The organism is Methylophaga sp. (assembly GCF_009711715.1).
GTDB lineage: Bacteria > Pseudomonadota > Gammaproteobacteria > Nitrosococcales > Methylophagaceae > Methylophaga.
Map to the genome: position 1 here is coordinate 1 of NZ_VENF01000007.1, position 115,343 is coordinate 115,343.

The 115,343-nt window shown below is 51.0% G+C and carries 110 protein-coding genes and 2 tRNA genes; 43 read left to right on the forward strand and 69 right to left on the reverse strand.

The annotated features are described in order from the left end of the window. Positions 1–279 precede the first annotated feature (279 nt). The 3 genes from FH755_RS05425 to FH755_RS05435 are packed head-to-tail and all read right to left on the reverse strand — an operon-like array spanning position 280 to position 5,458. Positions 280–1,125 carry a phosphoadenosine phosphosulfate reductase family protein gene (locus FH755_RS05425; protein WP_292439397.1) on the reverse strand — a complete coding sequence of 282 codons (846 nt, stop codon included), beginning with the start codon at positions 1,123–1,125 and terminating at the stop codon, positions 280–282. After that, a complete protein-coding gene (locus FH755_RS05430; protein ID WP_292439402.1) occupies positions 1,125–4,505 on the reverse strand; it encodes a hypothetical protein in 3,381 nt (1,126 codons plus the stop codon). Before FH755_RS05430 ends, FH755_RS05425 begins: the two co-directional genes overlap by 1 nt. Then, on the reverse strand, positions 4,502–5,458 hold the full coding sequence (locus tag FH755_RS05435; RefSeq protein ID WP_292439404.1) for a DUF4007 family protein: 957 nt from the start codon (positions 5,456–5,458) through the stop codon (positions 4,502–4,504). The genes FH755_RS05430 and FH755_RS05435 overlap by 4 nt, the downstream gene beginning before the upstream one ends. Before the next feature lie 144 nt (positions 5,459–5,602). Here FH755_RS05435 and FH755_RS05440 point away from each other — a divergent pair, with 144 nt between their 5' ends. Further along, positions 5,603–6,769 (forward strand): cysteine desulfurase family protein, encoded by a 1,167-nt coding sequence (locus FH755_RS05440; RefSeq protein WP_292439406.1) that lies wholly within the window; start codon positions 5,603–5,605, stop codon positions 6,767–6,769. 208 nt (positions 6,770–6,977) lie between these two features. On the opposite strand, the gene FH755_RS05445 is transcribed toward FH755_RS05440, so the two are convergent. The 5 genes from FH755_RS05445 to yihA form a co-directional block, all read right to left on the reverse strand. Then, a tRNA-Arg gene (locus FH755_RS05445) sits at positions 6,978–7,054 on the reverse strand. A 214-nt stretch (positions 7,055–7,268) separates the two neighbouring features. Then, complete coding sequence (locus tag FH755_RS05450) at positions 7,269–9,770, reverse strand: glycogen/starch/alpha-glucan phosphorylase (RefSeq protein ID WP_292439408.1); 2,502 nt, start codon at positions 9,768–9,770, stop codon at positions 7,269–7,271. 23 nt (positions 9,771–9,793) lie between these two features. Further along, the gene (locus FH755_RS05455) at positions 9,794–10,318 is read right to left on the reverse strand and encodes a cytochrome c (RefSeq protein WP_292439410.1); all 525 of its coding nucleotides are present in this window, start codon (positions 10,316–10,318) and stop codon (positions 9,794–9,796) included. Then, a complete protein-coding gene (gene soxC / locus FH755_RS05460) occupies positions 10,302–11,561 on the reverse strand; it encodes a sulfite dehydrogenase (RefSeq protein ID WP_292439413.1) in 1,260 nt (419 codons plus the stop codon). The genes FH755_RS05455 and soxC overlap by 17 nt, the downstream gene beginning before the upstream one ends. A 6-nt stretch (positions 11,562–11,567) precedes the next feature. Continuing rightward, positions 11,568–12,185 (reverse strand): ribosome biogenesis GTP-binding protein YihA/YsxC, encoded by a 618-nt coding sequence (yihA, locus tag FH755_RS05465; protein WP_292439414.1) that lies wholly within the window; start codon positions 12,183–12,185, stop codon positions 11,568–11,570. A gap of 89 nt (positions 12,186–12,274) precedes the next feature. On the opposite strand from yihA, the gene FH755_RS05470 reads away from it, so the two are divergent. The 4 genes from FH755_RS05470 (at position 12,275) to FH755_RS05485 (ending at position 16,818) form a co-directional block, all read left to right on the forward strand. Next, entirely contained in the window at positions 12,275–12,886 is a 612-nt protein-coding gene (locus tag FH755_RS05470; RefSeq protein WP_292439417.1) for a c-type cytochrome, read from the forward strand. Between the two features lie 79 nt (positions 12,887–12,965). After that, positions 12,966–14,975, forward strand: a complete 2,010-nt coding sequence (locus FH755_RS05475; RefSeq protein ID WP_292439419.1) for a cytochrome c biogenesis protein ResB — start codon at positions 12,966–12,968, stop codon at positions 14,973–14,975. Between the two features lie 42 nt (positions 14,976–15,017). After that, positions 15,018–16,172: a c-type cytochrome biogenesis protein CcsB gene (ccsB, locus tag FH755_RS05480; protein WP_292439421.1), complete on the forward strand. Its 1,155-nt coding sequence runs from the start codon at positions 15,018–15,020 to the stop codon at positions 16,170–16,172. A 16-nt stretch (positions 16,173–16,188) separates the two neighbouring features. Further along, positions 16,189–16,818, forward strand: coding sequence for a thiol:disulfide interchange protein DsbA/DsbL (locus FH755_RS05485; RefSeq protein ID WP_292439423.1), 630 nt, complete (start codon positions 16,189–16,191; stop codon positions 16,816–16,818). 52 nt (positions 16,819–16,870) lie between these two features. On the opposite strand, the gene mltF is transcribed toward FH755_RS05485, so the two are convergent. Then, entirely contained in the window at positions 16,871–18,265 is a 1,395-nt protein-coding gene (gene mltF / locus FH755_RS05490; RefSeq protein ID WP_292439425.1) for a membrane-bound lytic murein transglycosylase MltF, read from the reverse strand. A 155-nt stretch (positions 18,266–18,420) separates the two neighbouring features. Here mltF and yegQ point away from each other — a divergent pair, with 155 nt between their 5' ends. Next, on the forward strand, positions 18,421–19,767 hold the full coding sequence (gene yegQ / locus FH755_RS05495; protein WP_292439427.1) for a tRNA 5-hydroxyuridine modification protein YegQ: 1,347 nt from the start codon (positions 18,421–18,423) through the stop codon (positions 19,765–19,767). On the opposite strand, the gene tadA is transcribed toward yegQ, so the two are convergent. Together tadA and waaA are read right to left on the reverse strand one after the other, a co-directional pair. Then, positions 19,764–20,213, reverse strand: a complete 450-nt coding sequence (gene tadA, locus FH755_RS05500; RefSeq protein WP_292439429.1) for a tRNA adenosine(34) deaminase TadA — start codon at positions 20,211–20,213, stop codon at positions 19,764–19,766. The two genes, yegQ and tadA, sit on opposite strands and share 4 nt — an antisense overlap. Then, positions 20,206–21,516, reverse strand: a complete 1,311-nt coding sequence (gene waaA, locus FH755_RS05505; RefSeq protein WP_292439430.1) for a lipid IV(A) 3-deoxy-D-manno-octulosonic acid transferase — start codon at positions 21,514–21,516, stop codon at positions 20,206–20,208. Before waaA ends, tadA begins: the two co-directional genes overlap by 8 nt. Positions 21,517–21,526: 10 nt before the next feature. Here waaA and lpxL point away from each other — a divergent pair, with 10 nt between their 5' ends. After that, positions 21,527–22,462: an LpxL/LpxP family Kdo(2)-lipid IV(A) lauroyl/palmitoleoyl acyltransferase gene (gene lpxL / locus FH755_RS05510; protein WP_292439431.1), complete on the forward strand. Its 936-nt coding sequence runs from the start codon at positions 21,527–21,529 to the stop codon at positions 22,460–22,462. Here the strand turns inward: lpxL and FH755_RS05515 are convergent, their stop codons facing one another. The 4 genes from FH755_RS05515 to FH755_RS05530 all read right to left on the reverse strand — a co-directional run bounded on the left by FH755_RS05515 (position 22,463) and on the right by FH755_RS05530 (position 24,800). After that, positions 22,463–22,954 (reverse strand): acyloxyacyl hydrolase, encoded by a 492-nt coding sequence (locus FH755_RS05515; protein ID WP_292439434.1) that lies wholly within the window; start codon positions 22,952–22,954, stop codon positions 22,463–22,465. It lies immediately after the preceding gene. Positions 22,955–23,086: 132 nt separating this feature from the next. Then, positions 23,087–23,476 (reverse strand): 30S ribosomal protein S9, encoded by a 390-nt coding sequence (rpsI, locus tag FH755_RS05520; RefSeq protein ID WP_292439436.1) that lies wholly within the window; start codon positions 23,474–23,476, stop codon positions 23,087–23,089. 12 nt (positions 23,477–23,488) lie between these two features. Continuing rightward, complete coding sequence (gene rplM, locus FH755_RS05525) at positions 23,489–23,917, reverse strand: 50S ribosomal protein L13 (protein WP_292439437.1); 429 nt, start codon at positions 23,915–23,917, stop codon at positions 23,489–23,491. Positions 23,918–24,002: 85 nt separating this feature from the next. After that, positions 24,003–24,800, reverse strand: a complete 798-nt coding sequence (locus FH755_RS05530) for an undecaprenyl-diphosphate phosphatase (RefSeq protein WP_292439439.1) — start codon at positions 24,798–24,800, stop codon at positions 24,003–24,005. A gap of 112 nt (positions 24,801–24,912) precedes the next feature. Here FH755_RS05530 and dld point away from each other — a divergent pair, with 112 nt between their 5' ends. After that, the gene (gene dld / locus FH755_RS05535; protein WP_292439440.1) at positions 24,913–26,634 is read left to right on the forward strand and encodes a D-lactate dehydrogenase; all 1,722 of its coding nucleotides are present in this window, start codon (positions 24,913–24,915) and stop codon (positions 26,632–26,634) included. A 53-nt stretch (positions 26,635–26,687) separates the two neighbouring features. On the opposite strand, the gene serA is transcribed toward dld, so the two are convergent. The 5 genes from serA to yeiP form a co-directional block, all read right to left on the reverse strand. Next, positions 26,688–27,917 (reverse strand): phosphoglycerate dehydrogenase, encoded by a 1,230-nt coding sequence (serA, locus tag FH755_RS05540; protein WP_292439441.1) that lies wholly within the window; start codon positions 27,915–27,917, stop codon positions 26,688–26,690. Positions 27,918–28,059: 142 nt separating this feature from the next. Continuing rightward, the gene (locus FH755_RS05545) at positions 28,060–28,404 is read right to left on the reverse strand and encodes a HopJ type III effector protein (protein ID WP_292439442.1); all 345 of its coding nucleotides are present in this window, start codon (positions 28,402–28,404) and stop codon (positions 28,060–28,062) included. Between the two features lie 16 nt (positions 28,405–28,420). After that, on the reverse strand, positions 28,421–29,086 hold the full coding sequence (locus FH755_RS05550) for a nitroreductase (RefSeq protein ID WP_292439444.1): 666 nt from the start codon (positions 29,084–29,086) through the stop codon (positions 28,421–28,423). Next, positions 29,083–29,499, reverse strand: coding sequence for a YbaN family protein (locus FH755_RS05555; protein WP_366658708.1), 417 nt, complete (start codon positions 29,497–29,499; stop codon positions 29,083–29,085). The genes FH755_RS05550 and FH755_RS05555 overlap by 4 nt, the downstream gene beginning before the upstream one ends. A gap of 78 nt (positions 29,500–29,577) precedes the next feature. Beyond that, positions 29,578–30,144: an elongation factor P-like protein YeiP gene (gene yeiP, locus FH755_RS05560; RefSeq protein ID WP_292439446.1), complete on the reverse strand. Its 567-nt coding sequence runs from the start codon at positions 30,142–30,144 to the stop codon at positions 29,578–29,580. 134 nt (positions 30,145–30,278) lie between these two features. Between yeiP and FH755_RS05565 the strand changes: the two genes are divergently transcribed. From FH755_RS05565 to gnd, 10 genes are all read left to right on the forward strand, one after another. Beyond that, positions 30,279–33,437: an HD domain-containing phosphohydrolase gene (locus FH755_RS05565; RefSeq protein WP_292439447.1), complete on the forward strand. Its 3,159-nt coding sequence runs from the start codon at positions 30,279–30,281 to the stop codon at positions 33,435–33,437. An 83-nt stretch (positions 33,438–33,520) separates the two neighbouring features. Continuing rightward, positions 33,521–34,438 carry a ribosome biogenesis GTPase YlqF gene (ylqF, locus tag FH755_RS05570; RefSeq protein ID WP_292439623.1) on the forward strand — a complete coding sequence of 306 codons (918 nt, stop codon included), beginning with the start codon at positions 33,521–33,523 and terminating at the stop codon, positions 34,436–34,438. Positions 34,439–34,528: 90 nt separating this feature from the next. Beyond that, complete coding sequence (locus FH755_RS05575) at positions 34,529–35,044, forward strand: Slp family lipoprotein (RefSeq protein ID WP_292439449.1); 516 nt, start codon at positions 34,529–34,531, stop codon at positions 35,042–35,044. A gap of 107 nt (positions 35,045–35,151) precedes the next feature. Further along, positions 35,152–35,337, forward strand: coding sequence for a hypothetical protein (locus FH755_RS05580; protein WP_292439450.1), 186 nt, complete (start codon positions 35,152–35,154; stop codon positions 35,335–35,337). Next, complete coding sequence (locus tag FH755_RS05585; RefSeq protein ID WP_292439451.1) at positions 35,334–35,603, forward strand: hypothetical protein; 270 nt, start codon at positions 35,334–35,336, stop codon at positions 35,601–35,603. Before FH755_RS05580 ends, FH755_RS05585 begins: the two co-directional genes overlap by 4 nt. Before the next feature lie 9 nt (positions 35,604–35,612). Beyond that, positions 35,613–35,828: a hypothetical protein gene (locus tag FH755_RS05590; RefSeq protein ID WP_292439452.1), complete on the forward strand. Its 216-nt coding sequence runs from the start codon at positions 35,613–35,615 to the stop codon at positions 35,826–35,828. Positions 35,829–35,942: 114 nt separating this feature from the next. After that, on the forward strand, positions 35,943–38,108 hold the full coding sequence (locus tag FH755_RS05595; RefSeq protein ID WP_292439453.1) for a TonB-dependent receptor: 2,166 nt from the start codon (positions 35,943–35,945) through the stop codon (positions 38,106–38,108). Between the two features lie 200 nt (positions 38,109–38,308). Next, entirely contained in the window at positions 38,309–38,941 is a 633-nt protein-coding gene (locus FH755_RS05600) for a PepSY-associated TM helix domain-containing protein (RefSeq protein WP_292439454.1), read from the forward strand. Positions 38,942–38,977: 36 nt separating this feature from the next. Next, positions 38,978–39,940: a nucleotidyltransferase domain-containing protein gene (locus FH755_RS05605; protein WP_292439455.1), complete on the forward strand. Its 963-nt coding sequence runs from the start codon at positions 38,978–38,980 to the stop codon at positions 39,938–39,940. Continuing rightward, on the forward strand, positions 39,937–41,403 hold the full coding sequence (gnd, locus tag FH755_RS05610) for a decarboxylating NADP(+)-dependent phosphogluconate dehydrogenase (protein ID WP_292439456.1): 1,467 nt from the start codon (positions 39,937–39,939) through the stop codon (positions 41,401–41,403). The genes FH755_RS05605 and gnd overlap by 4 nt, the downstream gene beginning before the upstream one ends. Positions 41,404–41,477: 74 nt before the next feature. Here the strand turns inward: gnd and modC are convergent, their stop codons facing one another. The 9 genes from modC to FH755_RS05655 all read right to left on the reverse strand — a co-directional run bounded on the left by modC (position 41,478) and on the right by FH755_RS05655 (position 46,335). Next, positions 41,478–42,545, reverse strand: coding sequence for a molybdenum ABC transporter ATP-binding protein (modC, locus tag FH755_RS05615; RefSeq protein WP_292439457.1), 1,068 nt, complete (start codon positions 42,543–42,545; stop codon positions 41,478–41,480). Then, positions 42,542–43,216 carry a molybdate ABC transporter permease subunit gene (modB, locus tag FH755_RS05620; protein ID WP_292439458.1) on the reverse strand — a complete coding sequence of 225 codons (675 nt, stop codon included), beginning with the start codon at positions 43,214–43,216 and terminating at the stop codon, positions 42,542–42,544. Before modB ends, modC begins: the two co-directional genes overlap by 4 nt. A 2-nt stretch (positions 43,217–43,218) precedes the next feature. Then, positions 43,219–43,962: a molybdate ABC transporter substrate-binding protein gene (modA, locus tag FH755_RS05625; protein ID WP_292439459.1), complete on the reverse strand. Its 744-nt coding sequence runs from the start codon at positions 43,960–43,962 to the stop codon at positions 43,219–43,221. Positions 43,963–44,015: 53 nt separating this feature from the next. Beyond that, the gene (locus FH755_RS05630) at positions 44,016–44,357 is read right to left on the reverse strand and encodes a LysR family transcriptional regulator (RefSeq protein ID WP_292439460.1); all 342 of its coding nucleotides are present in this window, start codon (positions 44,355–44,357) and stop codon (positions 44,016–44,018) included. A gap of 113 nt (positions 44,358–44,470) precedes the next feature. Beyond that, on the reverse strand, positions 44,471–44,866 hold the full coding sequence (locus FH755_RS05635; protein ID WP_292439461.1) for a phosphate-starvation-inducible PsiE family protein: 396 nt from the start codon (positions 44,864–44,866) through the stop codon (positions 44,471–44,473). Between the two features lie 248 nt (positions 44,867–45,114). After that, entirely contained in the window at positions 45,115–45,477 is a 363-nt protein-coding gene (locus tag FH755_RS05640) for an STAS/SEC14 domain-containing protein (protein ID WP_292439462.1), read from the reverse strand. Between the two features lie 93 nt (positions 45,478–45,570). After that, complete coding sequence (locus tag FH755_RS05645; RefSeq protein ID WP_292439463.1) at positions 45,571–45,810, reverse strand: DUF6868 family protein; 240 nt, start codon at positions 45,808–45,810, stop codon at positions 45,571–45,573. Positions 45,811–45,822: 12 nt separating this feature from the next. Continuing rightward, a complete protein-coding gene (locus FH755_RS05650) occupies positions 45,823–46,044 on the reverse strand; it encodes a hypothetical protein (RefSeq protein WP_292439464.1) in 222 nt (73 codons plus the stop codon). A 21-nt stretch (positions 46,045–46,065) separates the two neighbouring features. Then, entirely contained in the window at positions 46,066–46,335 is a 270-nt protein-coding gene (locus tag FH755_RS05655) for a hypothetical protein (protein WP_292439465.1), read from the reverse strand. Here FH755_RS05655 and FH755_RS05660 point away from each other — a divergent pair. Further along, positions 46,334–46,501 (forward strand): hypothetical protein, encoded by a 168-nt coding sequence (locus FH755_RS05660; protein WP_292439466.1) that lies wholly within the window; start codon positions 46,334–46,336, stop codon positions 46,499–46,501. The two genes, FH755_RS05655 and FH755_RS05660, sit on opposite strands and share 2 nt — an antisense overlap. Before the next feature lie 435 nt (positions 46,502–46,936). On the opposite strand, the gene FH755_RS05665 is transcribed toward FH755_RS05660, so the two are convergent. The 5 genes from FH755_RS05665 to FH755_RS05685 all read right to left on the reverse strand — a co-directional run bounded on the left by FH755_RS05665 (position 46,937) and on the right by FH755_RS05685 (position 49,988). Beyond that, positions 46,937–47,269 (reverse strand): YnfA family protein, encoded by a 333-nt coding sequence (locus tag FH755_RS05665; RefSeq protein ID WP_292439467.1) that lies wholly within the window; start codon positions 47,267–47,269, stop codon positions 46,937–46,939. Positions 47,270–47,369: 100 nt separating this feature from the next. Next, positions 47,370–47,777, reverse strand: a complete 408-nt coding sequence (locus FH755_RS05670; RefSeq protein ID WP_292439468.1) for a DoxX family protein — start codon at positions 47,775–47,777, stop codon at positions 47,370–47,372. A gap of 47 nt (positions 47,778–47,824) precedes the next feature. Then, a complete protein-coding gene (locus FH755_RS05675; RefSeq protein WP_292439469.1) occupies positions 47,825–49,147 on the reverse strand; it encodes an MFS transporter in 1,323 nt (440 codons plus the stop codon). An 18-nt stretch (positions 49,148–49,165) separates the two neighbouring features. Beyond that, positions 49,166–49,594 (reverse strand): DUF6524 family protein, encoded by a 429-nt coding sequence (locus FH755_RS05680; RefSeq protein WP_292439470.1) that lies wholly within the window; start codon positions 49,592–49,594, stop codon positions 49,166–49,168. Positions 49,595–49,712: 118 nt separating this feature from the next. Next, a complete protein-coding gene (locus tag FH755_RS05685) occupies positions 49,713–49,988 on the reverse strand; it encodes an acylphosphatase (protein WP_292439472.1) in 276 nt (91 codons plus the stop codon). 384 nt (positions 49,989–50,372) lie between these two features. On the opposite strand from FH755_RS05685, the gene FH755_RS05690 reads away from it, so the two are divergent. Further along, a complete protein-coding gene (locus FH755_RS05690; protein WP_292439474.1) occupies positions 50,373–51,722 on the forward strand; it encodes an MBL fold metallo-hydrolase in 1,350 nt (449 codons plus the stop codon). Positions 51,723–51,872: 150 nt separating this feature from the next. Here FH755_RS05690 and guaA read toward each other — a convergent pair whose 3' ends face one another. Beyond that, positions 51,873–53,450, reverse strand: a complete 1,578-nt coding sequence (gene guaA, locus FH755_RS05695; protein ID WP_292439476.1) for a glutamine-hydrolyzing GMP synthase — start codon at positions 53,448–53,450, stop codon at positions 51,873–51,875. 61 nt (positions 53,451–53,511) lie between these two features. Continuing rightward, positions 53,512–54,975, reverse strand: a complete 1,464-nt coding sequence (guaB, locus tag FH755_RS05700; protein ID WP_292439478.1) for an IMP dehydrogenase — start codon at positions 54,973–54,975, stop codon at positions 53,512–53,514. Positions 54,976–55,038: 63 nt separating this feature from the next. Between guaB and xseA the strand changes: the two genes are divergently transcribed. Both xseA and FH755_RS05710 read left to right on the forward strand, forming a co-directional pair. Continuing rightward, a complete protein-coding gene (gene xseA, locus FH755_RS05705; protein WP_292439480.1) occupies positions 55,039–56,547 on the forward strand; it encodes an exodeoxyribonuclease VII large subunit in 1,509 nt (502 codons plus the stop codon). Further along, complete coding sequence (locus FH755_RS05710; protein ID WP_292439482.1) at positions 56,519–57,358, forward strand: peptidoglycan DD-metalloendopeptidase family protein; 840 nt, start codon at positions 56,519–56,521, stop codon at positions 57,356–57,358. The genes xseA and FH755_RS05710 overlap by 29 nt, the downstream gene beginning before the upstream one ends. A 286-nt stretch (positions 57,359–57,644) precedes the next feature. Here FH755_RS05710 and FH755_RS05715 read toward each other — a convergent pair whose 3' ends face one another. The 10 genes from FH755_RS05715 to FH755_RS05760 form a co-directional block, all read right to left on the reverse strand. Further along, positions 57,645–60,332 carry an ABC transporter substrate-binding protein gene (locus tag FH755_RS05715; RefSeq protein WP_292439484.1) on the reverse strand — a complete coding sequence of 896 codons (2,688 nt, stop codon included), beginning with the start codon at positions 60,330–60,332 and terminating at the stop codon, positions 57,645–57,647. A gap of 65 nt (positions 60,333–60,397) precedes the next feature. Next, entirely contained in the window at positions 60,398–61,123 is a 726-nt protein-coding gene (gene lptB / locus FH755_RS05720; protein WP_292439486.1) for an LPS export ABC transporter ATP-binding protein, read from the reverse strand. Positions 61,124–61,134: 11 nt separating this feature from the next. After that, the gene (gene lptA / locus FH755_RS05725; protein WP_292439488.1) at positions 61,135–61,968 is read right to left on the reverse strand and encodes a lipopolysaccharide transport periplasmic protein LptA; all 834 of its coding nucleotides are present in this window, start codon (positions 61,966–61,968) and stop codon (positions 61,135–61,137) included. Continuing rightward, the gene (lptC, locus tag FH755_RS05730) at positions 61,952–62,521 is read right to left on the reverse strand and encodes an LPS export ABC transporter periplasmic protein LptC (protein ID WP_292439490.1); all 570 of its coding nucleotides are present in this window, start codon (positions 62,519–62,521) and stop codon (positions 61,952–61,954) included. Before lptC ends, lptA begins: the two co-directional genes overlap by 17 nt. Continuing rightward, a complete protein-coding gene (kdsC, locus tag FH755_RS05735) occupies positions 62,505–63,026 on the reverse strand; it encodes a 3-deoxy-manno-octulosonate-8-phosphatase KdsC (RefSeq protein ID WP_292439492.1) in 522 nt (173 codons plus the stop codon). The genes lptC and kdsC overlap by 17 nt, the downstream gene beginning before the upstream one ends. Positions 63,027–63,037: 11 nt before the next feature. Further along, a complete protein-coding gene (locus tag FH755_RS05740) occupies positions 63,038–64,015 on the reverse strand; it encodes a KpsF/GutQ family sugar-phosphate isomerase (protein ID WP_292439494.1) in 978 nt (325 codons plus the stop codon). Beyond that, positions 64,015–65,001: a calcium/sodium antiporter gene (locus FH755_RS05745; protein ID WP_292439496.1), complete on the reverse strand. Its 987-nt coding sequence runs from the start codon at positions 64,999–65,001 to the stop codon at positions 64,015–64,017. The genes FH755_RS05740 and FH755_RS05745 overlap by 1 nt, the downstream gene beginning before the upstream one ends. A 101-nt stretch (positions 65,002–65,102) precedes the next feature. Further along, entirely contained in the window at positions 65,103–65,834 is a 732-nt protein-coding gene (locus FH755_RS05750; protein ID WP_292439498.1) for a VacJ family lipoprotein, read from the reverse strand. A 130-nt stretch (positions 65,835–65,964) separates the two neighbouring features. After that, entirely contained in the window at positions 65,965–67,008 is a 1,044-nt protein-coding gene (locus FH755_RS05755) for a glycosyltransferase family 1 protein (protein WP_292439500.1), read from the reverse strand. Positions 67,009–67,058: 50 nt separating this feature from the next. After that, positions 67,059–67,853, reverse strand: a complete 795-nt coding sequence (locus FH755_RS05760) for a UDP-2,3-diacylglucosamine diphosphatase (protein WP_292439502.1) — start codon at positions 67,851–67,853, stop codon at positions 67,059–67,061. 140 nt (positions 67,854–67,993) lie between these two features. Here FH755_RS05760 and prlC point away from each other — a divergent pair, with 140 nt between their 5' ends. Next, on the forward strand, positions 67,994–70,033 hold the full coding sequence (gene prlC, locus FH755_RS05765) for an oligopeptidase A (protein ID WP_292439504.1): 2,040 nt from the start codon (positions 67,994–67,996) through the stop codon (positions 70,031–70,033). Positions 70,034–70,079: 46 nt separating this feature from the next. Here prlC and FH755_RS05770 read toward each other — a convergent pair whose 3' ends face one another. The 3 genes from FH755_RS05770 to FH755_RS05780 all read right to left on the reverse strand — a co-directional run bounded on the left by FH755_RS05770 (position 70,080) and on the right by FH755_RS05780 (position 71,872). Continuing rightward, positions 70,080–70,847 (reverse strand): outer membrane beta-barrel protein, encoded by a 768-nt coding sequence (locus FH755_RS05770; RefSeq protein WP_292439506.1) that lies wholly within the window; start codon positions 70,845–70,847, stop codon positions 70,080–70,082. 139 nt (positions 70,848–70,986) lie between these two features. Beyond that, the gene (locus FH755_RS05775) at positions 70,987–71,403 is read right to left on the reverse strand and encodes a hypothetical protein (RefSeq protein WP_292439508.1); all 417 of its coding nucleotides are present in this window, start codon (positions 71,401–71,403) and stop codon (positions 70,987–70,989) included. A 202-nt stretch (positions 71,404–71,605) separates the two neighbouring features. Next, positions 71,606–71,872 (reverse strand): DksA/TraR family C4-type zinc finger protein, encoded by a 267-nt coding sequence (locus tag FH755_RS05780; protein ID WP_292439528.1) that lies wholly within the window; start codon positions 71,870–71,872, stop codon positions 71,606–71,608. 815 nt (positions 71,873–72,687) lie between these two features. Here FH755_RS05780 and ubiD point away from each other — a divergent pair. Together ubiD and FH755_RS05790 are read left to right on the forward strand one after the other, a co-directional pair. Further along, positions 72,688–74,154, forward strand: a complete 1,467-nt coding sequence (ubiD, locus tag FH755_RS05785; RefSeq protein WP_292439530.1) for a 4-hydroxy-3-polyprenylbenzoate decarboxylase — start codon at positions 72,688–72,690, stop codon at positions 74,152–74,154. Positions 74,155–74,347: 193 nt separating this feature from the next. Continuing rightward, entirely contained in the window at positions 74,348–74,926 is a 579-nt protein-coding gene (locus FH755_RS05790) for a MarC family protein (protein WP_292439532.1), read from the forward strand. Here FH755_RS05790 and FH755_RS05795 read toward each other — a convergent pair whose 3' ends face one another. Genes FH755_RS05795 through moaD form a run of 3 tightly spaced genes read right to left on the reverse strand, consistent with a single transcriptional unit; the run spans position 74,927 to position 76,000 of the window. Next, positions 74,927–75,319, reverse strand: a complete 393-nt coding sequence (locus tag FH755_RS05795; protein WP_292439534.1) for an MAPEG family protein — start codon at positions 75,317–75,319, stop codon at positions 74,927–74,929. Further along, complete coding sequence (locus tag FH755_RS05800; RefSeq protein ID WP_292439536.1) at positions 75,316–75,771, reverse strand: molybdenum cofactor biosynthesis protein MoaE; 456 nt, start codon at positions 75,769–75,771, stop codon at positions 75,316–75,318. The genes FH755_RS05795 and FH755_RS05800 overlap by 4 nt, the downstream gene beginning before the upstream one ends. Before the next feature lies 1 nt (position 75,772). Further along, a complete protein-coding gene (gene moaD / locus FH755_RS05805; RefSeq protein ID WP_292439538.1) occupies positions 75,773–76,000 on the reverse strand; it encodes a molybdopterin converting factor subunit 1 in 228 nt (75 codons plus the stop codon). A gap of 48 nt (positions 76,001–76,048) precedes the next feature. Between moaD and moaC the strand changes: the two genes are divergently transcribed. Continuing rightward, positions 76,049–76,525 (forward strand): cyclic pyranopterin monophosphate synthase MoaC, encoded by a 477-nt coding sequence (gene moaC, locus FH755_RS05810; protein ID WP_292439540.1) that lies wholly within the window; start codon positions 76,049–76,051, stop codon positions 76,523–76,525. Here moaC and FH755_RS05815 read toward each other — a convergent pair. Further along, entirely contained in the window at positions 76,522–77,592 is a 1,071-nt protein-coding gene (locus tag FH755_RS05815) for a substrate-binding domain-containing protein (protein WP_292439542.1), read from the reverse strand. The two genes, moaC and FH755_RS05815, sit on opposite strands and share 4 nt — an antisense overlap. Positions 77,593–77,715: 123 nt before the next feature. Between FH755_RS05815 and FH755_RS05820 the strand changes: the two genes are divergently transcribed. Beyond that, positions 77,716–79,050, forward strand: coding sequence for a porin (locus FH755_RS05820; protein ID WP_292439544.1), 1,335 nt, complete (start codon positions 77,716–77,718; stop codon positions 79,048–79,050). A 72-nt stretch (positions 79,051–79,122) separates the two neighbouring features. Then, on the forward strand, positions 79,123–79,929 hold the full coding sequence (locus tag FH755_RS05825) for a substrate-binding domain-containing protein (RefSeq protein WP_292439546.1): 807 nt from the start codon (positions 79,123–79,125) through the stop codon (positions 79,927–79,929). Between the two features lie 41 nt (positions 79,930–79,970). Here the strand turns inward: FH755_RS05825 and FH755_RS05830 are convergent, their stop codons facing one another. Together FH755_RS05830 and FH755_RS05835 are read right to left on the reverse strand one after the other, a co-directional pair. Further along, a complete protein-coding gene (locus FH755_RS05830) occupies positions 79,971–80,366 on the reverse strand; it encodes a cytochrome c (RefSeq protein ID WP_292439548.1) in 396 nt (131 codons plus the stop codon). 148 nt (positions 80,367–80,514) lie between these two features. Beyond that, positions 80,515–81,579 (reverse strand): DUF2333 family protein, encoded by a 1,065-nt coding sequence (locus FH755_RS05835; RefSeq protein ID WP_292439550.1) that lies wholly within the window; start codon positions 81,577–81,579, stop codon positions 80,515–80,517. 158 nt (positions 81,580–81,737) lie between these two features. On the opposite strand from FH755_RS05835, the gene FH755_RS05840 reads away from it, so the two are divergent. From FH755_RS05840 to FH755_RS05855, 4 genes are read left to right on the forward strand one after another with little or no spacing between them, the layout of a single operon-like run. Then, positions 81,738–82,688 carry an ATP-binding cassette domain-containing protein gene (locus FH755_RS05840; RefSeq protein WP_292439552.1) on the forward strand — a complete coding sequence of 317 codons (951 nt, stop codon included), beginning with the start codon at positions 81,738–81,740 and terminating at the stop codon, positions 82,686–82,688. Continuing rightward, positions 82,688–83,428: an ABC transporter permease subunit gene (locus FH755_RS05845; RefSeq protein ID WP_292439554.1), complete on the forward strand. Its 741-nt coding sequence runs from the start codon at positions 82,688–82,690 to the stop codon at positions 83,426–83,428. Before FH755_RS05840 ends, FH755_RS05845 begins: the two co-directional genes overlap by 1 nt. Before the next feature lie 14 nt (positions 83,429–83,442). Beyond that, positions 83,443–85,356, forward strand: a complete 1,914-nt coding sequence (locus FH755_RS05850) for a Gldg family protein (protein ID WP_292439556.1) — start codon at positions 83,443–83,445, stop codon at positions 85,354–85,356. Positions 85,357–85,397: 41 nt separating this feature from the next. Beyond that, positions 85,398–86,531, forward strand: coding sequence for a DUF4340 domain-containing protein (locus FH755_RS05855; protein ID WP_292439557.1), 1,134 nt, complete (start codon positions 85,398–85,400; stop codon positions 86,529–86,531). Between the two features lie 50 nt (positions 86,532–86,581). Here the strand turns inward: FH755_RS05855 and FH755_RS05860 are convergent, their stop codons facing one another. After that, positions 86,582–87,502 carry a chemotaxis protein CheV gene (locus FH755_RS05860; protein ID WP_292439560.1) on the reverse strand — a complete coding sequence of 307 codons (921 nt, stop codon included), beginning with the start codon at positions 87,500–87,502 and terminating at the stop codon, positions 86,582–86,584. A 245-nt stretch (positions 87,503–87,747) separates the two neighbouring features. Between FH755_RS05860 and flgA the strand changes: the two genes are divergently transcribed. From flgA to FH755_RS05875, 3 genes are all read left to right on the forward strand, one after another. After that, the gene (gene flgA, locus FH755_RS05865) at positions 87,748–88,365 is read left to right on the forward strand and encodes a flagellar basal body P-ring formation chaperone FlgA (protein ID WP_292439562.1); all 618 of its coding nucleotides are present in this window, start codon (positions 87,748–87,750) and stop codon (positions 88,363–88,365) included. Between the two features lie 88 nt (positions 88,366–88,453). Continuing rightward, positions 88,454–88,744, forward strand: a complete 291-nt coding sequence (gene flgM / locus FH755_RS05870) for a flagellar biosynthesis anti-sigma factor FlgM (protein WP_292439564.1) — start codon at positions 88,454–88,456, stop codon at positions 88,742–88,744. Positions 88,745–88,759: 15 nt separating this feature from the next. After that, positions 88,760–89,248: a flagella synthesis protein FlgN gene (locus tag FH755_RS05875; protein WP_292439566.1), complete on the forward strand. Its 489-nt coding sequence runs from the start codon at positions 88,760–88,762 to the stop codon at positions 89,246–89,248. Here FH755_RS05875 and hemH read toward each other — a convergent pair whose 3' ends face one another. Together hemH and FH755_RS05885 are read right to left on the reverse strand one after the other, a co-directional pair. Next, positions 89,249–90,259: a ferrochelatase gene (hemH, locus tag FH755_RS05880; protein WP_292439568.1), complete on the reverse strand. Its 1,011-nt coding sequence runs from the start codon at positions 90,257–90,259 to the stop codon at positions 89,249–89,251. It abuts the gene before it with no gap. Between the two features lie 15 nt (positions 90,260–90,274). Continuing rightward, positions 90,275–91,171, reverse strand: a complete 897-nt coding sequence (locus FH755_RS05885) for a TIGR01777 family oxidoreductase (RefSeq protein WP_292439570.1) — start codon at positions 91,169–91,171, stop codon at positions 90,275–90,277. 106 nt (positions 91,172–91,277) lie between these two features. Between FH755_RS05885 and FH755_RS05890 the strand changes: the two genes are divergently transcribed. The 4 genes from FH755_RS05890 to FH755_RS05905 all read left to right on the forward strand — a co-directional run bounded on the left by FH755_RS05890 (position 91,278) and on the right by FH755_RS05905 (position 96,857). Continuing rightward, positions 91,278–92,222: a DUF523 and DUF1722 domain-containing protein gene (locus FH755_RS05890; RefSeq protein WP_292439624.1), complete on the forward strand. Its 945-nt coding sequence runs from the start codon at positions 91,278–91,280 to the stop codon at positions 92,220–92,222. 374 nt (positions 92,223–92,596) lie between these two features. Beyond that, a complete protein-coding gene (locus tag FH755_RS05895; protein WP_292439571.1) occupies positions 92,597–94,732 on the forward strand; it encodes an EAL domain-containing protein in 2,136 nt (711 codons plus the stop codon). 18 nt (positions 94,733–94,750) lie between these two features. Further along, positions 94,751–95,725 carry a histone deacetylase gene (locus FH755_RS05900; RefSeq protein WP_292439573.1) on the forward strand — a complete coding sequence of 325 codons (975 nt, stop codon included), beginning with the start codon at positions 94,751–94,753 and terminating at the stop codon, positions 95,723–95,725. A 244-nt stretch (positions 95,726–95,969) separates the two neighbouring features. After that, a complete protein-coding gene (locus FH755_RS05905; protein WP_292439575.1) occupies positions 95,970–96,857 on the forward strand; it encodes a crotonase/enoyl-CoA hydratase family protein in 888 nt (295 codons plus the stop codon). Here the strand turns inward: FH755_RS05905 and FH755_RS05910 are convergent, their stop codons facing one another. The 6 genes from FH755_RS05910 to FH755_RS05935 form a co-directional block, all read right to left on the reverse strand. After that, a complete protein-coding gene (locus FH755_RS05910) occupies positions 96,858–99,389 on the reverse strand; it encodes an ATP-binding protein (protein ID WP_292439576.1) in 2,532 nt (843 codons plus the stop codon). 9 nt (positions 99,390–99,398) lie between these two features. Beyond that, a complete protein-coding gene (locus tag FH755_RS05915; RefSeq protein WP_292439578.1) occupies positions 99,399–100,532 on the reverse strand; it encodes an HD domain-containing phosphohydrolase in 1,134 nt (377 codons plus the stop codon). Positions 100,533–100,689: 157 nt separating this feature from the next. After that, positions 100,690–101,313, reverse strand: coding sequence for a DNA oxidative demethylase AlkB (alkB, locus tag FH755_RS05920; RefSeq protein WP_292439579.1), 624 nt, complete (start codon positions 101,311–101,313; stop codon positions 100,690–100,692). Beyond that, positions 101,310–102,287 carry an NAD(P)-binding protein gene (locus FH755_RS05925; RefSeq protein WP_292439581.1) on the reverse strand — a complete coding sequence of 326 codons (978 nt, stop codon included), beginning with the start codon at positions 102,285–102,287 and terminating at the stop codon, positions 101,310–101,312. Before FH755_RS05925 ends, alkB begins: the two co-directional genes overlap by 4 nt. Positions 102,288–102,344: 57 nt before the next feature. Beyond that, positions 102,345–102,836 (reverse strand): hypothetical protein, encoded by a 492-nt coding sequence (locus FH755_RS05930; protein WP_292439583.1) that lies wholly within the window; start codon positions 102,834–102,836, stop codon positions 102,345–102,347. A 125-nt stretch (positions 102,837–102,961) separates the two neighbouring features. Next, on the reverse strand, positions 102,962–105,223 hold the full coding sequence (locus FH755_RS05935; protein ID WP_292439585.1) for a lipopolysaccharide kinase InaA family protein: 2,262 nt from the start codon (positions 105,221–105,223) through the stop codon (positions 102,962–102,964). Positions 105,224–105,660: 437 nt separating this feature from the next. On the opposite strand from FH755_RS05935, the gene FH755_RS05940 reads away from it, so the two are divergent. Both FH755_RS05940 and FH755_RS05945 read left to right on the forward strand, forming a co-directional pair. Beyond that, on the forward strand, positions 105,661–105,972 hold the full coding sequence (locus tag FH755_RS05940; RefSeq protein WP_292439587.1) for a DUF485 domain-containing protein: 312 nt from the start codon (positions 105,661–105,663) through the stop codon (positions 105,970–105,972). Continuing rightward, the gene (locus FH755_RS05945; protein WP_292439589.1) at positions 105,969–107,630 is read left to right on the forward strand and encodes a cation acetate symporter; all 1,662 of its coding nucleotides are present in this window, start codon (positions 105,969–105,971) and stop codon (positions 107,628–107,630) included. Before FH755_RS05940 ends, FH755_RS05945 begins: the two co-directional genes overlap by 4 nt. A gap of 2 nt (positions 107,631–107,632) precedes the next feature. Here the strand turns inward: FH755_RS05945 and FH755_RS05950 are convergent. The 5 genes from FH755_RS05950 to ilvD form a co-directional block, all read right to left on the reverse strand. Then, positions 107,633–107,706, reverse strand: a tRNA-Gly gene (locus FH755_RS05950). Positions 107,707–107,783: 77 nt separating this feature from the next. Further along, positions 107,784–107,954 carry a hypothetical protein gene (locus FH755_RS05955; protein WP_292439591.1) on the reverse strand — a complete coding sequence of 57 codons (171 nt, stop codon included), beginning with the start codon at positions 107,952–107,954 and terminating at the stop codon, positions 107,784–107,786. Positions 107,955–107,979: 25 nt separating this feature from the next. Further along, positions 107,980–109,038: a sensor domain-containing diguanylate cyclase gene (locus FH755_RS05960; protein ID WP_292439592.1), complete on the reverse strand. Its 1,059-nt coding sequence runs from the start codon at positions 109,036–109,038 to the stop codon at positions 107,980–107,982. A gap of 163 nt (positions 109,039–109,201) precedes the next feature. Beyond that, positions 109,202–111,016 (reverse strand): SLC13 family permease, encoded by a 1,815-nt coding sequence (locus FH755_RS05965; RefSeq protein ID WP_292439594.1) that lies wholly within the window; start codon positions 111,014–111,016, stop codon positions 109,202–109,204. Between the two features lie 343 nt (positions 111,017–111,359). After that, positions 111,360–113,033 (reverse strand): dihydroxy-acid dehydratase, encoded by a 1,674-nt coding sequence (gene ilvD / locus FH755_RS05970; RefSeq protein WP_292439596.1) that lies wholly within the window; start codon positions 113,031–113,033, stop codon positions 111,360–111,362. A 522-nt stretch (positions 113,034–113,555) separates the two neighbouring features. Between ilvD and FH755_RS05975 the strand changes: the two genes are divergently transcribed. Both FH755_RS05975 and pqqA read left to right on the forward strand, forming a co-directional pair. Beyond that, positions 113,556–115,166 carry a methyl-accepting chemotaxis protein gene (locus tag FH755_RS05975; RefSeq protein WP_292439598.1) on the forward strand — a complete coding sequence of 537 codons (1,611 nt, stop codon included), beginning with the start codon at positions 113,556–113,558 and terminating at the stop codon, positions 115,164–115,166. A gap of 92 nt (positions 115,167–115,258) precedes the next feature. Continuing rightward, positions 115,259–115,330, forward strand: a complete 72-nt coding sequence (gene pqqA, locus FH755_RS13955) for a pyrroloquinoline quinone precursor peptide PqqA (RefSeq protein WP_366658715.1) — start codon at positions 115,259–115,261, stop codon at positions 115,328–115,330. Positions 115,331–115,343 lie beyond the last annotated feature (13 nt).

Sequence of the window (115,343 nt, forward strand, 5' to 3'; positions counted from 1 at the left end):
CCTGCTTCGGCCTCTTTCAAAATCCGGATGATTTGTTCTTCTGTAAATCGTTTTTTCATGCTCATCTTCCTTTTCAGTGATGAACATTACTAAGTTATTCGTGGATTAGAAAGCGGGGAGCAGGTCAATACTTATTAGGAATGGTGTCTGGAGGCAATATGTATAGACCCGCGATTAGTAACATGCCTGGTAAGAGCTGACCTATTATCTCAAAGAAGAATTTCTCAATTGCAGGTATGAGGTTATCAGTATTCATCAATGGTCCAGTATTGTGTTTTTTTATTTATGACAAGCAATACAAACTTTTGATTGGCCATACATTTCATCAATATCCAACGGCTCACGATTTGGACGTAAAGGATCTTCTACATTGCCTTTTCTTTTGTTGAATCGAATAACTCTCTCTTCATGAGCTTTTTTAATTTCTTCGACTCGCCCAGGTTGCTCGAGCTCTTCAAGTGATTCACCCTGACTCCATGTAAAAGGAGAACCATGCTCGATAGCATTCTTTTCATATGCTTTCGCATCCTCGAAAGCATCAGGGTGATGCTCTTTTAGTCTTACCCATTCAATTTTTTGTTGGAAAAAGCAGAATGTGCAGCCACTGCGGCTACGCCAACTGTAATATTCAGGTAAACCTAGTCCAGCCCCTTCCAAAATGTCGTTTACCCCATCTTTATCGATACCAGCATCTTTGAAAGGAAGCTTGATAATTAAGTTGTCATGGTTGGATGCATAGCCTTCACGGTATTCTTCATCGCCTCTGATAGCAACATAGCTATAAATAGTGAGATTCTTGTCCTCCAGCATGGGGCGAACCCATTGCTCAAATGGACGTAATTTTAGCTGCCTGGTGCACCAGCGAGTTTGTGGTGAAGGTAAAAAGTCATTGTATTGCTTTAACCAAAAGTCAAAGTCTCTATCAGGGTTTAAGCGAAGGATGGGCTGACCCAGGAACCCCTCTAGGCGACCTAGGTATTCGTAAACTTCAGGTAATTCTTTTCCGGTGTCAGTAAAAAAATAATCGATCTTCAACTCTGGATATTGTTGCCGCATATAAACAGCTAATGCAGCACTGTCACGTCCACCTGAGAGCCCAAGCACATGTTTCTCTTTCTGAGACATTATGACGCTTCCTCTTTGTTCATGGTATGAGTGCTGTCAGTGTTGATATATTTTGTGGAAAGTTGAGCGAGAGCAGCTAAAACAACGTTCTTGTCGAGATTTTTATTGGCTTCCAGGTTTATAGCACTGGAGAACTGTTCCACAAGCGCATCAACAACTTCCTTGTCTGTATCTGCAACAGAAAACTCTTCAATAATAGGTGTGGTACCCCCATTATTTCCAAGCATGATAGCCATCGCTTGTCTTTTTTCTGAGCGACCTTTGACACGAGTAAACATCTCTGCCCGGATGAACTTCTGTGATAACTCGGCAAGCTCGACCGCTGCTCTATCTAAGTCCATATCTACCCAGTCTCGAGGAGGCTTGTTTGCTGCTAAACTGGCAACTCCCTCAAAGCTAGCTCTATCAGTATTAAACAGAGAGAGCCTGCCAACAAAAGCATCTAATCTAAAGTCTCCGGCAATATCTCTTACGTTTTCAGCTCGCGCTTGAAGTTCAGAAATGGCTTGTGCTGAGTCATTCGGAACCAACAACTCTGAGAGCATCTGTTCACGTAACCTCTGGAGCATGGAAGGATAGGCACTAACTAACTCTTCAAGTCCTTCTTTGACGGCAGTGACGGCTGCAACAATGTCAGAGTTATTTGCTTTGGTAGGATCTTTGCCTAAAACTGCTGGAATATCATCAAACAAAAACTTATTGGGATCTTTTGCACGTTTGAAAAGCTCTCTAACGTGAACTGCATTTTTCGATAGACGGTTAGTTCGTTTAGACCAATTAGGTATTTGGTCGTAAACAGCTACCAGACCACGAGCAACATCCAAAGGCTCAAAATGCTCAAGAGTGGCATAAGGGTCTAGCTCTTTTACGATATCGGCTAAGCCAGACAGCAGTTCCTTAGATAATTCCGACAAGTCCATCCATCGAATTTGAATAGCGCTAGCATCTTTGGCTAAGTACTCTACATCGACATCATCAAAATTGGGCCGAAATATTCCTTCTCTGTAAATTGCGAGATTCTCTTTTTCAGAGAGTATGAAGGCTACAGCCAGAACTGGCATAACGCCTTTTTTCAAGCCGTATGGTGTCGAGGCCCATTTATCAAATATTTCTGAGATAGATATGGGCCTATCGGCATTCTCTTTGATGTATTCGAGGGTGACCTTCCAAAGTGGAGATAAGTTAGCTTCATTTTTCTCTTCGGGAGACACAAATATCCAAGAACTCCCTTTTGCTTTGTATAGACCTGTGTACTCAAGTAACGATGCAAACAAACCACCTTCAGCGGGGAAACCCTCTATACCGAGTCGTGGTAAGCCATTGTTTAGAACCATTCGCCTCAGCAAGTTGTTTTGCGCGGCGATAGCGCTTCCAGACGGTTTTTCTCTATTCAGGAGCTCATTTTTGAGCTTTGGTGAAAGACGGAATTGCTCTGTTGCTATAGATGATGCTAGGTGATTCAGCTCAGACAACCGCAGTTTTTGAGGTTTTTCGTCTCTCCTGAACCAATCACAACTATCGAAAGCCTGCTCTAATTCATATTCCAAAATTGATTGAAGTTCGATAAGGCGAGCATCAACCTCTCGACGTGCAACAGAATCGCCAGCTAATTTCTCATCATGACTAATTTTTTCTACAGCAAAAAGCTCTTGTGCAAGAGGGATAATATTCCACGACCGCTCAGAGAGACCTACAACAACGTCTTCCCTCGTGTTAGCAGCTTGTTGGCAGAGCTCTAGTGATAATTCTTTCTTTTCTTCCTGCGTTGGAATAGCGATAAGAAACTGACCGATAGCTCCCCGATTTTCAGAAGTTTTTGATACGTATTCTTGAATGTCTTTGACTGGAACAATATTGACATCAAACCAACGTAAGGCGCCAGTTTCGTGATAATGGCGTTTGGCGACTATCGGATGAACATTTGCAAGTGACTTAAGGCGGTCGAAGTTCACATCTGATAGCTCATTGAGAGCTTCTCGAATAGCTTTTTCTATATCAAAATCACTGCCAGCAAATATGGCATAAGAACCGATAAACTTTTTATAGAGTGTGAAAGACCATTTATGTAGATCTGATAGTGCTTTTTCGATGCGATGAGACTCAACACTCAGAAGGCAAGAGCTAAGCGTTTCTTTGTTGGCAACAATCCCAGATCTTTCTCTGAACAAATCAATTACTGCAATAGATTTGAGTAGCCTTATATGTGTGTCTTCACCACCGATCAGTTCACACCGCTCTATGGCTTCAACAGCTGTGGCCCATCTATGACTATCAGTAGATGCGAGTATAGAGGGCTCAAGGTTAGTTCTCAGGTAGTCCCAAAGTAGGTCTGGGCTATATAAATGCTCTCCAGTAGCCCGTTTAAGGAAGTCCTGGAGACCGTATGGCTCAACGGAGTTCAAGAAGCCAAAGATGCTCCGCTGATTCTGGCCAAAACGCCTTCTTGATATTGGACCAAGTAAACTCACTACAATTGGGTGAAGTGGCCAGCACTCGGTGTATAAATTCGAGTAAAGCGATGCTTCATCAGGTCGCTCGCGTCTTGTAATGTTAGCGATAGTTTCAGCGATAGCTGAAAAGCCATCAGGAATTGAATCTGCCTCAATTGCCTTAGAGATGAGATGAATTTGCTCTTCTCCAGCAATATCAACAATCTGATCGACGAAACGCCCTTGAATTTTGGTCCACTCATCTCGTGCCTCATAGGACAGCCGCCTAGCATAATCTTCAAATGCTTGGTGAAGAACACCAACGACCACAAGCTGGCCATTACTTCTATTGGCGGCTTCAGCGATTTCTTGTAAAACAAATACATCCGATCCATTTCGGACTGATGCTTCGAGAACTTTGCCTAATTCATCAATATAAATAACAAGCCCACCATGCTTGTTAGAATTTGATTGGGCAATCTCAAGCAGTCTCTTTATAAGTGAGCGTTCGTTCCAGCCTCCGCGTGGTTGTTTACTAACAAAACCATGCTCTTGTAGCGCTTCACCAAGGATGTTGAGCACAGAATCTCTTCTTCCAACTGCAGGTAATACTTGCCAACCCTCAGTACCTTTTGGGAAAGCTTTGTTAAAGGTCTGAACGAGTTCATTTCCAAAGATTTCGGTGGCAGACTTTGTTAATTTTTGGTCATTACTTAAAAGTGTGTTCATTGCAACGACAAGGCTAGACTTACCGCTTCCGTATGGGCCTGTCCAAGTGAAAGCACCATGCTTATTTTCAATTACATGATGCGCCATCGAGGTGAGAACTTTCTTTGACGACTCTGGGCAGATGTAGCCCTCAATTGCTGATACTTGGTTTAGGTCTGAATCAATTCGAATTGAGCGTTGGAAGCGTCTGGAAATTTGCACTCGAGTATCTAGAGTCTTCATGCGGTATGACTCCTAGACTGGGCATCGAAAGCTGTTATTAAAAATCCAAATTTCATGTTTTCATCGAGTTTAGTTGTTCTTATTACTTGCTTGAGTCCAGCAGTCTCAGACCAACGAAGTTTACCGTTGGTGATCTCCTGAAGCATGATCAAACGATCGATTACGTCATTGTCGTTTAAGGCAAATACTTTTCCGGGGCTACTTGGCTGGTGTGTTATAGCCTCAAAAGATAGAGAAGAAGAGTCTGGGAAGTGACTAAGCCAATAATCAATTAATGCATAAACAAAAATATCATCTCTGAGAGAAGACTTCGGACCTCGAACTATCCGAAAACTGCTCTTACTACTTGCCTTAATAAGGCCCAACTCAGTCAACGGCGATTCTAAGGAGTCATCATTGTTAGATTTAACTGTAGGCAAGCGAGACACATAGGTTCTTATGAAGCAGCCGACGTCATTTTTTAGCGTTTTGCTAGCGACTCGAGACCATTGGTGTTCACTCACTTGTCTTTCTAACTTGTCGACAAGTTCTTCCCGTTCAAATTTATTTCCGACGAAATAATTAAAGAACCAGAACCACGTGGTCAGTTTATCGTTGCGTGCTAGGTGCCAATGAATCAGCCATAAAGAAGAAGGGCTTTCCATATATGGATCAAGGCCGTTCTCTGCAAAGAGAAGTTGGCCAAATTTGGTAGTCTCTACTTTATTGGTGCCAACTTCCTCAATGACATCACAAAGTTTTGCCCAATGACGCATGGAGCTGACCATGTTTTTACCGACTCCAAACTCTGCGATGGCATCGTCTCCCCAACATTTTTGACGATTGTTTTCTTGATTTTCAGTTTGAGAAACTCTGTCGAAGACCTTTTTTAACCATCCGTATCTAAGTGGGAAAGTCTCATGGCCTGAAAACTGAGGTTGGTAATTATCTTGAAAGGTTGGCACTCTAGCCATTGGTGATCTTTCCCTACTGGATGTTTCGTCCAGGTGACTCTAGTATAGCGATATACTAATGTCAATTTTACTGGTCGTAGCGTCCAGTAAGGTATTGATTTATACGCAAATAAACATAACTTTATCTATAAGTTGCTGATAAATATGGAAATAAAGAAACCCATCTATATGGATTACCAAGCCACAACTCCAGTAGCCACAGAGGTTTTGGAAAAAATGTTGCCGTATTTCACGGACAACTTTGGAAATCCGCACTCCTCAGATCACATCTATGGATGGAAAAGTGCAGAGGCAGTTGAATTAGCGGCTGTGCAAGTGTCAGACATGATTGGTGTAGATAAAGATGAAATCATCTTTACCTCAGGAGCATCAGAGTCAAATAATTTGGCTCTTTTTGGCCTAGCAAGGTCTGAGTTATTAAAAGGCGGGAAGAGAAGACGAATAATCATCAGTGCCATCGAACACAAGTGTGTTATTGATTCAGCTCGTAAACTTCAGTCTGAATATGACTTTCAAATCGATGTCGTTGGCGTAGATGAGGATGGACTAGTTCGTATTAGTGAACTTGAATCTCTGCTTGATAATGATGTCTTGCTAGTTTCAATTATGGCTGTAAATAATGAAGTGGGTACCATTCAAAACGTCAATAAAATTAGTGGACTGCTCAAGTCATCAAATATTTTATTTCACAGTGACTGTGCTCAAGCTCCATTAGCGATGGATATGGCTAACTTTGGAACGGAAACTGATTTACTTAGTCTTTCAGCACACAAGATATATGGCCCTAAAGGAATTGGTGCTTTATACATTCGGCGTGATCTCAAAAATCAGATTGAGCCACTCATAAATGGGGGAGGACAACAATACGGTTTACGCTCCGGTACTGTCCCAACGCCACTATGTGTAGGCATGGGCTATGCCTGCGGTTTAGTTAATGATGGTGAATTTGAACAAAAAAAAATAGCGCTTCAAGAAAAGCGAGATTATTTCATTGAGCGTTTATTCAACCTGCATTCTGCCAGAGTTTCAGTGAATGGAGCTGTTGGAGAACAACGTCATCCAGGTAATGTGAATGTACGGTTTGAAGGGGTGAACGCCCATGACCTTCTGAATAGACTTCAACCCATATTGGCTGCATCGACAGGATCAGCATGCAACTCTGGCATTATTGAGTCTTCATATGTATTGAAAGCATTAGGGCTCTCGCCGGAAGAAGCGGAGTCTTCTGTAAGATTCAGTTTGGGATTTGAGACATCCCGAAATGACATCGATTATGTCATCGCATCATTGAAGCAAAAAATTCACATTTAAAGTACCACAGATAATCGACTGTTCTCGGTTACTGAGAATCGTATTTATCTAAAATATACCCACCTGAAAGATAGAACATAGATATGCGGCTAATGTTCATTGAATAAGTCGAGCTTTCAAAGTCCAGGTATGACTTGGCACGAACTAGGCACAGAATGGGCACAGGGCGATTTTGGGGTTTTGTGACGGTTTTGGCTGATGGTCAAAATGGCGCGCCCGACAGGACTTGAACCTGTGACCCTCGGCTTCGGAAACCGATACTCTATCCAGCTGAGCTACGGGCGCTTATAAAATTTTGAAACTATTTTAACCTAATTTTGACTGTTGCCCTTCGTGCCCGAAAAAGCGGTGAGTGCCGCCTTCGGAAACCGATACTCTATCCAGCTGAGCTACGGGCGCATATTGATGAATATCAATCAGAGCGGCAGATTATACGTATTTTGACACCGTTCTGCATCAAAAGATGGGCTATGCCGGGACACTAACCCGGCAACCACTTCTAATACTGGGGATTGATTTTCTCCAGTCGCCAGATCTCGTTGTTGTATTCTTCCATGGTTCTGTCAGTGGAAAATTTACCACTATTGGCACTGTTGATAATACTCATCGCCAGCCAGCGTGGTTTATCTTCATAGGCCTCAGACGCCCGTTGTTGCGCGTCGATATAGCTACGGAAATCAGCGACGGTCATCCACGGGTCATGCGGGCTGGTAAAGGCGGCAATGACCTCATCAAAGCCCCCCGGCTCAAACTGGTTGAAGTGGCCAGACTCCAGCAAATCCACAACCCGGCGCAGATCGGCATCGTTATCGATAATAAAGCGGGGGTTGTAGCCATTTCTTGCTTCATTCACTTCAGACTCGGTCAGCCCGAACAGGAAGAAGTTGTCTTCACCCGCCTCATCACGGATTTCAATATTGGCGCCATCCAGCGTACCAATGGTCACGGCACCGTTCATCATAAACTTCATATTACCGGTACCCGATGCTTCCTTGCCGGCAGTGGAGATCTGTTCTGATAAGTCAGCGGCAGGGCAGATGACTTCCATGGCAGAGACCTGGTAGTTGGGCAGGAAGACAACTTTCAGCCAGTCGCCGACCTCTTCATCGTTATTGACGATGCTGGCGACATTGTTAATCAGTTTGACGATTTGCTTGGCCATCACATAGCCCGGTGCCGCTTTACCGCCAAACAACACGCAGCGTTTGGTCAGGCCTTCTGTGTCGCCGCGTTTGATGCGGTCATATAGGTGAATAACATGCAGCACATTCAGCAACTGGCGTTTATATTCATGAATACGTTTGACCTGAATATCGAACATCGCATCCGGGTTGAACTCGACTCCGCAGCTTTGTTGAACCAGTGCGGCCAGCCGCTGCTTGTTGAGGCGTTTGGCGGCATGCCATTTCTGCTGGAATGCGGCGTCATGGGCGTAGCTCTCCAGTTTTTTGAGCTCGGTCAGTTCGGTAACCCATTTATCACCGATGGTTTCACTGATGAGCTGACTCAGATCCGGGTTGCACCAGGCCAGCCAGCGGCGCTGAGTCACGCCGTTGGTCTTATTGTTGAATTTCTGTGGCCACAGTTCATAAAAATCATGGAACAGGCCTTTTTTCAGCAGTTCCGAGTGGAGGGCGGCAACACCATTAACCGAGTAGCTGCCGACAATAGCCAGGTGAGCCATGCGAACTTGTTGCTGCGGGCCTTCCTCTATAATCGACATTCTGGCGAGTCGTTCCTTGTCGCCAGGCCAGTGGTTGGCGACTTCGCGCAGAAAGCGGGCATTGATCTCGTATATGATTTCCAGAATGCGGGGCAGCAGACGACCGAACATATTGACCGGCCAGCGTTCCAGTGCCTCGGGTAACAGGGTATGGTTGGTATAAGCCATGGTGTGGCTGGTAATATCCCAAGCGGCATCCCAGCTCAAGCCATGTTCATCCATCAGCAGCCGCATCAGTTCTGCCACCGCCACGGTCGGGTGAGTATCGTTCAGCTGGAAGCAGTTTTTGTCGGCAAAGTTGTCGAACTTTTCACTATGGGTCGTCACCCAGTAATCAAGAATATCCTGCAGGCTCGCTGAAGCGAGAAAATACTGCTGGCGCAGACGCAGTTCCTTGCCGTTCTCACTGGCATCATTCGGGTAAAGCACCATGCTGATGTTTTCCGCCTCGTTCTTCGCCGCAACGGCATCAGTGTAAGAACCGGCATTGAAGTCTTCCAGGTTGAATTCATCGGTGGCAGCGGCTTTCCACAGGCGCAGCTTATTGACGGTACCGTTCTGATAACCCGGCACCGGTAAGTCATAGGGCACGGCTAGGACATCATTGGTCTCGACCCAGTAGGCTCGGAGTTCACCGTCATGGTCACGATGAAACTCAGTGTGGCCGCCGAATTTGATCCGCTGGGTGAATTCGGGCCGTTCCAGTTCCCACGGGTTGCCGTCACGCAGCCAGTGATCCGGTTTTTCCACCTGATAGCCATTGACGATTTTCTGCTGGAACATACCGTATTCATAGCGTAGCCCATAACCGGTGACCGGTAGTTGCAGCGTCGCGCAACTATCAATAAAGCAGGCAGCCAGACGGCCCAGGCCGCCATTACCCAGGCCGGCATCATGCTCCATTTCAATCAGCTCTTCGAAACTCATACCCAGTTCGTTAAGGGCTTTGGTCGTCTCTTTTTCCAGTCCAAGGTTTAATGCGGCATTGCCCATCGCCCGCCCCATCAGGAACTCCATGGAAAGGTAATAGGCCTGTTTGCACTGGGCTTCGGCATAGGTGTGTTTGGTATGCTTCATCCGGTTGAACAGACGATCACGCAGGGTTAACGCGAGCGCCGAATAGAGATAGTGACCGGAAGCACAACCTTTATCCTGCGCCAGGTGAGTGCCGTAATAGCGTTTGAAATCATTGACCAGGTCACTGCTGCTCATGCCCAGTTTCGGGGTGTTGTATAGCTCTGGAGCAGGCGTAGCAGTAAGCGCATAGCGAGGGCTCATAGACAGATCCTTCATTTCAGCATTTATTGTGGGTAGGTGGCAGAAAAGCCGTTCCGATTAGGCATCGTTACCTGGGGTAGTGTGACTGCATTGAGTTCCACATCAGCTTCAATTATACCATCCTGACTCAGAATATAAGCGCAAAGTGCGTAGATTTCATTACTGTTGAGAGAGAATGGGGCGGAGGGTGGCATTGAGCGCCGGATATAATCAAACAGGGTGGTGGCAAAAGGCCAGTAGCTGTTCACCGTTTTCTCAGGGTATTCACTGGCGAGCGAGCCGACCTCACCGACCAGAGGCATGGCGCTGCCACCGATAGCGCCGAAACCATGACAGGCAGCGCAATGCTGTTCGAATATGTGTTTGCCCTGTGAGGCTGTTCCAGAACCGGCTGGCAGACCTTGTCCATCCGGGGAGATGGTCAGGTTCCATTCCGGCTTGTCACTCAGATCAGAAGCCGGCTGGCCCAGAGGTTGATAGAGCGGTTGCGCTGCCAGGGCAGGCAGCAAACTTAATAAGACCATAGTCAGGCTAATCCGGGTAAACATGATAAATAAATCCGTCCTCGCTGACTTCCCAGCTGATGATGGCGTTAAAGTGAAAAAAGCCATGGCTACCCCGTTTTGCGAACAGTTCGTCACGGCTGGGCTGCACATAGCCTGTCTCATCAGTGGCACGACTCTGTAAAACAGCATATTGCCCTTGCCATTGCCAGGGGAGGCTAAAACGGGTGAAGGCCTTGCTTAGTACTGGCTGTTGCAGTTCGGCATCGACCCAGCTCTGACCGCCATCGGCTGATACTTCCACCCGGCTGATTTTGCCCTGACCTGACCAGGCTAGGCCGGTCAGCTGGTAAACACCGGGATTGTCCGGCAAGGTCATGCCATGAGAAGGAGAGGTAATGAGTGATTTTGTGGCCATTTCAAAACTGAACTGGCGGGCAGTGCCGTCTGGCATCAGGTCGGTGTACTGGGCGGTCTCATCACGTGACATGACAGGTACTTCAGTGAGCCGAAGCTGGCGCAGCCATTTGACGTTAACTATTCCTTCCCAGCCTGGCAGAACCAGCCGCAGGGGATAACCGTTCTCCGGCCGAAGCCGTTCTCCATTCTGATACAGCGCCAGAATCGCATCATCGAGTAGTTTTTCCAGCGGGATACTGACATTGAGCGAGGCGCCGTCCGCCGCCTCGGCGACAGCCCATTTGGCATTGTTTTTGATGCCGGCTTCCTGCAAGAGATATTTAACCGGAACGCCAGTCCACTCAGCATTGGAAACCAGGCCGTGGGTGTAGCCTGCTGCCGTTTCTACAGGCCTGCTGCGCCAGCTGCTGTTGCTGTTACCACCGCATTCAATAAAGCAAATGCGTGATTGTTGCGGATAACGTTTGAGGGCCTCGACAGTGAAACTCAGCGGTGTATCAACCAGGCCATCGATCAAAAGCGTATGGGTGGCGGGATCAATATCGGGTACGCCGTTGTGATGTCGCTCAAAGTGCAGGCCGTTGGGTGTAATCGTGCCCTGCAATTCATGTAGAGGTGACCAGGAAACACCATTGCCGGGTGTGTCCGGGTTGGCGGAAATCCAGCGAATGATTTTGTTTTCGTAGGGTGAGGGCTGACCGTAATTGGAAAAGCCGGCCCCGGCCTGGGTCATCGACTCAGGCAAAATGTCACGATAGTCGATGTCGGACTGTGCTGACAATGCCGGCAGGCTGAACCCGGCAAAAGCGCCGCTTAAAGCCGTGTACTGAAGAAACTGTCGACGACTTTCGAGCGGGACTTTTTTCATGCGGTATTACTCTTGGGCAATCACTGTGTCGATTTCAAACCATTGATTCAGTTTGCTTACTGCCTCATCACGACCGCTTTTATTCAGCGATGAAAACAGCTGCAGTGTTGCTGTCAGGTCTGCCTGTTGGAGCTTTTTCTGCACGTCCAGCATAACGGCTCTGGCAGCGCCGTGTTTAAGCTTGTCAGACTTGGTCAGTAGAATATGTACCGGCAGCGAAGCCTGTTTGGCCCAGCTCAGCATTTGCAGATCAAATTCTTTCAGCGGATGACGGATATCCATCATCAACATCAGGCCGCGCAAAGATTGTCGCGTTTCCAGATATTCTGCCAGTGTGGCCTGCCATTTCAGCTTCATGGCTTCAGGGACTTTGGCATAACCATAGCCGGGAAGATCGACCAACGCCCGCTGATCGTCGAGATGAAAGAAGTTAATCATCTGTGTGCGGCCGGGAGTTTTACTTGTTCTTGCCAGTGACCGGATGCCCGTGATCGTATTGATAGCACTGGATTTGCCGGCATTGGAACGGCCTGCGAATGCGACTTCAAAACCATCGTCCTCAGGCAACTGGGACAGTTTGGTCGCACTCCCGCTATAATAGGCATTTCGGTAAAACTGTGTCATGGAACCATTCTGGGTGAAAAAAAATCTCAACAAGAGTAGCATACCCAAAGTTTTAAAGATGCAAGTTGCTTAGTTTTCAGGTAGAGAAGATGAAAAGAATGTTGATGGCCGCTGTGCTGGGCATGGCGATGAGTACGACTCCATTTGTATGGGCTGCCGGTAATGTCTCGGCAGGTAAGGAAAAAGCAGCGGTGTGCGCCGCCTGTCACAGCACGGATGGCAACAGCCTGTCTGATGCGTTCCCTAAACTGGCAGGACAGCATGAAGGCTACATCATCAAACAGCTGATGGATTATAAAAACGGTGATCGCCAGAATGCACTGATGGCGCCCATGGCCGCCAATCTGTCAGAACAGGATATGGCAGATCTGGCCGCTTACTTCGCCAGTCAGAAAACCGCCCCGGGTGCTGTATCTGAAGATCTGCTGGCCGCCGGCGAACAAATTTACCGTGGTGGTAATAAAGAAAGCGGTGTGCCTGCCTGCATGGCCTGTCATGGCCCTAACGGCAGCGGTGTCCCTGCAGCTAACTGGCCCAAACTGGCGTCACAGTACAGTGCTTATGTGGAAACGCAACTGCATGCTTTTGCCAAGGGTGAGCGTGCCAATGACTCCAACAGCATGATGCGTGACATCGCCAGCAAAATGACCGAAGAGGAAATCAAGGCGGTTTCTGCCTACGTCTTCGGTTTGAAACCCTAAATACACAAATTCACCGACTGCACGGCTTTTCCGTGCAGTTGGGCTGAATTCAGGTCTGACCTGAAACAGGGGCTCCCCCATGTCACAATCACAGGACTCGCAACTGCCGCGTCGTTCCTTTGCCTGGCGAGTGTTCCACTTCCTGGGCAGTATGGAATTTGCCATCACCATGCTGATAACACTCGCGATTGCGTCTGTTATTGGCACCGTGCTGCAGCAGAACCAGCCATACCCCGACTATGTCATTAAATTCGGACCTTACTGGTTTGAAGTGTTCGAGGCTCTGGGTCTCTATGATGTCTACAGTGCGCTCTGGTTCCTGGCTATTCTGACTCTGCTGGTGGTTTCCACCACGGTGTGTGTGATCCGTCACGCCCCTTCCATGTTCAAGGACATGTTCAACCTGCGGACCCATGTCCAGCATAAATCCCTGCGCAGTATGCATCATCATGCGCACTGGCATCAGCCGGGCGAGCTTGAGCACAATACCGTAGCGATACGTGACCGGCTTGCAACCCAGGGATTTCGTACCCGTATCACTGAAAAAGGCGAAGATCGCCTTGTGTCGGCAATGCGCGGCGGCATGAACCGGCTCGGCTATATCCTGACCCATGTGGCGATTATCGTGATTTGTGTCGGTGGCCTGATGGACAGTAATCTGCCGCTTAAAATGGCGGAATGGCAGGGTCGTCTGGAAATCGAGACCCGAGACCTGCCATTGAGTCAGATCCCCAAGGAAAGTCGCCTGGCTGTCGGGCCGCAGGCATTTCGCGGCAGTGTCAGTATTCCTGAAGGCCGCGCTGCCAGTGTGGCTTATCTACCGATGCGCGATGGCTACCTGGTACAGAATCTGCCTTTTACCATCGAGGTGAAAGAGTTCCGTATTGAGCATTATCCCACCGGTCAACCCAAATCATTTGAATCGGATCTGGTGATTTATGACCCGGATCTTGAACAGCCGCTGGAACAGACCATCGCGGTGAACCATCCGCTTATCCATAAGGGCTATGCGATTTACCAGGCGAGTTTTGGTGACGGTGGCTCGGAACTGACTATCAATGCCTGGCCGCTGTTTGCTGGTCAGGCCGAGCCGACGGAATTAGAGACCAAGGTCTTTGAAACCCGCCAGATGCTCTGGGGTGACAGGGAACTGCAACTGGAAGTCACCGGTTTCAGGCCGTTTAATATCAATCCTGACCCGACCGAGGACGACCCAAAAAATGTTCGCAACTTCGGTCCCAGTATCCAGTTCAAGCTGCGTCGAGGTACCGGTGAAGCACTGGAGTTTGAAAATTATATGTATCCGGTGGAGCGTGACGGTCGTGACTTTTTCCTGAGCGGAGTACGTGGCAGCCCGTCCGAGGAGTTTGCTTACCTCTATCTGCCGGCTGATGAAGATGGCAGTATCGAGGGCTTTATTGATTTCCTGCATGCCCTGCATGATGAAGACAAGGTGGCAGCTGTCGCAGCGGAAATGAAAGATGAAACACTGGTCAGCCTGCAGAGTCAGGAGGACACCATACTCGGAAACAGCCTGCAGCGGACACTGGAAACCCTGATGGCGATGTTTGTGCGCGGTGGTTTTGATGAAGTACGAGATTTTATTGAGCAGAGCCTACCGGAAGCCGAGCGTGATACGCTGGCACCGGCCTATTTGGCCATGCTCAGAGAAATGCTGGGACGGATTTATTTGAACAGTCTCGACTTGGAACCGGAGGAGGCCGTGGCAGAATCGCAGCTGCTGTTTTTACAGGATGCGATTGATGCGGTGGGCACGTTACCGCGTTATGGTTCACCGGTTTACCTGTCTTTGACCGACTATAATCACATTGAATCAACCGGTCTGCAGATTGCCCGTTCACCCGGCAAAAATATTGTCTATCTGGGTTGTGCCTTTCTGATAGCCGGCGTATTTCTGCTGTTTTATCTGCCGCAACGCCGCTTCTGGGCCTGGCTCAGCCGTGATGGTGAACAGACGCGGATTGATCTGGCCGGCATGACCAATCGTAACCCGCGGGAATTCGATAGCTATTTTGAGCAAATTCATACGCAATTGCAGTCGACGCAGCGGAACTCTGCTGCTGACTGATGTTCTTAGGTTCTACGTGCGACAGCGCATTATGAGATGGATATGAGCACACAACTTTCTACCCTTGATTCAGAAAAAACCAGCCTGGTTGCCTGGGGCTGGCGGCTGTTGATGGCGCTGTCAGCGATTGGGCTGTTCGGCTTTTATGGCGATATTCTCGATGTTTACGAAGTTTCAATCATTATCCTGACTGCGGTCGGTATGGCCTGGCTGGGACAGAACTGGCCTGGCTATCGCTGGCACACGGTGGCCGTGGCTGTACTCAGTCTGATCGCGGTAACGTTATATGGCAGCGATCTGGGGCATGCTGAAACCAGTTTCTGGCTGAATTATCTGCTTGCCAGCCAGTCGGCCTTTATGTGGATGAGCGCATTATTCGTGATGGCCACCGTGACCTACTTCGGCGGGCTGATTTTCCATTCCGAATTCACAGAAAAAGTCGCCAGCTTCCTGACCTGGGCAGCCACCACAATGGGAATGATTGGTCTGATGGTCCGTTGGCGCGAGTCTTATCTGCTGGGGGCAGACATCGGTCACATTCCGGTCAGTAACCTATACGAAGTCTTTATTCTGTTCGCGGTGGTGACGGCCTTACTTTACCTTTTCTATGAACGCCGTTATCAGACACGCAGCCTGGGCGGTTTTGTTCTGCTGGTCATCAGTGCCGCAGTCGCTTTCCAGCTCTGGTACACCTTTGACCGTCAGGCGCATGAAATTGAACCGCTGGTACCGGCGCTGCAAAGCTATTGGATGAAAATCCATGTACCGGCTAATTTCATCGGCTATGGCGCTTTTGCGATGGCGGCCATGATTGGCGTGGCTTACCTACTGGTGGAAAGACAAACCGGTAAAGCCTCGGTCAGCCGTTGGGTACAGAAGATGCCCTCACTGGCTTTGATGGATGACCTGATGTACAAAACCATCGCGCTGGGCTTTGCTTTCTTCACGCTGGCCACCATTCTGGGTGCCCTCTGGGCAGCAGAAGCCTGGGGCGGTTACTGGTCCTGGGATCCGAAAGAAACCTGGGCGCTGATAGTCTGGCTGAATTATGCGGCATGGCTGCATATGCGAATGACCAAGGGCTGGCACGGCGGCCCCATGGCCTGGTGGGCGATTGTAGGTCTGTTTGTGACCCTGTTTGCCTTCCTCGGTGTCAATATGTTTTTATCCGGGTTGCATTCTTACGGCACGCTTTAAATAAAAGGATATATCAATGACTAAACTGTTCTCAACGCTGGCAGCCGGCTTGCTGGCCGGCTTTGTTTCTGCCTCTGCCTGGGCAGTGCCCATGTCCTATGTGGAAGGCACGCACTATTTCCCGACAGCAGAAAAAATGGCGACCAACGATGCGGACAAAGTTGTGGTAATGGAAATGTTTTCCTATACCTGCCCGCACTGTTTTGCGCTGGAGCCGGAAATTGAAGAATGGAAGAAAACGCTCTCTGACGATGTGAAGTTTGTGAAGGTACCGGCGATTTTCCGTGACAGCTGGCTGGAACTGGCCCGTGTTTATTATGCGGCTGAAGCAAGCGGTGATCTGGAGATGCTCCATCCCAAGCTGTTCAATGCAATCCATGTGGAAAAACGCCGCTTGAGCACAGAAGAGCAGTTACTGGATTTTGTTGAAGAACAGGGCATTGATCGTGAATCGTTTGCCAAGACCATGAATTCTTTCAGCGTCAAAGGCAAAGTCAAAAATGCCCTGATCATGAGCCGTACTTCCGGCATTACCGGTGTGCCTGCTTTCATTGTTGAAGGCAAGTACCGGACCAATGCCAGCAGCGCCGGTGGCAGCGAGCAACTGTTTGAGGTGGTCGATATGTTGATAGAGCAGGCACGCTAACAACAAACAGAATGCTGAGAATCAGGAAAAGCCCGGTTTATCCGGGCTTTTTTTATAGTGCAGCCGGTAAGGGCTCTTCCACCGGAGGCGGAGAAAGCGCCGGCACCGCAGCGTCATCATGATGCAGCAGAATATCCAGATAGCGACGGATATTCTGAACATAGCGTACCGGTTCGCTACCCCTGGCGTAGCCGTAACGGGTCTGAGAAAACCATTTCTGCTTGGACAGCAGGGGTAAATGCTCACGGACATCGGTCCACAGATTGGGATCCTTGCCCTGTATTTCAGTCAATACCCGGGCATCCTCAAGATGACCCATACCGATATTGTAGGCGGCAAGCGCAAACCAGGTTCGGTCCGAGGGCTGAATTCCGTCAGGCAGACGTTCATATATCGAAGCCAGATAGCCTGCCCCGGCAAAAATACTCTGTTCCGGATCTTCTCTGTCGGTCACATCCATTTCTTTGGCCGTCGCCCGGGTCAGCATCATCAGGCCTTTGACACCGGTGCTGGAAACCGCTTCGGGGTTCCAGTGGGATTCCTGATAGGACATGGCTGCCAGCAAATGCCAGTCAAAACCAAACTGTTCGCCAGCCTGCTGGAACAGGTCTTTGTAGCGCGGCAGATGCGTCTGAATACGGCGGTGGACGGCGCGGGTATCGACATAATCAAAGCGGCGGATATGGCCGTAGTATTTCTCAATCAGCTTGTCCAGCTCGCCGGAAGCTTCCATATCATGGAAAAAATCGAGCACCTCCAGATACAGTGTGTCATCGTCAGACAAGGGCATCGCCCAGCCCAGCGGTTGTGGCTCAGAGATATCGAAGGCGACGCGCAGTTCGGGGAACAGGCTCTGGTTGGCCGACATTTCATTGGAATCCACCACGGTGTAGTCAATCAGTTCAAGCTGAACCAGTTCCAGCAGGCCGCTGTTATCCAGTTCTACGTTTTCCCGCCAGTCCAGTTCCGGAATTTCTTCCTGCAATGACTGTAACTGCTCGACATGACTGCTGTCGGCCACAACTTCCAGCTGGCCGTCAGTGATATCGGTAATATCTTCCGGCTTTCCGGTGCCATGTTTATAGACCAGTTGCTGTGTGACTTCGTGATACACCGGACCAAACCGGATATGACTTTTGCGCTGTTCGGTGACTGTGAGTCCGGCGGCCGCAATATCTGCCTTGCCTTCCTCAATCAGTCTGAGCACATTGCTCAGATTCTCAGGCACAATAATTTTGAGTTCGACACCCAGCCGCTCAGCAAAACGCTGCGCCAGCTCGTACTCAAATCCGGCCAGCGTGTCACCTTTGACATAGTAGCTGGTCAGACTGTATCGGCTCAGTACGCGCAACTCGCCACGATCCTGGATTTCCTGAAGATGGGGCTGGGCTTCTTTGCAAGCCGCGGTCATGCCAACGGCCAGCAGAAAAATCAGTAGGCGTTTCAAGAAACATCCTCTTTACACAAACGTCATAATTATCGCCTGTTATCGACCCTATTGCACCTGACAGAGTTTTTGCTGAAGCTAAATAGCCCTGTTTTTATTGGCAAAATTCATAAAACCATTATAATTCACGCTTTTTTTATGTGGATTTATTCCCGATGAACGCGCCTGAATTATTACTTCCCGCCGGCAGTCTCGAGCATATGCGGTATGCCTATGCTTTTGGCGCTGATGCGGTTTATGCCGGCCAGCCACGTTACAGTCTGCGTGTCAGAAATAATGATTTTCACAAACTGCCGGTGCTGGCGCATGGAGTTGAAGAGGCGCATAAGCTGGGCAAAAAATTCTTTGTCGCCAGTAACCTGATGCCGCATAACGCCAAGCTGAAGACTTATATGACAGATATGGAGCCGGTCATTGAAATGCAGCCGGATGCCTTGATTATGGCCGATCCTGGGCTGATTATGATGGTGCGAGAGCGCTGGCCGGAGATGCCGGTACATTTGTCGGTTCAGGCGAATACCGTCAATTACCAGGCGGTGAAGTTCTGGCAGTCGCTGGGACTGAGCCGGGTCATCCTGTCACGTGAACTGTCGCTGGACGAGATTGAAGAAATCCGCCAGCAATGTCCCGATATGGAACTGGAGGTGTTTGTTCACGGCGCGCTCTGCATCGCGTATTCGGGTCGCTGCCTGCTGTCAGGTTACTTTAACCATCGTGATCCCAATCAGGGTACCTGCACTAATGCCTGCCGCTGGGAATACAAGACACATGGCAGTGACGGCAATGATGACGCGCCCCGGAAAATCGACTTTCAGGCTTTCGAGGCCATGAATCAGAGCGGTCTGTCGGATTGTGGCGGTCAGCAACGGCATCCATTGGCAGACGAGGTGTACCTGCTAGAAGAAAAAAACCGTCCCGGAGAAATGATGCCGATTTTTGAGGATGAGCACGGCACCTACATCATGAATTCCAAGGATCTGCGTGCGGTGCAGCATATCGAGCGGTTGGTAAAGATCGGGGTAGATTCACTCAAAATAGAAGGGCGCACCAAGTCAGTCTATTATGTGGCCCGGACCGCCCAAATCTACCGTCAGGCCATCAATGATGCGATGGCAGGCAGGGCTTTCGATCCGAGCCTGATCGGCAAGCTGGATAACCTTGCCAACCGAGGTTATACGGACGGTTTTTATCAGCGCCATCCTACCCAGGAACAGCAGAATTATCTGCATGGTTATTCCAGCAGTGAGCGCCAGCAGTATGTCGGTGAAGTGACGGCTATTGATGCAGACAGACAACTACTGAAAGTGAATGTGAAAAACCGCTTCGCCACCGGTGACAGACTGGAATTGATCACGCCTGCAGGTAACCGGGAATTTAAGTTGGATCAGATGCTGGATCAACATCTGCAACCGGTCGAAGTTGCGCCCGGTAGCGGTCACCAGGTTTTCATTCCTTATACCGGCGAGGCACCTGATAGAGCGATAGTCGCGAAGTATCTCTAACGTCGTGCCCGGAAAAAGGTCCTTAACAGCTGACTGCTTTCACCAGCCATGACCCCGGATTCACATTGCACACGATGATTGAGATTGGGTAGCGAAAACACATCAATACAGCTGCCGGCAGCACCGGTTTTGGGCTCGGCGGTGGCATACACCACCCGGTTGATACGAGCATGCACCAGCGCGCCGGCACACATCACACACGGTTCTAATGTGACATAAAGATCCGCACCCGGGAGACGGTAATTCTGCTGCGACAGACAGGCCTGGCGCAGCGCCATAATTTCTGCATGTGCAGTGGCATCGTGGGCTGTAATCGGATGATTCCAACCTTCACCAATGATTTCACCGTTGAGCACCACAACGGCACCTACCGGCACCTCGCCCTCGGCTTCAGCATGACGGGCCAATTCCAATGCCCGTTGCATCCAGTGGTTGTCGTCAGACATCAATGTGCCGTTTGATAAGATTGAGCAATCGTTTGCTGGCGCCCTGACTTTGCTTGATAAGGTTTTGCCCTGCCTGGCCCATGTCGGCGCGTTTCTGCGGGTTTCTGAGCAAGTCGGTGACCCTATCCGCCAGCATTTCGCTGCCGTTTACCTGAATGGCGGCATCGGCCTCCAGAAACTGACGGCTGATTTCACTGAAATTGAAATAATGCGGACCAATAATAACGGCGCGGCCCAGTGCTGCCGGTTCCAACAGATTATGGCCACCCCTCGGCACCAGGCTGCCACCGACAAAGGCGATATCTGCGGTACCGTAAAACAGCGGCAGTTCGCCCATGGTATCGACGACCAGCACCTGAATGTCACGGCTGCACATGCCATTCTCACTGCGCCGCAGGATTTTGAAGCCACTGCGCTGACTGAGCGCTGCCACTTTGTCAAAGCGCTCAGGATGTCGAGGCACCAGGATCAGGAGTAAATCCGGAAACGCAGCTCGGATTTTGCGGGAAGCATTGAGAATAATTTCATCTTCACCTTCATGGGTGCTGGCGGCAATAAACACCGGCCGGTTACCCCAGATACTGCGCAGTGCTTCTGCTTCTTCACTGAGACTCGCTGGCAGCGCAATTTCGAATTTGAGGTTGCCCACCGCATGCACACTCTCTTTATCAGCACCCAGTGCGATAAACCGCTGCCGGTCATCCTGAGACTGTGCCGCAATCAAGCTGAACTGTTGCAGCATGACGCGGGTGAGCTTGCCGATTTTCTGATACCCGGCCGCAGAGCGGGCCGACAGGCGGGCATTGGCCAGCACCAGAGGAATATCAAGTGCATGGGCATGATGTATCAGGTTCGGCCACAGCTCGGTTTCCATGATAATGCCCAGTTCCGGCCGCGCTGACTTGAGAAAACGAGTGACGGCAAAAGGCAAATCATAGGGCAGGTAGCAATGCAGCACTTTGTCACCATAGAGGCTGGTGACACGGGCACTGCCAGTCGGCGTCATGGTGGTTATCAGAATCTGGTGTGAATCATATTGAGCCTGAAGCGCCTCCACCAGAGGCCTGGCCGCTTCCACTTCACCAACCGAGACCGCATGGAGCCACAGTACCGGTTTGCTGGCTGAGGGGGCAGGTTTGATGCCGAAACGTTCATCCCAGCGTTTGAAATAGGCAGAAGCGCGGCTACCGCGCCATAACAGGCGAAGCAGAATCAGCGGTACCGCCAGAATAAAAACAAAGCTGTATAAAAATCTCAATTCAGACTCATTGGCTAAGCGGAAATCGAGCAGGAATGATAGCATAGGCGCAACCTTGAGTACTGAACACGCCCAGATGAAAATTTTCCAGAAACAGTTCCTGCACCCGCGCTACTGGTCAAGTTGGCTGGGGCTGATCCTGATGCGTCTGTCAGTCTACCTGCCCGGTAGGCTGCAAGTCATCATTGGTCAGGGACTGGGTCTCATGATGCGTCCTTTTATGGGCTCACGGGCCAAAATTGCCCGCCGCAATATTGAGTTAAGCTTCCCTGAACTCAGCAAAGCCGAACAGCAGAAACTGGTCAAGCAGAGTCTGACCACGATGGGCATGATGATGATTGAGACAGCGATGAGCTGGTGGGCCAGTGACAGGCAACTGCTGAACCGGGTCCGTTATGAGGGACTGGAACATCTGGAGGAGGCCAAGGCAGAAGGCAAGGGCGTGATTCTGCTCACTGGGCATTTCACCAGCATGGAGCTGGGCGGACGTTTGATCATGCTGAAAACGCCGGCCTATGTCATGTTCCGCCAGTTAAAAAATCCATTGTTCAATGCGGTGATGATGCGATCCCGGACTTTCCACAGCGAAGGCATTGTACTGCGTGATGATCCACGCTCCATGCTGCGGGCTTTAAAGAAAAACAAAGTGGTCTGGTATGCCCCGGATCAGGATTTTGGCAGACGTACGGCCGTGTTTGCCAAGTTCTTTGGTGTGCAGGCAGCGACGATTGTGGCCACGGCAAGAATGGTCAAGATGACCGGAGCCAGAATTGTGCCTTTCGTACCTCGCCGCGAAAAAGACGGCAGCTATACCATCACTATCGGCAAGCCCTGGGATGATTATCCCACCGGTGATGACCTGGTCGATGCCCAGCGTATCAATGACTGGCTGGAACAGGAAATACGCCGTTCACCCGAACAGTATCTGTGGGTTCATCGCCGTTTCAAAACGCAGCCGGAAGGCAAGGGTCTGCTCTATAAAGAGCTGTGATTACTGGTCCAGCATGTAGCTGTAGCTGACGATAATCGAGTCAGCGCCCGGATTGTCATCACCCAAATCGGCATTGGACATGTGGTAATAACCCAGTGACAGCCGGCTCTTATCAGTCAGTTGATAAGCGATATCAAGGCCGGTGCGGAACTCGAGGCCATAGCCCAGATCGACGCCAGCGCCATTTTCATAGGCCGCCAGCGCAAAGTGTGGCGTCACAAGCCAGTTTGTTGATAGTGACCAGTCATAACGGATCCCGGCATAAGCCCAGTAGGCACCATCAGATGTCACTGAAGCACCGACTGCAGGAATCAGGTTATAAAAGTTAGGGGACGGAGCAAAGCGATATTCAATTCCGACTTCTACCGCATTGTCTTCGCTGTCAAAAGCGTCGTAGCCACCGGCGGAAATGGCAATGGCAGACTCTTCCTCAGCAATTGCCATAAAGGGAAAACTCAGCGCCATCAGTCCGCTGATCAATATTTTTTTCATTGTACCTTCCATGCTATCTATCTACGCGTTCAATTTTTATAGCATGACTGAAAACAATCTGACAATGACCGCACAAAAAAAAGGCCATCCACTGGGATGACCTTTTCTGTCTTTACAGACGTGTCCGGACAATTAACGTTTGGAGAATTGTGGACGTTTACGCGCTTTATGCAAGCCGATTTTCTTACGTTCAACGGCACGGGCATCACGAGTGATGTAGCCGGCTTTACGCAGTTCAGTTTTCAGTTCGTTGTCGTATTCAACCAGTGCACGGCTGATGCCGTGACGGATTGCACCGGCCTGACCGTTGTTACCACCACCGCGAACGGTGATTTTCAGGTCAAACTTGTCGAGCATGTCGACCAGTTCCAGAGGCTGGCGAACGACCATGCGTGATGTTTCACGACCGAAGTAGTCTTCCAGTGTGCGAGTGTTGATCGAAATGTTACCGCTGCCTGGTTTCAGGAATACACGAGCGGTAGAACTTTTACGACGACCTGTTGCGTAGTGTGAATCTGCCATGTTGATATCCGTTTAGATTTCCAGCGCTTTAGGCTGTTGTGCTGTGTGAGGGTGTTCGGTGCCAGCGTAAACTTTCAGCTTGCTGAACATGGCCCGACCCAGTGGGTTTTTGGGCAGCATGCCTTTAACAGCCGTCTGGATAACGCGTTCTGGCGCTTTGTCCAGTTGCTTTTCCAGAGAGATAGATTTGATACCACCAATGTGACCCGTGTGGTGATGATAAATCTTATCTTTCATTTTATTACCGGTTACACGCAGTTTTTCGGCATTGATGACAACAATGTAATCACCAGTATCAACGTGAGGCGTGTAAATCGCTTTATGTTTACCACGCAGACGAAGGGCGATCTCAGTTGCCATACGGCCCAAGGTTTTGCCGTCAGCATCGATAACGAACCAGTCACGACGAACTTCTGCTGGTTTTGCACTAATGGTTTTCATCCGCGAATTGCTCCTGATAATTACGCAAGCGGTCCAAATAAAGAGGGAGAATATTACGCATTCATAGTCGGACTGTCAACAGCTTTTACAGAAACAGCCAGAGTAAAAAAGCGCCCAGTATCAGGCGGTAAATGACGAATGGCCACATGCCGATACGGTCGAGCATTTTCAAAAACAGAAAAATGCAGAGATAAGCGCTGACAGCCGAAAATACAGCACCTGAAATCAATGCTGTCCAATCGACAGGAAGCGATGATTGTACGAGCTCTGTCACCTCAAGTCCACCGGCCAGAATAATGACCGGGATGGATAACAAAAATGAGAAGCGCGCCGCTGCCTGACGGGTTAGTCCCAGCATCAGGCCGGCGGTGATTGTAATACCGGAACGGGACGTACCGGGGATCAGCGCAATCGCCTCCGCGACACCGATGAAGAGGATATCTGACCAGTTAAGCTGATGCTCACTACGGACTCTTTTGCCGCGCCAGTCAGCCCAGCCCAGTAACAGGCCGAACACAATCGTTGTTGTCGCAATGACCAGCGGACTGCGCAGGCTGCTAGCGATAATATCGGAAAATAGCAGGCCCGCCAGACCTACCGGCACGGTACCGAAACCGACCGCCCAGGCCAGACGACTGTCACCCACGGTTTTTTTCTGTTTCAGCGACGCCAGCCAGTCAATCAGAATCGTCTTGATATCGTGCCGGAAATAAAGCAGTACTGCGGTCAGGGTGCCAACATGCACGGCGACATCAAACGCCAGTCCCTGATCCTGCCAGTCCGCAATGATGGGGACGAGAATGAGATGAGCTGAACTGGAAATGGGCAGGAATTCTGTAAGGCCCTGCAACAGGGCGAGTAGGGCAATCTGATAAAAAGCCATTTTGTGATCCCGGCTGGAAATGAGTTTGCTGAGGCTAATAAACCGCTACATAGTAACGCATTGCGACGTGATAGAATTGATGAGTTAACAAGAAACGTGACAGAGACCAAAAATGCCTGAGTTAGCAAATCACAGCACACTTATTGACCAGTTTAAGAACGTGGTTGGCGCCAGCTATACGCTGACAGATCCGGCCAAAGTGGCACCTTATTGCAAAGGTTTTCGCTTCGGTGAAGGTAAAGCGCTCGCCGTGGTCCGGCCCGGAACACTGCTGCAGGTGTGGCAATTACTTAAAGCCTGTGTGGCAGAAGATGTCATTGTGATTATGCAGGCTGCCAATACCGGCTTAACCGGTGGTTCAACGCCTAATGGTGAGGATTATGATCGTCCGGTGGTGATTATCAACACCATGCGTATCGACCAGATTCAGCTGATTGATAACGCGCGTCAGATTATCGGTCTGGCTGGCAGTACGCTGTTCGGACTGGAAGAAACTCTGGCCCCTTATGGCCGTGAACCGCATTCGGTGATTGGTTCATCCTGCATAGGGGCTTCGATTGTCGGTGGGATCTGCAATAACTCCGGTGGTGCGCTGGTCCAGCGCGGACCCGCATACACCGAACTGTCGCTGTATGCGCAGATAAATGCCAATGGTGAACTGGAACTGGTCAATCATCTGGGGATTGAACTGGGTGACACACCGGAACAGATTCTCAACAATCTGGATAATCAGAATTACAGCGAGCAGGATATCCAGTTTCCGGATAAGCGCGCTTCAGATGATGAGTATCACGAGCGTGTCAGACAGGTAGATGAAGATACACCGGCCCGTTTCAATAATGATGGCCGCCGACTGCACGAAGCCTCCGGTTGTGCCGGCAAGCTGGCCGTGTTCGCCGTGCGTATGGATACCTACCCGATCGCGAAGAAAGAGCAGGTATTTTATATCGGTACCAATGATCCTGGCGTGCTGGCGACCATGCGCCGGGATATTCTCTCCGGTTTTAAAAACCTACCGGTATCGGGCGAATATCTGGGCCGGGATTATTACGATGTCTGTAAGAAATACGGCAAGGACACTTTCCTGGTCATCGATAAGCTGGGTTCAAAATATATTCCCAAGTTGTTTGCGATGAAACGCAGCGTTGATCGCATCGCCGCCAGATTCAAATTTCTGCCGAGCAAGCTATCGGACATCATTATGCAGTACATGAGTTACCTGTGGCCGAATCATCTGCCTAAACGCATGGACGAGTACCGTGACCGCTTTGCCCATCACTGGATTCTGGAAATGAACAATGATGGCGTGGAGGAAGCCCGGGCCTATCTCACTGAGTTCTTTAAAAATAATGATGGTGACTTTTTTGAATGCACCAAGCGCGAAGGCGAAAAAGCGATTCCGAATCGTTTCGTCGCCGGGGGCGCGGTGGGCCGTTATCACATCATGAAGCGCAAACAGTTCGGGCCAATGATGACTATTGACGTCGCACTGCGTCGTAACGAAGAACAATGGCTGGAAGTTCTGCCACCGGAAATCGAGGACAAGATTGAAGCCAAGCTGTATCTCGGTCACCTGTTCTGCCATGTGATGCATCAGAACTACATTCTGAAAAAAGGCGTGGATGCCAAAGCGCTGAAACAGGAGCTGCTGGCCTTTTTTGATGCGCGTGGTGCTGAATATCCGGCCGAGCACAATGTGGGCCAGGAATACTTTGCCAAGGACGCATTGAAAAGTTTTTACCGAAAGCTCGACCCGACCAATTCATTCAATCCGGGGATTGGAAAAACCAGTAAATTGAAATACTGGGGCGAAGCCGGAAAGCCTCAAAACTAACAGGCAAAAAAAAAGCCCGCATCCCCCGAAAGGATGCGGGCTTTTTTATTTGTTTAGTAAAGCACCCGCAGGCGAATCGTGCCTTCCACACTTTGCAGATGTTCAAACGCCAGCGTCGAATCAAACTCTGCCACATCAATCAGCAGGTAACCGATTTCATCCTTGGTGGTCATGCTTTGAGCCAAGATGTTGATATCGTGCTCGGCGAACAGTCTGTTGACACTCGACAACACGCCCGGCTGATTATGGTGAATATGTAGCAGACGGTGGGTATTCGGTCTTGGCGCCAGGGCGATTTCGGGGAAGTTAACAGCTGAAACAGTCGTCCCGTTCTGCGCGAACTGGATAAACTTATCCGCGACTTCCAGACCGATATTAGCCTGTGCTTCCACGGTTGAGCCACCGATATGCGGTGTCAGAATCACGTTGGAGAATCCACGCAGACGCGATTCCAGCGGCTCATCATTGGACTTGGGCTCGGTCGGGAATACATCGATAGCGGCACCGGCCAGTCGTTTTTCTTCCAGTGCCTGTACCAAATCATCAATAACCACACAGGTGCCGCGGGCGGCATTGATGAAGATCGCGCCCGACTTCATTTTATCGAACTCGGCCTTGGTCATCATGTTCTTGGTCGATTCCAGTTCGGGCACGTGCAGGGTTACTACGTCTGACAGGCGCAGCAGTTCATCCATGCTGTCGACCTGAGTCGCGTTACCCAGTGGCAGTTTGGTGACCACGTCATAATAGATGACATTCATACCCAGGCTTTCAGCCAGCACAGATAACTGCGAACCGATACTGCCGTAGCCGACGATGCCCAGCGTCTTGCCACGGGCTTCGTAGGATTTATCAGCAGATTTAGGCCAGGTACCGTTATGCACACTCCAGTTTTTCTCTGGGATGCCTCGCAGCAGCAGAATTAACTGACCGATGACCATCTCTGCAACGGAGCGTGTGTTGGAGTAGGGCGCATTGAAAACCGGGATGCCCTTCATCTTCGCCGCTTCCAGATCGACCTGATTGGTACCGATACAGAAGCAACCGATGGCGGTCAGCCGATCCGCCGCGTCCAGCACTTTTTTGGTCAACTGGGTCCTTGAACGAATGCCGACGAAGCGTGCCCCTTTGATTTTTTCCATCAGCGAGGCTTCATCGAGGGCGTGTGAAACGTACTCGATGTTGGTAAAACCCGCTTTTTCCAGTGACTCGACGGCATTTTTGTGCACGCCTTCCAGTAACAGGAATCGCGTGTCGGCTTTTTTATTTGGTTGTAGTTCCATAGCGAAGTGTCTAAGTTCCGATAAATGGGCGATATAACCGCGCAACTCTAACATAATCAAGCAGTTTTAGATACTGCCAAATCACCCTGCTGCAGTTGTTTGGGGTTGTCTGAGACAGCACTGGCCGTGACAGGAAAAATGACTATTTCGGCATCAGCGCGGTGCCATGGAAAGACACTTCGTCCCAGCCTGTGCGCATGAAGTTACGGATGTTCTGATGATCCTCGCCGTTTGGGTTGGCAAGTACATCTTGACGATAAAACTTGCCGAAACAGGCCAGGGTCTGGTCGACGCTCAATCCGTTGAGTTGTCCGAAAGCCAGGATCTTGCAGGAGCCATTATTCTGGCCTGCCTCGTTGAGTATCTCGCCATTGCGGAAAGCGGTCGGGGTGAAGTCATAGTTGGCTTCGATAACCGCCATGCTGTCTTCAAACTGGATAGATTCGGGTTCGCTTTCGAGTCGGTCAAGAAAGGCCTGTAATTGCATCTTGTCTCCTGCAAATTTAATCGTAAAAACGGGTAAAGGTATCGTGGTATTCGCGGGTGGTCCGGTACTGATTAACAGCGGCTGCGCGGTCTTCATAACCCAGTGCCATACCGCACAACAGGGTGGCCTCACCGGGAATCCCCAGCAAGTTTTTTACCAACGGCGCATATTCCGCTAGCGCTGCCTGGGGACAGGTGGCCAGCCCGGCATCAACTGCCGCAATCATAAAAGACTGCAGGAACATACCAAAATCAATAAAAGAGCCGGTCTGCATAACGTTGTCCATCCAGAACAGCAGCATCACCGGTGCATCGAAAGCACGATAGTTAGCAGCCCACTGTGCCTTTTGAGCGGCTTTGTCTTTTCTGTCGATGCCCAGACTCTGATATAACTGAAGACCACAGGCGCGGCGGCGGCTGAGATAGGGCTCTTGCCATTCCAGCGGATAGTATTCGTAATCCGGTTGCGGCTTGATGCCAGCCTCAAAAGCGTCGGTGACTTGCTGGCATAACTGCTGTTTGCTGTTGCCGGTCACGACTGCGACCTGCCAGGGCTGGGTATTGGCGCCGGAGGGCGCATGGCTGGCAATATCCAGCAAAAAGCGGATTTGGTTTTTATCCACCGGCTCGGGCAGAAAACGGCGCACGGAATGGCGCTGCCTGATAGCGTCACTGGCTTTCATTTAACGAGACTCTCGGCTTCTTTGATTCTTGAAATAAACCATAGCAGTATAAGGCAGATACCGACCAGCATTAATTGAAGTCCGGTGCGGCCCCAGAGCACGGCTATGGAAATACCGAAAGTGACAATAATCAGAAGATAGACTTTTTTCTTCACACTACGTCGCATAGTGTGTGTTTTTTCCCACTGCTGCAGAGGCGGACCGAACCATTTGTGGTGCAGCAGCATGCGATGAAAACGGGGTGAGTTTTCTGCGAAACAGGCCAAAGCCAGAATAAGAAACGGCGTGGTGGGCAGCAGGGGAAGCACCGCCCCGATGGCGCCCAGCAGAACAAATACCCAGCCCAGACTGATAAAAAGATATTGTTTCAGTTTTTGTCGCATCGCATCATCGGGGACGGGGCCAGCTCGCATTGGATTCTGATCTTATGATAGCGGATTAGCCCTGCCGGTATGAACCATGTCATGGCAGTCAGCCTGTCAATCGTTCCATCAGGCACGAGACATAAATTTTCCACTGTCGGTATTGACCCGGATGACTTCACCATTTTCAATATATTCCGGCACCTGAACTTCCAGTCCGGTAGACAGTGTCGCCGGTTTGGTTCTGGCCGCAGCGGTGGCACCTTTGATCCCGGGTGCGGTGTCGACAATCTGCAGATTGACAGCAGCCGGTAGTTCAATGGCGACCAACTGACCATCAAGCAGCACCGCCACAATGTTATCGAGACCGTCGCTGATATAGTTAATCTCTTCTGCAATATCTGCGGCGTCAATCATGAATTGTTCAAAGGTTTCTTTATCCATAAACACGTAGCTGTCAGCATCCTGGTAGGAATACTGAACCAGTCGTCGCTCACAATCGACATCTTTGAGAAAGTCTTCGCCTTTAAGTGACTCATCCCGTTTCTGCCGGGTTTTAAGGTGGTTGAAACGGATTTTGTACAGAGTTGAGGCACCGCGGGATGATGGATTACGAACTTCAATCTGACTGACCACATAGGGTTCAGCAGCCAGTTCCACTACCATTCCGCGTTTCAGTTCACTGGCTTTTGGCATAACAGGTTCCGGATCATGAAAAAAGTCGCATTATACCCAAGCAGTCGATAGTGTCATCTTGGCAATGGTGATATAAAGTGGGTTTAGATAATCATACTTATAAATATACGTCTGACTAGCAACGAGGAACACCCATGAAGTCATGGCCTGGGGGTAAGCCCTTACGAATTTCTATCAGAGCAACCGTCATTGGTTTTTTCCTGTTCGCCACGGTGATTACGGCTTCTGTCGCAATCAGTCTGCAATATTTTTTCAGTACCGACATGGCCACCGAGTCGACGCTGTCGGTCTATCAGAAAACTGCTGCCAGTACACGGGATTACCTATCGGCTGTGGATAGCCGGGCCGCGGCGGCAACACGAATCCTCTCACAGTTCACCCGGTTCGTCGGAGACAGTGGCATTACTGCCGACTCTCGTCAGTTGTTTGCCGAGGCCATGCATCGTAATCCCTTGTTTTATGCCATTTATATCGGTTTCCCGAATGGTGATTTTTATGAGCTGATCAACCTTGAAGCCGATCCGGCTATACGTAAGCAATTGCGAGCCAAGCCCGAGGACCGTTGGGTTGCTATCCGTGTTTTTGGCGAGGGCGAGCAGCGGCTTAGACGTTTCAACTACCTGGATGCTGAATTCAATATCCGTGTCAGCCGAGAACACAAAACCGATTACGATCCCCGCAAACGGCCCTGGTTCACCGACGCTAAACTGGGTGAAGTCAATAAAACCGATCCTTACCTGTTCCAGCACCTCCAGGCGCCGGGCGAGACTTATTCCACAGTGGTTCCGGATAACCAGGCGGTGCTGGCACTGGATATTACATTGTCATCATTGTCCGGATTCCTGAATACGCAGGATTTGGGCGAGGACAGTGAGATTTACCTCTATCAGGAAACCGGTGAGCTCATCGCCTCAAATCAATCCGTCAAAGAAGCCAAGGCACTGCCGCCGGCACCCGAGCTTCAATTATCAGAAGCACAGCAGCAACTGGTTGATTCGATTGACTACCTTACCGTGTCCAATGAGATCGACTGGCCGCCAATCAATTTTGCTGCCTCGGGGCAGCCTTATGGTTACGCCATTGATGTATTGAAATATATCTCCGACATGACCGGTATTCCCATTCGTTATGTCAACGGCCTCAACTGGAATGAAATGGGGCAAATGTTTCTGAGTAATGAACTGGATGTACTTCAGCCGGTTTTCTTTGAAGAAAACAGACAGTTGCTGGGCGATCTCAGTGAACCTTTCCTGCAGGTGCCTTACGGGGTTGTCACGGCCAAAGGCAGTGAAAAAATCAGTCAGGTTGAACAGCTATTCGGCAAGACGGTCGCCATTCCAGCAGGTTGGTCACTGGCCAACAATCTGGAAGAAAACTTTCCTCAGATTAAGATTGTGCGTGTTGATGATGTGCGTGCCATGTTCAATGCCGTCCGCGAAGGTAAAGCGGATGCAGCGATAGATACGGCGCCGATTCTTAACTACACCGCAGCACAGTTTTTTATTGAAGATGTGGTAATTCATCAACCGCTGGATTTCGGTGAAGCCTCCATGCCGACCCAGTTGCATTTTATGATCAACAAATCACACCCTGGTCTGACAGATATCTTCAATCAGGCCATGGCCGCACTGGGGCCGGATCACCTGCAGGCGCTGAAAGATAAATGGCTCGACAGCCGCAGTAGTGTTTCCCGCCAGCTCGGCGCCGTGCCCTATTCAGAATTGATGCGGATGGCTCAACAGACTGTGACGGATGATTTGCAGACTGTATCGCTGGATGGCGAGGAGCATTTTGTTTATCTGACCCCGTTTGGTGAAACGGAAGGCAAGCAGGACTACTTCGCCATTGCCACGCCGGTGGATACCGTGCTGGCGCCGGGGCTGGAGAAAGTCAAAACCTCGATTCTGCTGACTACGCTGGCTGTATTGTTGCTGGTGCCCATATCCTGGCTGCTGGCCGGCCCTATCGTGCGCCCCATCCGTCAACTGGCAGATGACAGTGAAAAAATCACCCAGCGGCGATATAAAGATGTCGAGGAAGTCTCCAGCAGTATTGCTGAAGTCGGCGATTTGGCCGGCTCAATGAGCAATATGTCGGCGGCGATACAGCGCCACGAAAAAGCCCAGGAAGAACTGCTCGATGCCTTTATCAAAGTGATAGCGCAGGCGATCGATGATAAGTCCCCCCACACCGCAGGTCACTGTGAACGGGTGCCTGAACTGGCCTTTATGCTGGCAAGGGAAGCGGAGAAGTCAGACCATGGACCATTTAAAGACTTTGCCTTCAAAAATGCCGAAGAATGGCGTGAATTCCAGGTAGCTGCCTGGCTGCATGACTGCGGCAAGATCACCACGCCTGAACATATCATCGACAAAGGCACCAAGCTGGAAACGATCTACAACCGTATCCATGAAGTCCGGATGCGGTTTGAAGTATTGTGGCGTGATGCTGAGATTGATTACCTGATTCGGCTGGCTGAACCCGGGGCTGACAAAGCCGCACTGGAAAAGCAGAAGCAGGATAAGCAGCAACAGTTGCGGGATGATTTTGCCTTTATCGCCAATGCCAATGTCGGTGGCGAGTTCATCAGCGAGGAAGACGTCGCCAGACTGCATGAGCTCGCAGAAACCACCTGGCTGCGTTATTTCGATGACCAGCTGGGCCTGTCTTCAGGTGAAATATCACGTTTACAGGAAGCGCCTCGACCGCTGCCTGCCACTGAGAAATTGCTGGTTGATCGGCCCGAGCATCTGATAGAGCGCCAGCACAGTACCGATTTTGATCCGAAGTTCGGTATCAAAATGGAAGTGCCTGAATATCTTTACAACCTGGGCGAACTGCATAACCTGGCCATATCACGTGGTACGCTCAGTGCTGAGGATCGTTTCAAAATCAATGAGCACATCATCAGCACCATCAAGATGCTGGAAAGCCTGCCGTTCCCTGACGAGCTCAAACGGGTACCGCGCTATGCCTCCACCCATCATGAAACCATGAAAGGTACCGGCTATCCGCGGAAACTGACCGGTGATCAATTATCGATGCCGGAACGCATCATGGTGCTGGCCGATATCTACGAAGCACTGACGGCGGCTGACCGCCCCTACAAAAAAGCCAAGCCGGTCAGTGCTGCGTTGGATATTCTGCACAAGATGGTTCAGAACGATCATATCGATGTTGAAGTCTTTGAGCTGTTCCTTCGCAGTGGTGTTTACCTTCAGTATGCCAAGCGGTTCCTCCCGGCCAAGCAGATAGACGAGATCGATATCAGCAAGTACCTGCGCGACGGCTGATATAAAAGCGGGCTTTCGGCTAAAATAGCCGCCATGAAACAGCGAACAGATTTCCAGCCCGAGTGGCTGCAAGGCGGTCAATGATGGCCATACAGTGGTATCCCGGCCATATGCACAAGGCCAGCAAGGAGATGAAGCAGATCCTGCCCCAGGTAGATCTCATCATCGAAGTGCTGGATGCCCGTATCCCCTTCAGCAGCCAGAACCCGATGCTGGCCGAGCTGCGGGGGAATAAACCCTGCATCAAAGTACTGAATAAAATGGATCTGGCCGATCCTGAGGTAACCGAGAGCTGGCAAACCTATCTGGAGCGGGAGCAGTCAGTCAAAACGCTGACGATGGTCGCGCAGCACCCGGATCGGGTGAAAGACCTGCTCAGTCTCTGTCAGAAAATGGTGCCGGCAAAAGCCAGCAGCGTGAAACAGATCCAGACTATGATCATGGGCATCCCCAATGTTGGCAAATCAACCCTGATCAACACACTGGCCGGGCGCCAGATTGCCAAAACCGGCAATGAACCCGCTATTACCAAGATGCAGCAACGTATCAAGCTGGAACAGGGCATTGTGCTCCATGATACGCCCGGCGTGTTATGGCCAAATCTTGAAAACCCGCATAGCGGTTACCGACTGGCAATAACCGGTGCAATCAAGGAAACCGCCATTGATAATGACGACATCGCGCTCTATGCCATCGAGTATCTGATGGCAACGTATCCCTCTCAGCTCAAACAGCGTTTCGAATTATCTGAGCTTGCCGAGAGCGGTCTGGAGACAATGGAAGCCATTGGCAGTCGCCGCGGTTGTCTGCGGGGAGGTGGCAGGGTGGATCTGGAGCGTGTGGCCAAGATAATTCTGACGGAAATCCGTGCCGGCATGTTGGGGCCGATAAGCTGGGAAACATCGGAGATGACCGAAAAAGAGTGGGCAGAGGTGCTGATTGCCCGGGAGCAGAAAGCCGCAAAAAAAGCCGCCCGCAAGCAAAAGAAAAATCGTCGTTAAGTAACGCTGCCAACAGAAACTAATCAAGGGTACACCTGTCAATCTGCATACACAGACAATCACCGGTGGGTCCACCGGACGGGAGGAAATGTGAGAGCGCTTATTATCGCCAGCCTGGCCATGTTCATTGTGGCCTGCAGTTCTGCCCCTGCCACGATTCAGCATGCTCCCCATGCTGATCTTCAGCTTAAACAGGTCTCGCCCAATGTCGATGCTTATATGGGCGAAGCGGTTCGCTGGGGCGGCAAAATCATTGATGTGAAGAACGAACAAAGCTATTCCCAGATCCAACTCGTGCAGTTTCCGCTCAACCGCTACGGCCGACCAGTCGAATCCAATGAAAGCCAGGGCCGATTTCTGGTTCGCAGTAATGAATTTCTCGATCCGGAAATTTTTACCAACGGCAGCATGCTGACCGTCTACGGCAGAATTACGGACAAGGCGACACTCAAAGTCGATCAGAAAACGTTGACATTGCCCGTCATCGATATCATCGACAGTCAGCGCTGGCCGGTAAACAGTGCTTCCGGCAGACCCTACAATCCCAAGCATGACTGGCCTTTCGTCGGCTTTGGTTACTACGCTACCGGCTCCTATTCTCCCTGAACCATCAGTAGTCCTATCAATCGTTTAAGTATTTAAATGATAATGATTTGCATTTAGATTAAAGCGTGTTTATACTCAGCGTTACTGTTTTTCAGTAGGGGTGAGATATGAAGACAGCACAATTTAATCAGCAACCTAGTCATACCATTCATCTCGCTTTCAGCGAGGACCGCCTGCAAGCGCTGATTGCTGAGGGCAAACTGCACGCGGCCGATTTCAATTGCCTAGATAAACCGTCCAAACGCACTGTCTGGAGCATGTTGCTGGCAACTGCGGCGAGGAAAATGTCATGACGGCTCGTCTCCATCGTCGGCCGGATTGGCGCCGTGAATGCCTGATTGCCGCCAACCGGCAACTGGAAAAAAACTACGAGCGCGAGCCCAGCGCCTGTGTCGCATTACAGCTCAGCCGTAATTACCGGCTGCTGCTGACCCATTATGATCAGCCTGATATCAAGCAGCTCTGGCAGCAATTATCCCAGCGCTGGTGGTCGCTGTACTGCCGGCAAAGGCAATTACCCGAACACGCATTGCGTGACCTTTCAGCAGTGATTAACTAAGGAGATAACATGGCTTCAAGCTGCAGACCTCAAACCGTATTTGAATCCTCAACCGTCGACATTCAGCACTGTCCGGACTGTCAGATGATCCATCTGACCATGGGATCAATCACCATCCGCATGACGGAACACCATTTTTCAGAATTCGCCAAAGACATCAGCCGTGGCTTGTTTGAGTTTAATACCGACAGTGTCAGTCAGCCGGGTTTGCGAATGATGATGTAGCATTTTTGCAACAATAAATTAACATTTGTCACAAAAGTAACGAAAACAAATGATAATGATTCGTAATTAGTGTATTCTCTCCGTCATTATTTCAATCAAGTTAGGAGAGTTCAAGTGAAATCAAAACTGACTGTGCTGGCAAGTGGTATCGCTTTGGCGACCACAGCCGGCCTGTATTCATCACTATCATTTGCTGAAGAAACAGCGGCGGAGCTGAATACCGTCACCGTTATCGGTGACAGTGAAGCGGCCCGTAAACTGCCGGGTTCAGCGGCTGTTGTCAGTAACGAGCAGTTGACGATCGAAGCCGCAACAGACATTAACCAGGTTCTGAAAACGGTGCCTGGTGTCTATATTCAGGAAGAAGATGGTTTCGGTCTTCGTCCCAATATCGGTATTCGCTCAGCAGCGCCGGGCCGCAGTGAAAAAATCACCTTAATGGAAGATGGTGTGCTGATTGCGCCGGCACCCTATTCCAATCCGGCAGCTTATTATTTCCCGACTACATCACGTATGCATTCTATCGAAGTGCTTAAAGGGGCCCCACTACTTAGATATGGTCCACAAACGGTGGGTGGTGTAGTGAATCTGGTATCAACCCCCATTCCTGAGACTAACCAGGGCAACGCGATGTTTATGATGAATGATCGTGGCTCTGCGGATCTGCATCTGAACTATGGTGGGAAGACTGGCCCATGGGGCTACTCCATTGAGACTGCTCAGCGTCACTACCAGGGGTATAAAGATATCGATCGCTTTGATGATAACAGTGGCTTCCAGATTGAAGACTATGTAGCCAAACTGTCATGGGAAGGTGAACGTAACCAGTTTTTATTCAAGATTCAGCGCTCACTGGAAAATTCTGATGAGACTTATGCCGGTTTGACGGATGTCGACTTCCGCCGTGATGAAAACCGTCGTTATGGTCTGACCCATATCGATGAAATGGACAACCAGCATACCGGTATCAACCTGAGTCACGTGTTTGAATGGACCGACAATCTGACCTCAACGGTCACGGTTTACCATAATGATTTCAAACGTAACTGGTTCAAATATGATGGTAAAAACCCTGAAACAGGCGACAATATCATTGACGATGCCAATGGTGGTAATAGCGATGCTCAAGCTATTCTCGATGGCTCTCGAGACGTTGCCGGACTGGCCTATAAGAACAACAACCGTGCCTATGAGTCACGTGGTGTTCAAGCTAATTTCGAGTGGTTCGTAGCCAATCATGAAATTAATTTCGGTGCCCGAGTCCACCACGATGAAATGGATCGTTATCAGCCGGTTGATAGATACGATCAAGTGAATGGCAATTTGGTTTACCAAAATACCGTTGAGCCAACTGGTGGTGATAACCGCTATGAAGAGGCAGATGCATTCAGCTTGTGGTTGACAGATGATTACCAGGTCACCGACAAATTGTTATTGAATCTGTCGCTTCGAATGGAAGACGTTGAAACCGAGCGTAATCAATACGCCAACCCGGAACGGACTGTACTGGACGATCCTGAAGATCAGCGTGAAAACGATTATCGGGAATACCTCGCTGGTATTGCTGCGACCTATGATCTGACTGATAGCTGGCAAGTACTGGCTGGGTTCCACGAAGGCATGACACCGCTAGGTGGCGGTGCTGCCGATGGTGATGAGCCAGAAACCAGTGATAACTGGGAATTGGGTGTTCGTTTTAATAACGGCGTGTTCTACTCAGAAGCGATTGCCTTCTACAGTGACTTCAAAAACTTTGCTGAACAATGCTCAGTGGGTAATCCATGCAGCAACGGTCAAACTTCAGGATCCGAAGTACTGGGTGGCGCGGAAGTTAAAGGTCTGGAATTCACTACAGGAACTCTGTTCTCGGTGGGTGATTTCGATATTCCCGTTGATCTGATGTATACCTACACTGATGCTGAAACTACGGACGAAGGCGGAGCCGAAGACGGATTGACTCTTCAGAGCATTCCTGAAAATGTGGCCAGCCTGCGAGTCGGTCTGGAACATATCAGTGGCTGGAATAACTATGCTGTGGTCAAGTATATCGATGAAACCTGTGCGGTAGCCGGTTGTAATGAGACCAGTAGCTCATTCGATGAAACTGATGCATTGACTACGGTCGATCTCATCAGCCGCTATCAGTTTGATATGGGACCGGAGGTCTTTGTGAAAGTCGAAAACCTGTTTGACAGACAGGAAATCGTATCACGCAGCCCATTTGGCGCCCGTCCTAATATCGAAAGAACGGTATGGGCAGGTGTCGTGGTTGATTTCTAAACCACCAAAGACTGAAAAGGCAGCTTCGGCTGCCTTTTTTGTTTGTGGTCTTGTCAAGGCTACACTTTCTTTGTTAACACTGGCAGACTTAAGCTTTCAAGATTGACGGGAAGAAGATGAATCACAGATTGAAGCTTGCGGCTCAGCTGGTTCTTTGGTTGCTAGCCGGCCTCATTTTGCTTCAATCAGCAGTCGGACTGATGCTGAATCACAGCAGAGATCTCGATCTCTATCAACGCTACATCAGCTCAGACTGGTTGATGAGCCATTATGGTATCGGTAGTGCAGAGGCCGATATTTCCTTTCTGGTAGGCAATAAAATCATTTCCCAATTCGATACCCAGCTGTTTGTCGATGCGCAGCCGGTGACACATGTGGAACGACCGCTGGTCGGCGCTGTCATGCTGGAAGATTTGATTGTGCTTGCTACCGATCAGGCGCTGGTACTGCTCACCCACCAAGGGGAGTTTGTTGAAAAAATGGGGGCTGAAGCTGGTGTGCCGGCACCGATTCAGAACATCGGCACCTATCACGGTGAACCGGTTTTACAGGCGCGCAGCGGTATGTGGCGCAGTAATTTTATGCTCGATATCTGGGAACCGATGTCATTACAGGGCGTCTCATGGAGTAGGCCCCATCCGATGCCTGACAGTGTTGCAGCGGATCTGAAAACCCACTTTTACGGCAAAGGGGTGACAGTTGAGCAGTTATTAATTGATATTCACAACGGCCGTATTCTGGGCACGGTAGGTATCTGGTTAATCGATATTCTGGGCATCCTGCTGGTGGTTCTGTCTTTCACCGGACTGTGGATGTGGGGAAGAAGGCTATAATCTTATTAAATCAATCAGAGGAGTAACCCACAGAGAATGAGACAGACAGAGTTCCCTTATTTACCCAAGGACTTTGTCCAGACTGCTGATGGTCTCATCTTTGCTGTGGTCAGTTATCATCCTCATCAGGGTAAGGTCGGCTGTTTTCTGCGTTATGTCAGTAATGGTGATAACTGGCAGAAAGTCGATACACTGCAGGCCAACCGCCTGCTTTCCCGCCATCATCCACATTATCTTTATAAATCCAAACAGTTCGATGCTGAATTCCATGCTGTTGATGTCGCTGACATCATCACCCACCACCAGCCTGAAGCGCGACTGAAAACGCTCAAAAATCAGCCTGAACCGACGGATGAAATCGAAGAAAAGCTGTCCCGCCTGCTCACTATTTTGGTGCAGTTCGGTGTCGATTGTGACTTTTTGGGGCTGACCGGCTCGATGTTGATTGGTAATCAGAAAGCCGGTTCGGATATTGATTTGGTGGTTTACGGCCGTGAGGCGTTTCATCAAACTCGGCATGCAGTCAGGCAGGCCATAGCTTCGGGACTGATCGAGGAACTGGACCTGTCGCTGATGCGGGACAATTTTCAACGCCGCGGCGGTGAACTCAATTTCGAAGAATTTGCCTGGCATGAATCTCGCAAATTCAATAAAGCAGCAATTGATGGCACCAAGTTTGATATCGGTATGGTTTCACTCCCGCAAGAGCTGGAACCCGAGCATCGTCACTACATCAAACAGGGAATCTCAACCGTCAAAGCCACCGTGATCGACGATCATCGCGCTTTCGATTTTCCTGCCCACTATCTGATTGATAACGAAATGACGCCCGAAGTGGTGTCATTTACTCATACCTATGTCGGCCAGGCTCAGGTTGGGGAAACCATTGAGATCACAGGTGCTGTTGAATGTGATTCTGCCTCCGGTCAAAGACGACTGGTGGTGGGATCGACGCGAGAAGCTATTGGTGAATACATAAAGGTGTGTAGAGAATTATGACTGAAGTAGAAAATCCTGCTAAAGCGGATATCGGGCTGGTTGGTCTGGCTGTGATGGGCCAGAACCTGGTGCTCAACATGAATGACAAGGGCTTCAGGGTCTCGGTCTATAACCGGACCACCAGTAAAGTCGACGAATTTATCGAAGGCCCAGCCAAAGGCACCAACGTGATGGGCTTTCATGAGCTTAAACCTTTCATTGAGAGTCTGAAAGCGCCCCGCCGGGTGATGCTGATGGTTAAGGCCGGCCCGGTGGTGGACCAGTTTATCGAGCAACTGGTGCTCTACCTTGATAAAGGCGACATTATCATTGATGGCGGTAACTCGCTGTTCAACGACAGCGACCGTCGCACCCATGAACTCCATAAAAAAGGCATTCTGTTTATCGGCAGCGGTGTCTCCGGAGGTGAAGAAGGTGCCCGCCACGGACCGTCCCTGATGCCCGGTGGTAACAATGCGGCCTGGCCCCATATCAAACCTATCTTCCAGGCCATTGCCGCGCAGGTGGATGGTGAGCCCTGCTGTGACTGGGTGGGTAATGATGGTGCCGGCCACTACGTAAAAATGGTCCATAACGGCATTGAATACGGCGATATGCAGCTGATTTGCGAAGCCTACCAGATGATGCGTGAAGGACTGGGCATGTCCGGCGATGAAATTCAGCAAGTCTTCGCCGAGTGGAATGAAGGCGTACTCGATTCCTACCTCATCGAAATCACCCGCGATATTCTGGCGGTCAAGGATGATGACGGCGAACTGCTGATTGACAAAATTCTTGATACCGCGGGACAGAAGGGCACCGGTAAATGGACCGGCATGAACGCCCTTGATCTGGGAATTCCGCTGACGCTCATCGGTGAAGCGGTATTTTCCCGCTGCCTGTCAGCACGCAAGGATGAGCGGGTTCGCGCATCGAAAGTCTTACCCGCTATGGCTGCTCAGTTTGAAGGCGATAAAGCCGAAATGGTCAATGCCATTCGCGATGCGCTTTATGCTTCCAAGATTATTTCCTACGCGCAGGGTTACATGCTGATGCGCGAAGCCGCCGAGATATACGGCTGGGAGCTCAACTACGGTGGTATCGCGCTGATGTGGCGCGGTGGCTGTATTATCCGCAGCCAGTTTTTGAGCAAGATCCGCGATGCTTTCGATCTGAATCCGAAGCTGGAAAACCTGCTGCTGGATGATTTCTTTATTGAAGCCATTACCGAAGCCCTGCCGGGCTGGCGTAAAGCCGTCGGTACCGCGGTAGCACTGGGCGTGCCGGTGCCGACCTTCAGCAGCGCGCTGTCTTTCTATGACGGTTACCGCAGCGAGCGTCTGCCGGCTAATCTGCTTCAGGCACAGCGTGACTATTTCGGTGCCCACACCTATGAGCGTCTGGATAAACCACGCGGTGAGTTCTTTCATACCAACTGGACTGGTCGTGGCGGTAATGTCTCTGCCTCGACTTATGATGTTTAGCTTGAAGTGCTGAAGCAACTGAAAAGGCGGTCAATGACCGCCTTTTTTATGTCTGGAGAAGTAAATCAGAAAAATCAGACCAGTGGTGAGATGGCTTTGACCTGGGCGAAGACCGGCATACCGGGACGCAACCCCAGTTTATCGGCAGATTTGGCGGTAATACGGCTTAGAATAATCTGGCCGCCCGCATTCAGACGAACCAGTTTTTGCGTTGGCCCCTCATTCACCATTGACTCAATCACGGCCGGGAAAATGTTCAGAATACTGCTGTTTTCATGATGTGTGAGGGTCAGACTGACATCACGAGCCATGATTCTTAAACGGACTTTATCTCCCGGCTTCAGATGGCCGTGACTGACCTCAATCTGACCCCCGGCGAAGGAGAGCTGGTTGAGTCCGTAAAACTCATCACGACCGATCACAGTGGTATCCAGCACTGCCGCGGCCTCCTCATAATTTGCAAACGGCAGGCTGAGTTGTGATAACAAATCTGCCGTTTTACCACTCGCCAGTTGCTGACCTTTTTCCAGCAACACCAGGTTGTCACTGAGGCGGGCGACTTCGTCAATCGCATGACTGACGTAGAGCATCGGAATATCCAGTTCCCGGTGCAAAGATTGGATATAACGCAGTATTTCCTGTTTATGCGCGATATCGACGGCTGCCAAGGGCTCATCAAACAGTAACACTGAGGGCGATGTTGCCACGGCGCGGGCAATGGCAACACGTTGTTTTTCGCCCCCCGAGAGGGTATCGACACTGCGTCGGAGCAGCGGAGACAGGGCCAGTAGTTCTATTGCCTGCTCCAGGGAGACACGGCGTTTATCGCGCGCCTGGCGGCGAAGGCCGAACTGCAGATTATCGAACACATTGAGATGCGGAAACAGACTCGCATCCTGAAAGACGTAGCCGATATCCCGCTGGTGGGCGGGACGGAAATAGTCTTGGCTCTGCCAGACTTCGTCGGCCATTCTGATTTGACCGGTGGCCCTGTTTTCCAGCCCGGCAATCGCCCGCATCAGGCTGGTTTTCCCGCAACCGGAAGGGCCGAATACCGAAGTCACCTGACCCGGTGTCACACTTAACGACACATTAATCGTAAAGTCTTTACGCGGGATATTCAGTCGGACCTGCAGACTCATGAGCGCAGCACACTGAAACGGCGGTTGAGGCCATAAACGGCCATCAGCATCAGGAAGGACAGCAGCAGCAAGCCACCTGAAAGCAGATGAGCCTGTGAGTATTCCAGCGATTCCACATGATCATAAATAGCAATGGAGACGACTTTGGTCTCGCCTGGAATATTACCGCCTATCATCAACACCACCCCGAATTCACCGATGGTGTGGGCAAAGCCCAATACCGCAGCAGTTAAAAAACCGGGCCTGGCGATGGGTACCATGACATTGAAAAAGCGGTCCAGCGGGCTGGCACGCAAAGTCGCAGCCTGCTCCATGACATTATCACCAATGGCGGTAAAGACGTTTTGCAACGGTTGTACCACAAACGGCAGTGAGTAAAACACTGAGCCGATCACCAGCCCGGTAAAAGTAAAAGCCAGCGGACGACCGCCGACCGCTTCAGCCAGACCACCGATGGGGCCGTTCGGTCCCAGCATAATCAACAGATAGAAACCCAGCACGGTAGGGGGAAGGACCAGTGGCAGGGCGATGACAGTTTCGATCATGAATTTAAAACGCCACTGGCTGCGCGCCAGCCACCAGGCTAATGGCGTACCGATGACCAGCAGGATCAAAGTGGTAATTGCAGCCAGCTTGAGGGTAATCAGAAGGGCGGTCAGGTCCGGGTGCATGATCAGGACGTACTGTAACCGTAACCGTGGATGATCTGTTTTGCCGCCTCAGTTTTGACGAACTGCATAAATGCCGAAACCGCAGCTTTGTCAGTCAGCTGTACGGCCTGTTGTTCAATCGGCTGGTACAAATCTGTCGGGACCAGCCAGTGACTGCCCTGGTTCGGATTGAGTTGAGACTCGAGTTGCGACAGTGCAATAAAACCGAGCTCGGCATTGCCGCTGATAACAAACTGAAAAGTCTGACCGATATTCTCGCCTCGAACGATCCTGCTTTGCAGCTTTTGCCAGACGCCTTTTGCCTGCAGAACCTGCTTTGCGGCAGTGCCGTAAGGTGCCAGCCTGGGGTTGGCGATGGCGAGGTGTCGGAACTGTCCATTGTCCAGGACTTTGCCTTTAGCCAGACTCAGATTGCTATCGGGGCTCCACAGCACAATTCGGCCAAAGGCATAGCTGAATCTTGATCCCGGCTGTATCCGGCCTTCCTGTTCCAGTCGCTCGGGCCGAATCGCATCCGCTGCAAAAAAGGCATCGAACGGCGCGCCGTTAATGATTTGTGCGTATATCTTGCCGGTGGAACCAAAGATGAGCTCCACCTTATGTTCTGTTTGCTGTTCGAACTGCTTTTTGATTTCCTGCATGGCATGGGTGAAATTACTGGCCACGGCGATTCGGACAGACTCGGCAGCAAGCTGAAGCGGTAGAAGTAAGAAGACGATAACAGCCAGTTTTCTGGTAAAAGCCATACAAACCCTTGATTATCGATATGCATCCTGACGCATAACGGGGGGCAAAAAATTTATCCGGGCAGTTTCTCAGACTGCTCGGACAGGAACTGTTCAAACTCACGGTCGGTCTGCCGGTAAGTCGCCACGGCTTCTTTGCCAGCATCGGTCAGTGTGGCATGCCCACCACCCCGACCGCCGGCATTGAGCGTGAGTAACGGACTATCGCTATGCTCGTTCATCGACTTCACCAGCTTCCAGGCATAGCGATAGGACATGCCGAGTGCGCTGGCAGCGGCACTCAGTGAGCCCAGTGCGTCGATTTTTTCCAGCAGTTCTACACGGCCATGGCCCAGCACGGTGCCATCCGGACCTTCGATCCATAAACGGCCGTGAACAGTAAATTGAGACGCCATAATCTGTTCCGGTTTCGAATACTGATTATCGTAATGCACAGGTATGCATAACGCAAAACATAAAAAACGGCGGTATTGCTACCGCCGCCATAAAGCCTCTCATCGCGTAATGATTAGCTTTTAACCTTGTCCGGCATCAGCGTCTTGCAGTAATGAATGACGATGATAGCCCCACCAATCAGCAGGATGGCCGAGGCGATGCCCAGAATCCGCCAGGTATCGATATTTTTCATATCCAGAATCAGGTATCGCGCCAATGCCACAATGGCGATATAGAGTGGGATTTTGATCGGCAATTCCCCCGATTCGTAATACACCGCGACCATCGTGATGACTTCAAGATAGATGAACAGCAGCAACAGATCAGTCAGCGAGACAAAGCGGTTATCCACCATAATTTTAATTTCGATGCCAATCGCCACCAGGGTTGCCAGTGCCACCACAATCAGACCGAAGTCCTGTGCCACGGCGAGCGTACGGCTCACCGACTTTTTTACTTGGTGCTCCATAGGTGTTTCCTCATATACATATCAACACCCACATTGAATGACTGTTTTTTAAACATGCTCGAAGAGTTGTTTAAGAAGCAGAGATCCTCAAGTGGATTGGCGATACTATCAGAAAATTTCAAAAAAATTTGTCCTGAAGTCCGAAAATGACGTGATAGTGGACCCTGAGACAAATCGGGTCAGTTTGGGAGAATATAAACAAAGACAGAGGGTTAGTTGGGCGGGGGCGGCCCAGCAGCGGAATTCTGTCAGTTACGGATCCAGTCATGTGCCAGCAAATCATGATGGGCCTGAAAATGCCGGATTTCAGCAAAGACAAAATGTGAAGCGATGTCTTCGGCAAAATCGCCCAGTGCCGAGTCGGTGACCAGGGCTATTTTTTTGATTCGGTGATGATGCTCATGGATAAAGCGAGCATGTTCCAGGGCAGCTTCCAGATCCCGCCAGCCCGGAAATACTTTGCTCTCGATAATAATGCCGGCAAGTTCGCCATGCTGTTCGATATAAGGATCGACCACGGCCGCCAGGCCTTCAAAATCATCCTTGCTCAGCGGACCCCGGGGCTGAAGGTGCAGCAGGCCGATGTCTTTATTGAATTGATAACTCAACATACAGCGTCTCCTTCAAATCAAAGTTTAAAGGGCTGATATTGGTAAGCGCCGTAGAGCCCGGAGTTCCCGGAAAAGCCGGGCTTAGGGTCTTATCTAGAGGAGTTTCAAGGCCAGATAGGGGGTGAGGTTGAATACGATAATCAGAACTTTGTAGAAGGCGAGAAAATAGAGGTATGCCGGTCTCAAAGTCGCTGCATCCAGACCGGTCACCCGGTTATGGATTCGGATAATCTGATTTCTGAATACGGTCAGCATCAGCGTAGTGATAATCAGCAAGCCAAAGTTGATCACGGTCATCCAGCCAAATACAGCGATGAGGTTTGTGAGATCCATGGTCATCCCCCGTTAACGACGGCGTCCGCCAACCAGTAACAGAATAAGCCCGACACCAATGGCGCCAGCACCTGCCCAGGTGGGCACCTGCACGGTTTCTTTTTCCTGTAACTCCAGCTCTAGGGGACCCAGTTCTGCCTGGTGAGTTTCTTTGGTGAAGCTGAAGTCTCCATAAATCAGCCCGGCGGTACCGGCGATAATCAACAAAATGCCGAGAATGCGTGTCACTGTCATAGCAGAAGTCCTTATTTCAGATTAACCCCGGATCAGAATAGCATTCGGCGGCACATGGTGACGAAGATCATAACAGTCTCCGGGCGGCGGTTGCTGTCCCGGTGGGCTGTCGGGATACCAGATCCGGCACTGGCCCGGCGGGGGCATGTGGCCTTCAGGGACATCATAGTGATGACCCTCGTCATAATAACGGTCTGATGAGTAGAGCGCATGTGTGGCGCAACCTGACAAAAGCAGCCACAGCCCGATGACCGCCCAGCGCCTGATTTGAGGGACTTCAGTGTGGACCATGACAGCGCATCACAGCGTGCAGAGTTTTACTGATGCCCAGGCGCATTTTCACTATTACCGGGGCCATCAGGATCATGACCCGGCGGCTGTTTATGGTGAAGGTGACCATGACAGCCTGCTAGAGAGAATAAAGCCACCAGTACCGGCAGCATCATCGATTTTCTGAGCATTAGCATAACCTGTGTTGATTCTCATAAGTCTGACTCTAACATTTTCGATGGGCAAATTCATGTGAAGGAGTGTGAACTAATCGATTAAATTGGATGCTTTGCACTTGAGCTGCCGCAGACAGATAAGCCTGCTCAAGATGACTATCCTGTTGCCAGCTGCGAGAAATGGCATCAAGCGAACGAAACTGCGGTGTGTCTGTTTTTGGCTTTTCATAGCGGTCGGATGACATCAGCACCCGGGTCGCGCAGCCTGAGGTGAGAGAAGAGAGCAGAGCCAGCGCTATGAAAGGCAAGAGTCTGTGAGAAAAGCGCTGCATCGTGGGCCTGAACATAGTTTGCTCCTGGAAAGGGTTTCTGACGATGCTATATCAAACAGATAAAGATTGCGCTAGGGAGGCGATATTATTTCCTGTGATCTATAAATGTCTGGATCAATAAGCCTTGGGACCCAGCATGATAATCAGCATGCCCGTCAAAATCACCGCCACGCCAAGCCAGTCGCTAAAACTCGGCCGTATCCCATCGACAGCCCATAACCAGATTAGCGCGACGCTGACATAAACGCCGCCGTAGCCCGCATAAACACGGCCGGCAGCGTGTGGGTGCAGCGTTAACAGCCAGGCAAAAACGGCCAGACTGATAGCGGCCGGTAGCAGCAGCCAGACGGAATAGTCCTGTTTCAGCCACAAATAGGGCAGGTAGCAGCCAATAATTTCTGCCAGGGCGGTCAGAATAAAGAGCGCAAAAACGCGGAAAATTTCCATTCTGGAAAAGGACTCATTATTTGACAGGTTCAGGCCGGGCGCCCGTTGAATCTGACTGCGGCACACTCAGTGCCGCAGCCATTTCAGGGCAGCTCAGCTTTTACAGCGACTGATGACGCCTGTTTTTACACAGGCAATCCACACTCCAGGAACCACCGCCGGCAAACACAAAATAAAGGAACACAAAGCTGAACATTGCTGCCAGCTCACCGCCGTTATTTAAAGGCCAGAACCCCTGTGGTGCGTGTACCAGGAAATAAGCCACTGCCATCTGACCGGACAGAATAAAGGCAACTGGGCGGGTAAACAGGCCAATCAGCAGCAAAAAGCCGCCGACGACTTCCAGTACACCGGCGGCACCGGAGAGTGAAAACAGCTCAAAAGGGTAGCGCTGTTCAGCCGGGAAACCGAACATTTTCTGGGTGCCATGAGCCATAAACAAAAAAGCGGAAATAATGCGGACGAGACTCAGAACGCGAGGTCTCCAGGCGGTGAGGAAATTATCCATTGTTGTCTCCTTGTACGTGAGTTGGGGCTTGTTATTAATTATTTATTTTATGCCTGTGCTTCACGCATAAGATAAGCCGAAGCCATTGAGGCAAAGCTCATCAACGCGAACACTGCCAGCACAACAACTTCACCATAAAGGCTGGCAATGATGCTGAACAGGCTGGTCAGCATCAGAATAATGCCGATGATAGTATTGGACAGGGCGGTGTAAATCGCTCTTTTGTCCTGATCGGCAATATCGACCAGGTGAACTGACCGTCCCAGCCGAACCCCACCATAGGCAATCATCAGACTAAATAATAAAAAAGGCAAAAGCCAGGGAAGACTCAACCAGTTGCCCTGTGACGCGATAACGGTGAGAGTCAAAGATACACCGCCGCCTAGGCCGGCGAGCAACAGCACCTTGCGGCTGGAGCGATCTGACAGTCGGCCCCAAACATAACTGCTGAGCAGACTGGCCACGGACGATGCCAGAAGCAGCCAGCCCAGCCCAGTTATGCTCTCTTGCATTGATTCCGCTTTCAAAGCCAGCATAAAAGGCGGAGCAAGGGCTGTTGAAACCAGTAGCGAGCGGGTGATGATAAACAGTCTCAGCTCACGGTCATCAATGAGATAGCGCAGATTCTCTCTGGCGACAGTTACCGGGTTGGCACCGCCTTCGGTGGCACCTTCAGTCTCTTTCAGCGTTGAAAACACCAAAGCCGCCGCCAGCCAGAACAGGGCAGCCAGGCACAGGCCGATAATGACAATGTTGATTTTATCGAACAGCCCCGAAGCAATCAGCGCGGCATAAGCGATAGTCATCGCCGCCGCCACTGTGGCAGCTGAACCGGTGGCCGTGCCACGACGGGTTTTGCCAACCGTTTTGCCCAGTACATCTTTGTAGGAAACAGAACAGATACTTCTGGATAAGGCGAGGAGGGTAAGCAGGCTGATAATCATCCAGCCCAGTGTCGCGCCTTCCAGGGTCAAGGCGGCAACGGCCATGCCCACGGCACATAAACCCTGGAGGAAACTGCCCAGTGCCCAGGCATATTTTCTCAGTGGCAGGGAGCGCACCCGGCCGGCAATAAACAGCTGTGGCAACAGTGCCCCGGCTTCTCTTATCGGTACTAACAGGCCGACAAACTGTGAAGCACCGAGGGTGGTCAGTATCCAGCTCAGAATCAGCTTGGGATTAATCAGCGCATCGGCGGTTTTGGACAGTGACAGCGATAAAACATGGGTACTGAAATTGCGCGGTTGCTCATCGCAGAGGGGTTCCGGGATATCACGACAGACCCGGCCGTCATCCTCGGCGGTCAGCAGATCATAAGCTGCTTTAGCCGCATTGCCAGTCAATGTTTCGGCCGTTTTTGGCTCGCTCATATGGTGCCAGGTATCAGGCTATTCATCGACATCGTCCATATCGGCCTGGCCGGACAAGCGCCGACGGATATGCGACCAGCTCATGCCCACCGCCAGCACGGCAGACAGCAGGAATAAGACGATATAGCTGAACACCGAGACATTATTAAGGCCCAGCAGTCCCAGATCGACCAGCCACCAGATAATAATGGCGAAAAAGGCAACTGCCAGTAACAGACCGAAGCCCCCCAGTGAACGGAAGGTGGCACGCAGATAAATCGTCCAGCCAATCAGCAGCACGACGGAGACCAGGGCAAAAGGCGGGTTCATGATAGTGCCTTCACCGAAAATGGCATGTTTGGCCCAGTGGTAATAACTCAGTCCATTGGGGTTATAGGTCAGAAAGACCATTACCAGCGCAAAAATAAAGCGCCACATAAAGCCTTGTGAATCAAACTGCCGAGCCATACCCAATCCTTTTATCGTTTTTGTAATGTCGGGACATCATAGCTTTTGTCAGCTTATTAGCAAAACCAGTCTGGTTGAAGCAGATGCCATGAAATATCGTTGTTTCTGATGATGCGTTTTATCGAATTTGAAAATCTCCGAATTCGCCGGTGGCCACTTCCTCAGTCATATCAATATGGCTGACCCTGGCAAAGCGAGGACCTTGAGCAGCCCAGTCTGTCATCTTTTGCAGTTTGTCTGGGGGGCCCTCGATGACCATTTCAACGCGACCGTCACTGAGATTTCTGACCCAACCCGCCAGAGCCAGCTGCTGTGCCTTTTCATAAGCTGACATGCGGTAGCTCACGCCCTGTACGCGTCCACTGATTATGAGAATGTAGCGCTTGTTTTCCATTTAACTAAATAATAAAGGAGGTTTATTGTTGAAAGACAATTCACTCTGAATCAGAAAGTACCATGATCAGGACAGTTTTTAAAAAATGCTTTCAGTCTGATGAATAGTCCATCAAGCCAGCGGAACATGAGCCATGTTGTTGCAACTATCAAAGCAAGCGGTGAAATGCCTGAAAAATTTGAAATAGCCGATAGAAGACCCCAGGCTGATTTATGCGATTCTGGTTATCACTATTACCTGCCGGGCACTAGAGGCTGAAAAGTCAAACAGCTCCGGTGCTGATTCTAGAGATGTCGGTACTTGTGCTGCACACAGATCATGTTCGACATTTAATCGAGGCGGTTCATAAACGGTTAATGTAATAAGCAATAATGGGAGCAGCTGATGCTACTGGAAAAAATCAAAACTCCAGGCCTGGCGCATCTTTCCTACTTGCTGGGAGCGGGTGGTCAGGCGGCGGTCATTGATCCTCGCCGCGATTGTGACGTCTATCTTGAGATAGCGCGGGCCGAGGGCATGGAAATTACGCATATTTTTGAAACCCACCGCAATGAAGATCTGGTGTCGGGGGCGCCTGTTCTGGCACAGATGACTGGTGCCAAGGTGCTGCATGGCCCCGATACAGAAAAGCCGATCCGTTATGCCGAAACTGCACGCGACGGTGACAGTTTCAGTATCGGCCAGCTTGAAATCCGTGTTTTGGAGACGCCGGGCCATACCGATGACCATCTGGCCTTTGCCGTTTTCGATAGCGCCTATCCGGAAAAGGCGGTGGGCGTGTTTACCGGTGATGCACTGTTTATTGGTGATGTCGGACGAACTGATTTTTATCCTGATCGTGCCGAGGAAGTAGCGGGGCTGCTTTACGATTCCCTGCGAAAAATACTGGCGCTTGGGGACCAGGCAATCGTTTACCCGGCTCATGGTGCGGGCTCAGTGTGTGGCGACGGTATGGCGGAACGCGAATTTTCCACGCTCGGTCACGAGCGGAACAACAATCCGCGTCTTCAAATTACTGACAAAGATGAGTTTATTCGTTTCAAGGTCAACGAAAACCACTACCAGCCGCCCTATTTCCGGCTGATGGAACGGTTGAACATGGAAGGCGGCGAACCGCCACCACGTCAACGGTGTCCACGCAGGCTAACGCTTCAGCAAGTGAAATCATCAATGGCGGATATGCTTGTTGATGTGCGCGAACCGATGGCCTATGCCGCGGGTCATCTGCCCGGTGCTATCAGTCTGCCGGTGTCAATGATCCCGGCTTTTGCCGGCTGGTTTATCGACGAGGGGGCGCGCATCGTTTTACTGGCCTCGGACCAAAGCCAGCTTGAATCTGCCATGACGCATCTCATGCGGATCGCGCTGGACAATGTGGAGGGGGGCTATGTTGGTATTGTCCCCGCCGCCGCGCAGGGCGTACATATGGAGATGACCCCGATGATCGGCACCGAGGAAGTAAAGCAACGCCTCGCGGGCGCGAATAACTGGACCTTGCTGGATGTGCGCGCTGCCGATGAACGGTCTGAGAGCGCGATTGAGGGCTCACAACACATATATATCGGTCATCTCAATGAGCGGTGGTGTGAGCTTGACAAGCATCGCCGTTATACGCTGATGTGTGCGAGCGGTATCCGTGCGACAGTGGCTGCCGGTTGGCTTGCCGGCAAGGGATTCGACAAGGTCGATATTTATCTTGGCTCCATGGGCGCCTGGAAAGCGGCGCAGGAATGAAGTTGTATTATTTACTCGAACACCATTAAACATAGCCGGAAAGTCTGCTTAATGACGCTGCAATCTGCCTGACATTGTCAGGCAGGTGTTAATAACTCATTGATAAAAGGAATTATGGACGTGTTCCTGCTGCCAGTGCCTGAGGTGGAATTATTCCCACTCTATCGTGGCGGGTGGCTTACCGGAAATATCGTAGACCACCCGTGAAATTCCGGTTGTTTCGTTGATAATGCGACGTGAAACCAGATCCAGAAAGTCGTAGGGCAGATTGGCCCAGCGTGCGGTCATGAAATCAATGGTTTCCACGGCGCGCAGCGAAACCACATAATCATAACGGCGGCCATCGCCCATGACACCGACAGATTTGACCGGCAGAAACACAGCAAAGGCCTGGCTGGTTTTATCGTACAGATCGTGGCGGCGCAGTTCTTCAATAAAGATATGGTCGGCTTTACGCAACAGATCGGCATAGTCTTTTTTGACTTCACCCAGTATACGCACGCCCAGACCCGGCCCCGGGAAAGGGTGACGGTAAACCATATCACTGGGCAGGCCCAGCTCAACCCCGAGTTTACGCACTTCATCCTTGAACAGCTCACGCAATGGTTCGATCAGCTTGAGGTTCATTTCCTCCGGCAGGCCACCCACGTTGTGGTGGGTTTTGATGACATGCGCTTTACCGGTCTTGGAGGCGGCTGATTCGATAACATCAGGGTAAATGGTGCCCTGTGCCAGCCATTTGACCTTGGGCAGTCTGCTGGCTTCTTCATCGAAAACTTCGACAAATTTGTTACCGATAATTTTGCGCTTCTGTTCCGGATCATCGACACCGGCCAGTGCGTCGAGAAAGCGATCTTCGGCATCAGCACGAATCACCCGGATGCCCATATGTTTGGCAAACATCGCCATGACCTGGTCGCCTTCATGCTGGCGTAGCAGGCCGTTATCGACAAAGACACAGGTCAGCTGATCGCCAATGGCTTTATGCAGCAGCGCGGCAACCACAGAAGAGTCGACACCACCAGACAGGCCCAGCAGCACTTCATCATCACCGACCTGTTCACGGATAGCCGTGATGTGATCATCAATAATATTGGCGGGCGTCCACAGGGTTTCACAGCCACAGATTTCAACCAGGAAGCGCTCAATCATGCGCTGGCCCTGTGTGGTGTGGGTAACTTCGGGATGGAATTGCACGCCATAAAAATGGCGGCTTTCGTCGGCCATGCCGGCGATTGGGGCGCTATCGGTACTGGCGATGACTTTGAAACCTTCCGGCAGTTCGGCAACGCGGTCACCGTGGCTCATCCAGACATCGAGCATGCCCCAGCCTTCTTCGGTGGTGTGGTCTTCGATATCACGCAGAAACTGAGAATGACCACGGGCGCGGATCTGGGCATAGCCGAATTCACGGTGCGATGAGGATTCAACCTTACCCCCCAGCTGAGTCGCCATGGTCTGCATGCCATAGCAAATGCCCAGTACCGGCAGACCCAGTTCGAAGACGCAATGCGGCGCACTGGGCGCGGCCTCACCAATGGTGGAGTCTGGGCCGCCGGAGAGAATGATGCCTTTGGGGTTAAATTCACGGATCTCGGCTTCACTGATTTCCGGGTTACGCAGTTCACAGTAAACCCCGGCTTCACGGATACGGCGCGCGATAAGCTGGGTGTACTGGGAGCCGAAATCCAGAATAAGAATGCGATGATCGTGAATATTGCTGGTCATTGAGATCTCTTCAAATCAAATAAAAAACCACTGCCCCGGACAGGGGCAGTGGTTTGCAAGCTTAGTTAAGACGGTAGTTTGGCGCTTCTTTGATGATGGTCACGTCATGGACGTGGCTTTCGCTCATACCGGCTGAGGTGACTTTTACGAACTGCGGTTTGGTGCGCATTTCTTCAATAGTCGCAGAACCGGTGTAGCCCATGCTGGCACGGATACCCCCCACCAGTTGGTGAACCACGGCGCCCAGACTGCCTTTGAATGGCACACGGCCTTCAATGCCTTCCGGTACCAGTTTGTCGGCTTCGTTGGATTCCTGGAAGTAACGATCACTGGAACCCTGCTTCTGTGACATTGCACCCAGTGAGCCCATACCGCGGTAGGATTTGTAAGCCCGGCCCTGATACAGTTCGACCTCACCCGGAGCTTCTTCAGTACCGGCAAACATGCCGCCAATCATGATGCTGTGCGCACCGGCAACCAGTGCCTTGGCGATATCACCGGAGAAGCGGATACCACCGTCGGCAATCAGCGGCACACCGGTCCCTTCAAGGGCAGCGGCGACATTGCTGATCGCACTGATTTGCGGTACGCCGACACCGGCGACAATGCGGGTGGTACAAATCGAACCGGGACCGATACCGACTTTGACCGCGTCTGCGCCGGATTCAACCAGTGCCAGTGCGGCTTCGGCGGTAGCGATATTACCGCCAATGACCTGTACCTGCGGGAAATTTTGCTTGACCCATTTGACCTGGTCCAGCACGCCCTGTGAATGACCGTGGGCGGTATCGACCACGATAACGTCCACACCGGCAGCGGCCAGTGCTTCAACACGGGCCTGGCTTTCAGCGCCGATACCGACGGCGGCACCGACACGCAGACGTTCCTGATCGTCTTTAGAGGCCAGCGGATTATCCGTTTGTTTCTGGATATCCTTGACCGTGATCATGCCTGTCAGATGGAAGTTATCATCCACCACCAGGACTTTTTCGATACGGTTGGTATGCAGCAGGTTCAGGACTTCTTCGCGGGAGGCATCTTCCTTGACCGTAACCAGCTTGTCCTTCTGGGTCATGATGGAAGAAACCGGGTTGTCGTAATGGGTTTCAAAACGCAGATCACGACTGGTGACGATACCGACCAGGTCGACACCATCGACGACAGGCACGCCGGAAATGTTGTGAGTACGGGTCAGGTCGACAACTTCACCGATGGTGGTGGTAGGACTGACAGTAATCGGATCACGCACAACACCGCTTTCGAATTTTTTGACCTTACGCACTTCATCGGCCTGTTGCTCGATGGTCATGTTTTTGTGCAGAATACCCAAGCCGCCTTCCTGCGCCATAGCAATGGCCAGACGGCCTTCGGTGACAGTATCCATCGCCGCCGACAGCAGCGGGATGTTAATCGTGATATCACGGGTCAATTTTGTCGCCAGATTGACATCACGCGGGAGGACGTTTGAATAGGCCGGGACCAGCAAAACGTCATCAAACGTCAGAGCTTCTTGAGCAATTCTCATCGGGCTTGTTCCTGAAATTAGCTGTAATATGATCCTGCAATTATATCAGGAAAATCAGTGCCAATGGCATCACAAAATACAACTGATCAACGAGGCTCACTGGCTAACCGCGCCGTCCGAGAGGTTTATCCGGTTTCAAGGATCGTCCGAGAAGCCCGCATGCTGCTGGAAGGCTCTTTTCCTCTCATCTGGGTCGAAGGCGAGATATCCAATCTGGCCATGCCCGGCTCGGGTCATATCTATTTCACCCTGAAGGATGAGGCTGCGCAGGTTCGCTGCGCGATGTTCCGTAATCGTAACCGCCAACTGCGATTTACCCCTGAGAATGGTATGCAGGTTTTGTTACGGGTGCGTGTCACGCTGTATGAAGGCCGCGGTGAATTCCAGCTGATGGTTGAGCACATGGAAGAGGCCGGCAGTGGTGCATTGCAGCGTGCCTACGAGGCCTTAAAGCAAAGGCTGGGTCAGGAAGGATTGTTCGATCAGGCCCATAAAAAACCGATTCCGGCAATGCCAGCCACGATCGGCATTATCTCGTCACCTGATGGTGCGGCGGTGCACGATATTCTCAGCGTGCTCAAACGTCGTTTCCCGGCCGTGGATGTGATTCTTTATCCGGTCGCAGTGCAGGGTGAGGCTTCGGCTCGACAGCTGGTTGAGGCAGTCAGGCTCGCTGATAGCCGCCAGGAATGCGATGTACTGATAATCAGCCGCGGCGGCGGTTCGCTGGAAGATCTGTGGAGTTTTAACGACGAGCAACTGGCACGGGCCATTTATGACTGTAAACTGCCGGTGATATCCGCGGTTGGCCATGAGGTCGACTTTACCATCGCTGATTTTGTCGCCGACGTGCGGGCGCCGACGCCCTCGGCCGCAGCAGAAATGGCGGTGCCTGATGCCAGACAGTTGCTGGCGACGGTCCAGAATCTGATGCAGCGACTGACTGCACGCACCCGGCAATGGCTGACCGGCGAACAACGCCACCTGTTGCATCTGCAGCGACGTCTGCCAAGACCGGATTTACAAATCCGCCAGCAAAATCAAGCCATTAAGCAGTACAAACGCATGCTGGATGCTGCCTGGCAGCGGGATCAGCAAAATCGCGCGCAGAGAGTCGATTTCCTCGCTGCAAGACTCAAGCATCCGCAGGCGCAAATCGACAGTCAGCGAGCCCGGCTTGATAACCTGATGCACCGCCTGCAAACCGCTCTCAGGTCACAGCAAAAACAGGCTGCTCAGTCAGTGGTGGCTCTGCAGTCGCGTCTCAGGCGGCAATTGCCTGCGCAACAGGTGGCAAGGCAACAGCTGCATCTATCAGGACTCAAACGCCAGCTCGATAAACTGATCCAGACGCAGCTGAGCATCGCCGGAAGCATGTTGTCGCAGCAGGTGAGAACCCTGGCGGCGGTGAGTCCGCTCAACACGCTGGAGCGGGGTTACAGCATCAGTCGCCGTATTGATACAGAAGAAGTCATTACCCGCAGCGAACAGGTCAGACCGGGCGATGCGATCCGCGTCAAGCTGCGCCAGGGGGAGATTGACTGTGAGGTCAGAGCTGTTAAAGATAAATAAAATTCTGCTGATACTGGGCCTGTGTCTGCCTTTGCTCGCAGCGGCGCTACCGGATGAATCGGCGGTGCCCGGCGGGGTGGTGATACTGCCGCTGGCACCGAATGCGACACCGCGGCCAGTCGTGAGTTTTGAGGGTAAACCGGTTCTGGTGGCTGCTGAAAATGGTCTCTGGCAGGCCGTTATTGGTATCCCGCTCGATGCCAAACCGGGGCCCCATCAGATTACAGTCAGGCAGGCAGAGAAGGAGAAAACCTTAATCTTTACGATTGAGGACAAGCAGTATCCGACCCAGCACATCACCATCAAGGACAAGCGCAAGGTCAACCCCAATCAGTACGACATGGAACGGATTAACCGTGAGACCCGACGCATTGATGCTGCTCTGCGGCACTGGACCGACACTAATGAGGTACCGTTTGATTTTATCTGGCCGCTGAAAGGTGAAATCAGCGGCTTATTCGGCCGCCGTCGTGTATTTAATGGTGAACCCAGAAAACCGCACAGCGGGATGGATATCGCGGCCGCCAGGGGGACGCCGGTTCAGGCCCCGGCCGCCGGCATCATTCGTGGCAGCGGTGATTATTTTTTTAACGGCAACACGGTGTTTATCGATCACGGTCAGGGGCTGGTGACCATGTTCTGTCACTTGAGCCGGATTGACGTCAAAGACGGTCAGGCGGTCAAGCAGGGCGAAATCATCGGTCTGGTCGGTGCGACTGGCAGGGTCACCGGACCGCATCTGCATTTTGGCGTCAGCCTCAATGATGAAAGGGTAGAGCCACGCCTGTTTTTTCCTCAGTCCGGCCCCTAGGGCTTGTTGATCGTTCATCTCCGCCTCTGTTATGACTGAAAAAGCGTCAATCAAGGCGCGGGGAGAGCGGTTTAGTGTTCTAAACAAACGACGAACAACGCAGAGTAGTGTTTTTTCAGCCGCAACCCGGAAGGCTGGGACTATTTTTGCGCCCGGCTTCGCTGTTCAAATGGGTTCCAGACCCATTTGTCAATCGCCATGTAGGATGGCTACACTACGCTCCTTCCCGCCTTGCCAGACACAAAAACAACCTCCAGCAGTAGTGAAGATAAAAGATCAACAAGCTCTAGAGATAAGCCTGTAAAGTCCGGGTCAGCAGACCGAAATCCACTGGTTTGGTGATGTAGGCCCTGAACAGCCCGTCGGCGGCATCGATATTTTCCTGCATTGCGGCGGCGGTCAGTGCAATCACCGGAATGTCAGCATAGTCCGGGTTCTCCTGCATGACGCGGCTGAGTTCGATCCCGGTCATGCCCGGCAGGTTGATATCCAGCAGAATCACATCCGGAATCATGGTTTTCAGCAGATCCAGCCCCGCTTCGGCACTTTCGCAGGTATGCAGACAGATATGCTCATAACGTGAGAAAAAGACCTCAATAAGGCGGATGTTGGCCGGGTTGTCCTCAATATAAAGCACATGACGGCGCTGTTTGGGGCGTTCAGTGTCTCCCCGCCGTTCCTGTAAATCCGTGTCTTCAGCCGAAACCATGCTGCGTAGTGAGGGCACTGTCAGCGTATCCTGCTGGGTGGATAGTGGCAGTTCTACCCAGAAGCTGCTGCCCTGACCCTCTGTGCTGGCGAAATCAATGCTGCCGCCCATGGCTTCGATCAAACGTTTGCTGACACTGAGGCCGACACCGCTGCCTTCGATATTGGCGTATTCCTGTCCCAGTCGCTCGAATGCGGTGAACACATGAGACTGCCTGTCCGTAGCAATGCCCTGGCCGGTATCAGTGATAGTCAGTTTCAAGGTGCTGTTATGGGTATGTACGCTGGTACTGATCAACACCTTGCCACCGGCCTTGTTGTACTTGATGGCATTACTCACCAGATTGATGAACACCTGCTTCAGCTTGGTGAAGTCGGCAATCACTACGCAGTCGTTATTGTTGAGCACATCAACATGGACATCATATTGTTTGGCCAGTGTCTGCAGCATCGGCAGGCATTCTTCGAACACAGTGGATATATGCACATGATCGTGGGAAGTCTGAATATTGCCGGCTTCAATTTTGGACAGTTCCAGTACATCATTAATCAGGGTTAATAAATGTTCCCCGCTGTAGATGATCTGCCTGACACTTTTGATTTGCGGTTTGCTCAGCGTCTGCTCCTTGTCGCTCAGCAATAATTGGGCAAAGCCGAGAATACCATTAAGCGGAGTCCGTAATTCATGGCTCATCGCAGACAAAAATTCGGATTTGGCATTATTGGCGCGTTCAGCCTGTTGCTTGGCATCAATTAATGCCTGCTGTTCCGCTTTCTGTTTACTGATATCGCGGGCAATGCCGGTAAACAGGTATTCACCTTCCCACTTAAAATCACTGATAGTCAGCTCTATGGGGAACGCTTTCCCGTTCTTGTGCTGTGCCTCGACTTCGACCGGCTGACCCAGAATACGGCTTTCTTCGGTGGAGAGAAAACGCGACATGCCCAGCTTGTGAAGATCGCGATAGCTGGCCGGCATCAGCATGGTAATGTTCTGACCGATCACTTCTTCCGGCTGGTAGCCATAGAGGGCGATAGAGGCCTTGTTATAGTTTTCGATAATGCCATGGTGGTTGATAGTAATGACGCTGTCGATGGTGTTATCCAGCAAGGTCTGCAGCCGCAGACTTTCATGGCGGGCGGCAGCTTCCAGTTCCTCACGCTTACTGAGTTCCTGTTTGAGTTCAACAGTATGCTCGCGGATATACTGCGCCAGGCGTCGGTCGTGATGCTTTTTCAACAGCAGACTGATGATGGCCAGCAAGATGAGACTGACAAATCCCAGACTCACTAGCAGCGGCCAGTCGGTACTGTTGGATTCGAGGTATAAAAAATCATCGAGGTTACCGACCGAGTCATATAAGCCCAGATCCTGGTAGATTTCGCCGATTTGTTGCCATCGACTCGGGGTCATATGACCGAATTCCACCGTCGGGTAAAGGCTGAGCTTGAGTAATTGATCTGCTTCAAATTGCAGGTGAGTACGGCTTTTATTCTGGCTATTGTACTTGGCAAGAATAATCTCAATGATTTCCTGAGGATGCTCGGCGGCGTAGCGCCAGCCCCGGTACAACGCATCGCGGAAAGCTTCAACCACCTCAGGGTGCTGCTGCAGGTAGCTTTGTGAGGTAAACAGAATATCGCTGTAGAAGCTGATACCGTAATCCTTGGGCGCAATGGTGCGGTAAGGTATCTGCTGCTGAACCAGTTTGAAGGGTTCGTTGGAAATATAGGCTGTCAGGGCATCAACCCGTCCGGCAATCAGGTCGTCTATATCGGTGGCCTTAGGTGGCACAAAATTGATCCGGCTGGTGTCGATCTTTTCCTGCAGAAAGATGGCGGCCAGATCATCGGCATAAGACTGACGGGTGACCGTTTTACCGATAAAATCCTGCGCTGAATAGATGCCTGAATCAGCCCTGACCAGCCAGACATACGGGCTATTCTGGAATGTTGCACCCAGCGCAACCAGCGGCCGGCCTTTCAGATACTCGACAACAATACCGGTGCCCGACAGACCGAACTCGACTTCACCACTTTCCACCTCATCATAGGGATGGGTAAAGCCGGTTTGAATGTCGACATTCAAACCGGCCTGCTGGAAAAACCCTTTTTCCCTGGCCGCGTAGAGTCCGGCAAATTGAAACTGATGCTGCCAGTGCAGTTGAATGGTGACATCGTGTTGACCCTGTTCGTAGGCCTGAGCACTGTCCACAGTGCTTAAAACGAGCAGAACAAGGATATTAAATAGGTATCGTAGACTCATATATGGCGGCGTATCGGGTCAAATTGCATCTTAGCTGAACCCTTGTTCACAACGCCACCTTTAGTTCACATTCTGAAGTCGCGGCCGAGATAAACGCTCAAGACTTTCTTATCCTTAAGAATTTCCTCAGGAGTGCCGCGGGCGATCACCTCGCCTTCATTGAAGATGTAGGCACGCTGACAAACATTGAGCGTCTCGCGCACGTTGTGGTCGGTAATCAGAATGCCAATACCACGGTCGGCCAGTTCCTTGATAATGCCCTGAATATCAAGCACCGAAATCGGGTCGACACCGGCGAACGGTTCATCCAGCAGAATAAACTGCGGATCCATCGCCAGTGCCCGGGCGATTTCCACCCGTCGGCGTTCACCACCGGACAGAGACAGGCCTTTGGATTTACGGATGTGATCAATATGAAAATCCTGCAGCAGTCGTTCCAGCAAATCTTTTCTTGCCGCCGCGGTCAGTTCATCACGGGTTTCCAGAATCGCAAACAGATTATCCTCGACGCTGAGTTTGCGGAAAACCGAGGCTTCCTGCGGCAGATAACCGATACCCAGACGGGCCCGGTCATGAATCGGATAGTCAGTCAGGTCGTATTGATCGAGGAAAATAAAGCCATGATCGACCGGTACAAGACCAACAATCATATAAAAGCTGGTTGTTTTGCCTGCACCGTTAGGACCAAGCAAACCGACGATTTCACCACTTTTGACATCCAGTGAAATATCTTTAACGACCTGACGATCACCGTAACGCTTCGCCAGTTGCTGCGCGGATAAAATACTCATAGTGGCCGGGATTATTGCAGGTAGCGGCTGTTGACCCAGCCGATCACCACTTCACCATTGATGGTACCGCGAACCTGCGCCCAGTTGGTCTGCCGGGTCAGCACAATGACTTCCATTGACTGAGCGAAAGTGCCGAGTTTCTGATACTGGGTACCGGGACCGGTGCGGACATTGAGTCGGCTGGTCGTCATTGCCGTCGGGTAGGATTTGGGCTCTGTTTCTGTTGCCTGACTCTCAGTCTGCTTGTCGTCTCCGGCGCCGGATTCAGGCGGTGCTGAGGTATCTTCACTCTGGGCTGGCACTGCTTTTTCTTCTGGTTTGGACGGCTTACGGGTATTTTGCGGTTGAATGATAATATGCACCCGGCCTTTTTTCTGTGTTTCACCATCGACGGTGACCGGCTTGGAGTTGGCAGAGACGACGTTGCGGGCAATGTCATACTCGATGTAATTACCGGTGAACTCATCACCGTTCTGCTGGACGTAGCCATCGCCGATCAGATAGATTTTCTGGCGATCAGCGTAATATTCCATTTTCAGCGCCTTGGCCTTGACCGGGTTCTCACCGGGATTATGCACCTGCTGGTAAGTGGCGCGTTTGCCTTCCGCCACCGCCTTGGTCAGCTGTTTATTGTCATCGTAAAAGAAAGTGATGATGTCGCCGGTAATGCGCAGGGTACCCTGAGTCAGAATGGCATCCCCTTTGTATTGCGTCACTCCTTCACGATCGTCCAGCTGGGCGTGGTCGGCCTCAATACTGATGGGTTTTTCCCGATCACTGGGCAAAGCCAGCGCCATGGCAGGCATGAGCACGGCAATCGCAAGCAGATTAATTGGCAGGCGCATCATATTGTCCTTTTACCCTCGAATGCAGGTTGATTGTCTCATCATCCAGCGCCGCGTGCAGGCCGACGGCGTCGGTCACGCCCTGCGGTGAATGAATGGTCACCGGCTCTTCCGTATAAGCCGTGTTGTCTTGCGTATTCAGCGTCAGTCTCTCGGTGCGCATTTCAAACGCCGGATCGTCCTTGTTGCTGATAATAACATTTCCGGTCAGTAGTATTGTTTCGGCCTCACCCTGGGTGTGACCGTGCTGGGAGCTGACTACCCAGGTATCCTGACCGGGTTCCAGAAACTCGGTGATCGGCTGGATAATTTCTGTCGAGTCATCATGCGGATAATGCGCCATTTCCTCGCCTTTGATGATGCGCGCCGGTTCACCGTTGATATCCATTATCGTCATGGTGAAGTCGGTCATTGCATAATCGCTGGTGCGCCGCACGTCACTTGTCTGCTGCGCTGATTGATTACTGTCGTAAAAAATCAACCACAGACTGAAGGCAGCTATCAACAGCAGCCCGATGCGGGCATAGCGAGGCAGATTAAAAATGACGTTCAATTTGATCCTGCAGGTTACCCTGTCCTTCCATAATCAATTCACAAACCTCGCGGGCAGCACCATGACCGCCATTTGACGGTGTGATCCAGTGTGCATGTTTTTTGACAACTTCGTCAGCATCCTGCACTGCTACGGCGAGACCGACACGGCTCATGATGGAGAGATCAACCCAATCATCGCCCACAAAGGCGCACTGTTCGGGCTCCAGACCCAGCTCGGCAATCAATTGCTCAAAAACCGGCAGTTTAACGCGTTTGCCCTGAAAGACATGATTAATGCCCAGACTGTTCATCCGGTGTTCTACCGTTTTTGTGGTTCGGCCACTGATAATGGCAATTTCCACCCCGGTGAGTTGCAGCAGTTTCATACCGTGGCCGTCACGGGTATGAAAAGATTTATATTCCTGACCATCATCGCCGATGATAATACGGCCATCTGTCAGTACACCATCCACATCGAAGATGACCAGTTTGATTTTTTTGGCTTTTTCCAGAATGTCCTGCATTGATTTTCCTGTTACACGACACCGGCACGGAGCAGGTCATGCATATTGATGGCCCCGGCCAGTTTGTGTTGTTCGTTGAGTATGAGTAGGGCATTAATCTTGTAACGCTGCATTAATTCTAGCGCTTCGGCTGCCAGCATTTCGGGTTTGCCGGTTTTGCAGCCACGGGTCATGAAAGCAGACAGCGGTTCAGTATGAATGTTCACTTCCTGTGCCAGCACACGGCGCAGGTCACCATCGGTAAAAATGCCGACAACCCGCTGCCCGGCATCGGTCACCGCGGTCATGCCCAGGCCTTTCGCTGACATTTCAATCAGGGCTTCACTGATCAGGGCAGACTCGCTGATAGTGGGAATGGCCGAGCCGGTATGCATAATATCGCTCACCCGCAATAACAGGCGGCGGCCAAGCAAGCCGCCCGGATGTGACATGGCAAAGTCTTCTGCGGTAAAGCCGCGGGCTTCCAGCAGGGCAACGGCAAGTGCATCGCCCATCACCAGTGCCGCGGTCGTGCTGGAAGTCGGGGCAAGTCCCAGCGGACAGGCCTCACGTTCGACACTGACATCAAGATGGGCACTGGCACACTGCGCCAATGTCGACTCCGGTCTGCCGGTCATGACGATCAACGGCACATGCAGACGTTTGATCAGCGGCAGGATAGTGAGAATTTCAGCTGTTTCGCCGGAGTTGGATAAAGCCAGCACCACATCTTTATCGGTGATCATGCCCAGATCCCCATGACTGGCTTCGCCGGGATGAACAAAAAATGCCGGTGTACCGGTACTGGCCAGGGTAGCAGCGATTTTACTGCCGATATGGCCGGATTTGCCCATGCCGATCACGACTATGCGGCCGCTGCATGCCAGCATAAACTCACAGGCTCTGATAAAGTCGTCATTGATGCGATCGCGTAAGGCTGATATAGCCGCCAACTCGGTCTCGATGACCGCGCCGGCGAGCGCTTTGAGCTTATCGTGATCGATCTGCATTAACTGATTCCCGGCATGTTCTGGTAGGCAAGAAGACTGTTATAGCCAATATAGACCACTAACAGCAAGGCCCCCGCTACCCGGCCGATACGGCCCTGGGAACAATAGCGTGCGAAAAGGAAAAGACCCACTGCCAGTCCGATCATAAATGGGAAATCACGGTAAAGCAGCATGGGATCGACATTTGAAGGGGCAATCAGGCCCGGCATCGCCAGTACAGCGAGCAGATTGAAAATATTGGAGCCGAGGATATTACCCACGGCGATATCGTGTTCGTGTTTCAGTGCCGAGATTACCGACGCTGCCAGTTCCGGCAGGCTGGTGCCAATCGCGACAATAGTCAGACCAATAATCAGATCACTGACACCCAGTAAGGTGGCGATGCCGCTGGCACCCCAGACCAGTGACTTCGAGCCGACCAGCAGTGATGCCAGGCCGATCGTAAAATACCAACTGGCTTTGCCGGTCGACATTTTGGGTTCGGCATATTCTTCAGCGAATTCAGCCTCCAGGGGGTCGTTTTTCCCCAGACCTTTGTAGGCCATCCAGCCCATGGCGGCAATAGTCAGCAGGAAACCGACGAAAAGAATGCCACCATCCATTCGGCTCAGTACACCATCGGTAATCATGATGAGCGATATCAGCATGACAAAAGCCAGCAGAGGAAATTCACGGCGCAGCGTGGCCGAGTTGACGACCAGTGGTGCGATCAAAGTGGTTACCCCCAGCACCAGGCCCACATTGGTGATATTGGAGCCGATGGCATTACCGATACCCATTGCCGGCACGCCATCAATGGCGGCCAGAGCGGACACCAGCATTTCCGGTGCCGAAGTGCCGAAACCGACGATGGTGACACCGACAATAAGGGGAGAAACACCCAGGTTACTGGCGATGTTGGCAGCCCCGTCAATAAAACGATCTGCACCCCAAATCAGGATGGCAAAGCCGGCCACAATGGCAACAATAAATAAAATGCTGGTCATAACACTCCGTGACTGGTCTGAATCCGGTTTAGTTGAAACATAAAAAAAGCCGGGTCATAACCCGGCTCTTTATTATAAGGTCTCAACAGGAGATTGTCGTGTCACTCGTCCTCGAACACATCGAAGTCATCATTTTGCGGTGGGTTACCGTCGAAAACCAGATACTCACGACGTGACATGTAGGCATCACGAACATAACTGTATTCATCAGTGGCAGCCTGGTCCAACACTTTCTCTGCTTTGAGCAGATTGGCGCGGGTATCGATAACACGGGTGCCGACCAGTGCGATGCGGGCATCGTCACCTTCAACGTACATCACGGGATCGGTGAACATATCGCCGACCAGACCGAAGGTGTCACGCACATTGCGCGGGCCGAAGAAAGGCAGCACGACATAGGCACCGGGCTCAGCGCCCCAGACGCCCAGCGTCTGACCGAAATCTTCATTATTCTTGGTAAAGCCGCTCAGGCTGGCGACGTCAAAAATACCGGCTACACCGACCGTAGTATTCAGTACAAAGCGGTGAGTATCACGGTAAGCCTGGTAGAACTTGCCCTGAAACAAGTCATTGATAATCACAGTGATGTCATTCAGGTTGCTGAAGAAGTTACTGACACCCTGGCTGATAGGAGCAGGCACAACAGCGTCATAGCCCCTGGCAACCGGTTTGAGTACGGCGGTATCCACTGCATCATTAAACTTGTACATGGCACGGTTATATCCTTCCAATGGATCACTGACGCCTGCACTCTGGTTAATGGTGGCGCAACCGGTCATGAACAGTACCATGACCACTACACCCAGTCTGAAAACGGTACGGAGTTGTGTCATTGAAATCTTTATCCCTGTTTATTCTTATTGACCCACAAATAATCTCACGCTGGTCGGAGCCGATCAAGAGATCCTGTTGTAATATCGGCAAACAGGGGATGAAGTTTGTTGTATAAATGCAACAGTCTGGTCAGCGTTCCCGGACTGTCTGCTCCCGACGCTGCATGTCGGCTGTTGCAGCATTATCAAACATAAAGCTGGCGAAAACCTCACTACAGGCAAGCCAGCTGTTTTTCCGCGCATAATCAATACAGTCCTGTGAGTTTAAGCCCAGTGCTTTTTCTACGGCTTCAGCCAGATTGTCACTGAGACTGCCGGTGATACCCTCCTGCACCACATCTGCTGGCCCCGTCACCGGATAAGCCGCTACCGGCACGCCGCAGGCCATCGCTTCCAGTAACACCAGCCCGAAAGTATCGGTGCGGCTGGGGAAAACAAACACATCCGCTGCCGCAACATAGCTGGCCAGTTCTCTGCCGAACTTGGCACCGGTGAACAGCACATCGGGATAGGCCTGTCGCAACTGTTCCAGATCCGGCCCGTCACCGACAACGACTTTACTGCCCGGCACATTCAGTTCAAGGAAAGCTTCAATATTTTTTTCTACCGCTACCCGGCCCATATTGAGCAGAATCGGACCTGGCAGGTCCAGTTGCTGCGGATTTTCCGGCGTGAAAATATCGGTATCCACACCGCGGCCCCAGACTTCAACATGCTTAAAGCCCCTTTGAAGCAGACGCTGACGCTGGGATTCAGTCGGCACCAGGGTGTGTACCGCCCGGCCGTGAAAGCGACGCAACCAGGCATAGGTCCAGCTCAGAGGAATCGGTGCCCTGAGACGGACATACTCAGGAAACTGGGTGTGATACGACGTGGTGAACTGGATCCTGTTACGCAGGCACCAGCGTCTTGCCGCCATGCCCAGCGGGCCTTCAGTCGCAATGTGTATAGCATTGGCATTGTGAGCATTAAGTAATTTCGCCACCTTGCGGCCGGGAAACAATGACAGCGGAATACTGGGATAACTGGGGCAGGGGATGGTTTTGAACAATTCAGGGGTAATTAAATGCACTTCATGGCCCAGCTGTTCCAGGCATTTGCGGGTCTGTTTTAGCGTCCGCACAACGCCGTTGACCTGGGGATTCCAGGCATCGGTCACGATAACAATTTTCATTGGGGCTTTTCCGCTAACAGCAGGTGGCGATACGCAAACATAAACAAGCCCTAGGCGGCTTGAACCAGAGCTTTGGGTTGTTCGACCAGTTCAGTCCAGTGGAGGATTTCCATTTCGCCGTTAGGGTGCTCGACCAGCGCGGTGCAGCTTTCCACCCAGTCACCGCAGTTGTAGTAATCAATATCGTGGTGGCGGGCGATTTCGGCGCGGTGAATGTGACCACATACTACGCCGTCAACACCCTGTCGCGCGGCTTCGTAGGCTACCGCTTCTTCGAAATTGCTGATGTACTGCACCGCATTTTTGACTTTGTGCTTCAGAAAAGCCGCCAGTGACCAGTAAGAAAAGCCCAGCTTGCGACGTACCAGGTTGACGTAGCGGTTGGCGCGCAGCAGCCACTCATAAAGACGGCTGCCGACCTTGGCCAGCAGCGGAGAAATTTTCACCACGCTGTCGAACTGGTCGCCGTGGATGATAAGCAGCTTGCGATTATCCGCGGTGGTGTGAATTACTTCATTCTGAATTTCTACATTGCCGAACACGGCACCATCGTAATCGCGCAGGATTTCATCGTGATTGCCCGGCACATAAATCACTTTGGTGTTGTGTTTGGCTTTACCCAGCAGGGTGCGGATGACATTGTTGTGCGCCTGCGGCCAGAACATCTTCTTTTTCATCTCCCAGATGTCGATAATGTCGCCGACCAGGTACAGGTAGTCACATTCCACTTTATGCAGGAAATCGAGCAGAAAATCGGCGCTGCAGCCGCGGAAGCCAAGGTGAATATCCGAGATCCAGACGCTGCGAACTTTTATCTTTCCTTTCTGACTCACTTGTTTTTGCATTATGTGCCCCTACCTTTTATCTTGAGCGCACACTAACTAATTAATATTGCAGCGTTATTAACTTTTTATTGCAGAATCGTGACGTAAGACCGGCTGGCCGGCTGTCGTATAATCAACGCCTGCCCTGACCAGAGAGAATTATGAGCAATCCATTACTAGACGATTACACTTTGCCGCCGTTTTCCAGAATCAAGCCGGAACATGTTGAGCCGGCTGTCACTCAGGCCATTGAAAAAGCGAGGGAAGCCGTCAATACACTGCTGACCCGTATTTCCGAGCCGACCTGGGAAACCCTGGTAGAGCCGATGGAAGAAATCGAAGCCAGCATCGATCATGTCTGGTCGCCGGTCAGCCATATGAACTCAGTGGTCAATTCCGATGAACTGCGCAAGGCTTACAACGCCTGTCTGCCGATGCTGAGCGAATTCGGTACCGAGCTGGGTCAGAATGAAGATCTTTACCGTGCCTACAAGGCGCTGGCAGAAAGCGAAGCCTATCAACAGCTTGATACCGCGCAGAAAAAAGTCATTGATAATGCGATACGTGATTTCCGTCTGTCCGGTGTTGAGCTGCCACCGGCACAGCGGGATCAATATAAAAAGATCACCCAGAAGCTGACCGAGCTCAGCGCCAGGTTCGAAGAAAACCTGCTCGACGCGACCCACGCCTGGAAAAAGCATATTACCGACGAAGCCATGCTGTCTGGCCTGCCGCCTTCCACCGTGGCGATGGCGGAGCAGTTTGCCAAGCGTGACGGTCTGGAAGGCTGGGTCTTCACCCTCGACTTCCCGTCCTACATGCCGGTGATGTCCTATGCTGACAACCGTGAACTGCGCGAAGAGATGTACACCGCCTTCGCCACCAAGGCTTCTGATCAGGGGCCCAATGCCGGTAAATGGGACAACACTGAAGTCATGGCCGAGATTCTGAAACTGCGCCATGAACTCGCCCAGCTACTGGGCTTTAATAACCACGCCGAACGTTCCCTGGCCACCAAAATGGCACAGACACCGGAACAGGTGCTGGACTTTCTGAATGATCTGGCCGCCCGCAGCAAACCGATTGCCGAAAAAGAGTTTGAAGAACTCAAGGCCTATGCCAAAGAAACCGCCGGCATGGACGATCTGGAAGCCTGGGATGTGACGTATTTTGCCGAGCAACTGCGTCAGCAGCGTTATTCGATTTCGCAGGAAGAACTGAAACCTTACTTCCCTGAAGACAGAGTGGTGAATGGCCTGTTTGCCGTGGTTAACAAGCTGTATGGCCTGGAAATCACTGAACGCAAGGATGTCGACACCTGGCATAAAGATGTGCGTTTCTTTGAAATCCGTGAAGCCAGTGGCGAACTGCGCGGGCAGTTCTATCTCGATCTCTATGCCCGTCAGCACAAACGTGGCGGCGCCTGGATGGATGAATGCCTGGTGCGTCGTAAGACCGCCGATGGCATTCAGACCCCTGTCGCTTTCCTGACCTGTAATTTCTCGGAACCGGTCGGGGGCAAGCCGGCTTTGTTCACCCATGATGAAGTGACCACGCTGTTCCATGAGTTCGGCCATGGCCTGCACCATATGCTGACCAAGATTGATTATTCCGGTGTTTCCGGGATTAACGGTGTGGCCTGGGATGCGGTCGAACTGCCCAGCCAGTTTATGGAAAACTGGTGCTGGGAACGCGAAGCGCTGGATCTGATTGCCGGTCATTATGAAACCGGTGAGCCGCTGCCGGAAGCCTTGTATCAGAAAATGATTGCAGCGCGTAACTTCCAGTCAGCGATGATGATGCTGAGACAAATCGAGTTTTCTCTGTTCGATTTCCGTCTGCATCTGGAGTTTGATCCGAACGAAGCCAACCAGGTCGATAAGATCCTGGCCGAAGTGCGCGATCAAATCACCGTGGTCAAGCCACCTAAATTCAACCGCTTTGCTCACAGCTTTGCCCATATCTTTGCCGGCGGTTATGCGGCCGGTTATTACAGCTACAAATGGGCGGAAGTGTTGTCGGCAGATGCCTTCTCCAAGTTTGAGGAAAACGGGATTTTTGATCGCAAGACCGGTCTCGAATTCCTGTCGTCGATTCTGGAGCAGGGTGGCTCCAAAGAGCCGATGGAGCTGTTTATCGAGTTCCGTGGCCGTGAACCTGAGATTGATGCCTTACTCAGGCATTCAGGCATTGCCGCTTAATAAAAAAGAGCCGAAAGGCTCTTTTTTATTTGTGCTGACTCAGCGTTTACAGCGGCCTGGAGATACCCAGCGTGATGCTGTTGCTCCTGAGATCGAGTTCATGCTCAAAACCATCATTCGGGTAATCGAGGGTGGTGCTGTCACTGTCGAAAACATTGTTATAGGCTGAATAGCGGTATTCCAGCCTGACGGTCCAGTCAGCCATCAGCCGATGCTCAATGCCTGCACTGGCTGTCCAGCCGAGTTTCCACTTGTCTTGATCTTCATTGACTCGCTGCGGCTGAAAGGTATCAGTGAACAGAAAGTCATATTCAAATTTACGTAAAGACGGCCCGGCAGCGATATAAAACAAGGATTTTTTATGCGCGTAACCCAAACGGGCTTTGAGGTTCACTGCCCAATCCGATTCAACCCGTGTGGTCACATTAAAGGTGTCGCCCGGTGCCGTGTTGTACTCAACCGGGCCAGCGGCATTCTTTTCTTTGAAATCCGAAAAGCTGAGATCGGCTTCCAGACCATAGACCAGATTACCGCTCTGGTGATTGTACCCCCAGAACAGCTGACCCTGAGCATGGTTGTCTTCAATATCATCAGAAGCACGGGGATTAACCAGCGCAAAATCGTCACCGGTAAAGTAGCCCTGCGATTTTACTTCAGCTGTCGGATCGGCTTCGCTACGTTCGGCACCGAGACTGAAACCGGCATAGCCGCCTTGCCAATAGGAGACTTGCTGGTTTTCGGCAAAAGCCGGATGACTGCTAAATGAGAGGACGAATACAAGGCCTGCGATGCCTGTCGCTGAAAATGGTTTCATGGGCTGGGTTCCTGCTGAACTTGTTGTGAACGGGTCATGCTTATTGGGTGGATTGTGCGGCGAATCTTTATAAGGAACTGTTTACCTAAAAATAAAGCAGCCAGCGCTGGCGCTGGCTGCTAATAATGAAAATCGGAAATCAGGAATTCATGCAGATCTGTACACTTTCCTGTGCAGTCTGAATCATCACCATCACATCGTCTTTTTTGACCAGACCGGCATCAATATCTTCTTTCAGCTTCTGGTTCAGGGCGCGGGTGGTGTTAGCCACATCACCTCCATCTGCGACCAGCATGATCGCCTTGTCCCGGTATTCTGCCGGCAGATTACTCAGTCCTTTAATCTGGCATTCAGCCATTTTCGCGACATAGGCATCAGCCTCGGCACGGATCGCTTTCGCTGTCATGTCGGGACGGTCGCTGCTGAGCTTCTTCATCACCAACGGCTTCATCTGTTCGCTGTAGTGTTTTTTGTAGTTTTCCTGAGTCTCGGCATCAATAGCGAGGGCCTGCTGAGCGGCAAAAATCAAAGGCAATAGTAATAATAGTTTTTTCATTGCATATCCTTTCGTGTTGGGACCCCATAAAATTATCGGGGGTATTCATGCTGAAACATAAGGTTTAGGGAATCAATTTCCTGTGAACTGTATCTCGTTAAACAAAATCATTCCAGCACGCGTATTGGACTATGAAGTCTGACAGAAAAAGCAGGCAATAAAAAAGGGCAGCGATGTGCCCCCTTTTATTAGTTTGTATTAATCAGCGCAGTTGACTGTCTTTACTGCCCCGGCGATTGAAGAGACCGGCAGCCTTGTTTTCCTTATCCACTTCTTCCTGACACTGCACGCACAGCCGCACACCGGGAATGGCTTCACGGCGAGCCTCCGGAATGGCTTCTTCACATTCTTCGCAGAACTTCAGGCTCTCGCCCTTGGGCAGACGGCCGCGCACGGCGCTGACTGCATCTTCCACACTGGCATCGATTTGATCTTGTACCGCCCCGTCTCGGGACCATCCTCCAGCCATAACGACCTCCAAATGACTGTTTTCATAATAGTTTCATTATATTCTAAAGATGGGGGTTGGGATCAAAATTCTCAAGTTGATTGTTTCTTCTGTGTAGGTTGGGCTGAGGTACGAAGCCCAACGATAGAGGTTGGGGGCATTGTTGGGCTTCATTGCATTCAGCCCAACCTATATCTTGACATTGCGACGCCGACAGGTCGTGGCAATCTTCAGGAACCTGGTTTTCGGTCAAAGCTGGGAAGCTAGCAGTGAATAAAACATTCAGTTCTGTTCTGAACGCTCGTATTTCGCCTTAATGGCGAGTCAGGGAAATACGCGCCCATTTCCCTAACAACCCTAGGGCGCCCCAATGTGCTGGCCTGCGGCTCCACTCGTCATAACATTGATTCAGGCGGTCGGCTAAAACTCGCTGCGCTCAGACACTAGCCGCCCTCAGACCTGAATCAATGTTATTCCTCGTCAGCACAAACGGGGATGGAAAAGCGGACACAAACTTGAATCTAGGGAATCAACTTTCCCCTCTCCCTCGAAGGGATAGGGGAAACCCGCCCTTATGCGAAGCTGAGCATCGCAGAGGTGACTGGATCAGTGTGAGCGCATGTCTGAGCGTAGCGAGTTTGCGAACACCCAGTCAGATCGAGAAGCGCAGGGAACCCGCAGGGCAAGCATGGGTCTGGCCTTTTTTGGCCACGCAAAAATGAACTTGTGAACCTCAAGTTCACAAAACCGGCTCTAGACTGAAAACTATGTGGTATTACTTAGGCCAAAGCTTAAACTGCTAAGCTATTCCATATTTGATAAAAATTACATTAACAATGAAATACACCGATCTCCGCGACTTCCTCTCCGGCCTGGAAAAGCAGGGCGAACTCAAACGCATTACCACCGAAGTTGATCCAGCCCTGGAAATGACCGAAATCGCTGACCGGGTGTTACGGGCAGGTGGTCCGGCGCTTTTGTTTGAAAATCCCAAAGGCTCTAAGGTCCCGGCTTTGCTGAACCTGTTCGGCACGCCGAAGCGTGTGGCAATGGGCATGGGTGAGGACTCGGTGGAAGCTTTGCGGGAGGTCGGCAAACTGCTCGCCTTTTTGAAAGAGCCTGAACCGCCCAAGGGTATGAAGGATGCCTGGAGTAAATTGCCGATTTTCAGGCAGGTGATGAATATGGGGCCGAAGGTCGTCAAAAAGGCGGCCTGTCAGGAGCAGGTGCTGGAAGGGGATGAGATTGATCTGGCCAATTATCCGATTCAGCTGTGCTGGCCGGAAGATGCGGCACCGCTGATTACCTGGGGGCTGGTGGTCACCAAAGGGCCGCATAAAGAACGCCAGAACCTCGGCATTTACCGGCAGCAGGTGATTGGCAAGAACCGCGTGATTATGCGTTGGTTGTCGCATCGCGGCGGCGCACTGGATTTCAAGGAATGGCAGCAGACCTATCCGGGCGAACCGTTTCCGGTCAGTGTCGTGCTGGGCTGCGATCCGGCCACTATTCTGGGCGCGGTGACGCCGGTGCCGGATACCTTGTCGGAATATGCTTTTGCCGGTCTTTTGCGTGGCAGCAAAACGGAGCTGGTGAAGTGCATCGGTAATGATCTGCAGGTACCGGCCAATGCCGAGATTGTGCTGGAAGGACATATCTACCCCGATGATATGGCACCGGAAGGACCCTATGGTGATCACACCGGTTATTACAATGAAGTCGACAGCTTTCCGGTGTTTACCATCGAGCGCATTACCCAGCGGCAGAACCCGATTTATCACAGCACTTATACCGGCCGGCCACCGGATGAACCGGCGATTCTTGGTGTGGCGCTGAACGAGGTGTTCGTGCCGATACTGCAGAAACAGTTTCCGGAGATAGTGGATTTCTATCTGCCGCCGGAGGGGTGTTCCTACCGGATGGCAGTAGTGAGCATGAAGAAACAGTATCCCGGTCATGCCAAGCGGGTGATGATGGGGGTCTGGTCGTTTTTGCGGCAGTTTATGTATACAAAGTTCGTGATCGTCGTCGATGATGATGTGAACGTACGGGATTGGCAGGATGTGATCTGGGCGATTACCACCCGAATGGATCCGGTACGCGACACAACGCTGGTGGAAAATACGCCGATCGATTATCTGGATTTTGCCTCACCGGTATCCGGGCTGGGTTCTAAAATGGGCATGGATGCGACCAATAAAATGCCGGGAGAGACGGATCGTGAATGGGGACGGCCGATTGAGCGGGATCCGGCTGTGGTCGCGAGGATCGATGCCATCTGGGAAGAACTGGGCCTGGGATAGCGTTTAACTCTGTCGCTATATTTTAAAGACCGGTTCTATAATTGGATTGAGGGATTACCCGCCCCCATCCCGGCCTTCTCCGGTGCAGGAGGAAGGAGAAGTTTCGATGCGCGCCTTGGCGTAGCGTCTCCATCACTCGCCCCTTGGCGGGAGAGGGGCAGGCTGAGGGGGCAATAGTCCAAAGGGAGTCTCTATGATTGAAAGTGCCTTGCTGTTATTTCTGGTCATTGACCCCTTCGGCAATCTGCCGTTTGTGCTGGCCGTGCTGAGTGGCACTGAAAAATCCTATTACCGTAAAACCATTCTGCGAGAGACGTTTCTGGCACTCATGGTTTTGGTCCTGTTTGCGCTGGTCGGTGATGCCATGCTGGGTTATCTCAGCATTGAGCGGGCATCGTTGATGGTTGCCGGTGGTGTGATTCTGTTTTTGATTTCACTGAAGATGATTTTTCAGTCAGCCAAAGATGTCTTTGCCGGCGATTACAGTCAGGATTCCTTTTTATTTCCAATCGCTGTGCCCTGTCTGGCGGGACCGTCAGCCATTACCACGGTGATGATTCTGCGCTCGCAGCAGCAGACCAGCCTGATCGAGTTGCTGCTGGCCTTGCTGCTGGTGCTGGTGATTGCCTTTGTTATCTTTCTGCTCGGCCGCCGTCTGAGTGACTGGCTGGGCGAGCGTGGCATCCGCGCGGTCGAAAAACTGATGGGGCTGCTGCTGAATCTGGTGGCCGTCAATATGATGCTGATTGGCGTGCGCGACTTTCTTGGTTAGTTAATCGGCAAAGAAATAACCGGCAATCAGATAGAAAATATTCAGGGCGGACAGCGCCATAATCAGATAAAAAGTGATTTTCATGCCCAGTACCCGGCGCTCGCCATCGTTACGTTGCAATGCGGTGGCATGAATAAAGCGCCCGGCCAGCAGGGCGATACCGGCAATATGAATCAGCCACCAGGGGCTGCCGGACCATTCCAGGATAATCATCAGAATCAGCGTGATGGGGATATATTCGGTGGCATTGCCCTGAACCCGGATGGCGGTCTGCAGATCCGGGTGACCATCATCACCTATTGATACCCGGTGCTGGCGACGCAGCTTGATAACCTGAAGTGAGAGTCTCACTATCCACAAAGCACAAAGACTGGCATATAAGGCAGTAATCATGATTTTTTCCCTTGACTGTGACCGTCGGTATTTTCTTCAACCCAGCGAGCGCCTTCCGGGCCGAATTCCTGTTTCCAGAACGGGGCACGATATTTGAGTTCTTCAATCAGCCAGTTGCAGGCATCCAGCGCGGCACGGCGGTGCGCCGACCAGCAGGCAATAACCACAATCGCATCGCCGGGGTAGATCTCACCGACGCGATGGACGATAAGGCAATCCAGCAGCGGCCATTGTTCCCTTGCCAGCTGTTCCAGTTTTTGCAGATATTGCTCGGTCATCGCCGGGTAGTGTTCCAGCATCATTTTGCTGAGACCCTTACGATCACTGAAATCACGCATGGTGCCGATAAAGGTCGCAGTGGCACCGAACTGGCCGGCCTGATTCAGTTCTGACTGCTGGCGGGCAATCAGTTGCCAGGGGTCGATGTCGTGTTCACTGACCCAGTTGCTCATTTCAGCCCCCGGTGACCGGCGGGAAAAAGGCCACCTCATCCCCGTCTTCGACCGGATCATCGAAGCGGGCATATTCAAGATTAATGGCGACCAGGACATTATTGGGCCGCGGTGCATTATCGGTAGCCTGATCCCAGGCTTCGCCGGTGGTTTCGACCGAACTCAGTTCAACTTCTGACTTACCGATTTTGTCACGGAGACTGGCGAAAAATTTGACTTGGATACTCATCTGGTTGATTGTTTCAGCAGTTTCGAAAACATTAGGATAACACTTGCGATGGCTGAGTTAACCCATTTTAATCAGGCCGGCGAAGCCCATATGGTCGATGTTGGCAGCAAGGATGTGACTGACCGGATTGCGGTGGCTGCAGGTAGCATTTCTATGCTGCCGGAGACCTTCAGACTGATTGAGCAGGGTGGGCATAAAAAGGGCGATGTATTGGGTATTGCGAGAATTGCCGGCATTATGGCGGCGAAGAAAACCTCGGATCTGATCCCTTTGTGCCACCCGCTGGCATTGAGCAAGGTCTCGATCGAATTTGAGCTGGATGCCAATAACACCGCTGTGCATTGCCAGGCTCTGGTGGGAACCAGCGGCCAGACCGGGGTGGAAATGGAAGCCCTGACCGCAGTTCAGGTCTGCTTACTGACTATTTACGATATGTGTAAGGCGGTTGATCGTGGCATGGTGATGACCGATATCCGTTTGCTGGAAAAAGCCGGTGGCAAGAGCGGTCACTGGCAGCGGGATTAGCCGAAAATCTCCTTAAAGCTGACCGTTTCACCTGAGCGCGCCGTGTCATAGCCGGAGTAGCCTGCCAGGTTGTCATGAAAAGCCTGGCTTTTGAGCAGGGAAATGATTTCAGTGACCCGCTCGTCATTAATCAGGTGATTCGGTACCGCCAGACAGTAATGCTCCCACACAAGGGGGATAAATTCGAGGTTGAACTTGTCCGCCATCGGCGCAATGCCAAAACCGACATCGGCAGCGCCACTTGCCACCATAGCCGCGACGGCCATATGAGTGAACTCTTCATTCAGATAACCTTTGATCCTGCTGGCCGACACCTTATTCACCTGTAGTAACTGATCCAGCAGCAAGCGCGTACCGGAGTCTGACTGGCGGTTGATGAAAGTCAGATTGCTGTCTGCCAGCGAGTGAATATCTTTCACCTGTTTGGGATTACCGGCTGCGACCATCAGGCCCTGATTACGCTTAACCACATAAATCAGCTGATGCGTCTCTTGATTGAGAATTTCCAGATAACCCTGCTTTACCTGGTGACCCAGCTCGCCAACCGGGATATGGAAACCGGCGATATGGCAATCACCGTTTCGCAGCGCGCGCAGACTTTCCAGGCTGCCATGGAAATGCAAGTCCAGCTGAAAGTCGGATTGCTGATTAATCAGGTCTCGTAACGCACCTACAGCCAGGCCGTGGCTGGCAAAAATATTAAAACCTTCAGCATGGTGGCGGTTGAGAATCGCTTCAAATTCACGTTTGAACTGGGTGGCGAAGTTATCCAGCTCCGGGGAGAAAGAAGCGGAAAGGTGTCGGTTGCCATGCATCAGTTTTTCGCCGGCCGGTGCCAGCCGGGCGCCGCGGCCCCGCTCCAGGATGACCAGCGGATGGCCGAGCAGTGATTCCCATTTATTAACCAGCCCCCAGGCAAAGCGATAGGACACTTTCAGTCTGTCAGTGGCCTTTTTCAAGGAGCCTTCAGTCTGCACCGCTTCCAGCAGATGAAACAGAATTGCATCGATATCGTGTTTTTCACCCTGATGGCGCATTTGCCAGTGAAAGTTGATGTTAATGTCCATATTTATGTCTTTTTGTTCATATTTGTGGTCGGGTTAATCCTGATTATACTCATTAGAAATGAGTCTATATATGCTTATTTAATCATATTAAAAATGATTGTTCTGAAGCGCAGGGAGAAATTAATGAGACTAAAAACCACCATGCTACTGGCCGGGCTGACGATGGCGACAGCGATGCCGGCTTATGCCGGTTCGGAAATCAAAACTTTGATAGATATGCTGCATGCCAATGGCACGGTCAGCGATGCGCAATACCAGCGACTGATGGCAGAGCTGAACCAAAACCAGCAGCAGGCAGCTGAAGAAAAGGCCGTGGTCGAAAAAAAACTGGCCGAGGCGGTCAAGCCGCCTGAGGTGTCGGTTTCAACCAATGGCGGACTCAAGGTGAAAACCCGCGATGGCAAGTTTGAAACCAGATTGGGTGGCAGGGTTCAGGCCGATGCCGCAGCTTACGGCGGTGATCCGGAAATGGGGGATGGCACCGAAATCCGCCGTGCCCGGCTCTATCTGCAAGGCAGAATGTATTATGACTGGGGCTATAAACTGCAGTATGACTTTGTTGATGACGGGGCCAGTGGTATCAAAGATGCCTATCTGAGTTATAACGGCTTCGATAATCTGGAAATCAAGGCGGGTAACTTCAAGGACCCTTTCAGTCTGCAGGAGCAGACCAGTTCCAAGTTTGTCACCTTCACTGAACGTGCCTTGCCTTCGGCGTTCGCGGCCGGTCGCCATATCGGTGTGATGGCCACTGCCCAGCATCAACACTGGACCCTGGCAGGTGGTCTGTTCGGTGATACCGTCAGCAGCGAGGGTGGCGCTGATGATGAAGGCTGGGGCGCGGGAAGCCGGGTGACATGGGCACCGATCAATAACAAAACAGCAGTCGTTCACCTGGGCCTGGGGCTGAATTACCGGGAAACCGGCGGTATTGACTCGGCCCGTTTCAGACAGCAGCCGGAAACGCATATTGCCGGTATCAATATTCTTGACACCGGCACAATCGCCACGGTGAATGATTTCTTCAAAACCGGTGCTGAAATTGCCACTGTGCAGGGGCCGTTTTCAGCGCAGGCTGAGTACATCACAACCTCGGTGAAACGGGACAGCGGCAGCGATCTGGATTTTGATGGCTGGTATGCCCAGGCCGGCTATTTCCTGACCGGTGAGTCCCGTAATTATAAAAACGGTAAATTCGGTGGCATTACCCCGAAAGCCAATGTCGGTGAGGGCGGTATCGGTGCCTGGGAGCTGGCGTTGCGTTACAGCACGGTGGATTTGAACGATGCTGATATCGATGGCGGTGAAGCCGACTCAATGACCCTGGGCCTCAACTGGTATCCGACACCGACTTTGCGTTTCACAGCCAATTATGTCGATCTGCTGGATGTTGATGGCGGTGCCTACGATGGTGAGGAACCGAGCGTATTTCAGCTACGGAGCCAGTGGGCGTTTTAGTCATCAGGTCGTCATGCGCTTGTGCTAAGCAGTGTATAAATTAGCGATAAAAATTCGAATAGGAGGTGGATAGTGAAATTCAGACTATGGTTAGGACTGGGCCTGCTGGCTTTCGTGAGCAGCACGGCCATGGCTGTCGAGCATCTGAAAATGTCGACAACGACCAGTACCGATAACTCGGGACTGCTGGCAGTATTAAACCCGGCGTTCGAAAAGCAGCACAGCGCTCAGGTGGATGTGATTGCTGTCGGTACCGGTAAGGCGCTGAAAATTGGTAGTAACGGCGATGTCGATATCGTTTTTGTGCATGCACCGGAGGCAGAGCTCAAATATGTGCAGGCCGGCGATTTTGTTGACCGTACTGCGGTAATGCATAACGACTATGTGATTGTCGGCCCGGCCTCGGACCCGGCGAATATTGCTCAGGCCGAAAATGCCGCGGGTGTCTTTATTCGCATCGCCAATGCCCAGGTCGAGTTTGTCTCCCGTGGCGATGACTCCGGGACTCACAAAAAAGAAAAAGCCCTGTGGGACAATGCCGGCATTAAGCCTTCTGGCAGCTGGTATATCGCCGCCGGGCAGGGGATGGGCGCAGTACTGAAAATCGCTGATGAAAAAGGCGCCTATGCGCTGGCCGATCGCGGAACCCAGATCGCCTATGCCGACAAGATGAATCTGACAGTGCTGTTTGAAGGAGATGAGGTCATGTTTAACCCTTATCACATTATGGCGGTGAATCCGGCTAAACATGACCACGTTAATTATGAGCTGGCGAAAAAGTACATCGATTTTGTGTCAGGGCCTGAAGGCCAGAAAATTATTCGTGATTTCCGAATCCAGGGGCAGCAGTTATTCCATCCGGATGCTGTCAGAGACTAAAACCGGAGAAAAAACGGGCTGCCATGCAGCCCGTTTTTTATTTACTTGGCTTTTTTGGGTTTGACTTCGCCGATGGCACCATCGGCACGGGCTTTGAGATAGCGATAAAGCTGTTCCCGGCCTGTCATGACCTGCGGGTTGGACGACCAGGCCGGCATGCTGCCGATAGTGCCGGTCTTACCATTTTCAACGACGCTGAAAAATTCGTCTTTACTGATAACGTTGAGACTCTCAGCCAGGTTAGGGCCGACCATGCCCTGACCGTAAGTGCCATGACAGCGGGCGCACCAGTTACGGTAAAGCTTGAAACCCTGATAGGTTTCAGCATCCAGCTCATGACTGTTGCTGACGGTGTAAGGGGCTTCTTCCGCCGTCGCTGCGAATGGCAGCATCAACAGGGCTGCCAGGGCAGCTGCTTTTATACCTCGTTGTGACATGGTTTTCCTCCATCACATCTGAATGACAGTTACTGGTAAATCCAGTGCTCTATAGATTGAATATAGGACGAAAAACCTTATTTAAAATAGGTCATTTGCCGTTTGGCTATGGCAAATAACCTATAGCCAAGCGATTGCTGCATGGCGATTAGCCTTCGCTCATCAGCCGGCGGAGATCAATGATGCCCGCATTGGCACGCGAAATATAGGACGCCATAACCAGCGAATGATTCGCAAACAGCCCGAAGCCGCTACCGTTAAGAATGACCGGACTCCAGACCGTTTTTTGGGTGGCTTCGAGTTCACGGATAATCTGACGCAGGCTGACCAGGGCGTTTTTCTTTCTGAGAATATCGGCAAAGTCATGCTCAGCCGCCTTTAGCAGATGGATTAGGGCATAAGCGGCGCCGCGCGCCTCAAAAAACACATCATCAATCTCATACCAGGACGTTTTGGTCACGACTTCACTGGCAACCGGGGTGGATTGCACAGCATCACTGTCACCCGCCAGATCGGTATTGACACGCACCTGGCCGACGCTGGCACTGAGTTGCTGCGATAGGCTGCCCAGGCGTTTTTCGACAATGGCCAGCCAGGCCGCCAGATTATCAGCGCGTGCGAAAAACTGTGCTTCATCATTGCCGGTATTGCTCAGGCGGGCCCGGTAGGATTGCAAAGCTTTTATAGCGGCACGGTATTCGCGTTCACTGGGTGGAAATAACCAGGAGTCGGAGTTGAAATTGAACTGTGGTTCAGCTTCAGCGAGATCCGGATCCTCACGCGACTGCGACTGGCTGCGGCTGATGTCGTTACGCAGCGCGCGGGTAAAATCCCGTATTTGCACCAACACGCCGAACTCCCAGTTGGGAATATTGTCCATCCACACGGATGGCGGCATGACATCGTTTGAAAGGTAGCCCCCCGGTTTGTCCAGCAGGGTCTGGGCCAGTTCAATAGTGGTCTCGGTCGAGGTATACCCGATCACCATGGCCTGTTGTTCCAGCTTGGCTGTCTGGCGGGCATGCTCAACCGGGTTGAACGGCGCAGGTGTCATGTTCCACCACAACATCAGTAGCAGCATAATCACAGCGATGGTGCCGATAACGACACCGCCAGCTTTGAAAATTTGTCTGCGGGTCGTGGTGTCGGCAAAGCTGTCGCTGACAGTCCAGCCTAAATCACGAAATTTTTGGATGAAGCTTTTCAGGGCCATGGCAAACTCTTTGTTGATGTGGTCAGGATCAGCTTATGCGTTAACACTGGCTAAAACAATGGGGTCTTTCGGGCCGAATTCAAACTTGACTTAGGCTGACAGACACCAGAATATGTCGGGTTTGCAAAAATGTTTCAGAAGCGGGGGACGCTTTAGGTATGACATTGAGAATCGAGATCGATGATCTGGCCAAATACTTTGGCGCGATTAAGGCCGTTGATGGCGTGTCATTTTCCGTCAGCAAGGGCGAAGTTTTAGGGTTTCTGGGGCCAAACGGGGCCGGTAAATCCACCACCATGAAAATGATAACCGGATTCCTGGCACCCACCAGAGGCACTGTCAGAGTCTGTGGTTATGATGTGCTGAAAGATCCAATATCGGTGAAGGCGCATCTGGGCTATTTGCCGGAAGGGGCGCCGGCCTATGCTGATATGACCCCGGACAGTTTTCTGCACTTTATCGCCGAAATCCGCGGTATCAAGGGCGCAGACAGGAAACGTGCCGTTGCTTCAGCGGCAGAGCGTGCCCGGATTACCAACGTCATGTTCCAGCCGATTGAGACCTTATCGAAAGGCTACAAGCGCCGTGTCGGTCTGGCCCAATCCATTCTGCATAATCCCCCGGTGCTGATTCTTGATGAACCGACCGATGGTCTGGATCCGAACCAGAAACACGAAGTCCGCACCCTCATCAACGAAATGGCTGAAGACAAGGCCATTATCATATCGACTCACATCCTTGAAGAAGTGCACGCCTTGTGTACCCGGAATGTCGTCATTGCCAACGGCAAGATTCGTTTTGACGGTACACCGCAGGAACTGGAATCCAGATCCCGTTACTACAATGCGGTCTGCGTCAATGTGGCCAATATCGAGCAACAGGCGTTTGAAACCTTCCTCAGTTCATTGGACTTTGTCGCCAATGTGGAACAACTGAGCGGTAGTGATGGATTCCGAGTTTATCCGACAGAAGGCCGTCAGATTACAGCCGAGCTATCGGAGCGCATTCGCAGCAACGGTTGGGATATCGATGCACTGCATGCCGAACACGGCCGTCTTGATGAGGTTTTCCGGAGTATTACCCTGCCTAACGCGGAGTCAAGCAAATAATGAAGATGCAAAATATCTGGTTCATTATGAAGCGTGAGTTCAACGGCTACTTCGCGACGCCGGTGGCTTACGTTTTTATTATTATTTTCCTGTTGCTGACCGGTTTCTCGACCTTCTACGTCGGTAACTTTTTCGAACGCGGCGAAGCCGATCTGTATCCCTTTTTCTCACTGCATCCCTGGCTTTATATCCTGCTGATACCGGCGATTTCTATGCGTCTGTGGGCCGAGGAGCGCAAGAGTGGCTCGATCGAACTGCTGATGACACTGCCGGTGTCGGTGTTTGAAGCGGTGCTGGGTAAGTTCTTCGCAGCCTGGGCTTTTACCGGACTGGCATTGCTGCTTAATTTTCCGTTGTGGATTACGGTGAATTACCTGGGTAACCCGGATAACGGCGTTATCCTCGCCAGCTTCCTTGGCAGTCTTTTAATGGCCGGTGGTTTTCTGGCGATTGGCTCCTGCATCTCTGCGATTACCAAAAACCAGGTGATTGCTTTTGTTATCAGCCTGGTTATCAGCCTGATATTCGTACTCGCCGGTTTCGGTATCGTTATCGACTTCTTTGCCGGCTGGGCACCGCAAACGCTGGTGGATGTCATCAGTTCGTTCAGTTTCCTGACGCATTTTGATGCTATCAGTAAGGGAGTCATAGACTTGCGCGACATGCTCTATTTCATCTCTTTGATTGCCATCTGGCTGTTCGCCAATGCGCTGATTGTGAATGCGCGTAAGGCCGACTAGGAGAGAAAACGACGATGAATAAACAACTCTTATCAACCACCGGTCTGCTTCTGGCCATTATTCTTTTCATTGCCTTCAACATCGTAGTGAACGGCAATTTCAAATCTGCCCGCGTGGATTTGACTGAAGATAATCTCTATACCCTGTCGGAAGGTTCACTCAATGTGCTGGAATCGATTGAGGAACCAGTGACACTGCGCTTCTACTACACTGACAAGACAGCCCAGGCGCTGCCCAGTCTCAAAGCTTATGCGCAGCGGGTACAGGAACTGTTGCAGGAATATCAGCGTGCCTCCAACGGCATGATTCGCCTCTATGTCATGAATCCGCAGCCGTTTTCTGATGAAGAGCAGCGTGCCAAGCAATATGGGCTGCAATCGGTTCCGATCGAAGGTGAGCCGGATCCGCTCTATTTCGGCCTGGCCGGCACCAATCTGCTGGACGGGATGGAGACCATTCCTTTCTTCCAGCCTGAAAAAGAAGACACGCTGGAATACGACCTGACCAAGCTGATCTACAAACTCTCCAATCAGGACCGTAAAACGGTCGGTGTGATCAGTTCACTGCAGGTCGACGGTGAGCAGTACGACCCGATGAAAGGCGAGGTGGCGTCTCCCGATGGTGCCAAACCCTGGGCAATGATGAACGAGCTGCGTGAAATGTTTAATGTCACCATGCTGCCCAAGGATATCCGCCGTATCCCGTCCAGCATTGATGTGCTGGTGGTAGTTCATCCAAAAGACTTTGAAGACACCACGCTTTACGCGATTGATCAGTATGTGCTGGCGGGCGGCAAGCTGGTGAGCTATGTCGATCCCTATGCCGAACTGGATGAACCGGAAAAAGATCCGGATAACCCGATGGCAGCGATGCTGGCTTCACGCAGCTCCAACATGGATGAGCTGTTTAAGGCCTGGGGCATTGAGCGTGCCAGTGCTGACGTGGTAGCTGACCGCAAAACAGCGACCAAGGTCGACTTCGGTGCCAGAACCGACCATCAGCCGATTGACTATGTATTGTGGCAATCGCTTGATGAAAACAATTTCAATACCGATAAGCGCATTACTTCAGCACTGAACCGTATCAATGTGGCGACGCCGGGTTATTTCAAGATCCTGGATGACAAGTCCACTGAGGTGACCACACTGGTCTCTTCCAGTGATGAAGCCATGCTGGTCGACAAGCGCGTGGTTCAGTTCCGCAATGATCCGGTGGCGTTGCTCACCAAATATCAGCCCGGTACTTTGAGCTATCCTTACGCGGTCAGGGTTAATGGCGAGGTTAAGACCGCCTTCCCGGACGGTGCCAAGAGCAAAACCGGTGAAATCAAGAAAATGCCGGGTCATCTCGACACTGCCAAACAGGGCATTGATGTCATCGCGGTGGCGGATGTCGACATGCTGGATGACCGCTTCTGGGTACAGACTCAGGACTTTTATGGTGAGCAGCTGGCTTTCACCACCTCGAATAATATTGATTTCCTGATCAACAGTATTGAGGACTTGACCGGTAGCGAAGGGCTGATCAGTGTCCGTTCACGGGCTGGCTTTACCCGGCCTTTCCACAAAGTCATTGCGTTGCAGCGTGAGGCTGAGAAACGTTTCCGTACCAAGGAGCGTGAGCTGCAGAACAAGCTGAAAGAAACCCAGCAGCGCATTGCCCGTATGCAGGTGCAGCGCAGTGGCAGTGGTGAACAGATCCTGACGCCGGAACAGCAGAAAGAAATTGCCGAATTCCGTCTGACTGCGAACAAGACCGAGCAGCAACTGCGTCAGGTTCAGTCCAACCTGCGTAAGGATATCGACCAGCTGGACACGCAACTGAAGTTTTTCAACATCGGCCTGGTACCTATTCTGGTGGCCTTGCTTGCCGTGTTCACAGGGTGGATGCGAATCCGCAAACGTAACAAGGCTCGTAGCCAGCAGTAAGGGTTGAACCTGTTAAGTCGATAGCACAAATTAGGTTGAAAATGATGATAAAAAAACGCAATAGTCTGACTGTCCTGTTCATCATCACCGTGTTGATGGTGCTGCTGATGCTGGTCACCATCTACCGGGCGGAAGACAATAAAGATGAGTACGGACTGCTGTTTCCTGACTTGTTCGAACAGCTCAGTGATGTTGATCACATTCGTTTTGCCAGTGGTGAGGGTAATTTCACACTGCAGCGCGAGGATGAGGACTGGTACTTGCCCGAGTACTACAATTACCCGGCCAACTTCGATGAAGTGAAACGGATGCTGATCGATCTGTCTGAAGCCAGGATCCTCGAACGCAAAACCAGTGATCCGGAAAAATACGCTGTGCTGGGTGTCGAGGGCCCTAATCCGGAAGTGCCCGGCGGTGAGTCGCTCAAAATCAGCCTGCTGGATGGTGAAGAATCTGTTGCCGGTCTGATTCTGGGGGAACAGCGGGAAGTCACGATGGCTGCCGGCCCCAAACAGTTTTATGTTCGCCGTGCCGGTGAACAAGAAAGCTGGCTGGCTGAGGGCTATCTGCAGATTAACCCGGTGATGCTCAACTGGATTCAGAGTGAAATTATCAATCTCGCCCGTGAGCGTATAGCCCGCGTCGAGATCACTCAGCCCAACGGCAATTCTGCGGTACTGGTCAATTTGGGTAAAAAAGACAAATTCGGTACACCCCAGTCGGGTGACAAGACTGTCTTCAAATATCCGCAGCTGGGCTACGATATCGCCGGTTCACTGCACCAGATGCGTCTGGAAGATGTGAAACCGGTGACTGAGTTCGACCGTGGTGATGCCGATGTCGTCACGGCGGAATTTACCACCTTTGATGGTCTGGTGGTGACCGCCAAAACCTCGTTTGTAGACGGCTTTTATTTCACCACTTTAAGCGCAGCCTTTGACCCCGCTGCGATTCAACCGGCACCGAAAGACATTCAGGAACTGGATGTGACCAAAAAACCGGATGAAGTGCGGGCTGAAGTCGAGGCCTTGAATAAACGCCTGGCACCCTGGGTATATCGGGTCAGTGGTTTTGTCGGCACCAACCTGATGCGCGCCAAGGACGATATCGTGACTGAGCGTTCTCAGGTAATTCCGATGCCACCTGATATGAGCGGCTTTGGACCGAATCAGTAATTTTGCTGCTGATGACAAAATTAAGGGCTCCTGCGGGAGCCCTTTTTTGATCATTCAATCAGCGATTTAACGGCAGTTGCCAGTTCATCGGCAGAGAACTTGGGCAGGAAGTGATCCGCGCCGACTTTCTGTACCAGCGCTTCGTTGAAATTGCCGCTCATTGAAGTATGCAGCAGTATCTGTAAATCTTTGAGTGTCGGGTCCTTGCGGATTTCCGAAGTCAGCGTATATCCGTCCATCTCCGGCATCTCAATATCGGAGATAAGTAATGAGATATGCTGGCTGACATCCATGCCCTGCCGGGTCCAGTTCTGCAGAATCTGAAGTGCTTCACGGCCGTTCTTGGCGATGGTTGATTCCACACCAATCTGATCCAGGGTACGTTTAATTTGGTTCCGTGCGACACTGGAATCATCTGCCACCAGAATATGCTTACGCTGTGCCGAGTTATTTTCAATCACCTCTTCGGCAATATCTGAGGAGACCTCGGTATTGATACCCATTACTTCGGCCAGCACCTGCTCGACATCAATGATCTGTATCAGTTGATCGTCAAGCCGGGTGATCGCAGTCATATAATTGTTTGTGCCTGAGGCTGCAGGTGGCGCCATCACATCAGACCAGCTGATATTGACGATGCGATCCACGGCACTGACCAGAAAGCCCTGCACAGTACGGTTGTACTCGGTCAGAATGACAAAATTGTTCTGCGGATCCTCGACACTGCGGCGACCAATACTTTGCGATAAATCGACAATGCTGACTGTCTTGCCGCGTATGGAGGCCATCCCTTTGATAACAGGATGAGAGTTGGGCATTTTGGTGAGTGCCGGACAGGGAATAGCCTCACGCACTTTAAACACATTGATACCGTATAACTGCACGCCACCCAGCCGAAATAACAATAGCTCCAGTCGGTTGGTGCCAGCCAGGTTGGTGCGTTGGTCCACACCGTCAATCATACTGCTCATGCATACTCCTTCACTGAGGGCCTTTCTTGTTCACATATGCTGAATCATAAATGGCCTGGATATTGAAGCTATCGGCGAACAAGCCACGGACTTGATTATTTTCCGGGCATGGTCCTTGCAGATGACAAGCTATCATCTTGTTCAGGCTCCAGAGGATGCCCGCCATGACATTACGTTTGATTATAATCGGTTTATGCGTCGTTTTTTTGACACATACAGCTCGGGCTGACAATTTACAGCCAATTGTGGCAATTGAGCAGGCTGCCTATGTGCATGCATTGAACGATGCCCAGCTCAGTTACAACAGTCCGCAAGTGCTGGTCGAGTCTCTGGATAACCGGCTACGGCTACAGCAGTGTGAGAAAGCATTGCAGACTTTTTCCAACTCTGCCGCTAACACGGTGGGGAGCCGTACAATTGGCGTGAAGTGTCCGGCTGCCACGGAATGGACCGTGTATGTGCCGGTTAAGGTCAAAGTGATGAAGCCGGTTGTGGTGGCCGCCAAACCACTGGCACCGCATACCACCTTGTCGTCAGCGGATGTGCGTATGCAGGTGATGGATATTGCCGAATTGCGACAGGGCTTTTTGGAATCCACTGCACAGATCGAAGGTCAACAGCTGCGTTACCCTCTCCCAGTCGGTTCAGTGATCCCTTCAAGGGGCCTCAAACAGGAAAAAGTGGTGCGCCGAGGTGAGCAGATTGTCCTGGTTGCAGCGGCTGGCAGTATGGAAGTAAGAATGAATGGTACTGCACTTGAGGACGCCAGTGTCGGTGACAAAGTCAAAGTGAAAAACAGCTCGTCAGAGCGGGTGGTGGAAGGGATTGTTCATTCCCCCGGAATTGTCAAAGTGACTATGTAGCGTCAAAATTCAGACAACTGAGAAAAACACTCAAGTTTTTTCTAAAACGGTCGACAACAGAGTCAGAAAGTATTTGGAGACAGCATAAATGGCTGAAATAAATAATATAAAGCCGCCATTGCAGCCGGATTTTAATTCGACTCGTAATGTGGCTGAGAACAAGGACCTTAGCGGTTCTTCGATATCACCTGCGCAAAACCCGGTGGATAAAGTGAGCCTGAGTGACACTTTATCGCAGCTGGAGCAGAGTCTGGCTGACGTACCGGTGGTTGATACGGCCAAGGTCGAGTCCATTAAGCAGGCTATTGAAGATGGTTCCTATCAGATCGACAGTCAGGAACTGGCACGAAAAATGATTGATTTTGAGGGAGATCTATAACTAAGGAACACCCTCATGTCGATGAATGCGCTGCAGCAACTGACTTCAATGTTGCAATCCGAACTCAACCATAGTGTTCAACTGGCGCAACTGCTTAAGCAGGAACGAGAGGCCCTGAAAGCGGCCGACCTGGCGCAGATTTCTGTGCTCACCCAACAAAAACAACCTCACGTTGTGCAGCTGGAACAGCTGGGACGTCAGCGCGAACATTTGCTCAAAGCGGCAGGATTTCCCGGCGGCAAGTCCGGCCTGGAGGCATTTATTGCCAATCATCCGGAACAGGAAGCGGCACCGGTAAGGCAACTGCTGGAGCAACTGCGTGAAGCGGCCAGAATCTGCCGTGACAGTAATCAAATTAATGGTGGTATCGTCAACGTGAACCGCCAGCATCTGGTACGGGCGCTGAGTATTCTGCGTGGCCGTGACCCGGAAACCGGCGCCTATGGACCCGGCGGTGAATACACCAGCCAGGTCGTGCGCCAGCCGCTTATCGGCCGTGTCTGATTATTGCTGACACCAGTCAGCCAGCAAACTTACCCAGGCGGGATGATCGTTCATGCAGGGAATTAATGTAAGCGACTCACCGCCTGCTTCTTTGAACATTTCTTCCCCGCGAATCGCGATTTCTTCCAGTGTCTCCAGGCAATCGGTCACGAAAGCCGGACAAATCACCAGTACATTTTTGGCGCCTTCGGCTGCCAGCTCAACCAGTCGGTCTTCGGTATTGGGGCCCAACCATTTGGCTCGACCCAGTCGTGACTGAAAAGCCACCGAATAACTGTCCACCGGCAATCCGGCCTGCCTGGCAAAACATTCTGTGGTGCGCATGACCTGGTGCCGGTAGCAGGTTTTGTGTGCCGGGTGTGGTGTCTGGCAGCAGTTTTCCTGTTTGAGGCAGTGGCTGCCGCTGGTATCCAGCTTGGTGATATGTGATTCCGGTAGCCCGTGATAACTGAAAACCAGATGATCGTAGTGCTGTTCCAGATAGGGCTGCGCACTCTCTACCAGCGCATCGATATAACCCGGATGTTGATAAAACGGATCGATCACTTTGAGTGTGATATTAAGCTCGTGCTCGCGAATCACGCGCTTGGCTTCTTCCACCGAGGTGGTAATCGTACTGTCGGCGAAGTGCGGATAGAGCGGGATGTAGAGGATTTCCTCGACCGATTTATCCTCACAAAGGCTCAGCAGTTGCTGCTCAATGCTGGGATTGCCGTAACGCATTGCCATGGCAATCGGCAAATCGATCTGCTGTTCAACGGCTTGTTTAAGACGTTCAGACAGAACGATGAGTGGGGAGCCCTTATCGGTCCAGACACTGCGATAGGCCGCAGCAGAATCCTTGGGCCGGCTGGGCAGCACGAACAGGCTGACAATCAGCCTTCTCAGGGCCCAGGGTAACTGGATCACGTAAGGATCCATCAGAAATTGATTAAGGTATTGTCGTACCGGATTGGTTTCGGGGGCATCAGGTGAGCCCAGATTGGCCAGTAATACTGCGCGTTTAGTCATGCTACTCCGTCTCGCTTATTGCAGCACTTCTCCCAGTGCTGATTTCAGATCAGTATATTGAAACTCAAAGCCGGCCGCGCGGGCTTTTTCCGGCAGCACACGCTGACCGCCCAGCAATAACTCAGACATTTCTCCTAAAGCCAGCTTCAATACACAGGCAGGAACCATCATAAATGCCGGTCTGTGAAGATTCTGTGCGAGTGTCTGGCTGAATTCGGCATTGGTGACCGGTGCTGGCGAGGTGCCGTTGAAAACTCCTGCCAGTTCCTGCTGTTTGCTGAGGAAAATAAACAGGTTGCTGATATCTTCCAGGTGTATCCAGGACATAAACTGTTTGCCATCGCTGATCGGACCACCCAGTCCCAGCTTGAATGGCAGCAGCATCCGTTGCAGGAATCCTGCCCGTGGCGCGATAACGAGACCGGTTCGCACCAGGCAGACCCTGACGCCAAACTCCTGGGCTTTCAGCGCGGCCTGTTCCCATTTGTCACACAACTGGTGAGCAAACTCGTCTCTGAAACCACTTTGTTCAGTCAGTGCCATGTCACCCTGATCACCATACCAGCCAATTGCCGAGCCACTGATAAGACATTCCGGCCTTTGCTGACGTTTTGCCACCCAATTAACCAGCTCCTCAGTGAGCTTCATCCGGCTGTCCAGCAATACTTTTTTGCGTCTTTCTGTCCAGCGGGCATCAGCGATGGGGGCGCCGGCGAGATTGATGATCGCATCCACCTGCTCGTTATGCCCAATGTCGTCCAGACTGGTAACGGCAACCGCAGACAGACCGCAACGGCGGTGGACTTTGTCACGACTGCGACTCAGAACAATCACGGTATGCCCGGCTGCCTGCAACTTCTGACAGATTTTGCTGCCAATGAGACCGGTACCACCGGTAATCAAATAGTTCATAATTTGTCCGTTTGTTGAGTGTCTGAGCTATAAGAACACAGTTATCAGTCAAAGTTTGCACGATGTTATGATGAATGACCAATACCACCCGGAACCGTCGAGTCAGATGAAAATCAAAGTCGGTATCAGCAGCTGTCTGCTGGGCGAGGCCGTGCGCTATGACGGCTCACATAAGCACCTGCGACTGGCAACCGACAGCCTGTCACGTTATTTTGAGTTTGTGCCCGAGTGTCCTGAAATGGGCATCGGTATGGGCGTGCCCCGCAAGCCGATCCGGCTGGTAGGCAATGTCGACAATCCGCGTGCAGTGGCAGTGAATGATGAAAGTCAGGACTTCACGCAGGCGCTGACGGCTTTCGGGCACAGCAAGGCAGATGAGCACGATGATCTGTCCGGCTATATCTTTATGAAAAACTCACCCAGCTGTGGTGTATTCCGGGTCAAGGTATACCAGGATAATGGCTATCCCTCACAGTTGCCGGGCCGCGGCCTGTATGCGCAGGCCTTTATCGATAAACATCCGCTACTGCCGGTAGAAGAATCCGGCCGACTTTGTGATCCGATACTGCGTGAAAACTTCATCACCCGGGTGTTTGCCTATGCCAACTGGCAGGCACTGCAAAAAGAGGGGCTGACTGCCAAACGCATTCTCGACTTTCATGCCCGCTATAAATACTGCCTGATGGCCCATTCGCCGAAAAAATATGCTGAACTGGGACGGATGCTGGCTGATGCCGGCAATCATGACCCTGAAGCGCTGGGCGCGCGTTATTTCGCTGAATTAATGGCGACTCTGTGCAAGCTGGCTTCACGAAAAACGCATACCAATGTGATGATGCATCTGCAGGGCTACCTGAAGAAAAAAATCAGCAGCCGCGAAAAAGCCGAGCTGGGAAAAATTATCGAACAGTACCGTACCGCCCAGGTGCCACTGATTGTGCCGATGACCCTGCTCAAGCACCATTTCAATAATCACCCCGACCCTTACATCAACCGTCAGGCTTACCTGCAGCCTTATCCTGATGACCTGAGTTTGCGCAATGATATTTGAGAACTCATATCCGGTTTGGACTGCAAAATGCTTGCAGCCAGACTCAGGGCAAAAGCATTAAAAATAATGCTATCCTGCATCCTTACTTCAGGGATTGAGTAACTATGGAAGGCGAGCAGCGAAAGACTATTGGCCATCAGGCTGAGCTTTTATACCAACAAACCTTATTTGCCAATATCGCTATCATCTTTACTGCCATAGCGCTGTATTGGCTTTTCCTGGATCACGTCAGCGCCGCTATTCTTAAAGTATGGTCTTTTACGATATGTAGCGTGGCTCTGCTTAGAATAGCGTTGTGGTACTACCATTTAAAGCGCTCTGAAACAGCCTCTCCCACAACCTGGATTAAACGGCATGTGTGCCTCACTTTGCTGATGGGTATTACATGGGGAGGAACCAGTGTCTTTTATTTCCTGATAGACGATATTCAAATCAATACACTGTTTTATGTATTGATTTGTGGGGTCACCACCGCTGGCGTGCCGGTGCTCTCTGCCTGGTTTCCCGCCTACCTGGCTTACACTCTGCCTCAGGTCATGGCTTTGATGGTTGTTACCTTACATAAGGGCTACACCGAGCCTGATGCGCAGGCATTATCCTATTTTCTGATAATTGCACTCTCCAGCTACTATGCAATGTTATTGTCTTTGGCACGGCGCTCTTTTAAAAATATCGTCAGTGAACTCAAGCTCAAATATAAAAACGATGCATTGGTCAACGAACTTAACAGTGAAGTGGAAGAGCGTGAAAGTTTGATTGCTGAACGTACCAGAGAGCTCACTATCGTTAATCAGCAGCTGAAACAAAGTCAGGCACATATGCTGACTTTATCCAGTGCTGTGGAGGCCAGCCCTAATGGCATTATGATTACCGATGCCAGTGGCACAATTCAATATGTGAATCCACGATGTGAACAAATTACTGGCTATGCAGCGGAAGAAGTGATTGGAAAAACGCCACAGATATACCGTTCTGATAAAACCAGTAGCCATTTTTACGATGATATGTGGTCATCCATCCGGGCGGGCAGAGAATGGAGTGGAGAGTTACAGAACAGACGCAAAAACGGTGAACTGTACTGGATTAAAGAGTACGTCGCTCCGATCCAGGATGATCACGGTGAAGTCACTCATTTTGTTGCCATTCAAGAAGATATTACCGAAGCACGAATGCTGGCAAATGAGCTCTCCTACCAAGCCACACATGACAATCTCACCGGCCTGATAAACAGAAGTGAATTTGAACGCAGATTGACAGAGCTGGTAGGGGAAGCCCAGAGAAATAAATCGACGCATGCGATGTGCTTTGTCGATCTGGACCAGTTCAAAGTCATTAACGATACCTGTGGTCATGTTGCCGGTGATGAGCTGTTAAGACAACTGGGACATCTGTTGATGGGTACCGTCAGGAAAAGTGACACACTGGCTCGTCTCGGCGGCGATGAGTTTGCCATACTCATGGCTTTTTGCGACCTCAAACAAGCCGAAAAAATCGCGAATGAGGTCAGAGAGCGTATTGAACAGTTTCAGTTTGTGTGGGAGGCACGGGTGTTTACTATCGGTGCCAGTATTGGTGTTACCAGTATCCAGCAGCGAACGATGGATATGACGGAAGTACTGAAACAAGCCGATACAGCCTGCTATGCAGCTAAAAATCTTGGCAGAAATCGTGTTTATCTCTACCACGATGAAGATACGCACTTGGTCAGGCAACAAGGCGAACTCCACTGGGTAAATGAAATTAAACAGGCACTTTCAGAAGACCGTTTTGAGTTATTTGTTCAACCTATTGTCTCTACCCAGAAGGGGGATGCAGATAGCTATGAGGTTTTGTTAAGGTTGCGAAGCGAGCAGGGAGATCTCGCCCCACCCAGTGCATTCTTACCTTCAGCTGAACGCTATAACTTGTCAGATAAGGTTGATCGCTGGGTAGTGGATAAGACATTGTCCTGGTTAGATAAACACAGGGGTGCATTGCCGAAGTTGAAACAACTGGCTATCAACCTCTCCGGCGCCTCTCTCGGAAATGATGAAATGCTTGACTTCATCTCCAGTAAACTAAAAAAAGTGAGTTTTCCTGCCTCAAAAATCAAGTTTGAAATTACTGAAACAGCAGCAATCAGTAACCTTCGTGAAGCCACTCACTTAATCCGTAGCATGGCTGAGCTGGGTTGTGAGTTTTCGCTCGATGACTTTGGTAGTGGCCTTTCTTCCTTTGGTTACCTGAAACAGCTTCCTGTTCACAGCATCAAAATTGACGGAATGTTTGTGAAAGATATGATTGATGATCCATTGGATTTTGAAATGGTTAAGTCAATTAATGATATTGGCCATGTCATGGGATTGGAGACGATTGCCGAGTTTGTTGAAAATGAAGCTGTGTGGCAGAAACTGCAATCCATTGGTGTTGATTATGGTCAGGGATATCATCTCGGCAAACCACAGCCGATTGATTCGATCCTCAGTGATGCCAATGACAAATTCGAAATGAAGAGCAAGCAGCAGGGGTAAAATTGCTGGAGTCAGCCTATGAATAGACGACAGTTTATCGGCTTGACATGTTTGATGCCTTTCCTGCGGCCAGTGCAAGCGACAAAGCTAAATTCAGTGGGTATCGTGCTCGATGAGGGTTACCTGAAGCACCATATCTCGGTTGCGCATCCCGAATCCCCGGCCCGTTACCGTGCAATCCAACAGGCACTTGCTGAAGCACCCTGGTCTTCATTACTGACCAGGCTGAGCCCACTGGCGCTGTCTTCAGTTGAACCCTGGTTATCGACAGTTCACAGCGACAAACATATTACTGCACTACGTCGGAATCAGACGACTTTCAATAATGCCTTGCTGGCAACGGCAGGCTGCCTTGCCGCCATTGATGCGGTGATGCAGGGCACAGTCAGGAATGCTTTTTGTGCGTCGAGGCCTCCGGGCCATCATGCGACCAATACAGGACAGGAAGAGGGCTTTTGCTATTTCAACCACATTGCTGTGGCTGCCCGTTATGCACAACAGCACTATGAGGTGGGTAAAGTGCTGATTATCGACTGGGACTATCACCACGGAAACGGCACCGAGTGGGCATTCTATCGTGATCCTTCAGTGTTGTTTTTCTCCACGCATGACCAGTTTGCCTATCCCGGTACCGGCAGCCCGTCCCGCAAGGGAGACGGCCCGGGAGAGGGCCTTAACATTAATGTGCATCTCGACTGCGGCTGCGATGATAAAACCCTGCTGGCAGCTTTCGAACAGCATTTACGTCCGGCAATGGAAAATTTCAAGCCCGAGCTGATATTGATTTCGGCTGGTTTTGACAGCAGGCAGGATGATCTCCTGGGCTGTTTTGAGATCACTGATGACGGTTTCTATCAGTTAACCCGCTGGGTGATGGCTGAGGCCGATAGGTACTGTGATGGCCGGATTGTTTCTCTGCTGGAGGGCGGTTATAACATCAAGGGCAACAGCCGCGCGGTACTCAGTCATCTGCAGGCACTCCGACAGGGCTGAACCAAAGTCAATTTTCTGACATCTCGGTTTTATCACGCTTTTATCGCTTTATTCCTGCTATACCTGGAACACTACGTCAAACCTTTAACCTGTTGATATTTAATAATTATCTTGCGGTCCGGCTATCCTTTTACACTGGCGTAGGTCGGAGTGGGCACAGTTTCTGCTTAGAACCTGTTGTAGCACCGAGAATGCAGTCTTCAGCTGGCTTCAAGGTCATTACCAGCAGTTCAAGGAGAACGAAATGAATGCCATAGCCCAATTGAAAGAAAATGTTACTGATATACAGGTTTCTGAGTCACGGGAATACGAGCAGCTCAGTACCTTTTATGATCCAAAATACAAAATCGGCTGGTTCTATATGAAAGGCTCGCCGAGGCCCTGCTTTACACCCACATTGTTAAATGAACTCACTGATTATCTGTCGTCCGTAAAAAAGGAAATGGCGGGTACTAATAATCAGAAGTATGACTATCTGGTCGTGGGCTCAAAGGTGGACGGTGTTTTCAACCTCGGTGGAGACCTTGATCTATTCATGCAATTGATTGAGCAGAGAAACCGGCAGGCGCTGTTCTCTTATGCCATGCATTGTGTCGATATTCTCTATGACAATATGTTCCATTTCGGTTCTGACCTAACTACTGTTTCCTTAATCCAGGGGGATGCGCTGGGTGGTGGTTTTGAAGCTTCCCTGTCAAGCAATATCATCATTGCTGAACGTGGTGTAAAAATGGGTCTGCCCGAAGTCTTGTTCAACCTGTTTCCTGGCATGGGAGCCTATTCGCTTTTATCGCGGAAAGTGGGAAGCCGTCAAGCTGAAGAAATGATTCTGAGTGGCAAGCTCTATACTGCTGAAGAAATGTACGAAATGGGTGCGGTTGATATTCTTGCCGAAAAAGGCGAGGGGGAACTGGCATTGTATCGCTATATCAGCAAAGCACAGAAATCGCCCAATACATACAAGGCAATGTCACGTGTCAAAGATATCTGTAACCCAGTCAGTTATGAGGAGTTATCAGCTATCGCTGGTGTTTGGGCTGACGCCGCCTTGGAACTGACCAGTAAGGATATCAAAATGATGTCCAGACTCGTCAGTAGACAATCGGCTAAGCAGGCGAGAAAGCAAGCTTAGTTAAATACGCCCGCTACCATGCAATTCGGACTGGAATCTTTGTTCGAGTTGCATGATAGTGTCGGTGAAGACTTTTTCGATTTCGTCGACGATACTGAGCACATCTGCATGGCCGAGTTGATCAGGTTTGACTTGTTCTGCAGAAGCACATAATGAAGCCAGCCTGGAAGCGCTCATTTCTGTGGCTGAGCCTTTAAGTGCGTGGAGACTCTCTCTGTACCCAAGGTAATCATCATGGCAGTAGCTTTGGATGAGACTGATATGTTTCAGCGCGTCATGCTTGAAACTCTCTACCAGGGTATGAAGGAATTGACGGTCACCCAAACCTATTAATTGCTTGATTGTTGACTCATCAATCAAACTCTCTGCTGATTTTTCAGTTGCGGCTTTTTCCTTGGAAACTGCATCGTCCAAGGCTAATCCCGCTGATAAATGCGCGACTTTTTCGAGCAAGGCACGAGAGTTGATCGGTTTGGTCAGAAAAGCATTGGCACCGGCTTGCTCGCAGTTTTGCCTCGCTTCCGGTGTGGCATCTGCTGTCAGCATGATAACGGGAATAGAGGCCGAGGTATCGATGAAACGGAAAGCTTTGAGGACGTCCAGTCCAGACATACCCGGCATGTTCATATCGAGAATGACCATATCGATATCCCGTGCTCTTTCGCTGAGCATATCCAGCGCTGCATCGCCGGTTTCTGCCAGCATGGTTTTATGACCTGCATGGTGTAATACGCCTCTCAGTACATGCTGATTGACTTTATTATCTTCACAAATGAGGACACGGAGAGGTCTCGCCATACCCTGGGAGGCATAAAAATCAGCCAGTCTGACCACATTTTCATTATGGTTAATGGAGGAATGCGCGGCATGAAGTGCGTTGAAGAGGGGCGTTTTTGCCGGTTTGCCCTGTATGACGGAGATAAAGTGGTTACTGATATCATCACTAATCAGCCGGCTGTTGCTGTTAATCAGAATCAGAGACAGATCACTCAGTAAAGCATCTGATTTGATCAACCTTGCGAATTTGGCCGGCTCAATCTCCAGCATCACGTCACTATCGACAATCAATGTTGAATAGGGCTGACCTGACTCTGCTTTTTGTATTAATGTCGCCATGGCTTTTGCAGAGTTATCTGCCCAGTCAGCGCTTATCCCCCAAGTCTGCATGATAGTGTTGAGTTCACGTTGTTGGGATTCATTGCTGAGTATCAAAATGCTGTAGTTTTCAAGCGACATTGTTTTATCTTTGTTTACCTTGAATGGTAGTTCAAACCAGAAAGTGGTACCGATACCAAGTTGACTGCTAACCCCAATTTTGCCACCCATTAACTCAACAAGTTCTTTTGAGATAGTGGTGCCCAGTCCCGTCCCTGCAGCTGCGCCACTGGCAGCATGGACCTGGGTAAAGTCATCAAAAATGGTGTCCAGTTCTTCTGCTGGAATCCCTATACCAGTATCAGTGACTTCAAACCTGACAGTCTGTTTATCGGCTTCACTGTCGACAGCCTTTAGCGATAATCTGACAAACCCCTGTCGAGTAAACTTAATGGCATTGCCAATCAAGTTGATAAGAACCTGTTTGAGATGTTGCGGATCTCCATCCAGATCAAAAGCAATGTCTGGATCTAAATTGCAGAATAGATGAATATCCTTAGTTTCGGCCATCGGCGTCTGCATTCGGATAATGGTGGTCGTTAGTTCATGCAAGTCAAATTGACTGACAATACTCTCAACCTTTCCCGCCTCGATTTTGGAGATATCAAGCACATTTTCGATGAGCCCCAGAAGTGTGTTAGCGGAATTACGCATTATTTTCACAAACTCACGTTGCTCACTGTTGAGATCGGTTTCCCCCATCAGATCCGCAATGCCAATAACACCATTGAGTGGTGTTCGTAACTCATGAGACATATTGGCAAGGAAGCGACTCTTTGCCTGGTTGGCCAGTTTGGCTGAATCAATCGCACTGTGGAGTTTTTTAATAAGAAAACCAGTATAGAACGGGATCAAAATGATTAATATCAGCAGACTGAGCCCGATAGGTTGGTGCTGAATGTCCTGCCAGTATTCTCCCCAAGTGATGGATAGGGCAAAACCAACAGTACCGATGGCCTGTGAAATATAGAGATAAGCAGTGCCATAACGGAAGCCATTACCCAGTATGACCCAGAGGTAGAGCACAAACAGAAAAACGCTTTCCGAGCCGGCGAAAAACATCACCACCGATAAAGAAATCAGATCCAGAGCAATACCAAATACCCGCCGAACTGGAGATGGCCGCGGTCTTATTACAATGGCAACGGCGATCATCAAAGCACCGGAGTAGTACACCAGTGTCATCACACTGGGCAGAGTGACAATCGCTTCAGCGAAGCTCTCACCCTCAGACCAGGGCAAACAGAAATAAGCTATCAGACCGATACCTATAGTCAGCCTCAGCTTTATGGCCTGTTCTTTTTCTGGATCGGAAAACTGGGCGAGCCGTTGTGCTAGTTGTTTCAAACACGACTTCAGGCTGATGAGTCCATTCATATCAACTGCTTACTCGTCGCTGTATTCTGACTGGATACGATGAATTTCATCTAATCGGGATACAAAGGCATCCACACATTCCGGATCCAGATGCGTGCCGGCCTGTTGCTGAATGTAAGCAACTGCTTCATCGCTCCCCCAAGCTTGCTTATAGGGTCTGGCAGAAACCAGGGCATCAAATACATCGGCGACGGCAACGACACGGGCGATTAATGGTATTTCCTCGCCTTTGAGGCCATTGGGATAGCCTTTACCGTCGAAACGTTCGTGGTGGTTCAGCGCGATGATGGCGCCAATCTGCATATAACGCGACTGGCTGTCAGACAGAATGGCGTGGCCGATTGTGGTGTGGGTCATCATAATATCCCACTCGTATTCATTCAGTTTGCCCGGCTTGAGCAGGATGCCGTCGGGTATGCCGATTTTACCAATATCGTGCATCGGCGCGGCATATTCAAGATCATCACATTCTTCTTTGCTGAACTTGCCCAGCGCTTCGGCTATCTGCCGCGAATACTTGGCCATACGTATGACATGATTGCCGGTCCCTTCATCACGGTACTCACCGGCGCGGGCCAGTCTCAGAATAGTCTCTTTTTCACGCTGGATGATCTGTTCGGTCGCGACCTCGACCTGTCTCGCCAGCCAGTCGGCGCGGTCCTGAATGATCAGATGCTGTTCATGCATTTTAAGCAGGTTGCGGCAACTGGTTCGGCATTCAATCTGATCAATCGGCCGTGTCAGAAAAGCGGTAGCACCGGCTTCGAGCGCTTCGTAACGGACTTCTTTTTCACTGACCACCGTGATCATCATAATGGGCACATTTTCACAGTGCGGCTTTTGTCGGATAGCACGGATAAATTCCACACCGTTGATCTCAGGCATGCGGTAGTCGGTAATAATGAGATCGGGATCGTGATCTTCGACCCAGTCCAGCGCTGCTGTGGGGCTGCCGAAGGCGGTGACGTCGAGGTTATCATCGATTTGCTGAATAATTTTCTGCAGAATCGTCCGGCCGGTGGTTTGATCATCAATGATCAGCACCTTTTTTTTCTTCTTCAGAATGCTTTGCCTCCTGGCACTCATATACGGCTGATTACTGAGCTGTTCTGTGTCGTTGCCAGTCAAGATAACGTACCTCATTACCGTGGCGTTTCTGACTGTGCATCCTGCAATGTAAGCCACATCTGTCTTCCGGCTTATCCGTGACTCCTAGCAGCCGGTATTTATCGTATTAAAAATCAAATCTTTAACAGGGTTATCTTGCCATTATCACCAGTGAGCGACATTTCGTCCAGCATCAAAAAGCCCGGCGAAAAGTCAGGTTATAGCGATATTGGCCGGTAAGCGGGTGATGGGCGAGTTTGACCGGCTGAATACCATGAAACCGAAGTCGATCATGATTGCCCCAGACCACAACATCACCATGCTGCAATAGGTAATGTTCGGGTTTGTCCCGACGCTCGTGGCCGCCAAACAGAAAGATGGCCGGAACCCCCAGCGAAACAGACACGATAGGCGCCGAAAAATCTTTTTCATCCTTGTCCTGATGTAAACCCATCCCGGCACCCGGCTGATAACGGTTTATCAGACAGACATCAGGCTCAAATCCGTCAAAGCCACAGAGGCTTGCCGCCTTTTGCGCCAGCTGTTTGAAAGAATCGGGCAGTTCAGGCCAGGCCCTGCCGGTTTCAGGATCAGTTTGCTGGTAGCGATAACCACGCCGGTCGGTGACCCAGCCCCAGTCACCGCAGTTGGTCATTTGTGCTGCCATTTTAAAACCGCGCGGTGTCGACATCTGTCTGAATGGTGCCTGTGCCTCGATTTGCTCAATCGTGGTCAGCAGCGTGTTTTCCTCCATTGTGGCAAAGCCGGGCATAATAAAGCTGTGCTCACTGATAATTTTTTGAACGGTTTGAGTCATAAACTGTTGAGCTTTTGCCCGAGTTTGTAACCACTGTTAAAGGCGGCTTCAACCCGGCCTTTGATGCACCAGTCGCCGCAGGCGGCGATTTGTAATGCCGGATCGAGATAAAATGGCGGCGATGTCTGCTTGGGTAGATTGGCATAAACCCAGCGTTTCACTTCCGCGGCATCAATGAGCTGAGGATCCAGGCCGGTGACAGCGACGACGGTATCGACCATATGTTTTTCGACCCAATCAATATTCTCATCCAGGTGCTTTTCAGCCCAGTCGTTACTGGCATGGATCAGCAGGCTATGGCCGTGCCGGCCGGGTTTACTGCTGTTGACGGAAACCCAGCTGATGCCGGTGTTTTTCACCAGTGCCGCCTGAAAGGGCAAACCGGGATCGGCTTTCAGGCTCAGCATCAGTGCATAACAGGCCTTCATTTTGGTATCGGCAATAGCCTTGTAACCTGAAAATGTTTCTGGCAATAAAGCCAGTGTCTGAGGTGCAGGCAGGGTCAGGGCGACCCAGTCGAAAGGACCATGACTTTGTCCTTCACGGTCTCGCAAAGACCAGCGGTTCTGTTCTCGCTTGAGTTCAACGATGTCTGTGTTGAAACGTACAGGCTGTTGCCTTGCCATTGCACGACCAATCTCCGCCATATCCGGCACACCGACATAATGCGGATATTCATCATCCCATTGACGGCTGGCGTGAATGACATTGCCATCCATTTCCACAAAATGAGCCTGCCAGTCAGCCACACTGCCCTCGTCTCTCAAACCTGCAATGAACTGCTTGAACTGTGGCGAGCGGGCGGTAAAAAACTGAGCGCCATGATCAAAGCGCTGATTGGCGACCCTCCGGCTTGCCATCCGGCCACCCGGGGCTGCGGACTTTTCGAACAGTTGATAAGTAAATTGAGACTGAATCTGCTGTGCGAGTGACAGACCACTGATGCCCGCACCGACAATGGCAATTGACTTCATAGCACGCTTTCCTCCAACACCTTCGCTCGGACAGGTGCTAGTCAGAAAAGTGCCTTGTTACTGTGGAATCACTCTGACATAGCCACGGCTGCCTCGAATCAGCGAGGCATAGCTGCCGGAGGGCAGACGTTCACTCTCATCCTCGATAGCCTGCACAACAGCGATTTTATCGCCGTTTTCCTTGCGCAGGATATACTCGACACCGAGTGACGACTTGGCTTTTTCTTCAATGAACTGACCGGCGATGGCGCCACCCACCAGAGCAATAATCGTGATGGCAATACCGGCAGGATTATCGCTTTCAGTAATGCCGTAAGCGGTGGCACCTGCTACTGTGGCACCGACAGCAGTACCCCAGCCGGGACGGCCGGACTCATCCAGCCCCTCAATTTTAACCAGACGTGAAGAGATAATGCGGACATCTTCCGTTGCCATGGCTTCACCCACTTCGGTTGCATAGTAGCTGCTTTGTGAACGTGAAGCACAGGCATAAATCAGGGGCAGTAAAACGGCAATCAGAATGATCAGCCTGAGTGGGTGATGACGCATGATGATGTCTCCAGAAAAACGCATAAGTAGATTATGCAACAAAGCTGCAAAATGATCAGACAGATCGCGGCTTCAAATTACTGCAAAACGCAATCATCACTAAAGCGCAACGGATTGCATCGCCTTTAACCCTGTTTTCTCAGTTTCTGCAAGACACGCTTGATGGCTTTTCGGCCATAACGCCGCTTGAAATTGACCTTGAAGTCATACAGGTAAAAAGGCAAACGGTAACGCCAGCTGAAAGACTGGGATTTGAGCATGCTTTGCAGATAGTGCCCCACCAGGTAGTCGCGGCCGGCCCAGTGCAATTTGTGACAAATCCGGGTCAGATCGGAAATGCGCTGTTTCAGCGGGGTGCTGCGGTTATGGAAACGGGCGCGATTGATATCAATCAGGGTGAATGCCAGTGTCTGGTCCGGTTGTTTTTTAATCAGAATATTGCCGCCAGCCAGATCCCGGAAAAACACACCATGCTCATGCATGCGCAAAAGAAACTGCGCCAGCTGACGATAAGCCTCCTGCGCCTCAATACCGTCAAACTCAGTGGCACCATCGCGAAAAGCAATCAACATTTCGCGGGCTGAATAATCATGATCAACTTTCTCGCAGACAAACAGATTCTGCAGCATCGATTTGTCATTGTCTTTTTCAAAGTAAGCCAGCGGCTGTGCAGTCGGAATACCGCGACGTGACAATTCTGCCGCAGCTATCCAGCTGCGACGGGCTTTGCTCGGTTTAAAATAATCAAGTATGCGTTTGTGCGGAGCGACTTTAAGTGGCTTTTTGGCGACGACGGTTTTTCCATCCGGTCCGGGTACGGTCCAGATAATATTGCGCGCTTTGCGTAATGTCGTTTCCGGGCTTGCTTCCGGCAGATTATCCGGATGCAGGAGTTCAACGAGTTTATTCGCATCGGCTTCGCTGTCTGCAATCACGATGCCACGCCAGTTATGCTGGTGATAAGGGTAATAATGGCCGGTTTTTCGGTGAGCGTAGATTGACTCCAGCGGATAGGGAGCGCGCAAGGGCTTGGGCTGAATATTGGCTGACAGAGGCCAGCTGAGATAGAGCGGAGACTCATTAATAAAGCGCGGCATTTCATCGAACTGTTCACCATCACGGTTTTGAATCTCGGCTTTGGCCAGATCTGTCGCCTGATACAGTGCTTCCAGTTCACAGGCCTTGCCGTTGATAGTCCATGCGACGTGAATGCGCTTGTTTTCGGCGCGAAATACGTGGACTTCCAGATTCTCAGCGGTTTTCAGCGGGCCTTCGTAAACCGTGCCCGGCAGCATGGCATTGAATTGTTTCATGGCATAAAAAGCCGGCCGTACCCGGAAGTCTGGCAAGTCACCAATAATGCTCTGGTAGTGCGTAATCCGTTCCAGTTCCGGATAGCGGCCACTGCCATCATCAATCAGACCCTCCCGCCAGCACACCATCGGTCCCCAGAAGGTGCGGCGCATGGCCCCCGAGGCGGCCAGTAACACCATGTAGCGACTCAGGTAATCGGCCATCTTCTCTTCACTGTTTTCCAGCAGACGTTCAATCCTCGGTAAAGTCCAGAAGGCGGCAGGAGAAACCAGTTTATCGACCCCTTCGCGGGCGCCAATCCGACGCAGCAGTCGGGCCTTTTTAACCAGATTCACTTTAAGCAGGGTGGCCCATTGAAAACCCAGAATGCGATGATCAAAACGTTCCGGTTCGGTGACGCGCTCACAGAACAGATTATTGGTATGGAAATCAGGAAGGGTACCGGCTTTGCGCAGCCTTTCCAGCACCGAGAAAGTATAGAACGGCTCAAAATCGGAGATATTGGGGCCGGCCATTTTGATGTTACGCCTTTTGATTTCGTCGAAGGCAATCTGCCAGGCCGTAAAAAAACCTCTGGTGTCGTAACCCGCCCAGCGGCGGCGGTTGATGGTCGAGCCGACTTCGATGGTATGGACACGGTGACCGTAGAGATCGCAGACGTTCTCGACAAACTGCCGCCACTGTTGTTGAGTGGCTTCTTCTTTCATCGCGCGGGCGGCTTCAAATGGCTGAACCAGATGCAGTAATACCTTCAAATCGGTGGCCAGCAGCTTTTCCAGTAGTCTTGCGGTATCACTATTCTCATCGCCGTAGCTGAAGTCAATGCGGACATTTCTGACGCCAAGCTCAGCCAGTTTTTCCAACAGATAATCATCCACCGCCGGATCGCTGGATGCGGCCACCCCGACGCCGGAGAAATCAGCAGCCACCTTGTGCGAATGCGGTGGGATATGACCTTTCCGGAAGCGAAGTCCGCCTTTGAACACGTGACTCAGGGCATTCAGCAGCAGTTTGCTGTTCATCACTGCGGGTATGGTCTTTTTGTCCGGTTTGGCTGGGGGTTGCCCGGTCATTATGTTATCCAGTGTTGGTGGCGAAAATCAGCTGTAAGTGAAGATAAATCTGATCAACACGGTCTTTTGGCTTTGTGCGGAGACCGCTTATGTTCTAACAGTTAAGCACAATATTTTGAATCTTTTGCAGATTGAGCTCAACTCAAACTTGGCTAAGGGCTTGTTTATCTCTCATCACCCCCAATGCTGAAGCTATTTTTGTGTCCGGTAAGGCAGAAAGTGCGCGCTGCAGTTGATCTACCTGAGCGATTGACAACACTGCCGGGCGCAAAAATAGTCCCAGCACTGCGGGTTGGCCCTTTTTCAGTCACAACAGGGGCGGCGATGGAAAAGCAACAAGCCCTGAGGTTTGTCAGGGCCGGTCAAAGTCAGCATAATCGGGCCAAACAGCAAATTAGAATAATAACGCCGCTCACGGCACAAACAGAGAGAAAACCATGAGTGCAGACCGCTATGACAAGGTGAAGCAAAACCCTAAATTTCATCAGCTCGTCGCCAGACGTGCACGCTGGGCCTGGGGACTGGCCGCAGTGATTCTGCTGATGTATTTCGTTTTTATTCTGTTGATCGCTTTCACGCCGCATTGGCTGGCCGAGCCCATCGTCTCCGGCAGTGTTATCACCCTCGGTATCCCGCTGGGCTTGCTGGTGATTATTGTCGCCTTTGTGCTGACAGGCATTTATGTGCATAAAGCCAATACTGATTTTGACCGCATTAATCAGCAGATCATCAGCGAGACGGAGCAATGAGGGCCCGGCAGTCATTATTATTCTGTTTGCTGCTGGGACTGACATCTGTTGCAGGCGCTGAGGCAATTACTGCTGACGTTCAGAAACAGCCACTGAATCTGCCGGCAGTCATGATGTTTCTGCTGTTTGTTGCTGCCACGTTGATGATTACCTACTGGGCGGCCAAGCGAACCCGCTCGACGGCAGATTATTATGCGGCCGGCGGCGGCATTACCGGTTTGCAAAACGGGCTGGCGATTGCCGGCGACTACATGTCGGCCGCGTCGTTTCTGGGGATTTCCGGGCTGGTGTTTTTATCCGGTTATGATGGACTGATTTATTCGATAGGCTTTCTGATTGGCTGGCCGTTGATTCTGTTTCTGATTGCCGAACGGCTGCGCAATCTCGGTCGTTATACCTTTGCCGATGTTGCTTCCTACCGGCTGGCACAACTTCCCATCCGTACCCTGTCGGCCTTTGGCGCCCTGGCTGTAGTGGCCTTGTATCTGATTGCCCAGATGGTCGGTGCTGGTAAGTTGATTCAAATCCTGTTTGGATTGCCTTATGAGTTTGCCGTGGTGATCGTCGGCGTGCTGATGATGCTCTACGTGACTTTCGGCGGCATGATAGCCACGACCTGGGTACAGATTATCAAAGCTGTGCTGCTACTGTCCGGGGCTACGTTTATCGCCCTGATGGTGCTGAGTCATGTGAATTTCGATTTGGAACAACTGTTCCGTCAGGCCATCGCGGTCCATGATAAAGGGGAAGCCATTATGGCGCCGGGCGGGCTGGTTTCCGATCCGGTCTCGGCAATTTCCCTGGGCGTGGCCTTAATCTTTGGCACGGCCGGTTTACCGCATATCCTGATGCGCTTTTTTACGGTGGCTGATGCCAAGCAGGCTCGCCGGTCGGTTTTTTTTGCCACCGGCTTTATCGGCTATTTCTACATGCTGACTTTTATTATTGGTTTTGGCGCGATTGTGCTGATTTCAACCAACCCCGATTTTCTCAATGCCGATGGACGCCTGATCGGGGGCAATAACATGGCAGCGATCCACCTGTCGCAGGCAGTAGGCGGGGATATTTTCCTGGGCTTTATTTCAGCGGTGGCTTTTGCCACCATTCTGGCTGTGGTCTCGGGCCTGACACTGGCCGGTGCTTCTGCCATTTCTCATGATCTCTATGCCAGTGTGATCAAGAAAGGCGAGGCTTCAAGCGATAAGGAAATCCGTGTTTCCCGCATCGCCACCATTGTGCTTGGCATTGTGGCGATTGTGTTGGGTATTTTGTTTGAGAAACAGAATGTGGCCTTTATGGTCGGGCTGGCTTTTGCCATCGCCGCCAGCGCCAATTTCCCGATTCTGATTCTGTCGATGTACTGGGCTAAACTCACCACCCGCGGTGCGCTGGTGGGGGGATTTGCCGGCTTGGCAACGGCGATTGTGCTGGTGATTCTGGGACCGATTGTCTGGGTTGATATTCTGGGTAACGCTGAGGCGGTGTTCCCCTATAAATATCCTGCGCTGTTTTCGGTAGTGACCGCATTTGCCCTGATTTGGCTGTTTTCCGTCACGGACAAAAGTGAGCGGGGAAGCAAAGAAAGAGCCTTGTTCGAACACCAGTTTATTCGCTCACAAACCGGTATCGGTGCTCACGGGGCAACTGATAAACATTAGAGTGGAGCGGGTGATGGGAATCGAACCCACATCATCAGCTTGGAAGGCTGAGGTTCTGCCATTGAACTACACCCGCTGAAACCTGAGACCGGTACGCTCTGCATCCCGCATCCCGCATCCCGCATCCCGCATCCCGCATCCCGCATCCCGCATTCAGCTTACTGGCTTGCTGATTGACCTGCTGCGCGCATCAGTGGTGTCAGCCAGGTCAGACGCCTGGGCCAGTTGCTGCAACGCAATCACCATAGCAGCCAGGTGGCTCATAGCCAGCTTGAGATCATCTACCTCGGCTTTTGCTGCCCTGATGTTATCGCTCATTTTCATTTTATGACCACCAATGCAATTGAGGCTAGCTTCGGTGAGCAGGGTGAAAATTTATGTGAAATTGGCTGCCAACAGCAAAATGAAGGAAATTAATTGCCTGCAGAAACTTTATTTCTGCCAGTGTTTTTTGATGCATAAAGTGCATTTTGTCAGCTCTTCTGGTGAAGTCGACCTGCGATTCGTTTTTGATCAGCTCAACCACACCAAAGCTGGCACTAATATCAAGCCTGAGCGGCGATAATTCTGATGTCACAGCTGCCCTGAGTTTTTCTGCCACCGCAAAAGCCTGATCCAGCGAAGTGTTGGGCAGGAGTAGAGCAAACTCATCACCCCCCCATCTTGATGCCACATCGATCTGCCGCAGATTACTACGTAATACTTTACCGACGCCAACCAGCACCTTGTCACCGGTGGGATGACCGTGTCGGTCGTTGATCTGTTTAAATTTATCCAGGTCCATCACAATCAGGGACAGGGGCTCTTTAAAGCGCTGAGCCCGGGCAATTTCACTTTCCAGTTTTTGTTCAAAATTGAATCGGTTCGAGAGGGACGTCAGGTAATCCGTCGTTGCATTGAGTTCTGCTTCGGCGGCCTTTTCTGATAAAACCTTGTTAAGTCTTTTTAACTCATGGGTCCGGGAATCGATGATATTTTGCAGGCTCTGTTTTTCATAGCTGTTAAGCTTTTCAAGGCGTTTGAAGGCATCAATATCTTGATGGGCGCCAATCATCCGCAGCACTGTGCCATCATCCGCACGATTAACTATAAGGCCGGTATCTCTAATCCACAGCGGTTTTCCGGAGCTGGTCATGCATCGGTATTCGATGTCGTATTTGTCCGATATACCGTTTATGTATTGCTCAAAGTGGGTCATGACACGCTGGTAGTCATCGCTGTGAATGACGTTTTCCCAGGTGAAGACGCTGTTTTCGAGTGAGTGAGGATTGTGGCCCAGCATTTTGTACCAGCCGGGGCTGCGATAGACATAACCACTGTCAGCGTGCCAGAACCAGATACCATCGCTGGTGATTTCCAGAAGTGCTTCAATGGCTGCCTGGTCGAACAAGGGGAGTTCTGCTCTCACACTACACCTTTTTTGTGACGCAGTTCTAATATCAGCACACCTGAACACAGTTTGTAAATAAAGAAATGTTCGGGCTCTTATGTTGACTTAAGCATTAGCGGCGCTTTTCATGGCGCTCTCTGAGCGTGGCCGGATCAATGGTCAGTGGGCCAGGAATACCGGGTCAGATTGTCCAGTAAATCGCACAGCTGGTGACCATCATCAGAATCAGATTCAAGGGGGCACCCACGCGGCCGAAATCGGTGAACTTAAGTGCGCCTGTTCCATAAATCATGGTATTGGTCTGATAGCCTATCGGCGTCAGGAAGCTGGTGGAGGCGGCAAACATAACAGTCAGAACCAGTGCCAGTGGCGCCAGCGCAACATGCTCTGAAAGCGACAGTGCAATCGGCACGAGAATCACTGCGGCGGCATTGTTACTAATCATCTCGGTCAGGACCGTGGTGACAGCATATAAGAACATCAGAACAAAAATAGGGTGCCAATCCAGTGCATGCTGGGCAATCAGCGAGCCGACCCAGTCAGCAGCACCTGACTTAGACATCGCGATACCCAACGGAATCACGCCTGCGAGCAGAAGAATCACGTTCCAGGATACGTCCTGATACATTTCCTGATAGGGCATGCAACGGGTGACGACCATGGCAATCACGCCGGCAATGGCAGTCAGTACGATGGGCAGTGGAGTCGCGGCTGCGACGAAAATAACCGCAGCCATGATGCCGCCGGCGATAAACATGCGCTTGGGGTCAAAATAGTCCTCATACTCGTCAAGTACGACGACATCAAAACTGCGGTGGAGTCGGGTCAGCGAGGTTTTGGAAATATCGAGCAGCACCACTTCGCCGACATTCAGGGGCTCATCGGCCAGCCGACGGGAACGGACTTTCTTGGTATCGATGCCGATCAAGCGGGCATTGTAACGACGCCAGAAATTCACATCACCGGCCCGACGTCCATCAAACAGCCGGCGGTTGCGCAGCAATACCGGCACCACTTTTGTATCGGCACGAGCCTTGCGGATCCCGGCAAAATTTGACAGAACATCCACCCAGTTTTCTTTGATCAACTCCATGATCTGGCGCACTGTGCTGCAGACAATCAGAATATCCTCAGCCTTGATCTCTACCTCGGTAGCCTTATTTGTCCATGTTCTGCCGCCACGTATCAGTTTCATGACTTTAACGCCACTGTGTGACTCGAACCTGGCTTGTTCCAGTGTCTTGCCAATAAGACTACTGCGATGGATAACGGTCAGTTCGGTGACAAACTTTTCCTGTTTTTCATCAGTCAAGGGATTGGCATCCTTTTTCGGTAACAGCCAGCGTCCGATGGTCAGGAAGTAGATAAGTCCGCTCAGCAGGATCAGGATGCCGATATGAGTGAACTCGAACATCATCAGCGGGCGGCCGAAAGCTGGCGCATCGGCTAATATCGAAGATGTCAGGATATTGGTGGAAGTGCCGACCAGCGTTAGAGTGCCTCCCATCATGCCGAAGAAACTGAGTGGAATAAGCACCCGTGAAGCCGTGAAATTGCTTCTCCTGGACAGGTCCAGCATCAGTGGAATGGCGATAGCTACGGCGGCGGTATTGTTGATGAAACCGGACACCAGACCGATCATCACTCCGACGATAATAATTTGCCGGGTTTCGGAGTTGCCCACCAGTGGGATCAGTTTCTTGGCGAGCAGATTGACCATGCCCGAGCGCTGGATACCGCCAGACAAGATAAACATACACAAGACGGTGATGGTCGCCGTGCTGGAAAAACCGGACAAACTCTCGGAGACCGTCGGAAACGCCGATTTAAGATCAACCCCGCGATCCAGCAACCATTGTGAATGGAATAACTGCGGGATTGCCATCACCGTGGTGAGAATGATGAGTGCAGTGACATCGACGGGTAGTTTCTGAGAGGCAAAAAGATAAAGCCCACAGGCAATGATCAGAAAAACGAGAGCGATTTCGATAGTCATGATGCTCTTCCTGGTCGCAGGAGAATGGCTGGTATGCATCGCGTGAGCGAACTGGAATCAGCTTTACGCGCCCTACGCAGCAGGCATTGCCTTCCATTTACTGACAGATTATCAGATGCACACTATTTGAACACTGACGTCTGCATGCGCTGCCTCGCTCTTTTAGTCCTTAACCTCATGTGCTCGACGAGAACAGGTTGCCCGGTGATGGTGATTCTCATCAGCAGAATCATCGCGTCAGGTGCAAGCAACAGCAAGGTTATTTAGTTTTTCTCAATAGAGGGCTTTATTGTTGGAAATACCCTTGCAGCCAGCAATAGGCTTTGCTCCCCGGATGGCCGGTTCATAGGTTTTTATCGGTGACAGCGCCTTCAGATGCGGAGGAAACCGTCTTGGCATATTTCGCCAGAAGTCCGCGGGTGTAGCGTGGTGGAACAGGTTGCCATGCCTTGCGTCTTTGTTGAATTTCGGTATCACTCAGGTGTAGGTGTATTTCGGCGCTTTCCGCATCAATTGTGATTTCATCACCATTTTCAACCAGTGCGATAGGACCGCCATCAAAGGCTTCAGGGGAAATGTGACCAACCACAAAGCCATGGCTGCCACCCGAGAAACGGCCGTCAGTAATCAAGGCAACATCGTTACCAAGGCCTTTGCCGATAACGGCAGAAGTTGGACTGAGCATTTCCCGCATTCCAGGCCCGCCTTTAGGACCTTCATAACGGATAACAATGACATCCCCTTTAACAACGGTGCCATTCAAAATGTCCTGCAGGGCCTCTTCTTCAGAGTGGAATACCCGGGCTTTACCGGTAAAGCGTAACCCTTCCTTACCGGTAATTTTGGCGACAGCGCCTTCAGGCGCTAAATTGCCTTTGAGAATGACCAAATGACTGTCTTTTTTAATGGGCTGATCAAAGGAATGAATAATGTTTTGATCGGCAGGATAGGGGGGGACATCGGCAAGATTCTCAGCCAGGGTTTTGCCGGTCACCGTCAGACAATCACCATGTAACAGTCCCCGATCCAACAGGCTTTTCATCAGGGGTTGAATGCCACCGATGGCAATGAGTTCCGACATCATATATTTGCCGCTGGGGCGCAAGTCAGCCAGTACCGGAACCTGTCGACCGATGCGTGCAAAATCATCCAATGTGAGTTCGACATCCACCGCATGGGCCATTCCTAACAGATGTAAAACGGCATTGGTCGAGCCGCCCAGTGCGATTAAGGTGGTAATGGCATTTTCAAAGGCCTGCCGGGTCATGATGTCGGAAGGTTTGATGTCTTGTTCCAGCAATGAGATAACGGCAGCGCCTGCACGGCGGCAATCCTCTGCTTTGGAAGGAGAGACGGCTTCCTGGGCAGAACTGTCAGGCAGACTCATACCCAACGCTTCAATCGCTGAAGCCATGGTATTGGCGGTGTACATGCCACCACAGGAACCTGCGCCGGGAATCGCCGTTTTTTCAATCTGTTCTAATTCCGCCGCCGTCATATCGCCTCGAGCGTGTTTTCCCACAGCCTCGAACACAGAAACAATATCCGTATGATTTGCGCCGGGCTGAATTGTGCCGCCATAGACAAATACGGCGGGGCGGTTCAGGCGGGCAAGGCCGATAAGACAGCCCGGCATGTTTTTATCGCAGCCACCAATGGCCACCAGTCCATCGAATCCCTGGCAACCGGCGACAGCCTCGATCGAGTCGGCAATCACTTCACGAGAAACCAGTGAATATTTCATGCCGATGGTGCCATTTGAAATACCATCAGAGATAGTGATGGTATTGAAAATAACCCCTTTGCCACCTGCCTGGTCAGCACCCTCGCAGGCAAAATCAGCCAGTTGATTGATATGCATATTGCAGGGTGTAACCATGCTCCAGGTCGAGGCGATGCCAATTTGAGGTTTGTGAAAATCGGCATCATTGAAGCCAACCGCACGTAACATCGCTCTGGCTGGGGCTTTGCCGGTCCCGTCTACTACTGTGGATGAGTGTTTTCGCGTATCTGTCATGGCCTGACCTTAGCGGTTTGTTAATAAGAGAAATTGAGGGTTCAAAAACGGACTTGTCTGATAAGCCAATTTGATATGTACGTATTATTAACCTAAGACCTTAACAGTTCCTCTTATGAACAGACAGTTCCTTGTCATTCTAATGAATGACCTTAGTCATAATTCAGTGATGTTTCGAGCAAAAGCGCGTAAAAAGCGCGGGTTTCAGCTTCTGTTTATAGTCGATGAAATGGCTGATTTGATAAAGTGCTGAAGCTCAGTTTATTGGACTGATATTCGCTCCTGCCTGAGTTCCCCAATGCAATACCGAACTAGAGAACCTGTGAAGTTTTTGATCTTTTTAGGTGGAATGTCGGCCGTCTTCCGGTTGTTAGTCATAGCAAAATTCAACTCCAGCTCTCCACTGAATTTATACGAGCGAGTCAGCCAAATTGCATAACACGCTACGCCAAAAGTGTGTATGATTCAAAAGATTGTTGTGCGCAATCAAAATGGGTGCTGAGCTGTCAAATCGGAGGTTACATGCTGTTAAGATCCAACGCCAAAAGAAAAGTTTATTCACAACAACTGGTCGATACACATCTATGGCCAGCGCTGGTTTTGGACAGTAAACACAGCGTTTTAGCTGTAAACCAGGCATTTAATGCGCTATTGGACCGACTCGAGAAACCTGACATTGATAGCGCGCTCAGAACTTTGATTAATAGTGACGATGAGCTTATCAGCATAAACAATAACAGTGCTCTATCGTTACGCCGGCGGTTTATCTCTCTCTCAGCTGAGAGCCTGAAATCATGTTTGCTGTATGTGTTTGAAGACCTCGTAGAACCTGAGTCAGAAAGAAGGGTAAGTAAAGCAACCTGGCAACAATCATTATCTGCAACAACGGATGCCTACGCAGTTTTTGACAGCCAACGAAGACTGGTCTCAGCTGATCTGGATTCAGTCATAGCTGATGATAATCAGTTGAAGCACGACCATCAAAAGCTATTCAATCTTTTGTATGAAGCTAGCTCAAGTCAAGAATCGCCATTTTGCTCGTTTGGCGATGACGTCGATTTCAAAGTTGCTTTTTCTGCAATCGAATCAGAGGAAGGTCAGCTGTCCGTGTTTGCGCTACACCGGCAGGAGCAAAATGCTGACCATAAGCAGTTTGAAATGTTGTCCAAAGTAGTGAGCAATACAAGCACAAGTGTTCTGATAACAGACAGGAACGGTTTTGTAGAATATGTAAATCCGGGGTTCGAGAAGTTAACGGGCTATACGCTGGCTGAGGTAAAGGGCAAAAAGCCGGGCGCATTATTACAGCGTGAGCAAACGGATAAAGAGACAACCAAACGAATTTCACAGAAGCTCAAAGCGCGTGAGCCCTTTTATGAAGAGATTCTGAATTTTGACAAAAATGGTGTTCCCTATTGGATTGTATTGTCAGTCAATCCAATCTTCGACGAGTCCGGTCATCATAGCGGTTTTGTGGGAGTAAGCTCTGATGTTCGTGAAATCAAGCGATTGGTTTTAGAGCAGATAAATCAGAAAGATGCCATTAGCCGCCACTCTGCTGTGATGGAGTTTAATAGAATCGGAAAGCTAATTTCAGCCAACCAGTTTACGCAGCAACAGTTAAACATCACAGATGATAAACAGATGGAAACCATCGTCGGTAATTTGAAAGATCATCTGGATGAATCTGGTGTAAAGTTGATTGAGAAAGGTGAGCCGACAGCGGTTGTGATGAAGCTTCAATGCCAAACAGGAGAAGTCGTTCTGGACTGTATCGTCTCTGGCATCACAGATTTGAACGGTAATATTTCTAAATACGTCGTTTTTGGCAGTAACATCTCCTCCAGAAACCAACTGGTCACTGAGACACATCTGTCGATGTCAAATGTCCTCAATAACATTCAGACTACGGTGGATACAATCAACGCTGTGGCAGAGCAAACGAATTTGTTAGCGCTTAATGCCGCTATTGAGGCGGCCAGAGCGGGGGAGGCCGGAAGAGGTTTTGCCGTGGTCGCTGACGAAGTTCGCAACCTTGCAAAAAAATCCAATGAAGCTGCAATTGAAATTGGCCAGTTAATTAACAAAACCCAATCTCAGGTAGACGAACTCGCCTCATTTCTAAATGAATAGTTGAGGCTAATTGAGAAAAGTCCTTATCTGTATTGCACCTCACCTGAGCTGAGTATCATGAGAAACGTACAACAAATAAAGATGACAGAATGATGTGGACTGCACCAGCTTACAACGACATGCGTTCTGGTTTTGAAGTTACCATGTACAGCAACAAACGGTAACAGATAAACGGAC

Excerpts from the sequence above, each read along its gene's own strand:
- FH755_RS05425 (WP_292439397.1), bottom strand. The coding sequence starts at position 1,125 with ATGTCTCAGAAAGAGAAACATGTGCTTGGGCTCTCAGGTGGACGTGAC.
- FH755_RS05430 (WP_292439402.1), bottom strand. The coding sequence starts at position 4,505 with ATGAAGACTCTAGATACTCGAGTGCAAATTTCCAGACGCTTCCAACGC.
- FH755_RS05435 (WP_292439404.1), bottom strand. The coding sequence starts at position 5,458 with ATGGCTAGAGTGCCAACCTTTCAAGATAATTACCAACCTCAGTTTTCA.
- FH755_RS05440 (WP_292439406.1), top strand. The coding sequence starts at position 5,603 with ATGGAAATAAAGAAACCCATCTATATGGATTACCAAGCCACAACTCCA.
- FH755_RS05450 (WP_292439408.1), bottom strand. The coding sequence starts at position 9,770 with ATGAGCCCTCGCTATGCGCTTACTGCTACGCCTGCTCCAGAGCTATAC.
- FH755_RS05455 (WP_292439410.1), bottom strand. The coding sequence starts at position 10,318 with ATGTTTACCCGGATTAGCCTGACTATGGTCTTATTAAGTTTGCTGCCT.
- soxC (WP_292439413.1), bottom strand. The coding sequence starts at position 11,561 with ATGAAAAAAGTCCCGCTCGAAAGTCGTCGACAGTTTCTTCAGTACACG.
- yihA (WP_292439414.1), bottom strand. The coding sequence starts at position 12,185 with ATGACACAGTTTTACCGAAATGCCTATTATAGCGGGAGTGCGACCAAA.
- FH755_RS05470 (WP_292439417.1), top strand. The coding sequence starts at position 12,275 with ATGAAAAGAATGTTGATGGCCGCTGTGCTGGGCATGGCGATGAGTACG.
- FH755_RS05475 (WP_292439419.1), top strand. The coding sequence starts at position 12,966 with ATGTCACAATCACAGGACTCGCAACTGCCGCGTCGTTCCTTTGCCTGG.
- ccsB (WP_292439421.1), top strand. The coding sequence starts at position 15,018 with ATGAGCACACAACTTTCTACCCTTGATTCAGAAAAAACCAGCCTGGTT.
- FH755_RS05485 (WP_292439423.1), top strand. The coding sequence starts at position 16,189 with ATGACTAAACTGTTCTCAACGCTGGCAGCCGGCTTGCTGGCCGGCTTT.
- yegQ (WP_292439427.1), top strand. The coding sequence starts at position 18,421 with ATGAACGCGCCTGAATTATTACTTCCCGCCGGCAGTCTCGAGCATATG.
- tadA (WP_292439429.1), bottom strand. The coding sequence starts at position 20,213 with ATGTCTGACGACAACCACTGGATGCAACGGGCATTGGAATTGGCCCGT.
- waaA (WP_292439430.1), bottom strand. The coding sequence starts at position 21,516 with ATGCTATCATTCCTGCTCGATTTCCGCTTAGCCAATGAGTCTGAATTG.
- FH755_RS05515 (WP_292439434.1), bottom strand. The coding sequence starts at position 22,954 with ATGAAAAAAATATTGATCAGCGGACTGATGGCGCTGAGTTTTCCCTTT.
- rpsI (WP_292439436.1), bottom strand. The coding sequence starts at position 23,476 with ATGGCAGATTCACACTACGCAACAGGTCGTCGTAAAAGTTCTACCGCT.
- rplM (WP_292439437.1), bottom strand. The coding sequence starts at position 23,917 with ATGAAAACCATTAGTGCAAAACCAGCAGAAGTTCGTCGTGACTGGTTC.
- FH755_RS05530 (WP_292439439.1), bottom strand. The coding sequence starts at position 24,800 with ATGGCTTTTTATCAGATTGCCCTACTCGCCCTGTTGCAGGGCCTTACA.
- dld (WP_292439440.1), top strand. The coding sequence starts at position 24,913 with ATGCCTGAGTTAGCAAATCACAGCACACTTATTGACCAGTTTAAGAAC.
- serA (WP_292439441.1), bottom strand. The coding sequence starts at position 27,917 with ATGGAACTACAACCAAATAAAAAAGCCGACACGCGATTCCTGTTACTG.
- FH755_RS05545 (WP_292439442.1), bottom strand. The coding sequence starts at position 28,404 with ATGCAATTACAGGCCTTTCTTGACCGACTCGAAAGCGAACCCGAATCT.
- FH755_RS05550 (WP_292439444.1), bottom strand. The coding sequence starts at position 29,086 with ATGAAAGCCAGTGACGCTATCAGGCAGCGCCATTCCGTGCGCCGTTTT.
- FH755_RS05555 (WP_366658708.1), bottom strand. The coding sequence starts at position 29,499 with ATGCGAGCTGGCCCCGTCCCCGATGATGCGATGCGACAAAAACTGAAA.
- yeiP (WP_292439446.1), bottom strand. The coding sequence starts at position 30,144 with ATGCCAAAAGCCAGTGAACTGAAACGCGGAATGGTAGTGGAACTGGCT.
- FH755_RS05565 (WP_292439447.1), top strand. The coding sequence starts at position 30,279 with ATGAAGTCATGGCCTGGGGGTAAGCCCTTACGAATTTCTATCAGAGCA.
- ylqF (WP_292439623.1), top strand. The coding sequence starts at position 33,521 with ATGGCCATACAGTGGTATCCCGGCCATATGCACAAGGCCAGCAAGGAG.
- FH755_RS05580 (WP_292439450.1), top strand. The coding sequence starts at position 35,152 with ATGAAGACAGCACAATTTAATCAGCAACCTAGTCATACCATTCATCTC.
- FH755_RS05585 (WP_292439451.1), top strand. The coding sequence starts at position 35,334 with ATGACGGCTCGTCTCCATCGTCGGCCGGATTGGCGCCGTGAATGCCTG.
- FH755_RS05590 (WP_292439452.1), top strand. The coding sequence starts at position 35,613 with ATGGCTTCAAGCTGCAGACCTCAAACCGTATTTGAATCCTCAACCGTC.
- FH755_RS05600 (WP_292439454.1), top strand. The coding sequence starts at position 38,309 with ATGCTGAATCACAGCAGAGATCTCGATCTCTATCAACGCTACATCAGC.
- FH755_RS05605 (WP_292439455.1), top strand. The coding sequence starts at position 38,978 with ATGAGACAGACAGAGTTCCCTTATTTACCCAAGGACTTTGTCCAGACT.
- gnd (WP_292439456.1), top strand. The coding sequence starts at position 39,937 with ATGACTGAAGTAGAAAATCCTGCTAAAGCGGATATCGGGCTGGTTGGT.
- modC (WP_292439457.1), bottom strand. The coding sequence starts at position 42,545 with ATGAGTCTGCAGGTCCGACTGAATATCCCGCGTAAAGACTTTACGATT.
- modB (WP_292439458.1), bottom strand. The coding sequence starts at position 43,216 with ATGCACCCGGACCTGACCGCCCTTCTGATTACCCTCAAGCTGGCTGCA.
- modA (WP_292439459.1), bottom strand. The coding sequence starts at position 43,962 with ATGGCTTTTACCAGAAAACTGGCTGTTATCGTCTTCTTACTTCTACCG.
- FH755_RS05630 (WP_292439460.1), bottom strand. The coding sequence starts at position 44,357 with ATGGCGTCTCAATTTACTGTTCACGGCCGTTTATGGATCGAAGGTCCG.
- FH755_RS05635 (WP_292439461.1), bottom strand. The coding sequence starts at position 44,866 with ATGGAGCACCAAGTAAAAAAGTCGGTGAGCCGTACGCTCGCCGTGGCA.
- FH755_RS05640 (WP_292439462.1), bottom strand. The coding sequence starts at position 45,477 with ATGTTGAGTTATCAATTCAATAAAGACATCGGCCTGCTGCACCTTCAG.
- FH755_RS05645 (WP_292439463.1), bottom strand. The coding sequence starts at position 45,810 with ATGGATCTCACAAACCTCATCGCTGTATTTGGCTGGATGACCGTGATC.
- FH755_RS05650 (WP_292439464.1), bottom strand. The coding sequence starts at position 46,044 with ATGACAGTGACACGCATTCTCGGCATTTTGTTGATTATCGCCGGTACC.
- FH755_RS05660 (WP_292439466.1), top strand. The coding sequence starts at position 46,334 with ATGACAGCGCATCACAGCGTGCAGAGTTTTACTGATGCCCAGGCGCAT.
- FH755_RS05655 (WP_292439465.1), bottom strand. The coding sequence starts at position 46,335 with ATGGTCCACACTGAAGTCCCTCAAATCAGGCGCTGGGCGGTCATCGGG.
- FH755_RS05665 (WP_292439467.1), bottom strand. The coding sequence starts at position 47,269 with ATGGAAATTTTCCGCGTTTTTGCGCTCTTTATTCTGACCGCCCTGGCA.
- FH755_RS05670 (WP_292439468.1), bottom strand. The coding sequence starts at position 47,777 with ATGGATAATTTCCTCACCGCCTGGAGACCTCGCGTTCTGAGTCTCGTC.
- FH755_RS05675 (WP_292439469.1), bottom strand. The coding sequence starts at position 49,147 with ATGAGCGAGCCAAAAACGGCCGAAACATTGACTGGCAATGCGGCTAAA.
- FH755_RS05680 (WP_292439470.1), bottom strand. The coding sequence starts at position 49,594 with ATGGCTCGGCAGTTTGATTCACAAGGCTTTATGTGGCGCTTTATTTTT.
- FH755_RS05685 (WP_292439472.1), bottom strand. The coding sequence starts at position 49,988 with ATGGAAAACAAGCGCTACATTCTCATAATCAGTGGACGCGTACAGGGC.
- FH755_RS05690 (WP_292439474.1), top strand. The coding sequence starts at position 50,373 with ATGCTACTGGAAAAAATCAAAACTCCAGGCCTGGCGCATCTTTCCTAC.
- guaA (WP_292439476.1), bottom strand. The coding sequence starts at position 53,450 with ATGACCAGCAATATTCACGATCATCGCATTCTTATTCTGGATTTCGGC.
- guaB (WP_292439478.1), bottom strand. The coding sequence starts at position 54,975 with ATGAGAATTGCTCAAGAAGCTCTGACGTTTGATGACGTTTTGCTGGTC.
- xseA (WP_292439480.1), top strand. The coding sequence starts at position 55,039 with ATGGCATCACAAAATACAACTGATCAACGAGGCTCACTGGCTAACCGC.
- FH755_RS05715 (WP_292439484.1), bottom strand. The coding sequence starts at position 60,332 with ATGAGTCTACGATACCTATTTAATATCCTTGTTCTGCTCGTTTTAAGC.
- lptB (WP_292439486.1), bottom strand. The coding sequence starts at position 61,123 with ATGAGTATTTTATCCGCGCAGCAACTGGCGAAGCGTTACGGTGATCGT.
- lptA (WP_292439488.1), bottom strand. The coding sequence starts at position 61,968 with ATGCGCCTGCCAATTAATCTGCTTGCGATTGCCGTGCTCATGCCTGCC.
- kdsC (WP_292439492.1), bottom strand. The coding sequence starts at position 63,026 with ATGCAGGACATTCTGGAAAAAGCCAAAAAAATCAAACTGGTCATCTTC.
- FH755_RS05740 (WP_292439494.1), bottom strand. The coding sequence starts at position 64,015 with ATGCAGATCGATCACGATAAGCTCAAAGCGCTCGCCGGCGCGGTCATC.
- FH755_RS05745 (WP_292439496.1), bottom strand. The coding sequence starts at position 65,001 with ATGACCAGCATTTTATTTATTGTTGCCATTGTGGCCGGCTTTGCCATC.
- FH755_RS05750 (WP_292439498.1), bottom strand. The coding sequence starts at position 65,834 with ATGACACAACTCCGTACCGTTTTCAGACTGGGTGTAGTGGTCATGGTA.
- FH755_RS05755 (WP_292439500.1), bottom strand. The coding sequence starts at position 67,008 with ATGAAAATTGTTATCGTGACCGATGCCTGGAATCCCCAGGTCAACGGC.
- FH755_RS05760 (WP_292439502.1), bottom strand. The coding sequence starts at position 67,853 with ATGCAAAAACAAGTGAGTCAGAAAGGAAAGATAAAAGTTCGCAGCGTC.
- prlC (WP_292439504.1), top strand. The coding sequence starts at position 67,994 with ATGAGCAATCCATTACTAGACGATTACACTTTGCCGCCGTTTTCCAGA.
- FH755_RS05770 (WP_292439506.1), bottom strand. The coding sequence starts at position 70,847 with ATGAAACCATTTTCAGCGACAGGCATCGCAGGCCTTGTATTCGTCCTC.
- FH755_RS05775 (WP_292439508.1), bottom strand. The coding sequence starts at position 71,403 with ATGAAAAAACTATTATTACTATTGCCTTTGATTTTTGCCGCTCAGCAG.
- FH755_RS05780 (WP_292439528.1), bottom strand. The coding sequence starts at position 71,872 with ATGGCTGGAGGATGGTCCCGAGACGGGGCGGTACAAGATCAAATCGAT.
- ubiD (WP_292439530.1), top strand. The coding sequence starts at position 72,688 with ATGAAATACACCGATCTCCGCGACTTCCTCTCCGGCCTGGAAAAGCAG.
- FH755_RS05790 (WP_292439532.1), top strand. The coding sequence starts at position 74,348 with ATGATTGAAAGTGCCTTGCTGTTATTTCTGGTCATTGACCCCTTCGGC.
- FH755_RS05795 (WP_292439534.1), bottom strand. The coding sequence starts at position 75,319 with ATGATTACTGCCTTATATGCCAGTCTTTGTGCTTTGTGGATAGTGAGA.
- FH755_RS05800 (WP_292439536.1), bottom strand. The coding sequence starts at position 75,771 with ATGAGCAACTGGGTCAGTGAACACGACATCGACCCCTGGCAACTGATT.
- moaD (WP_292439538.1), bottom strand. The coding sequence starts at position 76,000 with ATGAGTATCCAAGTCAAATTTTTCGCCAGTCTCCGTGACAAAATCGGT.
- moaC (WP_292439540.1), top strand. The coding sequence starts at position 76,049 with ATGGCTGAGTTAACCCATTTTAATCAGGCCGGCGAAGCCCATATGGTC.
- FH755_RS05815 (WP_292439542.1), bottom strand. The coding sequence starts at position 77,592 with ATGGACATTAACATCAACTTTCACTGGCAAATGCGCCATCAGGGTGAA.
- FH755_RS05820 (WP_292439544.1), top strand. The coding sequence starts at position 77,716 with ATGAGACTAAAAACCACCATGCTACTGGCCGGGCTGACGATGGCGACA.
- FH755_RS05830 (WP_292439548.1), bottom strand. The coding sequence starts at position 80,366 with ATGTCACAACGAGGTATAAAAGCAGCTGCCCTGGCAGCCCTGTTGATG.
- FH755_RS05835 (WP_292439550.1), bottom strand. The coding sequence starts at position 81,579 with ATGGCCCTGAAAAGCTTCATCCAAAAATTTCGTGATTTAGGCTGGACT.
- FH755_RS05840 (WP_292439552.1), top strand. The coding sequence starts at position 81,738 with ATGACATTGAGAATCGAGATCGATGATCTGGCCAAATACTTTGGCGCG.
- FH755_RS05845 (WP_292439554.1), top strand. The coding sequence starts at position 82,688 with ATGAAGATGCAAAATATCTGGTTCATTATGAAGCGTGAGTTCAACGGC.
- FH755_RS05850 (WP_292439556.1), top strand. The coding sequence starts at position 83,443 with ATGAATAAACAACTCTTATCAACCACCGGTCTGCTTCTGGCCATTATT.
- FH755_RS05855 (WP_292439557.1), top strand. The coding sequence starts at position 85,398 with ATGATGATAAAAAAACGCAATAGTCTGACTGTCCTGTTCATCATCACC.
- FH755_RS05860 (WP_292439560.1), bottom strand. The coding sequence starts at position 87,502 with ATGAGCAGTATGATTGACGGTGTGGACCAACGCACCAACCTGGCTGGC.
- flgM (WP_292439564.1), top strand. The coding sequence starts at position 88,454 with ATGGCTGAAATAAATAATATAAAGCCGCCATTGCAGCCGGATTTTAAT.
- FH755_RS05875 (WP_292439566.1), top strand. The coding sequence starts at position 88,760 with ATGTCGATGAATGCGCTGCAGCAACTGACTTCAATGTTGCAATCCGAA.
- hemH (WP_292439568.1), bottom strand. The coding sequence starts at position 90,259 with ATGACTAAACGCGCAGTATTACTGGCCAATCTGGGCTCACCTGATGCC.
- FH755_RS05885 (WP_292439570.1), bottom strand. The coding sequence starts at position 91,171 with ATGAACTATTTGATTACCGGTGGTACCGGTCTCATTGGCAGCAAAATC.
- FH755_RS05890 (WP_292439624.1), top strand. The coding sequence starts at position 91,278 with ATGAAAATCAAAGTCGGTATCAGCAGCTGTCTGCTGGGCGAGGCCGTG.
- FH755_RS05895 (WP_292439571.1), top strand. The coding sequence starts at position 92,597 with ATGGGTATTACATGGGGAGGAACCAGTGTCTTTTATTTCCTGATAGAC.
- FH755_RS05900 (WP_292439573.1), top strand. The coding sequence starts at position 94,751 with ATGAATAGACGACAGTTTATCGGCTTGACATGTTTGATGCCTTTCCTG.
- FH755_RS05905 (WP_292439575.1), top strand. The coding sequence starts at position 95,970 with ATGAATGCCATAGCCCAATTGAAAGAAAATGTTACTGATATACAGGTT.
- FH755_RS05910 (WP_292439576.1), bottom strand. The coding sequence starts at position 99,389 with ATGAATGGACTCATCAGCCTGAAGTCGTGTTTGAAACAACTAGCACAA.
- FH755_RS05915 (WP_292439578.1), bottom strand. The coding sequence starts at position 100,532 with ATGAGGTACGTTATCTTGACTGGCAACGACACAGAACAGCTCAGTAAT.
- alkB (WP_292439579.1), bottom strand. The coding sequence starts at position 101,313 with ATGACTCAAACCGTTCAAAAAATTATCAGTGAGCACAGCTTTATTATG.
- FH755_RS05925 (WP_292439581.1), bottom strand. The coding sequence starts at position 102,287 with ATGAAGTCAATTGCCATTGTCGGTGCGGGCATCAGTGGTCTGTCACTC.
- FH755_RS05930 (WP_292439583.1), bottom strand. The coding sequence starts at position 102,836 with ATGCGTCATCACCCACTCAGGCTGATCATTCTGATTGCCGTTTTACTG.
- FH755_RS05935 (WP_292439585.1), bottom strand. The coding sequence starts at position 105,223 with ATGACCGGGCAACCCCCAGCCAAACCGGACAAAAAGACCATACCCGCA.
- FH755_RS05940 (WP_292439587.1), top strand. The coding sequence starts at position 105,661 with ATGAGTGCAGACCGCTATGACAAGGTGAAGCAAAACCCTAAATTTCAT.
- FH755_RS05945 (WP_292439589.1), top strand. The coding sequence starts at position 105,969 with ATGAGGGCCCGGCAGTCATTATTATTCTGTTTGCTGCTGGGACTGACA.
- FH755_RS05955 (WP_292439591.1), bottom strand. The coding sequence starts at position 107,954 with ATGAAAATGAGCGATAACATCAGGGCAGCAAAAGCCGAGGTAGATGAT.
- FH755_RS05965 (WP_292439594.1), bottom strand. The coding sequence starts at position 111,016 with ATGACTATCGAAATCGCTCTCGTTTTTCTGATCATTGCCTGTGGGCTT.
- ilvD (WP_292439596.1), bottom strand. The coding sequence starts at position 113,033 with ATGACAGATACGCGAAAACACTCATCCACAGTAGTAGACGGGACCGGC.
- FH755_RS05975 (WP_292439598.1), top strand. The coding sequence starts at position 113,556 with ATGCTGTTAAGATCCAACGCCAAAAGAAAAGTTTATTCACAACAACTG.